The 115,343-nt window shown below is 52.1% G+C and carries 103 protein-coding genes and 1 pseudogene (1 of these 104 running past the window's edge); 85 read left to right on the top strand and 19 right to left on the bottom strand.

All coding sequences use genetic code 11. From position 1 onward, the window contains the following. Nucleotides 1–160: 160 nt before the first annotated feature. The 3 genes from NSU18_RS04755 to NSU18_RS04745 all read left to right on the top strand — a co-directional run bounded on the left by NSU18_RS04755 (nt 161) and on the right by NSU18_RS04745 (nt 2,147). Nucleotides 161–1,093, top strand: a complete 933-nt coding sequence (locus tag NSU18_RS04755) for an NAD-dependent epimerase/dehydratase family protein (protein ID WP_341148384.1) — start codon at nt 161–163, stop codon at nt 1,091–1,093. A 115-nt stretch (nt 1,094–1,208) separates the two neighbouring features. Next, nucleotides 1,209–1,739, top strand: a complete 531-nt coding sequence (locus tag NSU18_RS04750) for a hypothetical protein (protein ID WP_341021581.1) — start codon at nt 1,209–1,211, stop codon at nt 1,737–1,739. A 48-nt stretch (nt 1,740–1,787) separates the two neighbouring features. Then, nucleotides 1,788–2,147, top strand: coding sequence for a DUF6054 family protein (locus NSU18_RS04745; RefSeq protein WP_341148383.1), 360 nt, complete (start codon nt 1,788–1,790; stop codon nt 2,145–2,147). A gap of 90 nt (nt 2,148–2,237) precedes the next feature. Here NSU18_RS04745 and NSU18_RS04740 read toward each other — a convergent pair whose 3' ends face one another. Then, entirely contained in the window at nt 2,238–2,681 is a 444-nt protein-coding gene (locus NSU18_RS04740) for a DUF4395 domain-containing protein (protein ID WP_341148382.1), read from the bottom strand. A gap of 207 nt (nt 2,682–2,888) precedes the next feature. Between NSU18_RS04740 and NSU18_RS04735 the strand changes: the two genes are divergently transcribed. The 9 genes from NSU18_RS04735 (at nt 2,889) to NSU18_RS04695 (ending at nt 11,249) form a co-directional block, all read left to right on the top strand. Beyond that, nucleotides 2,889–3,458 carry a TetR/AcrR family transcriptional regulator gene (locus tag NSU18_RS04735; protein WP_341148381.1) on the top strand — a complete coding sequence of 190 codons (570 nt, stop codon included), beginning with the start codon at nt 2,889–2,891 and terminating at the stop codon, nt 3,456–3,458. Nucleotides 3,459–3,524: 66 nt separating this feature from the next. After that, nucleotides 3,525–4,979, top strand: coding sequence for a DHA2 family efflux MFS transporter permease subunit (locus NSU18_RS04730; RefSeq protein ID WP_341023303.1), 1,455 nt, complete (start codon nt 3,525–3,527; stop codon nt 4,977–4,979). 158 nt (nt 4,980–5,137) lie between these two features. Next, nucleotides 5,138–5,374, top strand: coding sequence for a hypothetical protein (locus NSU18_RS04725; protein WP_341148380.1), 237 nt, complete (start codon nt 5,138–5,140; stop codon nt 5,372–5,374). A 143-nt stretch (nt 5,375–5,517) separates the two neighbouring features. Next, nucleotides 5,518–5,850: a PadR family transcriptional regulator gene (locus NSU18_RS04720; RefSeq protein WP_341021590.1), complete on the top strand. Its 333-nt coding sequence runs from the start codon at nt 5,518–5,520 to the stop codon at nt 5,848–5,850. Then, on the top strand, nt 5,847–7,187 hold the full coding sequence (locus NSU18_RS04715; protein ID WP_341148379.1) for an FtsW/RodA/SpoVE family cell cycle protein: 1,341 nt from the start codon (nt 5,847–5,849) through the stop codon (nt 7,185–7,187). Before NSU18_RS04720 ends, NSU18_RS04715 begins: the two co-directional genes overlap by 4 nt. 69 nt (nt 7,188–7,256) lie before the next feature. Beyond that, nucleotides 7,257–8,024: a M15 family metallopeptidase gene (locus NSU18_RS04710; protein ID WP_341148378.1), complete on the top strand. Its 768-nt coding sequence runs from the start codon at nt 7,257–7,259 to the stop codon at nt 8,022–8,024. A 99-nt stretch (nt 8,025–8,123) separates the two neighbouring features. After that, on the top strand, nt 8,124–8,900 hold the full coding sequence (locus NSU18_RS04705) for a stalk domain-containing protein (RefSeq protein WP_341021596.1): 777 nt from the start codon (nt 8,124–8,126) through the stop codon (nt 8,898–8,900). Between the two features lie 195 nt (nt 8,901–9,095). Next, nucleotides 9,096–9,719: a TetR/AcrR family transcriptional regulator gene (locus NSU18_RS04700; protein ID WP_341148377.1), complete on the top strand. Its 624-nt coding sequence runs from the start codon at nt 9,096–9,098 to the stop codon at nt 9,717–9,719. Between the two features lie 42 nt (nt 9,720–9,761). After that, complete coding sequence (locus NSU18_RS04695) at nt 9,762–11,249, top strand: DHA2 family efflux MFS transporter permease subunit (protein WP_341021599.1); 1,488 nt, start codon at nt 9,762–9,764, stop codon at nt 11,247–11,249. 268 nt (nt 11,250–11,517) lie between these two features. Here the strand turns inward: NSU18_RS04695 and NSU18_RS04690 are convergent, their stop codons facing one another. Continuing rightward, nucleotides 11,518–12,417, bottom strand: coding sequence for a DMT family transporter (locus NSU18_RS04690; protein ID WP_341148376.1), 900 nt, complete (start codon nt 12,415–12,417; stop codon nt 11,518–11,520). Nucleotides 12,418–12,537: 120 nt separating this feature from the next. Here NSU18_RS04690 and NSU18_RS04685 point away from each other — a divergent pair, with 120 nt between their 5' ends. Then, nucleotides 12,538–13,419, top strand: coding sequence for a LysR family transcriptional regulator (locus NSU18_RS04685; RefSeq protein ID WP_341021602.1), 882 nt, complete (start codon nt 12,538–12,540; stop codon nt 13,417–13,419). Between the two features lie 72 nt (nt 13,420–13,491). Here the strand turns inward: NSU18_RS04685 and NSU18_RS04680 are convergent, their stop codons facing one another. After that, nucleotides 13,492–14,805: a transcriptional regulator gene (locus tag NSU18_RS04680; protein ID WP_341148375.1), complete on the bottom strand. Its 1,314-nt coding sequence runs from the start codon at nt 14,803–14,805 to the stop codon at nt 13,492–13,494. 224 nt (nt 14,806–15,029) lie between these two features. Between NSU18_RS04680 and NSU18_RS04675 the strand changes: the two genes are divergently transcribed. The 8 genes from NSU18_RS04675 (at nt 15,030) to NSU18_RS04640 (ending at nt 24,046) form a co-directional block, all read left to right on the top strand. Further along, nucleotides 15,030–16,256: a M20 metallopeptidase family protein gene (locus NSU18_RS04675; RefSeq protein WP_341150983.1), complete on the top strand. Its 1,227-nt coding sequence runs from the start codon at nt 15,030–15,032 to the stop codon at nt 16,254–16,256. 29 nt (nt 16,257–16,285) lie between these two features. Next, entirely contained in the window at nt 16,286–17,125 is an 840-nt protein-coding gene (locus NSU18_RS04670) for an enoyl-CoA hydratase/isomerase family protein (protein ID WP_341148374.1), read from the top strand. Continuing rightward, complete coding sequence (locus NSU18_RS04665; RefSeq protein ID WP_341148373.1) at nt 17,115–17,951, top strand: enoyl-CoA hydratase/isomerase family protein; 837 nt, start codon at nt 17,115–17,117, stop codon at nt 17,949–17,951. Before NSU18_RS04670 ends, NSU18_RS04665 begins: the two co-directional genes overlap by 11 nt. A gap of 17 nt (nt 17,952–17,968) precedes the next feature. Next, a complete protein-coding gene (locus NSU18_RS04660; protein ID WP_341148372.1) occupies nt 17,969–19,177 on the top strand; it encodes an L-serine ammonia-lyase, iron-sulfur-dependent, subunit alpha in 1,209 nt (402 codons plus the stop codon). A 318-nt stretch (nt 19,178–19,495) separates the two neighbouring features. Then, on the top strand, nt 19,496–20,656 hold the full coding sequence (locus tag NSU18_RS04655) for a Gfo/Idh/MocA family protein (protein WP_341021609.1): 1,161 nt from the start codon (nt 19,496–19,498) through the stop codon (nt 20,654–20,656). Nucleotides 20,657–20,825: 169 nt separating this feature from the next. After that, the gene (locus NSU18_RS04650; protein ID WP_341148371.1) at nt 20,826–21,068 is read left to right on the top strand and encodes a hypothetical protein; all 243 of its coding nucleotides are present in this window, start codon (nt 20,826–20,828) and stop codon (nt 21,066–21,068) included. 257 nt (nt 21,069–21,325) lie between these two features. Beyond that, a complete protein-coding gene (locus tag NSU18_RS04645) occupies nt 21,326–22,558 on the top strand; it encodes an IS110 family transposase (protein WP_341148273.1) in 1,233 nt (410 codons plus the stop codon). Between the two features lie 294 nt (nt 22,559–22,852). After that, nucleotides 22,853–24,046: an IS256 family transposase gene (locus tag NSU18_RS04640; RefSeq protein WP_341148370.1), complete on the top strand. Its 1,194-nt coding sequence runs from the start codon at nt 22,853–22,855 to the stop codon at nt 24,044–24,046. Between the two features lie 419 nt (nt 24,047–24,465). Here the strand turns inward: NSU18_RS04640 and NSU18_RS04635 are convergent, their stop codons facing one another. Then, on the bottom strand, nt 24,466–25,359 hold the full coding sequence (locus NSU18_RS04635; protein ID WP_341148369.1) for a helix-turn-helix transcriptional regulator: 894 nt from the start codon (nt 25,357–25,359) through the stop codon (nt 24,466–24,468). A 123-nt stretch (nt 25,360–25,482) separates the two neighbouring features. Between NSU18_RS04635 and NSU18_RS04630 the strand changes: the two genes are divergently transcribed. Both NSU18_RS04630 and NSU18_RS04625 read left to right on the top strand, forming a co-directional pair. After that, nucleotides 25,483–26,370: a sugar phosphate isomerase/epimerase family protein gene (locus NSU18_RS04630; protein ID WP_341021611.1), complete on the top strand. Its 888-nt coding sequence runs from the start codon at nt 25,483–25,485 to the stop codon at nt 26,368–26,370. A gap of 15 nt (nt 26,371–26,385) precedes the next feature. Continuing rightward, nucleotides 26,386–27,453, top strand: coding sequence for a Gfo/Idh/MocA family protein (locus NSU18_RS04625; RefSeq protein WP_341021612.1), 1,068 nt, complete (start codon nt 26,386–26,388; stop codon nt 27,451–27,453). 195 nt (nt 27,454–27,648) lie between these two features. On the opposite strand, the gene NSU18_RS04620 is transcribed toward NSU18_RS04625, so the two are convergent. Further along, entirely contained in the window at nt 27,649–29,592 is a 1,944-nt protein-coding gene (locus NSU18_RS04620) for an AraC family transcriptional regulator (RefSeq protein WP_341148368.1), read from the bottom strand. Nucleotides 29,593–29,789: 197 nt separating this feature from the next. On the opposite strand from NSU18_RS04620, the gene NSU18_RS04615 reads away from it, so the two are divergent. After that, the gene (locus NSU18_RS04615; RefSeq protein ID WP_341148367.1) at nt 29,790–30,341 is read left to right on the top strand and encodes a class I SAM-dependent methyltransferase; all 552 of its coding nucleotides are present in this window, start codon (nt 29,790–29,792) and stop codon (nt 30,339–30,341) included. 91 nt (nt 30,342–30,432) lie between these two features. Here the strand turns inward: NSU18_RS04615 and NSU18_RS04610 are convergent, their stop codons facing one another. After that, nucleotides 30,433–30,639, bottom strand: coding sequence for a DUF1657 domain-containing protein (locus tag NSU18_RS04610; RefSeq protein ID WP_036728736.1), 207 nt, complete (start codon nt 30,637–30,639; stop codon nt 30,433–30,435). Between the two features lie 220 nt (nt 30,640–30,859). On the opposite strand from NSU18_RS04610, the gene NSU18_RS04605 reads away from it, so the two are divergent. From NSU18_RS04605 to NSU18_RS04575, 7 genes are all read left to right on the top strand, one after another. Further along, the gene (locus NSU18_RS04605; protein ID WP_341148366.1) at nt 30,860–31,720 is read left to right on the top strand and encodes a DUF421 domain-containing protein; all 861 of its coding nucleotides are present in this window, start codon (nt 30,860–30,862) and stop codon (nt 31,718–31,720) included. 115 nt (nt 31,721–31,835) lie between these two features. Then, nucleotides 31,836–32,813, top strand: a complete 978-nt coding sequence (locus NSU18_RS04600) for an aldo/keto reductase (RefSeq protein ID WP_341023308.1) — start codon at nt 31,836–31,838, stop codon at nt 32,811–32,813. Between the two features lie 372 nt (nt 32,814–33,185). Next, complete coding sequence (locus tag NSU18_RS04595) at nt 33,186–34,163, top strand: AAA family ATPase (protein WP_341148365.1); 978 nt, start codon at nt 33,186–33,188, stop codon at nt 34,161–34,163. 3 nt (nt 34,164–34,166) lie between these two features. Continuing rightward, nucleotides 34,167–35,252: a DUF58 domain-containing protein gene (locus NSU18_RS04590; RefSeq protein WP_341148364.1), complete on the top strand. Its 1,086-nt coding sequence runs from the start codon at nt 34,167–34,169 to the stop codon at nt 35,250–35,252. Continuing rightward, the gene (locus NSU18_RS04585) at nt 35,249–36,583 is read left to right on the top strand and encodes a hypothetical protein (RefSeq protein ID WP_341148363.1); all 1,335 of its coding nucleotides are present in this window, start codon (nt 35,249–35,251) and stop codon (nt 36,581–36,583) included. The genes NSU18_RS04590 and NSU18_RS04585 overlap by 4 nt, the downstream gene beginning before the upstream one ends. Before the next feature lie 43 nt (nt 36,584–36,626). Then, a complete protein-coding gene (locus tag NSU18_RS04580; RefSeq protein WP_341148362.1) occupies nt 36,627–37,034 on the top strand; it encodes a MerR family transcriptional regulator in 408 nt (135 codons plus the stop codon). A gap of 102 nt (nt 37,035–37,136) precedes the next feature. Then, nucleotides 37,137–38,114 (top strand): alpha/beta hydrolase, encoded by a 978-nt coding sequence (locus NSU18_RS04575; RefSeq protein ID WP_341148361.1) that lies wholly within the window; start codon nt 37,137–37,139, stop codon nt 38,112–38,114. On the opposite strand, the gene NSU18_RS04570 is transcribed toward NSU18_RS04575, so the two are convergent. The 3 genes from NSU18_RS04570 to NSU18_RS04560 form a co-directional block, all read right to left on the bottom strand. Then, the gene (locus NSU18_RS04570; protein WP_341021626.1) at nt 38,094–38,420 is read right to left on the bottom strand and encodes an AzlD domain-containing protein; all 327 of its coding nucleotides are present in this window, start codon (nt 38,418–38,420) and stop codon (nt 38,094–38,096) included. The genes NSU18_RS04575 and NSU18_RS04570 overlap by 21 nt on opposite strands. Beyond that, on the bottom strand, nt 38,411–39,130 hold the full coding sequence (locus tag NSU18_RS04565; RefSeq protein WP_341023310.1) for an AzlC family ABC transporter permease: 720 nt from the start codon (nt 39,128–39,130) through the stop codon (nt 38,411–38,413). Before NSU18_RS04565 ends, NSU18_RS04570 begins: the two co-directional genes overlap by 10 nt. A gap of 646 nt (nt 39,131–39,776) precedes the next feature. Then, nucleotides 39,777–41,840 (bottom strand): beta-galactosidase, encoded by a 2,064-nt coding sequence (locus tag NSU18_RS04560; RefSeq protein ID WP_341148360.1) that lies wholly within the window; start codon nt 41,838–41,840, stop codon nt 39,777–39,779. A 144-nt stretch (nt 41,841–41,984) separates the two neighbouring features. Between NSU18_RS04560 and NSU18_RS04555 the strand changes: the two genes are divergently transcribed. From NSU18_RS04555 to NSU18_RS04535, 5 genes and pseudogenes are all read left to right on the top strand, one after another. Further along, entirely contained in the window at nt 41,985–42,818 is an 834-nt protein-coding gene (locus NSU18_RS04555; protein ID WP_341148359.1) for a helix-turn-helix transcriptional regulator, read from the top strand. A gap of 184 nt (nt 42,819–43,002) precedes the next feature. Further along, nucleotides 43,003–45,630 (top strand): hypothetical protein, encoded by a 2,628-nt coding sequence (locus NSU18_RS04550; protein WP_341148358.1) that lies wholly within the window; start codon nt 43,003–43,005, stop codon nt 45,628–45,630. Nucleotides 45,631–45,677: 47 nt separating this feature from the next. Continuing rightward, nucleotides 45,678–46,346 (top strand): annotated as a pseudogene (locus NSU18_RS04545) (ABC transporter ATP-binding protein); the annotation flags it as partial. 254 nt (nt 46,347–46,600) lie between these two features. Continuing rightward, nucleotides 46,601–47,989 (top strand): ABC transporter permease, encoded by a 1,389-nt coding sequence (locus tag NSU18_RS04540; protein ID WP_341021631.1) that lies wholly within the window; start codon nt 46,601–46,603, stop codon nt 47,987–47,989. A gap of 27 nt (nt 47,990–48,016) precedes the next feature. After that, nucleotides 48,017–49,117, top strand: a complete 1,101-nt coding sequence (locus tag NSU18_RS04535) for an efflux RND transporter periplasmic adaptor subunit (RefSeq protein WP_341021632.1) — start codon at nt 48,017–48,019, stop codon at nt 49,115–49,117. 144 nt (nt 49,118–49,261) lie between these two features. Here NSU18_RS04535 and nagZ read toward each other — a convergent pair whose 3' ends face one another. Further along, entirely contained in the window at nt 49,262–50,602 is a 1,341-nt protein-coding gene (gene nagZ / locus NSU18_RS04530; protein ID WP_341148357.1) for a beta-N-acetylhexosaminidase, read from the bottom strand. Nucleotides 50,603–50,725: 123 nt separating this feature from the next. Here nagZ and NSU18_RS04525 point away from each other — a divergent pair, with 123 nt between their 5' ends. From NSU18_RS04525 to NSU18_RS04470, 12 genes are all read left to right on the top strand, one after another. Then, nucleotides 50,726–51,229: a ferritin gene (locus NSU18_RS04525; protein WP_036694058.1), complete on the top strand. Its 504-nt coding sequence runs from the start codon at nt 50,726–50,728 to the stop codon at nt 51,227–51,229. Between the two features lie 379 nt (nt 51,230–51,608). Beyond that, a complete protein-coding gene (locus NSU18_RS04520; protein WP_341021634.1) occupies nt 51,609–52,472 on the top strand; it encodes a cation diffusion facilitator family transporter in 864 nt (287 codons plus the stop codon). A gap of 187 nt (nt 52,473–52,659) precedes the next feature. Then, a complete protein-coding gene (locus NSU18_RS04515; protein WP_341021635.1) occupies nt 52,660–53,565 on the top strand; it encodes an NUDIX hydrolase in 906 nt (301 codons plus the stop codon). 120 nt (nt 53,566–53,685) lie between these two features. Further along, nucleotides 53,686–54,099, top strand: a complete 414-nt coding sequence (locus tag NSU18_RS04510; protein ID WP_341021636.1) for a bacteriohemerythrin — start codon at nt 53,686–53,688, stop codon at nt 54,097–54,099. Nucleotides 54,100–54,115: 16 nt separating this feature from the next. Then, nucleotides 54,116–54,622, top strand: a complete 507-nt coding sequence (locus NSU18_RS04505) for an HIT family protein (RefSeq protein WP_341021637.1) — start codon at nt 54,116–54,118, stop codon at nt 54,620–54,622. A gap of 396 nt (nt 54,623–55,018) precedes the next feature. Further along, nucleotides 55,019–56,209, top strand: coding sequence for a metallophosphoesterase (locus NSU18_RS04500; RefSeq protein ID WP_341023312.1), 1,191 nt, complete (start codon nt 55,019–55,021; stop codon nt 56,207–56,209). A 169-nt stretch (nt 56,210–56,378) separates the two neighbouring features. Beyond that, entirely contained in the window at nt 56,379–56,831 is a 453-nt protein-coding gene (locus NSU18_RS04495) for a MarR family winged helix-turn-helix transcriptional regulator (protein WP_341021638.1), read from the top strand. Nucleotides 56,832–56,886: 55 nt separating this feature from the next. Next, on the top strand, nt 56,887–57,702 hold the full coding sequence (locus NSU18_RS04490) for an SDR family oxidoreductase (RefSeq protein WP_341021639.1): 816 nt from the start codon (nt 56,887–56,889) through the stop codon (nt 57,700–57,702). Nucleotides 57,703–58,420: 718 nt separating this feature from the next. Further along, nucleotides 58,421–59,098 (top strand): response regulator transcription factor, encoded by a 678-nt coding sequence (locus tag NSU18_RS04485; RefSeq protein WP_341021641.1) that lies wholly within the window; start codon nt 58,421–58,423, stop codon nt 59,096–59,098. Beyond that, nucleotides 59,095–60,486, top strand: coding sequence for a sensor histidine kinase (locus NSU18_RS04480; protein ID WP_341148356.1), 1,392 nt, complete (start codon nt 59,095–59,097; stop codon nt 60,484–60,486). The genes NSU18_RS04485 and NSU18_RS04480 overlap by 4 nt, the downstream gene beginning before the upstream one ends. Nucleotides 60,487–60,761: 275 nt before the next feature. Continuing rightward, nucleotides 60,762–61,886 (top strand): ABC transporter permease, encoded by a 1,125-nt coding sequence (locus NSU18_RS04475; protein ID WP_341148355.1) that lies wholly within the window; start codon nt 60,762–60,764, stop codon nt 61,884–61,886. Further along, entirely contained in the window at nt 61,883–62,560 is a 678-nt protein-coding gene (locus NSU18_RS04470) for an ABC transporter ATP-binding protein (protein ID WP_341021647.1), read from the top strand. Before NSU18_RS04475 ends, NSU18_RS04470 begins: the two co-directional genes overlap by 4 nt. A gap of 36 nt (nt 62,561–62,596) precedes the next feature. Here the strand turns inward: NSU18_RS04470 and NSU18_RS04465 are convergent, their stop codons facing one another. The 4 genes from NSU18_RS04465 to NSU18_RS32350 all read right to left on the bottom strand — a co-directional run bounded on the left by NSU18_RS04465 (nt 62,597) and on the right by NSU18_RS32350 (nt 64,739). Further along, nucleotides 62,597–63,004 carry a hypothetical protein gene (locus NSU18_RS04465; protein WP_341021649.1) on the bottom strand — a complete coding sequence of 136 codons (408 nt, stop codon included), beginning with the start codon at nt 63,002–63,004 and terminating at the stop codon, nt 62,597–62,599. Between the two features lie 135 nt (nt 63,005–63,139). Then, complete coding sequence (locus tag NSU18_RS04460; protein WP_341021651.1) at nt 63,140–63,994, bottom strand: SDR family oxidoreductase; 855 nt, start codon at nt 63,992–63,994, stop codon at nt 63,140–63,142. A 47-nt stretch (nt 63,995–64,041) separates the two neighbouring features. Beyond that, complete coding sequence (locus NSU18_RS32355; RefSeq protein WP_445321789.1) at nt 64,042–64,314, bottom strand: FCD domain-containing protein; 273 nt, start codon at nt 64,312–64,314, stop codon at nt 64,042–64,044. Further along, a complete protein-coding gene (locus NSU18_RS32350) occupies nt 64,311–64,739 on the bottom strand; it encodes a GntR family transcriptional regulator (RefSeq protein ID WP_445321788.1) in 429 nt (142 codons plus the stop codon). Before NSU18_RS32350 ends, NSU18_RS32355 begins: the two co-directional genes overlap by 4 nt. A gap of 154 nt (nt 64,740–64,893) precedes the next feature. On the opposite strand from NSU18_RS32350, the gene uxaC reads away from it, so the two are divergent. Continuing rightward, the gene (gene uxaC, locus NSU18_RS04450) at nt 64,894–66,303 is read left to right on the top strand and encodes a glucuronate isomerase (protein WP_341021654.1); all 1,410 of its coding nucleotides are present in this window, start codon (nt 64,894–64,896) and stop codon (nt 66,301–66,303) included. 522 nt (nt 66,304–66,825) lie between these two features. Here uxaC and NSU18_RS04445 read toward each other — a convergent pair. Beyond that, complete coding sequence (locus NSU18_RS04445) at nt 66,826–67,659, bottom strand: AraC family transcriptional regulator (protein WP_341148354.1); 834 nt, start codon at nt 67,657–67,659, stop codon at nt 66,826–66,828. A 158-nt stretch (nt 67,660–67,817) separates the two neighbouring features. On the opposite strand from NSU18_RS04445, the gene NSU18_RS04440 reads away from it, so the two are divergent. Genes NSU18_RS04440 through NSU18_RS04425 form a run of 4 tightly spaced genes read left to right on the top strand, consistent with a single transcriptional unit; the run spans nt 67,818 to nt 71,951 of the window. Then, nucleotides 67,818–68,981: a Gfo/Idh/MocA family protein gene (locus NSU18_RS04440; RefSeq protein ID WP_341021656.1), complete on the top strand. Its 1,164-nt coding sequence runs from the start codon at nt 67,818–67,820 to the stop codon at nt 68,979–68,981. Nucleotides 68,982–69,034: 53 nt separating this feature from the next. Further along, entirely contained in the window at nt 69,035–69,811 is a 777-nt protein-coding gene (locus NSU18_RS04435) for a sugar phosphate isomerase/epimerase family protein (RefSeq protein WP_341021657.1), read from the top strand. Continuing rightward, nucleotides 69,808–70,896 carry a Gfo/Idh/MocA family protein gene (locus NSU18_RS04430; RefSeq protein WP_341148353.1) on the top strand — a complete coding sequence of 363 codons (1,089 nt, stop codon included), beginning with the start codon at nt 69,808–69,810 and terminating at the stop codon, nt 70,894–70,896. The genes NSU18_RS04435 and NSU18_RS04430 overlap by 4 nt, the downstream gene beginning before the upstream one ends. 38 nt (nt 70,897–70,934) lie before the next feature. Beyond that, nucleotides 70,935–71,951, top strand: a complete 1,017-nt coding sequence (locus NSU18_RS04425; RefSeq protein WP_341021660.1) for a Gfo/Idh/MocA family protein — start codon at nt 70,935–70,937, stop codon at nt 71,949–71,951. An 84-nt stretch (nt 71,952–72,035) separates the two neighbouring features. Here the strand turns inward: NSU18_RS04425 and NSU18_RS04420 are convergent, their stop codons facing one another. Continuing rightward, nucleotides 72,036–72,593 (bottom strand): TetR/AcrR family transcriptional regulator, encoded by a 558-nt coding sequence (locus NSU18_RS04420; protein ID WP_341148352.1) that lies wholly within the window; start codon nt 72,591–72,593, stop codon nt 72,036–72,038. Between the two features lie 363 nt (nt 72,594–72,956). On the opposite strand from NSU18_RS04420, the gene msrA reads away from it, so the two are divergent. Beyond that, nucleotides 72,957–73,472, top strand: a complete 516-nt coding sequence (gene msrA, locus NSU18_RS04415) for a peptide-methionine (S)-S-oxide reductase MsrA (RefSeq protein ID WP_341023316.1) — start codon at nt 72,957–72,959, stop codon at nt 73,470–73,472. Between the two features lie 203 nt (nt 73,473–73,675). Further along, complete coding sequence (locus NSU18_RS04410) at nt 73,676–75,046, top strand: glycoside hydrolase family 64 protein (protein WP_341021662.1); 1,371 nt, start codon at nt 73,676–73,678, stop codon at nt 75,044–75,046. Here NSU18_RS04410 and NSU18_RS04405 read toward each other — a convergent pair. Continuing rightward, complete coding sequence (locus NSU18_RS04405) at nt 75,027–76,082, bottom strand: hypothetical protein (RefSeq protein WP_341148351.1); 1,056 nt, start codon at nt 76,080–76,082, stop codon at nt 75,027–75,029. The two genes, NSU18_RS04410 and NSU18_RS04405, sit on opposite strands and share 20 nt — an antisense overlap. 116 nt (nt 76,083–76,198) lie before the next feature. Here NSU18_RS04405 and NSU18_RS04400 point away from each other — a divergent pair, with 116 nt between their 5' ends. The 11 genes from NSU18_RS04400 to NSU18_RS04350 all read left to right on the top strand — a co-directional run bounded on the left by NSU18_RS04400 (nt 76,199) and on the right by NSU18_RS04350 (nt 94,704). Further along, nucleotides 76,199–76,867, top strand: a complete 669-nt coding sequence (locus NSU18_RS04400; protein ID WP_341148350.1) for an HAD family hydrolase — start codon at nt 76,199–76,201, stop codon at nt 76,865–76,867. A gap of 447 nt (nt 76,868–77,314) precedes the next feature. Continuing rightward, nucleotides 77,315–79,228: a threonine--tRNA ligase gene (thrS, locus tag NSU18_RS04395; RefSeq protein WP_341148349.1), complete on the top strand. Its 1,914-nt coding sequence runs from the start codon at nt 77,315–77,317 to the stop codon at nt 79,226–79,228. A 60-nt stretch (nt 79,229–79,288) separates the two neighbouring features. Next, the gene (locus NSU18_RS04390; RefSeq protein WP_341148348.1) at nt 79,289–79,885 is read left to right on the top strand and encodes a GNAT family N-acetyltransferase; all 597 of its coding nucleotides are present in this window, start codon (nt 79,289–79,291) and stop codon (nt 79,883–79,885) included. Between the two features lie 585 nt (nt 79,886–80,470). Continuing rightward, nucleotides 80,471–81,550, top strand: a complete 1,080-nt coding sequence (locus tag NSU18_RS04385) for a hypothetical protein (protein ID WP_341148347.1) — start codon at nt 80,471–80,473, stop codon at nt 81,548–81,550. Continuing rightward, nucleotides 81,547–83,052 (top strand): hypothetical protein, encoded by a 1,506-nt coding sequence (locus NSU18_RS04380; protein ID WP_341148346.1) that lies wholly within the window; start codon nt 81,547–81,549, stop codon nt 83,050–83,052. The genes NSU18_RS04385 and NSU18_RS04380 overlap by 4 nt, the downstream gene beginning before the upstream one ends. Nucleotides 83,053–83,064: 12 nt before the next feature. Next, nucleotides 83,065–83,823: a DUF6063 family protein gene (locus NSU18_RS04375; RefSeq protein WP_341148345.1), complete on the top strand. Its 759-nt coding sequence runs from the start codon at nt 83,065–83,067 to the stop codon at nt 83,821–83,823. Then, nucleotides 83,810–88,333 (top strand): hypothetical protein, encoded by a 4,524-nt coding sequence (locus tag NSU18_RS04370; RefSeq protein WP_341148344.1) that lies wholly within the window; start codon nt 83,810–83,812, stop codon nt 88,331–88,333. Before NSU18_RS04375 ends, NSU18_RS04370 begins: the two co-directional genes overlap by 14 nt. Before the next feature lie 39 nt (nt 88,334–88,372). Beyond that, the gene (locus NSU18_RS04365; RefSeq protein ID WP_341148343.1) at nt 88,373–89,203 is read left to right on the top strand and encodes an aldo/keto reductase; all 831 of its coding nucleotides are present in this window, start codon (nt 88,373–88,375) and stop codon (nt 89,201–89,203) included. A 127-nt stretch (nt 89,204–89,330) separates the two neighbouring features. Beyond that, nucleotides 89,331–90,830, top strand: coding sequence for a TPM domain-containing protein (locus tag NSU18_RS04360; RefSeq protein WP_341148342.1), 1,500 nt, complete (start codon nt 89,331–89,333; stop codon nt 90,828–90,830). A 201-nt stretch (nt 90,831–91,031) separates the two neighbouring features. Beyond that, nucleotides 91,032–94,154, top strand: a complete 3,123-nt coding sequence (locus tag NSU18_RS04355) for a hybrid sensor histidine kinase/response regulator (RefSeq protein ID WP_341150982.1) — start codon at nt 91,032–91,034, stop codon at nt 94,152–94,154. Between the two features lie 40 nt (nt 94,155–94,194). Next, entirely contained in the window at nt 94,195–94,704 is a 510-nt protein-coding gene (locus tag NSU18_RS04350; RefSeq protein ID WP_341148341.1) for a GNAT family N-acetyltransferase, read from the top strand. Between the two features lie 67 nt (nt 94,705–94,771). Here NSU18_RS04350 and NSU18_RS04345 read toward each other — a convergent pair whose 3' ends face one another. Next, entirely contained in the window at nt 94,772–95,311 is a 540-nt protein-coding gene (locus NSU18_RS04345; protein WP_341148340.1) for a DUF4303 domain-containing protein, read from the bottom strand. 189 nt (nt 95,312–95,500) lie between these two features. Here NSU18_RS04345 and NSU18_RS04340 point away from each other — a divergent pair, with 189 nt between their 5' ends. The 4 genes from NSU18_RS04340 to NSU18_RS04325 all read left to right on the top strand — a co-directional run bounded on the left by NSU18_RS04340 (nt 95,501) and on the right by NSU18_RS04325 (nt 99,701). Next, complete coding sequence (locus NSU18_RS04340; RefSeq protein WP_445321787.1) at nt 95,501–96,619, top strand: phosphodiester glycosidase family protein; 1,119 nt, start codon at nt 95,501–95,503, stop codon at nt 96,617–96,619. A 127-nt stretch (nt 96,620–96,746) separates the two neighbouring features. Continuing rightward, nucleotides 96,747–97,679 (top strand): LysR family transcriptional regulator, encoded by a 933-nt coding sequence (locus tag NSU18_RS04335; RefSeq protein ID WP_341148339.1) that lies wholly within the window; start codon nt 96,747–96,749, stop codon nt 97,677–97,679. Nucleotides 97,680–97,694: 15 nt separating this feature from the next. Continuing rightward, nucleotides 97,695–98,810, top strand: a complete 1,116-nt coding sequence (locus NSU18_RS04330) for a 5-methyltetrahydropteroyltriglutamate--homocysteine S-methyltransferase (RefSeq protein WP_341148338.1) — start codon at nt 97,695–97,697, stop codon at nt 98,808–98,810. 435 nt (nt 98,811–99,245) lie between these two features. Next, the gene (locus NSU18_RS04325; RefSeq protein WP_341021687.1) at nt 99,246–99,701 is read left to right on the top strand and encodes a GNAT family N-acetyltransferase; all 456 of its coding nucleotides are present in this window, start codon (nt 99,246–99,248) and stop codon (nt 99,699–99,701) included. 101 nt (nt 99,702–99,802) lie between these two features. Here the strand turns inward: NSU18_RS04325 and NSU18_RS04320 are convergent, their stop codons facing one another. After that, nucleotides 99,803–100,213, bottom strand: coding sequence for a hypothetical protein (locus NSU18_RS04320; RefSeq protein WP_341148337.1), 411 nt, complete (start codon nt 100,211–100,213; stop codon nt 99,803–99,805). A 556-nt stretch (nt 100,214–100,769) separates the two neighbouring features. On the opposite strand from NSU18_RS04320, the gene NSU18_RS04315 reads away from it, so the two are divergent. From NSU18_RS04315 to NSU18_RS04245, 15 genes are all read left to right on the top strand, one after another. Then, nucleotides 100,770–101,258 (top strand): DUF7689 domain-containing protein, encoded by a 489-nt coding sequence (locus tag NSU18_RS04315; RefSeq protein WP_341148336.1) that lies wholly within the window; start codon nt 100,770–100,772, stop codon nt 101,256–101,258. Nucleotides 101,259–101,287: 29 nt separating this feature from the next. Further along, nucleotides 101,288–101,968 carry a hypothetical protein gene (locus NSU18_RS04310; protein WP_341148335.1) on the top strand — a complete coding sequence of 227 codons (681 nt, stop codon included), beginning with the start codon at nt 101,288–101,290 and terminating at the stop codon, nt 101,966–101,968. 585 nt (nt 101,969–102,553) lie between these two features. Continuing rightward, the gene (gene lysS, locus NSU18_RS04305; RefSeq protein WP_341148334.1) at nt 102,554–104,116 is read left to right on the top strand and encodes a lysine--tRNA ligase; all 1,563 of its coding nucleotides are present in this window, start codon (nt 102,554–102,556) and stop codon (nt 104,114–104,116) included. A gap of 94 nt (nt 104,117–104,210) precedes the next feature. Continuing rightward, nucleotides 104,211–104,930, top strand: a complete 720-nt coding sequence (locus NSU18_RS04300; RefSeq protein WP_076078109.1) for a YebC/PmpR family DNA-binding transcriptional regulator — start codon at nt 104,211–104,213, stop codon at nt 104,928–104,930. Nucleotides 104,931–105,019: 89 nt separating this feature from the next. Next, the gene (locus NSU18_RS04295) at nt 105,020–105,454 is read left to right on the top strand and encodes an NUDIX hydrolase (RefSeq protein WP_341148333.1); all 435 of its coding nucleotides are present in this window, start codon (nt 105,020–105,022) and stop codon (nt 105,452–105,454) included. 18 nt (nt 105,455–105,472) lie between these two features. Continuing rightward, on the top strand, nt 105,473–106,237 hold the full coding sequence (locus NSU18_RS04290; RefSeq protein ID WP_341148332.1) for a TSUP family transporter: 765 nt from the start codon (nt 105,473–105,475) through the stop codon (nt 106,235–106,237). 23 nt (nt 106,238–106,260) lie between these two features. Next, complete coding sequence (locus NSU18_RS04285) at nt 106,261–106,695, top strand: GNAT family N-acetyltransferase (RefSeq protein WP_341148331.1); 435 nt, start codon at nt 106,261–106,263, stop codon at nt 106,693–106,695. Nucleotides 106,696–106,698: 3 nt separating this feature from the next. Further along, nucleotides 106,699–107,871: an alanyl-tRNA editing protein gene (locus tag NSU18_RS04280; protein ID WP_341148330.1), complete on the top strand. Its 1,173-nt coding sequence runs from the start codon at nt 106,699–106,701 to the stop codon at nt 107,869–107,871. 149 nt (nt 107,872–108,020) lie between these two features. Beyond that, a complete protein-coding gene (locus NSU18_RS04275) occupies nt 108,021–110,372 on the top strand; it encodes an ABC transporter permease (RefSeq protein ID WP_341148329.1) in 2,352 nt (783 codons plus the stop codon). A gap of 34 nt (nt 110,373–110,406) precedes the next feature. Beyond that, entirely contained in the window at nt 110,407–111,189 is a 783-nt protein-coding gene (locus tag NSU18_RS04270; RefSeq protein ID WP_341148328.1) for an ABC transporter ATP-binding protein, read from the top strand. A 29-nt stretch (nt 111,190–111,218) separates the two neighbouring features. After that, nucleotides 111,219–111,899, top strand: a complete 681-nt coding sequence (locus tag NSU18_RS04265) for a response regulator transcription factor (protein WP_341148327.1) — start codon at nt 111,219–111,221, stop codon at nt 111,897–111,899. After that, nucleotides 111,886–113,178: a sensor histidine kinase gene (locus tag NSU18_RS04260; RefSeq protein ID WP_341148326.1), complete on the top strand. Its 1,293-nt coding sequence runs from the start codon at nt 111,886–111,888 to the stop codon at nt 113,176–113,178. The genes NSU18_RS04265 and NSU18_RS04260 overlap by 14 nt, the downstream gene beginning before the upstream one ends. Nucleotides 113,179–113,207: 29 nt before the next feature. Further along, on the top strand, nt 113,208–113,516 hold the full coding sequence (locus NSU18_RS04255) for a hypothetical protein (RefSeq protein ID WP_341148325.1): 309 nt from the start codon (nt 113,208–113,210) through the stop codon (nt 113,514–113,516). A gap of 457 nt (nt 113,517–113,973) precedes the next feature. Further along, complete coding sequence (locus tag NSU18_RS04250) at nt 113,974–114,957, top strand: aldo/keto reductase (protein WP_341148324.1); 984 nt, start codon at nt 113,974–113,976, stop codon at nt 114,955–114,957. A 9-nt stretch (nt 114,958–114,966) separates the two neighbouring features. Further along, a protein-coding gene (locus NSU18_RS04245; RefSeq protein ID WP_341148323.1) for a translation factor GTPase family protein crosses the window boundary here: on the top strand, nt 114,967–115,343 show its 5' portion. Its footprint extends 1,660 nt past the window's final position; 377 of the gene's 2,037 nt are visible here — the first part of the coding sequence; the start codon lies at nt 114,967–114,969; its stop codon lies beyond the right edge, outside the window.

Below are 115,343 nucleotides of genomic sequence, written 5' to 3'. Positions count from 1 at the left end.
TAACAGTGCAGATAAATGGAATATATATCCTCCTCTTCTAAGGAAGCAGATGGGATGATCCGGTTCTTCCATACTGCGTATTATAATCACGGGCAGATTGAATGAACCGTTAGCAGGTTGCTGAAGGTCTTCATGCGTTCGTTAAGGAGCCGTTCATGTTATGAATCTCGTAATTGGGGGCAATGGCGGTCTGGGCCATTCCATCACACAAGAATTACTGTCACGCGGGAAGCTGGTGACGGCTACATATCACCGTTCCAGTCAGGCTCTGCGCAGGCTGAAGGGCCCGCTGCTGACTCTGGCGGCAGTGGATGTAATGAATGAGAAGGTGCTTGCTGAAGCGCTGAATGGGGTGACGACCCTCTATTTCTGCCTAAATGTGCCGTACCAGGATTGGTACTCTGTCATGCCTGAGGCACTGGAGCGCGTGACGCGCCTGCTTAAGACCGGTCAGACGCTGGTATTTCCGGGCAATATCTACGGCTACGGCAAGCTCCAATATCTTCCTGCGGATGAACGCCATCCGAAGGAGGCACGAACCCGCAAGGGGAAACTGCGGAATCAACTGGAGGAGCTGCTTAAGGCAGAGTCTGAACGGCGGGGCTTCCGTTATGTAATTCCGCGGTACCCGGATTATTACGGTCCCAATGTCACGAACCGGTTATTCGGACCGATCTTCAGCGGAGCGCTTCAGGCCAGAACGATTAAGTGGCCTGTGAAGCTGGATGTCCCGCATGATCTGGTCTATATCCGTGATGCGGCCAGAGCGGCTGTACTGCTGGCGGAGAGCGGAGAACAGGGGGAGTGGCATGTGTCCGGCTCCGGTGCTATTGAGGGGCGTCAATTCCTGATGAATATCCAGCATGCGGCTGGCAGCAAGGGGAAGTGCTGTGCGCTGCCGGCCTGGGCAGTCGGAGTAGCCGGTGTATTCAATAAGGAAGCGAACGAATTCCATGAGCTTCTCTATGAATTCGAGTATCCGCTCCTGCTGAATGATAATAAATTCATGATGCGGTTCCCCGAATACAATCCGACATCGTATAAGAAGGGAATTAAGGAGACCATCGACTGGTTCCGCGAAGAGCTGGGTTAGCGGACTTACCCGGGGATAAATAAGCAGCAGCACTTTTAGTGACAAGCTTCAAGAATTGTACGCCGTCCCGGGTAGCATGATATGCTATAGGCAGTAATACACGGGAGGTAATATGATGACACGCGACATACAGCATATGCCTTATGGCTATGAACCGCCAGCCAATGAACGTAAGGGAACGCTCATCTTCTATGATTCGTTCGAGCATATATCGGATATGGAGCTGCTTAAGGCGGCGGAGACGGCAGTGGAGCGCAGGTTCATGAAGCTGGTACTCTACCCGCTGCACGAAGAAACGGTCCGGCGGATGACGAAGGAGCCGGTGAAGGCCTGGTATAAGCGGGATGACCGGCTGCATGAGTGGAAAAAAGAGCAGGGACAGTCCTTCATCACCGTAGAGAGCCTCGAAGGTAAGCGGAAGAAGTATACCCCGCTGGATTCGGCACTGCGTCATATCAGCGATATATATCCCGCGCCGTATTTTCTCTATCTGACTCCAGCTATGGCGAATCTGTTCGCCTCCTTCGCCTCCTTCGAGGAGTGGATCGTGAAGCTGCGCCTGCTGCTCTCCGAAGCGCCGGCACAGGTCCATCCGCGCCTGGAGAAGTTCCGTCACCGCTGGGATGTGGCAGAGAGTGAACGCTGAACGGGTTACACCTGAGATTTGAAGCATAATTCCGTGAGGAGGATAAGCATGGGAGAGTCTTATCAACTGAATGTCGAATTGCAGCCGGATGAGGTAATGATGCGGATCAAAGAGGGGATGACACAGCGGTCGGAGCTTCTGTATGAGGAGCTTAACGAGGTCAGGAATGGCCGGATGATCGGGACGCTGATTTATGAACGCTTTTACTTCCGGTCCAGAAATCAGGCGGCGCTGGTAATTATCGTGGATAATCTGCTGCAGGGAACCGTGAGTAATGTCCCTCTCATTCCGGCAGGCGCCTCCCAAGGCTTGATTCTTAAGATGGATTGGGGCGCAGGCCAGAGCTTCGCATCTACAGTAGAAGAGATCCTTGAAGATTACGTTGTGAAGTATGTATGTTGTGAGTAAGCCGTTTAGAAGAAGAGGCAATTCAGGCCATCCAGGCCTTGACAGTAGTATTAGACTGCTGCAAGGACTGGCTGGCCTGTTCTGTGTAAATTACTTATGAAGCTCAGCCTGCTTGCGTCTGTAGGTGTACATTCTCCACTGATAATGAATGAAGCAGCCGATGCAAAAGCCGAGAATAGCAACCGTTGCTGCGGCTCCGACCATGATGGTGAAGATATATCCGGCAAGTGTCCAGCCCGCGAGAAAGCTGATCAGTCCGCCCGCCAGACAGAAGACGGCAATCTTCTGGTTAAACTGCTGCTGCTCCGGGTCTTCCAATACATAGGCGGATCGCGGCTTCGTCAGCAGCGGGCTGCACAGCCTGATGACGGGATTATATCCGAAGATTAGACCTGATATTCCAGCGGCAAGCGGGAAGGCAAGAATCCAGTGGAGGCCTGTGAGTAAGGCCAGTAATACAGATATGACAATGAAGGCCTGATTGAGCTTCACTAACGGCCGGGGAATTCCCTGCATTGCAGGCTTTTGACTCATTATAATCGTACCTTTCACATTGGAATTATTAAGTTTAATTTGATTATAGCGGCAGAACGGGGTTGAAGCAATCCTTAAGTCTTATGATCCCAAGGTGAAAATTAAAATTTGAAATTATTATCCATTGACAGGAGGAGTTCTTTGTGGTTTTATTATATAGACCAATTGTTATAATTGTTGGATCGTCAAGATAAGGAAGTGTAGAGCTTGTCGAACAAGCCTAATGCACGCGAAGCCATTGTGGATACGGCTTCCAGGTTGTTTTTTACACAGGGGTACCATGCTACCGGACTGAATCAGATCATCAAGGACAGCGAATCGCCCAAGGGTTCCTTGTATTATTATTTCCCCCACGGCAAAGAAGAGCTGGCCCTGACCTGCATTAACCGGACTAGTGAAGAGGTAGCCCATTTATTGCGCCATTATATGGAGGGTGAAGCGGCACCGGCTTTGGCTGTGCAGAATTTCATCATGTCTATGGCAAATGAGGCGGAGCAATCCTCTTTTGAAGGACTGGTTCCGTTCAGCTTCTGGGTAGCCGTTGAGACTTCCTGTGTCAGCCATGAGCTGCGCACTGCATGCCAGTGTGTCTTCAAGGATTGGCAGGATATTATTGCAAAGCGTCTGATCCGGGAGGGGGTACAGGAGGAAACGGCAGAGCGCAAAGCTTCAGTGGTGGTCTCCTTGTTTGAGGGAGCGCTGCTGCAGGCGTTGACCTGCAGAAATATTCAACCGCTGGAAGCGGCAGCAGAGTGCATTCCGGCGATACTGGCTTAACCGTACTACGTAAGACTATAGAGAGATACACACAGATACCAGGAGGATACGAGAGTGAACGCAACTATGACTGATAAGGGGTCAAGCAACCCCCGGCAATTCAAGACTTTACCCATTCTGATCTCCCTGCTGATTGCCGGCTTCATCGGCATGTTCAGTGAGACCGCCTTAAATGTAGCTTTAAGCGATCTTATGAATGTCCTGCAAATTACACCATCGACGGCGCAGTGGCTGACTACCGCCTATCTGCTGACGCTGGGCATCCTGGTTCCGATCTCGGGGATGCTGCTGCAGTGGTTTACCACAAGACAGCTATTCGTAGCGGCTCTAAGCTTCTCCATTCTGGGTACGTTCCTTGCAGCGATGTCGCCGAATTTCGAATTTCTGCTCACTGCTAGAGTGGTGCAGGCGATGGGAACCGCGCTGCTGCTGCCGCTGATGTTCAATACGATTCTAATCATCATTCCCGCTGAGAAAAGAGGGGCGGCGATGGGACTTATCGGCTTGGTAATCATGGTTGCTCCAGCGATTGGACCTACGATTGCCGGTCTGCTGATTGAGAGCCTCAGCTGGCACTGGATCTTCTGGCTATCGCTGCCGTTCCTGGTGATCGCCCTGATTAGCGGAATTCTTTTCATGCAGAATGTAACGGAAGTGACAAAACCTAAGATTGATGTCCTGTCCATTATTCTGTCCTCCTTCGGCTTCGGCGGCATTGTCTACGGCTTCAGCAGTGCTGGTGAAGCAGAAGGCTGGGGAAGTCCGAAGGTTATTATCGCCATCGTCATCGGTGCGATTGCCCTTATTCTGTTCTGTATCCGCCAGTTGACGATGAAGCAGCCGATGATTGATCTGCGCGCCTTCAAGTTCCCGATGTTCGTGGTTGGGGTGCTGATGGTCTTCATCTGTATGATGGTCATTCTCTCCTCGATGCTGATTCTTCCTATGTATCTTCAGCAGGGACAAGGGTATTCAGCCTTCAAGGCAGGATTACTGCTGCTGCCGGGCGGAATCATCAACGGTCTGATGTCGCCGGTCATGGGACGTCTGTTCGACAAATACGGTCCGAAATGGCTGGTTATCCCAGGGCTGGCGCTCGTCGCTGTCTCCTTGTGGTTCTTCTCAGGGATTACAGCTACTTCAACCGTTGTCTTCGTGATCGTGCTTCACAGTGTACTGATGATCGGAATCTCTATGATTATGATGCCTGCACAGACAAATGGGATCAATCAGCTTCCGCTGGAATACTACCCGCATGGTACAGCCATTATGAATACACTCCAGCAGGTGGCGGGTGCGATTGGTACAGCGCTGGCGGTAAGCATCATGACTTCCGGCTCCAAAAGCTACATGCAGACCGTTACTAACCCGGCTGATCCGCTGAATATCGGCGCTGCCTTCACTCATGGAGTACAGAATGCCTTTATTTTCGGAATGGTCATGGCTATTATAGGTCTGGTGATTGCGTTCTTCCTGAAGCGTGTCATCGTTTCGCATAAGACTCAGGCTTCGATGCATTAATTAATCTGCAATTGAGTAAGAACCTCTCCTTGCTAAAATGGGCAATCATTTTGGCGGGAGAGTTTTTTTTGTGTTTGTTATTGTGAAGAAAGCGAGAATGGGGACAATTGGATTATATACACTTGTTGACGAAAGATTGAACCCTTTTGGGATGGGAGTTGGAAAAACAACACTCAATTTATCTGAATTCGGCCAAAGTTGAGAATTCACAAAAATTAGTTGCTGTTTTTCCACTTGCTCCCGGGAAATATGGCGATGGAGAGGAATTAAGATACGTTTTTCCCATTGTTTCTCCGGCGAGGGGCTTGATGGTTGCGGAGTTGGCGGATTTTAAGTTTCCAAATGTTGATGAGGGCTGGTTGAAGTGCGGGTGGCTTGATCTTTGTGGACAATGATGATATACATACTGGACTTCGTTTGGTTAATACTGTATATTAAGCATAGATTAACGATGTATATATAAGCAGCTATGCTAATGATTAGAACGGACAGTATGAGTCTCTAACCGAACCAAATGAACAAACAGGAGGGAATGCCGATGAAGGTAAGCAAAGAATTGCTGAAGGGGAGCACAGGTACGATGATCCTCACTCTGCTGCTGGACAGGCCGCTGTATGGGTACGAGCTGATTAAGGAGCTGGAGCAGCGCTCGCAGGGAGTTTTTGCGCTGAAGGAGGGTACGCTCTACCCGATTCTCCATGCGATGGAGAGTGAACGCTGGGTGGAAGCGTATTGGATGGAGGTAGACGGACGCAGACGCAAATATTACCGGCTACGGGATGAAGGCAAGCATAAGCTGCAGGAGAAGAAGGCGGAATGGGCGCTGTTCAAGGGTGCCATGGATACCGTTCTGGGGGAGGGCAGCGGATGATAGAGCAGAGTAAGAAGGATTTGGAGCGTTATCTGGATACAGTATGCGCAGAAGTTAGAGCCAAAGGGATGCACAGAGAAATCCGCGATGAGCTCAGCGGACACTTCACAGATCTGGTGACGGAGCGGCTGGAGCTTGGTGCTGACGAAGAAGAGGCTCAGCGGTATGCGATCGCGCAACTGGGAGACCCGCAGGCCGTAGGCAAAGAGCTGCACCGGATTCATAAACCGCGCATTCCCTGGGGTCTGCTGGCGGGTGTACTGTTGTTGTCGGCGGTGAGTCTGCTGGGGATGGCAGCTGTGGAGGCGGGGTTTGGGGATTATTACAAAATTCCTGATGCTCTTATGCTGCGCCAATCTGTGTATATCGTTCTTGGGATCGCGGTCATGGCTATCATGTATTTTATCAATTTCAAACACTTGCAGCGGAGTTCAGGGTGGATTTATGGCGCAGCATTAATGGCGATCGGCGTCAGTATGTTGCTGGGTCTTGAGGTGACGAATGGTGTTAGGCGTTATGTGGGCATCCTAGGACTCTTCTTCGACGTGGTCGGATATAGTCCTTATGTATTTGTAGTTGCTCTGGCAGGGATATGGAACAGGCAGGGCTTCATGAAGTCATGGAGCGGACGAACAAGAGACTTGGCGGAATTGTCGTTACTGCTGCTGCCGGCCGTGATTTATGCGGTTATCCCCGCTTTTCCTGAACTGATTATATATATGGCTGTATCCCTGACACTCTATGTCCGGATGACCCGCCGCTGGATTAGAGGTTCGGTGATTGCTGTCACATTTCTAACGGGCGGGGCAATCTATGTTTGGAATCACCTGCATCTCCGGGAGCGGATCATCGCGGCCTTTCAAGCGGATCAGAGGGATACCGGCGCTGGGTGGTACTTAAATAGTGTAATTCACAACACGTTAACCTCCGCAGGCTGGAGGGGACAGGGAATGGGCTACAGAATTGCGGAAGAACGATTGTTGTTTCCGTACACGGACCTTTTTCCCGTGTATTTGATCCAAACCTTCGGCTGGGCCGGGGGGCTGCTGCTCCTCATGTTAACCTGTTGGTTTGTGCTGAAAATGGTCTTCTACGCCCGCGCGGTAAGCGACACTTACGGCCGGATGCTGATCCTGGCACTGGCTCTGATGCTCTCCATTCGTCTAATCTATGGGCTGACTATACTCACCGGCAGAATGCCGCTGATCTCCATACCGTTCCCGTTCCTGAGCTACGGCCAACATGTCTTCATTGAATTCGCGGCTCTGGGGCTGCTGATGGGGGTCTACCGGCGGAAGGATATGCTCCCTGCGGGACAAGCTCCATCTTCACTATAGACGCTCCTTGGGGCTGCAACATATACTGGAAGGGTAAATATGGGATAAGGAAGGTGAGGAGTAAGCATTGTGAACAAGCTGCGAGATACAGGCACAAGACTCGGATTACTGCTAGGAGTTATGATTGTAAGCGGGGCTGTGTTTCTGGGTGTCAAGACAACAGCTACAGCAGCGCCCGTGACTCCTGAGACACCGTTTACATCAAGTACAGTTGTGAAGAAAAATAATCTTCCCGGCGGTTTTGTCTATCTGGATGAGGTACTTCCCTCGGCGCAATATGAGATCCGTTATTATAGTGAGAATAATTTTACCGGCACCAGGGTGGACGGATATAAAGCACCGCTCGCGATCTTCTCGAAGACTGCCGCCGCTGCGCTGAAGAAGGTTAGCGAAAATCTGGAGCAGAAGGGTTATATCCTGCGGATCTATGATGCTTACCGTCCGCAGCAAGCCGTTAATCACTTCGTGCGCTGGTCACAGGATGCCGCCGATCTGAAGATGAAGCCGCAATATTATCCGAAGCTGGACAAGCGGAATCTGTTCAAGCTGGGCTTCATCGCCAAGAAATCCGGGCACTCCCGGGGCAGCACGATCGACCTGACCCTGGCCCACAAAGATACAGGCAAGCTGGTGGATATGGGCAGCCCTTATGATTTTTTCGGCGAAATCTCTTACTATAATACGACGCTCATCAGCAGCACCCAGCATGTGAACCGGAAGCTGCTGAAGGATGCGATGGTGAAGCAGGGCTTCAAGCCCTACGCCAAGGAATGGTGGCATTTCACACTGATTAAGGAGCCATACCCGAAGCAATATTTTAACTTCAAAGTGGAGTAGGGCTGTTCCAAAGCTGTACTGGAGGGTTAATGGATAATGTAAGGTTAATCTCTGAAGCATGCGCGCATAATATTGTAATACAGGAGAGGTGGGATCGATTTGTTCAAAAGAATCGCAGCCGTATTCCTTAGTGTAATGTTATTTGCAGCAGGAGCAGGTGTATTGACCAGTCATAATGTTAGTGCCGCCGGCAGCTTGAGGATTATCGTGAACGGACAGGAATTGCAGACGGCTGGGGCATCGGCTTATACAGACGGACCGGATGCCATGCTTCCACTACGGGAGACGGTAGAAGCTCTCAAGTATAAGGTCACCTTTAGTGGAGCTACCGGGACGTTCCTGCTGGAACGGTTCCAGGAGAGCATTCAGTTCAGACTCTCCGGTAAGGAGCTTGTGATGGATGGCAAGAACAAAGTCCCGTTTACAGGCGGCTTTGAGTTAAAACAAAAAAAGGCGTACGCGCCGCTGACTTTTTTTGCAGCAATCGGGTTAGTCACTTCCTATAATCCGGAAACAGGCCAGGTTGAAGTATATACACCAGAGGTAATGGCAGGTGCCGTAGCAGGACTGCTTGTAACCGGTAACTATCCGGCGCTGAAGGAGCGGTATTACGCCAAGGATGCAGAGCCCGCTGCTCTTCCGGTGCTCCAGCAAAGCTGGGAAGGAATCAGCACGCCGGCGGGCAGTTTCCTGGGAGTGAAATCGACCACAAGCACACAGCAGGATGGAGTAATGACGATTGTAAGCGTATTGTCATTCACCAAAGCGGAGGCTGTACTGACTCTGGAACTAGGTGCTTCCGGCAAGCTCAGCGAGCTGACTCTAACGCCGGTTCAGGCAGCCAGTGAAGTATGGGCCAGCCCGGCCCAACCCTAGCTTCACATAAGACATCACTTTACCCCCAAGGGAGAATTCCACAGCTTAAGTATAGCTGCAGGAATTCTCCCTTTATATTTCTGTTGACAGAATGCAGGAAAGAGAGTAATTTTAAATTCGAATTAAACAATGTTTAAATCGATGATTAGATCAAGGATTAAGATTCTGTGACAGAGGAGGGCGGCAATCTTCATTATGGCCAAACCGGACGGTAAGACGGATTCAACGGATAAAGATACGAAGCAGAATATTCTGGATGCCACCGTGGACTTAATCCGTGAGGAGGGATTCCGCTGCATCACCCTGCGCAGTATCGCAGCGCGGGCAGAGACCAATCTGGCGCTGGTGAACTACTACTACGGCTCCAAGGAGAAGCTGTTCGGCGATGCGGTCAAGCAGCTTATGGCGACTTTTGACGATGCCTTTAAGGTCCTGGAGGATACATCTTTGCCGCCAAAAGAGCGCTTGAAGCTGTTCTTCAAGCGGTACATTGTCAATCTGGGCCGCTATCCCGGCATGGCCCGGCAGATGCTTGACCAGCGGCATCATATCATGGGCTCTCATGATGAATATGCGAAATATTCCAAGCTGATGCGGATTGAGCGGATTCTGGACGCACTTGGGGAGATTACCGGAGAACAGGACCGCGATAAGCTCATGATGATGAATATGCAGATCTACGGGGCGATTGTCTTCCCGGTAATTATGGTGAGCAGCTTGCCGAAGGAGCGTGAGGATCTTCAGCAGATTTTCAGGCTGGCCCCGCTGGAGGAACAGATTGACGGGTTGTTTGAGCTGTATTTTCACAAATATCATTAATTTCTAACAGAGAGAAGAGTGGACAAGAGAATGTCAAAACCTATGAATCCAAGTAACACCGCAGCAGCAGAGGCGCCGTTCTCGCTGAGAGCTATACTGCCACCATTGCTGGCGATTATTGTCGGCATGATTATGGTTATTCTGGATAGCACCGCGGTCAATGTGGCCGTTCCGAATCTGGTGCAATATTTCGATACGGATCTGAAAACCGTTCAATGGGCGATTACCGGCTACACGCTTGCCCTTGCTGCTGTAATTCCGCTGGCCGGCTATATGACGGACCGGTTCGGGTCCAAGCAGGTATTCCTGACGACCATTGCCATGTTCGTTCTTGGCTCTGTGTTATGCTCTGTAGCTCAGACCTCGGGGCAGCTCGTCTTGTTCCGCGTCATTCAAGGCCTTGGCGGCGGCATGGTTGCTCCAATCGGTATGGCGATGGTCTTCAGACTCGCTCCGCCAGAGCGCAGAGGCTCTATTATGGGGATGCTCGGGATTCCTATGCTGCTGGCTCCGGCCCTGGGGCCGATTCTTTCGGGATGGCTGGTGGAGTATGTGAGCTGGCACTGGATTTTCCTGATTAACCTGCCAATTGGTATTGTAGGTATTATTCTGGGTCTTAAATATTTGCCGGTGACTGAGAAAAAGGGAAGAGCCCACCTCGATATCTTCGGAATCATTCTGGCTCCGCTCGCCTTCTCGATGCTGGCTTATGGCGTCAATCAAGGCGGCGGAGAGAGCTGGACTTCAACCGGGGCTATCGTAGGCTTGTCGGTTGGCGGAGCCGCATTGATCGTATTTGTCATTGTTGAACTGCTGCAAAAGCATCCGCTGCTGGAGCTGCGCGTCTTCCGTTCCTCAGACTTCACGCGCGGAATTATTTTGTCTTGGGTCACTCAGGCGGCATTGTTCGGCTCCATGCTGTTCGTTCCGCTGTATCTTCAGCAAATCCGCAATTACACGCCGCTTGAGACTGGGCTGATCCTGCTTCCCCAGGCACTGGCTTCCGGAGTAGGGATGCCGCTGGGCGGCCGCTTGTTTGACCGGATCGGTGCGCGTCCACTGGTATTTGTAGGTCTCAGTATTATATCGACGGCCCTGTTCTTGCTCTCAGGAGTTACAGTAGACACTAGCCTTCCTATTATTATGCTGTGTCTGGTCATGATGGGCCTTGGTATGGGCCTGTCGATGATGCCGGTCAATACCCATGTTCTAAACTCTGCGCCGCGTGAATGGGTGAACCGGGTTACCCCGCTTACCGCCGCTGCCCAGCAGGTTGTAGTATCGTTCGCCGTTGCCGGCATGACCGGTTACCTGACCAGCCAGATTACCGTGCATATGGGTAAAATGGCGGCCGGAAGCAATCCGCTTGCCGCTGCCGTGCAAGGCTTCGGGGATGTCTTCTTCCTTTCGGGCTGCATCGCCGTAGCTGGTGTGGTGCTCAGTCTGATTCTGCGCCGTCCGAAAGCAGCAGGCGCTGCACCTTCTCCTGAAGAACAGCAGACGGATGCCGCGATGATGATGGGGCATTAATCTGCCACAACTGTTAAAGCATAGTATAGGTACATGTAGATACAAGTTATATACGCATGTTATATGCACATCAATAACGTCCCTTACTGCCGGTTGGCAAGGGGGCGTTTTTTGTTCTTCGCAATGAATGTGATGAGGGGCGAATGTGATCGAAAAAACGATTACAATTGGACCGGGAGCGGCGCGAGGGAGTAGCTTTAGCCTGAAGGGAGGAGTAGATGAACGCCTAAGGTAATTGTTCCGCATCTACTCGATCTGCCAGAAGAAGCTATAAGTGCGCCCGCCGCTTCCTCAGCAGCCTTGCCGGAGGAACCATATGCAGCTTGCCCAGCAGCTCTGAGGCCAGAATGCCAAGCAGCACAAGGGCGGCACCGGTATAGCCCTGGAGCGAGAGCTGTTCGTGTACGAACAAGTAACCGAAGAAGGCGGCGAATACCGGCTCCAGTGCGAAGATCAGACCGGTGCGGGTCGGTGTAGTGTACTTCTGGGCAACCGGCTGCAGGATGAACCCGCAGGCGCTGCAAAAGATCCCCAGAGCCAGAATCGCGATCCAGCCCGGAAGGGTGGACGGCAGCGAAGGGGTCTCGAAGATAGCGGATAGAATCAGGGCATAGCCCCCGGCGAAGCCTAGCTGCAGAATGCCGATATTTAGTGAGTCGCAGGTCTTGACCGCCCGGCCCGTCACTAGAATCTGCACCGCGTAGAATACTGCGGACAGAATACAGAGGAGATCACCAGGCTGGATTTGCAGCGATCCGTTCAGCGTAAGCAGCCCGATGCCGCTGATGGCGAGAACGGCGCCGAAGATCTGCGGGGGTGCGACTTTTTTGCGGAAGACCAGAACCTCCAGCACCGGAACGAACACAACAGTCAGAGCGACCAGGAAACCGGCATTAGAGGTCGTTGTGGTCTTCAGCCCGAAGGTAATGCAGGTGAATACGCCAAGCAGCAGGAAGCCGAGCAAGGCTCCGTATTTCAAGGTTCTGGCATTCACACTGCGCAGCCGTTTGCGGAACAGCAGCCCCGCAAGAATGAAAGCCAGCCCGAAGCGCAGTGCGATCAGATTGAATTCTCCCAGTGTACCCAGTCCCAGCTTCATGAACAGGTAGGAGGAGCCCCAGAACAGTGTTACTACAATGAGCATTAGCTCGGCCTTCAGCGGCTTCATTCAGTCATCATCCTTCTTTATTTCAAGTGAATATAGTATAATACGCTCGAATACATAAGGTAACTGAATGTTTATCATAAGATACATGAGTAATTCTCATGTTGGGCGAGGAGACTGGACATGAGTCTGATTAAGTACGAAGTGTTCCTGAAAGTGGTGGAGCTGGGCAGTCTGACGCGGGCCGCAGAGGTGCTGGGCTTCACCCAATCCGGCATCAGCCACACACTGAGCAGCCTGGAGCACGAGTTCGGCTTCCCGCTGCTCGTGCGCAGCCGTTCGGGCGTGAAGCTGACGGTGAACGGGGAGCAGGTGCTTCAGCCGATCAGGGAGATTCTGAACTGGAATGAGCAGCTGAAGCAGCAGGTAGCGGATATTCACGGGCTGGAGACAGGGACGATTACGATCGGTACCTTTACCAGTGTCTCTGTCCATTGGCTGCCAGATATCATCAAGCAGTTCCGTGAGGAATATCCGTACATTGAGTTCAAGCTGATGGAGGGCGGTTATCTGGAGATTGAGCAGTGGATCGAGGCCGGGGTGGTTGATTGCGGCTTTCTATCCTTGCCAACCCGCGAGAAATTCGAGGTGTTCCCGCTGAAGCAGGACCGGATGCTGGCTATCCTCTCTATGGACCATCCGCTGAGCAAAGCGCCTTATATGCCGCTGGCTCAGATCGCCTACGAGGACTTCATCATTCCGAAGCCAGGTTCGGATTATGATGTGCAGCGGGTGCTGGAGAAGGCGGGCATCAAGCCGAACGTCAAGTTCTCGGCCGGGGACGATTATGCCATTATTGCCATGGTGGAAAAAGGCCTGGGCATCAGCATCCTCCCGGAGCTGGTCACCGGGTTCCAGCATGAGCGTGTTGCCATGCTTGAGCTGGAGGAGCGGAGCTTCCGTTCGCTTGGCATCGCGGTCAACTCGATGAAATATGCTTCACCGGCCACGCGGCGGTTTTTGCAGCATGTGCAGCACTGGTCGTCCAGCCAAGAAGCCGTTTAACTTGGTAAAAAGCGCAAAAAAGGCATGTTTTCTATTTTGAAAACATACCTTTTTGCCAAATGAATCCGTGTATCATCCGCTTAATTTGCGCCCATCACTGCTGAGAAACAACAGCTCATAATATTTTTTGGGCCGCCCCTTACTGTTGTCCCTTTTTTCAAATACCGTTTGTACTTGTTTGCTTTCCTCAATTTTGTTAAGAATTCGGTTGGCACCTTTGACGGTCATGGACAGGCACTGTGCAACATCCTCAGAGGATAGCTTATTGGTCCGCATGATTTCTGCGTAGGATATGATTTTCTGCAAATTGATGTTGTTGATTCCGATCCTCTTGGCTAAGTCGATGATTTCCGGGTCCCCCTGTTCAGAGAACTGGATGACATTCATGCTACGCATGGGGCCGGCAACCTTCTGATTCTCGTCTATGAAAAAGCTGGAACTGCCCGTATAGGCTTCCGCCTGTCTGTGAGCCTTGGTGGCGTTAACGTTCGCTTGAAAATATTCATGCCCCGAGCCCCACCCGATCTTCACCTTGCCCTGTATGCGCTCCTCCAGATACTCCAGCAGGGAACAATTATGAGCGTTAGAGGTAATTCTCATGAAATTGCCGTAGGTGGTATACAGTCTGACATAGCCTTCTGAGATTTGGGCCGTGTCTGCCAGATTCACGCTGCGCAGAAAATTGCCGACCAGGACGTTCAGCTCGTGAAGCTCCTCTTCGGACGACTGCTGCTCATGTTGGACCGATAGACATGCGACCACTGCCCTCTGGTTCTTAAGCTTGAGGATGGTAATTTCGTTAATGATCTCGCTGATGGTCTCTTTAACGCTCTCCAGTGTAGGCCGGATTAAGATATATTTGACGCCGTGCTTTTGGAGTTCTGGAACAAAGTGACCGAAGGCCGTGATGGACAGGTCTATTTTCTTATCTTCCCACAGCGTGATATGGTTCTCCAGCATGGTCTCCACCCGCTCCAGCAGATTTCCGCTGTTAACGGGCTTTCCTTCATGAGTCAGATATTGCTGGAATTCGCTGAAGGACTCAATAACATACGCATAATCCACATAGACCCGGGAGATATCAAGTTCAGGTTCGGTAACCAGCAGCCGGAAAAGCTCTCTGTACAGCAGATTCTCATCATCATGCAAAATGTGAACAGGTACCTTGTCATCCAGGCATTCCTTGTCGATAGCCTCGTAAAGCATCCTCCCGCTGATCACAAATCCATCGACCGAATCCAGGTTTTTGAGATAAATGTCCGTTGTTTCCCGGAAGTTGCTGATGGTAAGGAAGCGGAATTGGCATAGGGGCCGCATTTCTTCTTCAATGGCGCGGAAATAATCCATATGGGACTCTGGCGTGATAATACCCAGCTTGATTTTCATAATAGATTCCTTTCATGAACAGTTCAATCAAAAGAGTTATATCACAATAAATGTGATATTACAATGTTCCGGCAGCTCCTGAAAAAATGTTCTTAAAAAGTCTAAAAATATCTTGACAGCGGATGAAAATGCCAGTACGATAAAAACGTTCTTAAAAAGTCCTAAAATATAAAGGGGGTAAGCTTCATTCTAACTAAACGTTCATTTAATTTATGTTGCGGGAGATGTTCATTGTGAGTGAAGAAGCTGAAGACTTAACGAGTATGGCTCATCAGCTGCAGGACAAAATGGTCATGTACAGGCATCATCTTCATACGGTTCCGGAGCTTGATCTAAGTTTACCTAAGACTACTGCATACGTAAAAGAGGCATTGGAATCGATGGGGCTGAAGCCCGCTCCCGTCGGGGAATCAGGGCTAACAGTTACCATTGGCGGACAGCATGACGGGAAGGTGGTTCTGATCCGTGCGGATATGGACGCTTTGCCCATTTCAGAGGAAACGGAGCTCTCTTACGCGTCGTTGAATGGAAATATGCATGCCTGTGGGCATGACATGCACACTTCCATGCTGCTCGGAGCTGCGGAGATCCTGAAGGCTAACGAAGCTGAGCTTCGCGGGACGGTTAAGCTTATGTTCCAGCCGGGCGAGGAAACGCTGCACGGGGCAAAGATGATGCTGGAGAATGGGATTCTGGACAATCCCAAGGTGGATGCAGCCATGATGCTCCATGTGTTGACCGGAATGCCGCTTCCTCTCGGACAATTTGTAGTGCCTGAGGAAGGTGGAGCGATCTCTGCTTCTTCGGATTGGTTCGAAATCATCATCCGGGGGAGGGGCTCCCATGGAGCGATGCCGGAGGCCGCAGTGGACCCCTTAAATGTGGCTGCTCATCTACATCTGGCGCTGCAGGGTATCCTCAGCCGGGAAATATCGCCGATTGAACATGCAGTCCTTACCATCGGTGTGATGGAAGGCGGAACTACGAACAATGTAATTCCCGATACGGCCAGATTGAAAGGCAGTGTACGTACATTTAACACCGCATTGCGGGATAAAATGGAGACCCGTATCCGTGAAATTACCGCAGGGATCGGAGAAACTTTTCAGGCAAAGATGGAAGTGATCTATACACTTGGTTGTCCTGAGGTGAAAACGGATGGCGGACTTAATGAGCAAATGAGGGCTTCGATTGCCAACACTTTTGGCGAGAATTCCTACATCGGCATCACCCAGCTGGTACCCGGCGGCAAATTAATGGGCTCGGAAGACTTCGCCTTTGTCTCACAGGCGGTGCCAAGTACCACAGTGTTTCTTAACGCAGGCAATATCGAAGATGGTTATAGTTACCCTGTACACCATCCTAAGACAATGTTCTCGGATGAGGTGCTTCATAGAGGGGCTGCGGCTTATGCAGCTTTTGCCAGAGACTGGCTTGAACGAAACAGTTAAGCTCTAAACCAAACATAGGAGGAATTACAATGACAGAGAGACGTATGATTGGACCCACCAAATTCGAAGAGTACTCGGAGAAATACAAGGAATTCCTGTTAATGACCCGCCGTGACGGAATCCTTGAAGTGCGTCTGCACACGGATGGAGGTTCGTACACGCACAATTGGGAAGCTCATACCGCATGGTCTCATGCCTGGTCAGATATTGGCCGCGACCCTGAGAACGAAGTCATGATTATTACGGGAACCGGGGATAAATGGCTGATTGGCGACCCTGAGGTCTGGAATACGAAATTCATGGACTGGCCGAAGCAAAAGAAGCTCGAACAGTATCATGAATCACTGAGACTGCTTGAGAATCTGATCTTCTGCATTGACATCCCGACCATCGGGGCGGTCAACGGGCCGGGAACGCACTGTGAGCTTGCAACGCTCTGCGATATTACCATTTGTACGGAAGACGCGGACTTCTTCGATCCGCATTATCTGGGAGGCACGCCTCCGGGAGATGGAATGCTGCTCACACTGCAGAACATGATCGGTTTCAAAAAAGCAGCCTATTACGCCTACACCGGCAAGAATATCAATGGTCAGACCGCCTTGGATCTGGGTATCGTCAGTGAAGTGCTGCCCCGCGAAAAGCTTCTTCCACGCGCTTGGGAGCTGGCGGAGATGATCATGCAGGCACCGCGTTCAACAAGACATCTGTCTCACTCCATTATCTCCCGGCCATGGAAGCAGGCTCTGGTCGCCGATCAGGGATTCCAGCTTGCCCACCAGATGTACGACATGGCCATTGATGAAGAAGGAGCGCTGGAGCGGCTGAAGAAAATGCAAGGACGCCTGAGGGGCGACGATGTTCAATAGAAAGATGACGGGACCTACCCGGCTCGAAGAATACTCGGAGAAATATAAGGACTTATTCCTCATGACCCGCCGTGACGGGATACTCGAAGTGCGTATGCACACTGACGGGGGACCGTTACAATTTGACTGGCCGGTCCAAGCCGCATATGGTCATGTTTGGTCAGATATTGGCCGTGATCCTGAGAATGAGGTCATGATTCTTACAGGGACAGGAGAGCTGTGGCAGACCGGCAATCCTGAAGTCTGGACCACCAAATTCATGGATTGGCCAAACCGCCGGAAGCTGGAGATGTATCATGAATCGCTCCGGATGATTGAAAATATGGTTCATTGCCTGGACATCCCCACGATTGGGGCGATCAATGGCACAGGCGCACACTGGCAGCTGGGAACGCTTTGTGATATTACCCTTTGTGCGGAAGACACCGTGTTCTTCGATGCCCATTATCTGGGTGGTGTACCGCCTGGAGACGGAATCGTCCTGGCACTTCAAAGGATTCTGGGGAGCAAAAAAGCGGCATACTATGCATACACGGGGATGAACATTACTGCAGAGGAGGCACTGGACCTCGGTCTGGTCAGTGAGGTATTGCCTCGTGAACAGCTTCTTCCACGGGCCTGGGAGCTGGCAGAGCAGATCATGCAGGCCCCCCGCTCTACAAGGCATCTTACGCATTCGATTGTGGCGCATCCGTGGAAACAAGCTTTGGCAGAGGATCAGGGTCTTCAGCTTACCCACCAATTGGTTGATATGGCGATTGATGAAGAGGGGATTCAAGAGCGGCTGATCAAGCTCAAGGAACGTTTTCAGAGGAAAGACAACTGAGAAGGGATAAGGGTGCTATGAGATCGTTGACTGAGCTATTCAAGATTGGCAGTGGACCGTCCAGCTCCCATACCATGGGGCCGGAGAAGGCGGCCGGAATCTTAAAAGCAGAAAATGAAGACGCAGACCAGTTCAAAGCGTTGATCTATGGTTCTCTTGCCAAAACAGGCAAAGGCCATATGACGGATAAGGCTATTATTCGGGCACTCTCACCCGTCCGGACGGAGGTTCAATTTGTTCCGCAGCCTGACTTTGATCTGCCTCATCCCAATACAATGGACTTGTTTGCTTACAAGGGTGGTCAGCAAACAGCCTCCATGCGTGTTGCCAGTATCGGCGGCGGGGAGATCGTGATTGATGGGCGGGAGGAGACGCGGGGACCTGATGTCTACCCGGAGAACAGCTTTGCCGAGATCAGTGCCTATTGTAAAGCGAATCATATCCGCCTAAGCGATTACGTTGAGCAGCGTGATGGCACACAGATCTGGGAGTTCCTCCAAGGCATCTGGGAAGCGATGAAGCGTTCGATCGACGAAGGGCTGTCTGTCACAGGCATTCTGGAGGGCGGGCTTAATGTTGAGCGCAAGGCGCAATATCTGTATCATCAGGGGACTGTGGATGAGAGCCCGGAGACGCGGGAGAACCGGATCGTCAGCGCGTACGCTTTTGCCGTGAATGAACAGAATGCGGCTGCCGGTACAGTGGTAACGGCTCCAACCTGCGGGGCCTGTGGTGTTGTGCCCGCCTCGCTCCGTTATATGCAGGAGAAGCTGCAGGTCCCGGATGAACGGATTCTCCGGGCGCTGGCCGTCGGGGGGCTCATTGGCAATCTGGTGAAGCATAACGCCTCCATCAGCGGCGCTCAGTGCGGCTGTCAGGCGGAGGTAGGCACGGCTTGCTCTATGGCAGCGGCTGCATTGGCTGAATTGTCCGGTATGGAGATCGATCAGATCGAGTATGCTGCTGAGGTGGCCATGGAGCATCACTTGGGGTTAACCTGTGATCCGATTAAAGGACTGGTTCAGATCCCTTGCATTGAACGGAATGCTGTTGGTGCGATGCGGGCGATCAATGCGCTGAGTCTGGCCAAGTTCTTGTCGGGTACCCGTAAAATATCCTTTGACCTGGTTGTACAGACGATGTATGAGACAGGCCTCGATATGAACAGCAGGTACCGTGAAACTTCAGAGGGCGGGCTTGCTAAGTTTTACAACATGGGCAGTTAACTGATAATGAACGGACACAGACGAAGAACGTCCCTTTACTGCCGTTTGGCAGAGGGGGCGTTTTTTGTTTTTTTAAAATATAAGAAATTATATGTTTCACACGATAAATTATCCTTCTATTTCTCGCTGAAACGGTACCGTCCTTTAAGAGGACGGCAAAGCCGTTTCCACTTGGGAAATTATGATTTTCATCTAATGTGCTCCGCAGCACGTAACATTGTAGATAAATCCTGCAAGAAGCCATTTGACTAAAGCGCAGCCTGAATGAGAAAATGTATGCGTGTACACCGAGTAGTCTATTCAGTGAGGAGGCACCAAATGAAACAGCTACGCATTGGAATGATAGGTTATAAATTCATGGGCAAGGCCCACAGCAACGCTTACCGCAGTCTGCCAATGTTCTTCCCCAAGGCAGTTAAGCCGCAAATGTCGGTCATCTGCGGACGTAATGAGGAAGCGGTTACAGAGGCGGCAGCACAGCTTGGCTGGTCGGAGAGTGTGACCGACTGGAAGGAGCTGATCGCCCGCAGCGATATTGATCTGGTCGATATTAATGCGCCAAGCAATGCCCATAAAGAGATTGCCCTGGCGGCTGCCGCCGCAGGCAAGCATATCTTCTGCGAGAAGCCGCTGGCCCTGAATCTGGAGGATTCTCGTGAGATGCTTGCGGCTGCCGAAAAGGCGGGAATTGCGCATATGATTGGCTTCAACTACCGTTTCTCCCCGGCGGTCCGGCTGGCGAAGCGGCTGATTGAGAGCGGCCGGCTGGGCACAATCTATCATTTCCGCGCGTGGTTCCTGCAAGACTGGATTCTCGATCCGGAATTCCCGCTGGTCTGGCGTCTCCAGAAGGAGGTTGCAGGCTCAGGCTCGCATGGTGATCTGGGGGCGCATCTGATTGATCTGGCTCATTTCCTGGTCGGAGATGTAGAGGAGGTTATCGGCATGAGCGAGACCTTCGTCAAGGAGCGCCCGCTGGCAACGGAGATGACTGGACTGAGTGCCAAGGCGGGCAAGGATGCGCCGCGCGGTCCGGTAACCGTGGACGATGCCACACTGTTCCTGGCCCGCTTCAGCAGCGGTGCGCTGGGCAGCTTCGAGGCGACACGCTTCGCAGCCGGACACCGTTCGACCAATTCCTTCGAGATTAACGGCAGCCTAGGCAGTGTGAAGTTTGATTTTGAACGGATGAATGAGCTTGAGGTCTACCTGACCTCGGATGACGAGGATGTGCAGGGCTTCCGCCGGGTGCTGGCCACCGATCCGTCCCATGACTATGCGGAAGCGTGGTGGCCGCCGGGCCATACGATCGGGTTCGAGCATACCTTCATTCATGAGATGCTGGAGCTGTCGAATGCCATTGAGGAAGGGCGGCAGCCGGTGCCGAACTTCAACGACGGCGTGAAATGCCAGGCGGTGCTGGAAGCGGTCGAGCGTTCAATTGAGCAGCGGCGTTGGGTACAGATATCTGAGATGTAAGCTGAAGACAGGGAAACACCGCCGGCTGCTTGATGGCCTGCGGTGTTTTTTTGGCTGCCAGGGGGGATGGGCCTGTTAGCTGGTTGTAGTCGAAAAACCGACCACAATTGGACCGGGAGCGGCGCACGGACGGAATGTAGTCGGAAAACCGATCACAATTGGACCGGGAGTGGCGCACGGACGAAATGTAGTCGAAAAACCGATCACAATTGGACCGGGAGCGGCGTGCGAGCCAAATGTAGTCGAAAAACCGACCACAATTGGACCGGGAGCGGCGCACGGACGGAATGTAGTCGGAAAACCGATTACAATTGGACCGGGAGTGGCGTGCGCGCCAAATGTAGTCGAAAAACCGACCACAATTGGACCGGGAGTGGCGCACGGACGAAATGTAGTCGAAAAACAGGCATGACAAGACAGAGACCTTGTCACCCCCAGGAATGAAAATAAGTGGGTGGCATCCGTCGCATCCATTCTAAAAGAGGCTGTAGTCGTCAACACTACATATACAAATCAAAGGGCGGAAACGGTTACTGGGATACACCCCGTGCGAAAAACTGTTCTATTGCGCTTTTCGAGCATCGCCTATTGTAGCCCCCAAAAGTACGTGTATTAAATTACACTCACTCGAGCGCATGATTTGTAAGCTGACGATGGAGGATGATTGGAATGGATGCTGTACGTATGTGTTGCGCCGGTCTGGACGTGCACCAGGAAACCGTTGTGGCCTGCGTGTTGAAAGGACCGATCGAACAGAAACCCCAATGTCACCTGAAAACCTTTGGGACGACAACCAAAGAATTGCTAGGCCTGCAAGATTGGCTGAGTGAACAAGGCTGTCGGGAGGTGGTGATGGAGAGTACGGGCGTGTTATGGAAACCGGTATGGAACATCTTAGAGGGCAGTTGTGATCTGGTCTTGGCCAACGCCCAGCGGGTAAAGAATACGCCGGGTCGAAAAAGTGACATGCAAGATGCGCGCTGGTTAGCGCAATTGCACCGTTGCGGGCTCATTGAAGGCAGTATGGTGCCCGAACAAGACATCCGGGATTTGCGAGACTTGACCCGTTACCGGAGTAAGATGGTGCAGGCGGTGACGGCGGAGAAAAACCGCATTCACAAAATCCTGCAGGATGCCAACATTAAGCTAACCACCTTTATGTCCGATCTATATGGGGTTTCGGGACGGGGCCTGCTCCAGAAGATCATGGACGGCGAGGTCATCGACGAAGGGACCGTTAAAAACCTGGTCAAAACCCGTTTGAAAAAGAAAGTTCCGCAGTTGCTAGACGCGCTCAATGGCAAGTTGCGCCGTCATCACCGCGAGATGATTCGAGACCACTGGGACCACTTGGTCTATTTGGAGAAAAGGATCACGGAGCTGGAAGCTCGAATCGAGGCGAAGGCAGAACCGTACCTGGAGGTGATTGAACAAATTGACTCCATTCCAGGAATTGAGCGGACGTCTGCCGTGACCATCTTTGCCGAAGTGGGGCCGCATGTCGCGGAAATGTTCCCGAGTGATGCGCAGTTTGCATCATGGGCGGGGGTGTGTCCAGGGAACAACGAAAGCGCGGGAAAGCGAAGAAAGTCAAAAACGATGCAAGGGAACAAGCATCTGAAAGGGGCCTTGTGTCAGGCGGCTTGGGCGAACTCTCGCTCCTCGAACCGGATCGGCCAATTTTTTCGACGAATACGTAAGAGAAGAGGCGATAAAAAAGCAAACGTCGCCACCGCGCATTTGCTGATTCGAATCCTCCATGCCCTGATGCGGGAGAAGAGGTCATACCAAGAAATAGACGTCTCACTAGGCGATGAGACGTCCAAGAAAAACACGTTAGATAGGTACGTGAACTATATCCAGCAGTTAGGATATAGCGTGCAATTAAATCCTATCCAATAGTCTTCCCTTTTTCAAAAAAAACGAAACGTTTTTTTGGGGCGGTGGGTCTTTTTTTGTCAAAACCCGTTCTGCTGCGCATTTTCCGGTACTTTTATTTTCGTATTAAACCGACCACAATTGGACCGGGAGTGGCGCACGGACGAAATGTAGTCGAAAAACCGATCACAATTGGACCGGGAGCGGCGTGCGCGGATGGCGTAAAGTAAGTTGTGTACCAAGATTTGGAGTCTAGTCAGACACCAAAAAAGTAGGGTATCCTCGGGATTGCGAAACCACCAAGGAGGAACCCTACCAATGAATATTTTACCCGAAAGTTCTCTGAATAATCTATTTGAAAAACTTGTTAAAGATTTTGTGAAAGACAACATGGAACGCCTGTTGCGCGCCGAAATCCAGGGGTTTATGGACAGTGAAGAATCGGGTGCCAGTAATAGTCGCAACGGCTATTATACGCGAGACTTGCACACGAAATACGGCCATATCGAGGATCTTCAGGTGCCCCGGGACCGCCAAAGCCTTTTCCAAACGCAGATGTTTGAGCCGTACCAGCGGCGGGACGGATGGTTAGAAGAGGCTGTCATCCAAATGTATAAATCGGGCATGGGCACGCGGGATGTGGCCCGGTTCATTGAAAGTATGTTTGGCAGCCACTACTCCCCCACCACGGTCAGCAATATTACGGCTACGGTGCTGGACGATATCCACCAGTGGCAGAAACGGCCCCTGAGCAAACGGTACTCCGTGATCTACTTGGATGGGCTGTACGTGAAGCTGAAACGGGGCACGGTCCGTGGCGAAGTGGTCTACTTTGCGATGGGGATTGACGAGGAGGGACAGCGTCAAATTCTCGGGTTTTACGTGGGCGGCCAAGAGAGTTCGAATGGCTGGCGGGAGGTACTCAAAGACCTGTACGACCGCGGAGCGCAGGAAGTCCTGCTGGGTGTGTTTGACGGACTACCGGGGCTGGATGCGGCGTTTAAAGAGACCTATCCTCAGGCAGATGTACAGCATTGCGTAGTGCACAAAGTGCGGGCCACGTTCCCTAAAATCCGGATGGAGCACAAAACTGATGTCCTTGAAGCGTTGAAAACCGTATATACCGCACCGGATGAAGTGGTAGCCCGGGCTAACTTTGATACGGTCAAAGCGAAGTGGAACAAGCTATATCCGAAGGAAATGAGGTCCTGGGAGGAACAGTTATCCACACTCCTGACGTTCTACAAGTATCCGGAATCGATCCGTAAAGCGATCTACACGTCGAACCCCATCGAACGGATGAACAAGGAAATCCGCAAGCGTCTGAAACCGATGAACAGTCTGACGAACATGGATGCGGCAGAGAAAATCGTGTACCTGGAGATGCTGGAATACAATGAACGTCATGCAGGGCGGGTCGCCCAAGGCTTTGGCATGGATGCCGTTAAAAAGAAGCTAAAAGAGCTATTCGAAACACGCTACCCCTCTTTACCCGCACCGGAAGAGGCGTAGCAGAGAAATCCAGTTTCTGGGGGTCGGGGTTCCCCCTCCCCCCAGAAACACTGCACCCCAACCCGTAACCCGGGGGAGGTACTTCTACTCTCTTACACAAACTTCTTGACGCTACCCGTGCGCGCCAAATGTAGTCGGAAAACCGATCACAATTGGACCGGGAGCGGCGCACGGACGGAATGTAGTCGGAAAACCGATTACAATTGGACCGGGAGTGGCGCACGGACGAAATGTAGTCGAAAAACCGATCACAATTGGACCGGGAGCGGCGTGCGCGCCAAATGTAGTCGGAAAACCGATCACAATTGGACCGGGAGCGGCGCACGGACGGAATGTAGTCGGAAAACCGATTACAATTGGACCGGGAGTGGCGTGCGCGCCACGTAAGCCTGATGGTTGGCCGGAGCTCGCACTTGGATTTACTCCTGCTTCCGCGCCTGGGAAGGGGTTAAGCCTTTGTACTGCTTGTACAGCTTAGTGAAGTAATTCGGATTGTCACAGCCGACCCGGCCTGAGATCTCGGTAACCGTCAGGTCCGTCTCCAGCAGCAGCCGCTGCGCCTCATCCATTCTGCAGAAATTCACATAATCGATGAACGTCCGGCCGGTGAGCTTCTTGAAGGTTTTGCAGAAATGAAAAGGGTTCAAATTCACGAAACGGGCAGCGGCCTCAATCGACATCTTCTGATCGGCGTGGTTCTCCAGGTGCTCCAGCAGCGGCTTGAAGCGCTCCCGGTGGATCGAATGGCGTTCGCTGTGCTCCCGCTCGCTGCGTTGCCGGGCCGGGAAGGCCCGGGACATCAGGGTAAAGAACAGGTGCAGCTGATTCTTCACCACGAGCTGAAAAGCCGGCTGCTTGGCCTCCACTTCGGCAATCACACGCTCCAGCAAATGATAATACGCGGCGCATTCCGGCTGCTGGGCGGCAGGCATGACCGGGAATTGATTCAGATTATTAAGGTACGGAGCTACGAATTGCTCATGCTGGGAATCCTGGTTCCGGTCCTTGAACAGCGAGGCATGGAACACAATGGAGACATACGACAGGTCTCCGCTGCACTGGCTATAGCCGACATGAAGCCCGCCGGAGGGCACCATCAGAACATCCCCCGGCCCGGCCTCATAAGGCTTGCTGTCCACATGAAAAATGGCCTGGCCTTCGCGCATAATGATGATCTCGAAATGCTCATGCCAGTGCAGAAACAGGATGTTCTGCTCAGGAGATACCTCCCGGCAGTTGTTGAAGAAGAGACGGAACGGATACGTTTTCTCTTCCAGCCTTGGATATTCCTTAAGTTCCTTCGGATAGTTCATCTTTATTCAACTCCCGCAAGATTCAGCTAGTTTAGCACAAGATAAGTAGAGATTTTACGTGAAATGACAGATATACTTGGGTTGTTGATCTAACTATAAACCAATATTGGAGTGGTATACAAGATGCAAGACACCATGAGAATCGGAACGCTGGTTGGCGGCGGGGATGCGGTCAGAGTCATTCCGCAGATTATTGGACATGGATTCGAATCCTTCAGCTTAACCTTTTGGCAGACTACAGGAACTACTGATTTGGCGGAAACAGCGGCACGGGTGCGTGAACTGGCTGCGGAGCATGATTTCACGATTTCTTCAGTCGGCATATTCGGGAATCCGCTTACAGGGACAGGTGACAATTCGGATACGGTTGCCAGCTGGGAACGGCTGATCGATCATGCCCATTTGTTCGGGACGGATCTGGTCTCCGGCTTCACCGGACGTCTGCCAGGTGTATCTATAGATGAGTCGATTCCGAAGTTCGCGGAGGTGTTCGGTGAGCTGTCGAAGCGGGCGGCGGAGCGCGGGGTCAAGATCGCTTTTGAGAATTGCTCGATGGATGGGAACTGGCAGAAGGGGGACTGGAATATTGCGCATAACCCTACGGCCTGGGAGAAAATGTTCAACGCGGTGAATGCCGATAATCTCGGCCTGGAATGGGAGCCCTGCCACCAGATGGTGCAGCTGATTGACCCGATCCCGCAGCTGCGCAAATGGACGGATAAGATCTTCCATGTCCACGGTAAGGACGCCACCATCGCCTGGGATATTATCAAGGAATACGGAATCCACGGACCTCAGCCGTATGTGTGGCACCGTACGCCGGGCTTCGGGGATACGAACTGGACAGATGTGATCTCAATTCTCCGCCAAGCCGGATACAAGGGCACGATTGATATTGAAGGCTGGCATGACCCTGTATACCGTGACGATCTGGAGATGACCGGTCAGGTCCATGCACTGAATTATCTCAAAACCTGCCGGGGCGGCAGCTTCATCCCGAACCCGGTGTAATTGGAGGAAAGAGTGATGACAGCAGGATATCGTGTGGTTGTGGCGGGCTGCGGGGCTATGGCTAATGAGTGGATCAGCTATGCTCTGAAGCACGCTGATAGAATAGAGATTGTAGCGCTCGTGGATATCCGGCGGGAGTCCGCTCTGGCCATGGCAGAGAAGCACGGGCTTACTTGCCCGGTATTTACTGATGTGGAACAGGCGATTTCGGGTACGGCGGCTAATCTGGTATTTGATGTGACGGTACCCGCCAGCCATTACAGTATTGCCAGCAGTGCGCTTGAGGCCGGGTGCCATGTATTCGCAGAAAAGCCGCTGGCAGAGACGATGGAGCAGTGCAATTCAATCGTTAATATCGCTGAACGTACCGGCAGAAGCCATGCGGTGATGCAGAACCGCCGGTATGATCCGCGCATCCGCTCATTGCGGGAGCTGATAACGTCAGGGGTGATAGGGCGGACAGGCTCTATCAGCGCGAATTTCTTCCTGGCTCCGCATTTCGGCGGTTTCCGGGATGCGATGGACAGCCCGCTGCTGCTGGATATGGCGATCCACACTTTCGATCAGGCCCGCTATATCAGCGGCGCTGATCCGGTAAGCGTGTATTGCCAGGAGTTCAATCCGCCGGGATCGTGGTATGCGGGGAATGCGGCGGCGGTCTGTATTTTTGAAATGTCGGACGGCTCCGTGTTCTGCTATCAAGGCTCCTGGTGTGCGGAAGGCGCGCCTACCTCCTGGGAAGCTTCATGGCGGGTGCAGGGTGAAAAGGGAGCTGCGATCTGGGATGGACGGGATCTGCCGTATGCCGAGGTGATTAGTGCCGGGAGTGAACACTCCGGCCAGTTCCTCCATGAATATGGGCGGCTGGAAGCGCCGGAGGTACAGATGGAGGAGACCTTTCACCAGGGCTGCCTCGATGAAATGTTCCGTTCGCTGGCCGAAGGCCGTCCGGCCGAGACGGATTGCCGCGATAACCGCTACAGCATGGCCATGGTGCTGGGCGCTCTGGAGAGTGCGCGGACAGGCCGCAAGCTGAGTATTGCCGAGTTCATAGACGGCGCTGAGTTGGCGGGCGGGGAGTAAGGCGTAGGGGATTTTAGGAAGCGAAATGGAATGCGAAAAGGGGTGTCTCAAAAGCCATAAACTGGCTGCATGAGACACCCCTTGTTTTTGAGTTAGAGATACGTCAGCTCATGGTGAGGACGCTCCGCGAACGGACCGTTGTTTAAGCGGGATGCGAAGATACAATTTTTTTAACACAACTGCTTGTTGGTCTAATTATTTATCCGTCCCCAGTAACAAGTTCACAACCGTATCCAGCTGCTGCTCCAAAGAATAGGGGTCCTCCATGACAAATTCATCATGATAATTATCCCCGTATAAAAATACTTTCCCCTTCTTCACGGCAGGCACACTTTTCCATATATCACTTTCCATTGCTTGGCTCGTAATCTCAGCATCGCCATTATATACAAAGATATAATCACCTAAATATTCAGGAAGCACCTCAAGTGAGATCGATTCGAACCCCTCTTTCATATGTAAGGCACTTTCTGTTGGAGGCAGCTGCAGCATTTCGTAGATAGTGGAGGAACCATAATTTCCGCCCGTGGCTGCTAACACATATACTGTTTTTTCGGCAAACTGAACGATCGATACCGTCTCCCCTTCCTTAATGACGTTAAATACCTTTGACTTTGCTTCAACAACCTTCTGTTCGTATTCCGCAATCCAATCCTCTGCCTGCTGCTCTTTTCCGAATATCGCGGCTACGCTTCTGAATTTATCAAGTGGTCCGGCGGTTGACAACTCTTCCCAGTATGGCAGAAAAACAGTGGTGCCAATTTTCTCGTATTGGTCAACGTAATCTTCGATGGAACCGATAATGAGGTCTGGCTCCAGCATGGTTAATTTCTCCAGATTCATCGGGAATTCCCCCAGATCTTCGATTCTTTCGAGTGTTTCTTGGGGAATCTCCGCCTTGTCCATCCAGCCTTCGTCGAGCATGAACGTTCTTGCCCCGACAGGGACAATGCCCAGTTTCAATAAATGGCCCATATATTGGTCTGCCGCGACTTTTACCGGCTCTGCGGGCACTTCAATGTCTCCTCTTGGAGTGGTTACGATCCGCGTCTTCGGACTTTCTTGTGTGGCAGCCGGAGTTGCCTGATTTACGTTATTGTTCCCGCTGCTTGAATCCTTCGCCGCTGTGTTCGTCCCGTTGGAGCAAGCACTGATCAGCATGGAGCCGCACAGCAGGATTGCAGCCATGGCCACAGATCTGCTTGGTTTTGATTTAAACATATGTATATCCCCTTTGTCCGTATTATGATAATGATTATCATTATTAATATACAGATCAGCACCCGTATCAGAAATAGAGGATGTGGGGATGTTTAATGGACTTTCAGCAACTTTATGCTGCTTCAGCTCCCTATTTCTATGATGAGCAGGGGATACACCCTTTCGTTTTTTATAAATCCTGCTGAAATAATACACGTCTTTATACCCGACGCTCGCCGCAATTTCCCCGACAGAAGCATTTGTTGTCATTAGAAGCTCTGATGCAAGGTCAAGCCGGTAGCGGATTAAGTAATCTATCGGACTGATGCCGGTATGCTCCTTAAATAAGGATGACAGGTGATAAGCACTGAATTTGAACACTTCCGCAAGTGAATCTAAGGTAATAGGTTCCGCATAATGCTCCTGGATATAAGTGATTACCTGCACAGCAACAGAAGTGGTTCTGCCCTCAGTCTCATGCTCTTGCAGGCGCAATTCCTTTAATGTCAGATGAACGAACTGGTAAAAAAGTGCTTTTACATGAAGACGCTCTTCCGGCTGATCCCATTTCTGATGCATCTGCTGAATTTTGTTATACAGTGAAAGAGGAGCCTTAGGGCTGAAACAATACTGCTCTTGAAAAGGATTCGCTTCATGAAGCAAGGATTTGTAATAAATGATATAGTAAATAAATTTGCCGTTTACGGGAACGATGCTTAGGGTTGTCCCTTCGCCGCAATGCAAAAGTTGAAATCCTGTACAAGCAAACTCAGCCTGGTCTGCCTGAACTTGTGCGCTTCCTTGTACCGAAAGCAAAAATAGATTGGCAGGTATTATAAATGGAGGAAGAACTTCGCCTCGCGCTAACTCCTTCTGCCGGATATCGAGCAGCTTAATTGCAGCCTGATCCCAAAGCAATAATTGATTGCTGATGTGCATGATGCTTGATTCCCCTCCGTTATCTGTCTACTTCTCATTTTAAATGATAACCATTATCAATGACAGTCTGAATAATATTTGCTAAATTGAAAGTCACATAACTCCATATCCTCCTCACATCGCTGCATTCCAGATCTGCGTAATGAAGCTTAGAATAAATACCAGATAGTGGATGTAACGAACAAGGAGTGATCTTGATGGATGAACAGTTAAAAGTGGTGATTGGGAGCGGCGGAAGCCGGCATAACCAGGGATGGCTGCATACGGAGGAGAGGGAGCTTAATCTTTTGCAAGAAGAACAGTGGACTGTCAGGTTCAAGAAAAGCTCTATACTAGCCATCCTTGCGGAGCATGTCTGGGAGCATCTGACGTATGAGGAGGGGATACAGGCGGCACGAACCTGCTATTCGTATCTGGCACCTGGCGGGTATATCCGCTGTGCAGTGCCGGATGGGTATTTCCCGGATGAAACTTATCAAAGAATAGTACAGATCGGGGGACCGGGTCCCCTGGACCATCCGGCGGCGTCCCACCGTATCGTACATAATTACAATACTCTGCGAGGCATGTTCACGGCGGCTGGCTTTGAGGTCAGACTGCTGGAATATTGCGATGAATCGGGGCATTTTCATTATAACCACTGGGATGAGGAGGGAGGATTTATCTACCGTTCCAGACGCTTTGACCACCGCAATACAGAGGAAAGATTAGGTTTTGTCTCGCTGATTGTGGATGCCGTTAAGCGATAACACATAACATCTCCTCCTGACAAAAAGGCTGATCCCCGCAGCACAATTCGCTACGCTAAGATCAGCCTGTTCTTCATTTAGCCCGCCCGGGCTAGAAGCCCCGGTACTGCGGCTCTTCCTTTTCCAGCTCAGTTACGCGTCCTTCCACCTGCTGGACAATCTGCTGAGTCTGCTCGGCGGCATTGGTAAACAGGGTCTTGGCTTCTTCATTTTGCGTTTCCATGGCGAATTGCTCCAGACTGGCCTGGGCGCTTTTCAGCGAAGCTACGCAGGTCTTGACTTGTGAGGCGACAGTCATCAGGTGTTCCCTCCTCCATAACATAGAAATGGATCATCATCCACGGATTCTAGTATCTGCATTCCCGCAGCTCATATTCTGGAAAAACACTCCAGCCTCATCAAAGCATAATCAACCGGCACAAAAACTTTTGGTTAATTCACCCCTGGTTTGACAAATACTGAAGCAGAATGCCTGAGCACACAGAGCATGAAATATCACAATACAGGGGGTTATTCGAATGCCTGAAGCGCTGGAGGTTGTCTTGCGGACCTTGTTTGCTGTGGTCGTAATGTTTTTTCTAACCAAGATACTCGGTAAACGGCAGGTTTCGCAGCTGTCATTTTTTGAATATATTACGGGAATTACGGTGGGGAGCCTCGCGGCGTATATCTCGCTGGATACGGATAAGACCTGGCATCTGGGCCTGATTGCCTTAGGCGTCTGGGTTGCCTGCTCGCTGGGAATCGAATATCTGCAGATCAAGAGTAAGAAGGCCCGGGATTTCATTGACTTCAAATCGACGGTGCTGATTAAGGACGGCAAGATTCTGGAGAATAATATGAAAAAAGAGCGACTGAGCGTCGACGAGCTGCTGGAGGAATTGCGCAAAAAGGATGTCTTCAAGGTGGCCGATGTGGAGTTTGCGATTATGGAATCGGATGGTGCGATTAATGTGCTTTTGACCAAGGAGAATCAGCCCTTCACTCCTAAGGACCTGGGGATAAAGGTCGCTCCGGAGAAGGAGACGCTCGCAGTAATTATGGATGGTGAGATTCTGGATGAGCCGCTGGATACGCTGAATCTGTCCCGGAAGTGGCTGCAGGCTGAGCTGGAAAAGCTGAATCTGACTGTAAAGGATGTCTTCCTCGGGCAGGTAGACTCTTACGGTGAGCTTACCGTGGATCTCTATGCCGACAATGTGAAGGTGCCACAGCCGCAGGATAAGCCTCAGCTGTATGCGCTGCTGAAGAAATGCGAAGCCGATCTGGAGCTGTTCGGTCTGTCCACCAAGAACAAAGCGGCGAAGCAGATGTACGGAAATTGTTCAGAGCAATTGCAGGAGCTGCTGCAGAAGCTGAAGCCTTTTATCCAGAATTGACAGCAGTTGTGACCAAGCGGACAACAGGGGGAGATTTTCCATTCGGGCGCTGTAGAGGTATACTATAATCGATTTCATAGGATCTATTTCACGTATAGGGAGGATGCTGCCGATTATGGACTATGTGAAGCTGGGGACGACCGGACTGGATGTATCACGGATCTGCCTGGGGTGTATGAGCTATGGTGTGCCGGAGCGCGGAACCCATCCCTGGTCGCTGAATGAGCAGGAGAGCCGGCCGTTTATCCGCAAAGCGCTGGAGGTGGGCATTAATTTCTTCGACACAGCTAATATCTATTCGGATGGGACCAGTGAAGAGATTGTCGGACGGGCCCTCAAGGAGTTCGCCTCCCGTGACGAGATTGTGCTGGCCACCAAGGTGCATGGACGCATGCGTCCCGGCCCTAATGGCGGCGGCCTGTCGCGTAAAGCCATCCTGAGCGAAATCGATCACAGCCTGAAGCGGCTGGGCACAGATTATGTGGACCTGTATCAGATTCACCGCTGGGACCCGGCCACTCCGGTTGAGGAGACGATGGAAGCCCTGCATGATGTGGTAAAAGCAGGCAAAGCCCGCTATATCGGTGCTTCTTCCATGCCTGCGTGGCAATTCCTTAAGGCACTGCATACCGCAGAGCGCCATGGCTGGACCCGGTTCGTATCGATGCAGAACTACGTAAATCTGCTGTACCGGGAGGAGGAACGGGAGATGCTGCCGCTATGTGAAGCGGAAGGGATCGGCGTAATTCCGTGGAGCCCGCTGGCCCGTGGCCGGCTGACCCGGGACTGGCAGGAGACGAGCACCCGTTCAGAGAGTGATCAGTTCGGCAAGCTGTTGTATGCACAGACGGAGGAAGCGGACCGGCTGGTGGCCCTGCGGCTGAAGGAGATTGCGGAGCAGCGGGAGATTCCCCGTGCACAGGTGGCACTAGCTTGGGTGCTGCAGAAGAAGCCCGTCACAGCGCCGATAGTCGGAGCAACCCGGATGAGCCATCTGGAGGATGCTGCCGCAGCGGTATCGGTTACCCTCACTGATGAGGAGATCCGCCGGCTTGAGGAGCCTTACGTGCCTCATCCGGTGATGGGCTTTTAGCACTGGTATTATATGATAATTTGAGTTGTTGAGTTGAACAGGAGCCGGAGGACGGCTCCTTATTTGTGCGTTCTATATAAGGTGAACTAAAAAAATTAACAAAAAAGCAAAAGAAGCGGAGGGGAAATTTGGAACTGGAAGAGCGGTAGCGTCCGCCTTTGTCAACCGATTTCAACCGCGAAGAGCGGATAAAATCAAAGAAATCGGGTGACAACAGCGGCTGGAAGTCCAAATGTTCACCGCAGTGACGACCATGCTTCAGGTTCAAAGCCTCAGTGAGTCTTATATAGCTATTATATAATGTAGACGCTTTCTGGTATGATTAGTTTATATGTACATACCTTTTTTTGGAATAGGATGGTGTTATTATTCATGAAACTTCAAGAAGCAACCGCTCTAATTGAATCGATTCGAAGTAATCTGGCACAAGTGATTATCGGCAAAGAGGGCGGCGTGAACCTGCTGCTGACCGCCTTGCTGGCGAATGGTCATGTGCTGCTGGAGGATGTGCCCGGCACTGGAAAGACGCTGCTCGCCAAAACATTGGCCCGTTCCCTGGACTGCACGTTCAAGCGGATTCAGTTCACGCCCGACCTGCTGCCGTCCGACTTAAGCGGCATCAATTACTATAATCAGAAGACCGGCGAATTTCAGTTCCGCCCCGGGCCGGTATTTGCCAGTATTCTGCTTGCGGATGAGATCAACCGGGCTACGCCGCGCACCCAGTCGAGTCTGCTGGAGTGTATGGAGGAGCGGCAGATTACGATTGACGGCGTGACGCATGAGCTGGAGCGGCCGTTCCTGGTTATTGCTACGCAGAATCCGGTGGACAGCCAGGGGACCTTTCCGCTGCCGGAAGCGCAGCTGGACCGGTTCCTCATGCGGATTACCAGCGGGTATCCGACATTTGAGGAAGGGGTACATATCCTCCAGAGATTCCGTCAAAATAACCCGCTGGAGGATACCGCTGCGGTGGCCACGGCCCGGCAGATTCAGGACATTCAACGTCTGGCTGCGGAGGTTGCTGTCAGTGACGAGCTGCTCGCTTACATGATGCGCGTAGTCGAGGCTACCCGTACCTCCCCGGCGGTCCGGCTGGGAGCGAGTCCCCGGGCAGCCTTCGCCCTGCTGCGCGCCTCGCAGGGATATGCACTGATCCAGGGCAGAAGCTACTGTATCCCGGATGATATCAAAGAGGTTGCGGTTCCTGTTCTGGCACACCGGCTGATTCTTCAGCGCGGTCCCGGAGTCCGTGAAGGCCAGTCGGCAGAGGTAGTGCTTCAGGTGCTGCGTGAAATCGAGGTGCCTGCTGAGCCTGCGGTCCTGTCCAGAGGCGGAAGGGTGGAGTGATCCATGTCACTGCCGTGGTTCATTGCAAGCACGTTCATTCTGTTGGTCCTGATCTCGCTGATCTATGACCGGAATGCGCTGAAGAAGGTCAGCTATACCCGTTACTTCTCTGCCAAAGCGGTGTACGCCGGAGAACAGGTAGAGATGGTTGAGGAGATTATGAACAAGAAGCTGCTGCCGCTGCCATGGCTGCGGCTGGAATCCAGCATAGCCAAGGGGCTTGAATTCGGTAACCAGGAGAATCTGGGCATCAGCAGCGGAGAGATTTCACAGAATCATGTCAGTCTGTTCTTCCTGAGGTCATTCCGCCATATCAAGCGTCGCCATAATATCACTTGCAGGGAGCGGGGACTGTTCGTCCTGGAGACGGCAACCATGACTACCGGCGATCTGTTCGGACTGAGCCGCAGCGCCAAGACCTTCCCGCTTCATCTGGAGCTGCTGGTCTACCCCGGACTGCTGCGTTTCCATGACCTTCCGCTGCCGGTCCACAGCTGGCTTGGAGAGCTGCCGGTCAAGCGCTGGATTGTCGAAGATCCGTTCCTGACCGCCGGTACAAGAGAATACAGCGCCGGGGATTCCCTGGCCAGCATTAACTGGAAGGCGACAGCCCGGACGGGAAGTATGCAGGTGCATAAGAAGGATTACACCGCCGATTCCCGGCTGGTCATCTGCCTGAATGTGGAGACCAGTGAGTCCATGTGGAGAACGGTTACCGATGTGCAGCGCATAGAGCTGGGTATCCGCTATGCGGCAACTGTAGCCGAGTATGCAATCAGCCACGGAATTGAGGTCCGGCTGCTCAGCAATGGAAGACTGGACGGAAGCGGGGCGAGAGATTCGGTGGACACTTGGTCCATAGCCCATACCGAGGAGTTCCTTGGTCTGCTGGCCAGACTGAATCTGGACCGGACCGTGCCGATGAGCAGGCTGATGGAGATTGAAGGGGACAAGGGGGAGGGAGATATGGATTATCTGATCATTACCTGCCACCGGGGGGCAGAGCTGCAGCTGGCAGCCTCAGGGTTAAGCTTCCTCGGGAACGGTGTAGAGTGGCTGGATATTCCGGCAGAAGGGGGCGGTGAATGATGACTTCCCGAATCCCGGATGCTGTCAAAGAAAACTTCGCCATATGGATGTCAGCCCTCATCGAATGGCTGCTGCTGCTCCCGGTATGGCTGGTGCTCCAGACTTATTTCCAGCCGGAGGCCGAGGCGCTGCGCTGGATCTATCTGCTGCCGGTCCTGGCCGCAGCTGGTGTACTGCTGCGGAAGCTATGCAACCGCCGCTGGAAGCAGCTGCTGGCTGCACTGGTTCTCGGAGTTATAGCAGCTGCACTAACCGGTACGCTGACACTTATAGGTCTGCCGCTGGCAGCCGGAGCGGCAGTATCCGCCTTCCTTGGCATGACAGCAGCTACAAGGGCGAACCGGCTGTGGCTGTATATCAGCGGGATTATACTTTATTTTGTTGCTTCTATTGTCTTCTCGCGTGTACCCGGTCTCCAGCCGAGTGCAGCGGTGCTCACCTGGAGCGGCAGCTTGTGTCTGATCCTGGCACTGCTGGCTACGAATAGCACCCACCTGCGTTATAGCTCCTTGAACGGAGGTGCAGGAAATCTGCCTCAAGGCCTGCGGCGGCATAACAGGATGTTCGTGGGCGGTTTCATTATACTGGCAGCACTGCTTGCAGCGGGGGGCGGCAAGGCGGCAGGAATGCTGCTATGGAATATGACACGGGCATTCTTCGCCTGGCTCAGCCGGTTATCCTCCGGTTCTGAGGAGACACCGCCAGCAGAAGCACCGCCTGAGACCATCCCTTCCATGCCTGCTGCGGAGCCGGGTGAACCGGGCCTGCTGTCGATGATTCTAAATATAGGCTTCTATATTCTGGGAGCGGCAGCCATTCTTGCGGTACTGTATTTTATCCTGCGTTGGTTATACAGAAATACAGGCGGTATCCTGCGCAGAGCGATGGACAGGCTGTTGTCCCTGCTGTGCAGGGAGACGCCAGCAGTTTCGGGGTATCAGGATGAGGAGACCAGCCTCTTCAACTGGGAGCAGACTGTTCAGGACTTCCGGCAGTACGTGCGTTCCAAGCTGACACCAGCCAGCCGCCGGGACCGCTGGGAGGGGATGGACGGAAGCCGCGAACGCATCCGTTGGCTCTACCGGCACTGGCTGCGGGCCAGACATGCGGAAGGGTATGAGGTGAAGCCCTACCTGACTCCGCAGGAGACAGCTGCGGATGTAGCTGCCTGGTCGCAAGGCCAGAAGCGTGCGAACAAGCACCCTCGCAGCGGTCAACCCATTCAAGACCGGCTGCTCGGTCTATATAATAAGGCCCGTTACACCGAGGAGGAGCTGCCTGAACTAACTGCCGCTGAGGTGGCAGCGCTTAAGGAGCAGTTGAAGCTGTAGCTGAATCATCTCATTCAGCGAATATGGGAGAGGAGCGGCAAGGATGACCCCTTATCTGCGCAGTGAGCTGGCAAAAGAGGCTCAGCTTAATATGGAGACGCTCAGGTTCTATGAGAAAAAGGGGCTGATCCCGCTGCCGCAGCGTTCAGCAGGCGGGTATCGGCTGTATCCGGAGGAGACGCTTCTCCGGATTGCTTTTATCCGTAATGCCAAGAGCTGCGGGTTCACACTTCAGGAGATTAAGAAGGCGCTCGTTAAATCTGCAGACCGCAGCATCGGAATCAGTGATTTCATTGCAGTCATTGAGCGGAAGATCACCGCTGTCGATCTGGAGATTGCCCGGCGGAACGAGACACGCAGTCAGCTTGAAGCGTTAAAGTTCGGCCTTCTGTCTCATGACAGGCACCCGGGCGTGCAGGATACGCTTGCTATGTTGAACATGAATGATTAATCCGCTGCCGACTGTAATGCTGGAGGAATTGCCGCTTGACTCTGTACACAGCTACAGGGTTTATAGTAGGGGCATCCCAGGATAACAGGAGGAATTAAACGTATGTTGTATCCAAGCAGCACCCCCATTGAACAGTTACAGGCCATTACAGCTTATCTGAAAAGCAATAATAATTATTCCAAAAGAAGTGTTCAAGATATCCGGGCGGCGGCTCTGGAGAGTTCCAGGCAACTGCCCTTACTTGAAGGCGTGAATGTTGAACCGGTTGAGGCGGAGACCTTCAGCGGAGAGTGGGTCAGGGCGGATGGAGAGAGTCTGCAATGTACGGGTCATCCGCAACCCGCAGATAACAAGGTTATTCTATATTTTCACGGCGGAGGGTTTGTGTCGGACAGCAGCGAGATCTACAGGGATCTGGCAGCCCGTCTATCTGAAGCAGCTGGGGGCATTACCGTTCTAACTGTGGAGTACCGGCTTGCACCGGAGTTCTGCTACCCGGCAGCGAATGAAGATTGCCTTGCAGCTTACCATTGGCTGCTGGAACGGGGCGTTCATGCCGGCAATATCATACTCTGCGGAGATTCCATCGGAGCCACGCTTGCGCTGATGACCTTAATTACGCTGCGGGAGCAGGGGGATAGGCTCCCTGCTGCTGCCTGCCTTCTATCTCCCCATGCCGATCTTGTTCATTTGGACGGGGAGTCTTATGACAGCTGTGCGGGAACGGACCCGACAGGAAGCCGGGAAGCGAATCAGAAGATTATTCTGGAATATATGGGGGACTTTGGCGGTGCGTGGCCTGCGATATTGTCACCGCTAAGAATGGATCTCCGGGGCTTGCCACCCTTGCTCATACAGGCGGGGAATCATGAGGTGCTGCTGAGTGATGCAGAGCGCTTGGCTGAACAAGGAAGGGCGGCGGGCATCACTGTAGAGCTTCAAGTCTGGGAGAACATGTGGTGCGCCTTTCAGCTGATGGCTGCCATGCTTCCTGAAGCGCAGCAGGCCATCGGAAATATAGGCAGCTTCATTAAGAGAATAGCGTATCAGTCAACAGAGTCAGAACAGCAGACGCAGTAGCATCAGCGTCACAATACCGGTTATTACAGTGGCCAGCAGACTGCGGGTCTTGACGGCTACCCAGAAGGTGGGGAGGGCGGCGATTAGCTCCACATTGGTCGACAGGACTGCGAACCTGCCGCCGGTTACGAGCAGCTCTTGGGCAACCAAAGCAGCCATGACTGCAATCGGCACATAGCTCAGCCAGCGCATACCCCATTCCGGGATCGTGATCCGGCTTAGCAGCATCAGCGGAAGGACACGCGGAATGAAGGTAACGAACGCGGCTCCGAGAATGATCATAGCAATATCAAGTCTTATTTCCATTGTTCCATCACTACTCCAATCGTTGAGGCTACCAGCGCGGCAGCTATGACACCCATACTGGGTGACCACAGCACAGAGACGAGCACGGCCACCGCAGCAGCTGCTATTCCGACAGTGATATCCCGTCTATACTTGCGCCGTCCCATAATGGTCAGGACCAGCAGTCCGATGAACATAGCCGGAAGGGCGAAATCCAGTCCCCACTTCTCGGGGCTGGATATCCATTGACCGAGAATAGCGCCGGCGATATTGGCCAGGAACCAGTTCAGATAGGCGGTAATATTCAAGCCGTGCATCCATCTCTCGCTGATTTGCTTCCTTGCGGCACTCTTCTGAATGGCTACGCCGAAGGTCTCATCTGTGAGCAATGAGCCGATCAGCAGGTTGCGCAGCGGGGGCAGATGCCGGAAGTAAGGCGACAATGCTGCGCTTAACAGCAGATGACGCAGGTTAACCAGCAGAATCGTAATGACAATCCCGGAGGCGCTGCTCCCGGAGGCAATCATACCAGCGGCAATAAACTGGGCCGAACCGGCATACAGGATAATTGAGATCATGGCGATTTCGGCAAGGGTCAGCCCCGCTGTTTTCTCCACAACTCCTGCGGCGAACCCGATACTGAGATAACCGAGCAGAGTGGGGAGGCAGTCCTTGACCCCTTGCCAGAACGTATCGCTGCTCTCCGGCACACTTGGGCTCTCTGTAACCAGGCTGCCGCCGGATAGCGGCTCCTGATGAATGGATTCTGGCTTCACAGGCATGCTCCTTCCGGGTAATGGAATAATGACTAGAACAGAGTTAGCTTGAAAACTGTAAAAAATGAACCTCAGGGGTGTTAAAGTCTGAGAATGAACATTGAGCTGCTATTAGGACGATCCTGCCCCGTCTGCCGTCTGCTACTCTTACATATAAATAGGTGATTGTATTTCATGCAATAGAAAATGCATAGCTGACCGTGAAATGAGAATCTATTGTATTTCATACAGTAGAATGTTGTGTTTTGGATGAAAAATAGCCCTTTCTCAACATTCAATTGTACAGAATACAGTAGATTCTATTTCAAAGTCTTTTTTACAGTATTCTAATGTACAAAATGCAGTTGCTATCACTCCAGCGCCAACATACAGCATACGAATGACTGCTGCGGGATTAGCACTGGCTCATTAAGGTCCGGTAATGATCATATTCACACGTTTAAATCTATGGATTAGGCGCCGGTAATAAATACATTGTATTAATATCTAATAATTCATAGCGAATTGCAAGGGAATATTAGCTGTAACTGTAAAAACTGTGAAAAGGGTTCCGCCGTCCGCAGAGCGATCTGCGGCAGCGGAACCCTTTTGGAGTTCACGGTTATTTCAACACCAGTACGCCGAATCCTTCCATCGTATAGCTCCCCGACAGGGTCTGGCCGCTTAAGAGATCCGTCTTGGCTGTCTTAAGCACAATCTGTGCCGGTTCTTCGCTGTAGTTGAGCAGGAACGCAACACCGGAAGAGACGTCTTCCCCTGTGGAGCGAATCTGCAATTCAACCTCAGGCGGCAGCTCCGCCCAATCTGCGGCTGGCGAGACCAGACCCAGGCTGCCAAGCATCTGCAGCACAGCAGGCTCATTGAACACAGCCCCGTAATACCACACCTCGCCTTGGCCCCGGGTGTTACGGGTTACTGCCGGTTTGCCGGCATAGTAATCGGTCGCATAGGTTGCCATAATCTCGACACTATCCTCTTCCACCTGCAAAATGTCATTGAAGGCATCTGCACCCGTCAGCGCTTCAGGGTCATGGTTCCACCGGATGGAGGTCGGCTTGCGCGTTCCTTTGACCAGCGTGAATTCTTCAACCGTAACCCCGCACATCTCCTGCGCCGCTCCGGGAAAAGGCCGCATGTAGCATTGTCCGGTAATATCCTTATAGCCTGTGCGGCAGCCGAAGACCAGCTTCCCGCCTTGCTGTACATACTGGTCCAGCAGGGCTGCCGTATCATCGGTCATAATCGCCGGATGCGGGTAGACCAGCACCTCATAGCGGGCAAGCTCTGCAAGGGTGGTATGGCTGCGCAGGTACAGCACGTCATTCGGAATATGCTTCCGCTGCAGAGCCTTGAACCATTCCTTGTTGCTCTGCCACATGAACGGGCCGTGCCAGACATCATATTCCCCGTCCCACTCATTGTCATAATCACGCACGATGGCAATGCTCGCCTGAGTCCGGCTGCCGATGAACTGCGGACCGATGCTCGCCAGCTCGCGGCCGATCTGCTCCGCCTCTCTAACTCTCCGGTTAGGCTGGTTATGGTAGTCGTTCAAGCCATGCCAATAGATCTCATTGCCCATCGTGGCGGTCCGCCAGCGGAAATAGAGCAGCATGTCTGCGCCGTGGGCGATGGACTGGTACGTCCAGAGCCGCATTTGTCCAGGCTTTGGTGAAGGCATGTCCAGCCGGTTAACCCAGCCTCCCGGACCGGATTGCTGCTCCATGACACAGAAGTTGCTGCTGACCGAACGTACAGCCGACAGGGACAATCCCCAGCCGCGGTCAAGCATCGGGTTCACCTCAGCCGGATCGAAGCCGATGGTGGAGAACTGCGGGTACGAGTCATAGCTGAAGAAATCCAGCAGCTGATCATTCAGCTCATGGCTGTCCAGGTGTCCGAACAGACCGTTCGTGGTCACCCACTGATTAGGGGCCAGTTCCCGGAGGATATCAGCCTGAATTGTGGCGAAATGGATGGTGTTATCTGAGATGAAGCGCTTCTCATCCAGAGCCTGGTGAGGGTTCGGCTGGTTCGGTGAAGGGGTAGGCCGGGTGAGGCAGACCTGTGACCAGCTCGTATAGGTCTGATTCCAGAACACCGTGCCCCAAGCCTGATTAAGCTTGTCCAGGGTGACATACTTGTCCTGAATCCAAAGGCGGAAGGCCTGATGATCACTCTCCGAGTAGAATACATTGATCTCACAGTTCAGCTCGTTGTCAATCTGCCAGCCGACAACCCCCGGATGATTGCCGTAATGTTCAGCGAGCTTCGTTACGATTCGGGCACAGAGCTCGCGGTATTTGGGACTGCTGTAATTGTAATGGCGGCGCATGCCGTGCTGTAGCGTCACACCTTCATAAGTAACATTCAGAGACTCTGGGTACTTCTCGGTAAGCCAGGCAGGCGGAGTGGCCGTAGGCGTTCCCAGAATGACCTTCAGCCCGTGGCTGTGCGCCATGTCGACCGCGCGGTCAAACAGATCATATTGAAACACGCCTTCTTCCGGTTCAAAAATGGACCAGGCGAACTCAGCCAGACGTACAATGGTGAATCCGGTTTCAATCATACGGCGGTAATCGTCAGCCCACATGGATTCAGGCCAGTGCTCGGGATAATAGCAGACGCCCAGTTCAAATCGTTCTGCTGCAACAGGTTTCTTCATCATAACCTCCAAGTGTAAAAATATGCTTTATTTAAGCTACCAATCTATTGTATTATCAGCAGTGTATCCACTTATATAACAGAATATTGCTATTATATGATTATATTGCGTGCTTGAGTCAGCGCAGGACAGGAGGAGATTCACATGAGAAAGCACTGGGTTCTGCCGCAGCCCGCTTATGCCCACTATGTATGTTATCCGGAGATGCTGGGGCATTACAGCGACTTCCCGGAGCATGCAGAGCGCAGAAGCGAGGGGTTCCTGAACAGCTACAATCTCCACATGGTTTTCGGCGGAGAAGGGTACGTATTTCAGGGAGGGGAGCGGATATCCATGAGGCGGGGCAGCGGGTTTCTTTTCCCCAGGGGAGCTTATCAGCAGTATGGTTCTGATCCCGGAGACGCCTGGGATGTGCGCTGGATGCACTTCACCACGGCGATGCCTCTGACTATGCTGGAGGAGGCGGATCAGACACGCGGCTACTTCTTCACCTTCGATCCCGTCACCGGCTATGAAGCGCTCTTCGAGGAAATGTACCGGCTCAGCGCAGGCTATGAGACCCGGAGTGAACCGCGCCTCTCTACACTGCTCTATGAGATTCTGGTTACGCTGATGCAGAACTCCGAGCCGCTCCACGGCTCCGTTCCGCTGGAGATCCGGCATTCCATCCGGCTTACCGCCGACAGAATCTACAGTGAGTGTGAGCGGTCCTGGACGCTGGAGTCCATGGCCAGCCTTGCCGGTTACAGCAGCTACCATTTTCTCCGTCTGTTCCGCAGCATTATGGGCAAGACGCCGAACCGGTATTTAAGCGATTGCCGGATGGCCCGGGCCAAGCTGCTGCTGGCTTCCACCAAGCTGTCCGTTGCGCAAATTGCGCTGCAGAGCGGTTTTCAACAATCCAGTTATTTCATCAAGGTGTTCAGACAGCTCGAAGGGATGCCGCCGAACCAATACAGACGTTCCTTCAACTCATAGAATCAAGCTTTTTTAGGACCAAGTATCAAGAAAGTTTGTTACATTTATGGCAGTTTTCACACCGTGGCAGCCTTGGTTGAGTAAGAGAAGGTTACAAATGGAAACAAAGGGTTACAAAGTGGATACAAATTCCACGCGCTGAGCAACTATACTATTGCTAGTAAATACATCTGGAGGGAAATAAATGAGAAAGTATAGAGTTACATATGCTGCATTGCTGGTGAGTTCACTCGTTGCCGGCCAGGTGGCTGGAAGTATCACTGCGCCTGCTGCACATGCAGCCCCGGCGGCGAAGCCCCCCGCAGTATCCGCTCCGGCGGCATTCAAGTTCAATTCCGTTCCCATGGGTGCCGGAGTGACCGCAGTACTGGAGAATATCAACATATGGAGCCAGCCTGGCGGGAGCATTTTGTCATACACACTTAAATATACGAATTCAGGCAATTCAAGCGCCAGCTTAATGCACTATTTCTCACGTGTGGTCACTCCGGGAGGTTCAGTGCTTCCGGGTAATCCCTTAGGTGCGGATGCCCTGAAGAAGAAAGTCGGTGCCAAAGAAAGCCTTAGCGTGACCTATTATGTAAATGTGGGACAAACGTCCTCTTTGCAGGGGATTAAAATCTCGATGCTGGTCTGGGATGCCAAGACGAAAGGGTATCTGAAGCAGGCGGGATCTTTTGGAGTGCCCGCTAATTATTCAACTACGGCTGCAGTTGGAACAAGCCTAGGTACAGTCATGAACGACATTCCCGTCGCAGCCAGTGCAGACTCTCTCCAGCTCTATAAATACAGCGGAAAGGTCTATGCCAAAGTAGGAGTCAGTCTAACCAACAAGGGCAATAAGGTCCTCAGTGATCCGGGTTATTCGGCGTATCTGGTATCTGCCAGCGGCACTTCCTTCGAGCTGGCGCTGAGCGGCACACAGGCGGATTACAAAATTCAGCCGCAGGAGAAGCGGAGCATTTATTACATTACCGAAATCCCGGCCTATCTCAAAACAGATAATATGAAGCTGCAATTCACGAAGAAGGATGAGACCGCGAAGCTGGAGCTGGCCAAGTCCTCTTATAAGCTGCCTGCAGCAAGCTCGCCTAATCTGGTTGTCGGCAGCGGGGTAGTCAAAAAGATTGTAGTCAATAACAACACAGTAGACACGCTGCTCCGCAATGCCAATGTGTACGCACAGGATGCAGATGCGGTATGGACGTTCCAGATGCAGCTTAAGAATACCGGCAACAGGGCGGTAACCCTGCCTAGCTACGACCTGGCGGTCAAATCGGTCAAGGGCAAGGTCTTTCCGGTGAGCTCCAAAGGTGTAAGCGGAGTAACCCTCAAGCCGCTAGAGACCAAAATTGTACCGCTTACGGTCAAGGTGCCGCTTGAAGTCGATCAATCCGGGTTGCAGCTTATGATGATAGAGTCGGTAGGTGCTGAGAGCATTAATGTACCTGAATCAAACGGGACCGGCGAGTCAACCGGAAATACCGGTAATACCGGTAATACCGGTAATACTGGGACTCCATCCGCTGCGGCTCCTGCAACACCGACTGCCAAAATGATTTTTCCGGTAGCCTACTTTGTCATTCCATATGCACTGCGTACGGAAGTCACGACTGGCCAGGAGTATATGACCACGAATTCATACGGCTCCTTCTCGTACAGTATAGAGTCTCTGCAGCGTTATCCTTGGAGAGATGATGATATGCTGGCTGCCAGACTGAGAATCACCAATACCCAGAACGTATCTCTTACGCTGCCTGAGCTGAAGGGAACCATTAAGCTGGATAAAGAAAGCCTGCCCGTGACTACAGAGCTGTATATGGACAATAAGGATACTTCTGTCCTTGCGCCAGGGAAGTCGGCAGAGCTGTATGTACTTGGCAAAATCGCCTATACGTCAGAGTTCCAGGATATGCGGATTGTCCTGAACGGCACACAGAATTCAGAGACCGCTGCGTTCCTGGATGTCAGTGTCAGCAACTCGATTAACAGTATTCCGACCATCGAGCAGGGCAAGAGCTACACCATTAGCGGCAAAGGCAAAACGGCCAGCGTACAGGAGAACCGGACAACGGTCTACCAGGGAGAAAGCCACAATCTGGTATACACAGAGCTCTATTTGAGCAGTGAAGAGAAAAGACAGAGCAAAATGGCCCGTCTCCAGGCTTACTTTAAGACCAAGGACGGACAGTATTTCGAGGCAGGCACCAGCCAGTCGGAGAACAGCGCGTCTCCGGGCGCCAAGCAGCTCGTGGTCTTATGGGCTAAGGTGCCTAAGGCTACGGACCTCGCGGATGTCTCGCTCTACCTGGGTGCCGGTATCAAAGAAGGCAAGCTGATTGAGGCCAAGGAAGAAGCTACCGGATTCGTCAATGTGGCTGCGCTTCAGCTGAATCCGCAGGCGAATGTACCGAAGAATACACTGGAATCCACGGTATTATATCCTTATACGATTTCTGTTCTGACCTCTGAAGGCAAGCGGATGAAATCATCAGACACTATAGATATTACAATGAATTACAGCCTGAGGAAGGATAATATCTACGATGCAGGGGTTCTGGAGCATAAGCTGATTCTGCAGATTACCGATCCGTTAGGCATCGCTACCGAGAAGGTTCTTACACTGGGCACAGACCTGATCGAAGGGACGAACAACCAGTATTCCTTCTCCCTCAGCAGACCCTTGTACAAGACGATGGACGGCGGCGCTTATAAGTTAGCTTTCTATGATGAATTCCAGGGTGAACGTCTGATGCTGGGCAGCCAGTCCTTTATAGTCACTAACGTGGTTCCGAACAAGACACAGGAATAACCGTCATCCGCTCAACTAAATATACCGCCAAAAAAGGAGCAGCTTCCATGTTGCGTGTTGAAGATATTACGCATTCGTACAAAAGCGGTAATGAATGGACCTCCGTTCTTCATAAAATCAATTTCGCCGTCAAAAAGGGAGAAATGGTTGCCCTGCTGGGCAGTTCAGGCTCCGGTAAGTCAACGCTACTCAACCTGATGGCCGGCTTGATGAAGCCCACCGAAGGTCATATCTACATTGCTGATCAGGACATTGTGAAGATGGGCGAGAATAAGCTTGCCGAGTTCCGCCGCAAGAACATCGGATTTATCTTTCAGGCGTATGAGCTGATTACCAGCCTGACGGTCCGCGAGAACGTGGAGCTGCCGCTCGTCTTCCAGTCAGTCTCTCCCAGGGCCCGTAAGGCCAAGGCGCTTGCGTTGCTGGAACAGGTAGGGATTCCTGACAAGGCGGATCTCTTCCCCTCGCAGCTCTCCGGGGGACAGCAGCAGCGTGTCAGTATCGCCCGGTCACTGATCACAGAGCCGTCGGTCATCTTCGCAGATGAACCTACAGGAAATCTGGATTCCAAGACTGAGGAAGAGATTATCGGCATTCTGCTGAACCTGAACCGTACGATGAAGACGACATTTATTGTCGTTACGCATGAATATAAGGTGGCTGAACAAATGCAGCGGATTTTCACGCTGAAGGACGGCTTCCTGGTCACTGAATCGCAGACAGAACCGCACTCAGTAACAGAGCCGCAGACCGAACCGCAGCTTGAGCTGCAGACAGAAGTACAGATGGAAGAGCAAATTGCTGAGGAAGCTGAACCGCAGACCATGGTAGAGGTCGAAGAACAATTAGCTGCAGGAGCTGAACAGGAAGCTGTAGAGCCGCAGACAGCAGCAGCGGATGGAGATCCGCCGGCTGAGGAACCTGAACACCAGACCGCTGCGGAAGCTGATCCTCCAGAGGGAGGGAAACCGTGAAGATCAGAGACATTTCACGGATGGCCTGGGAACAGGTCAAACGGCGAAAGGTAGTTACAGGTCTGTGTATGACCGGGATATCCATCGGCTGCGCAGCCATTATCGTAGCCTTGAGTGTGGGCCAGTCGGCACAGGTCTATGTGACTGAACAGGTGAATGCCAACTTCAAAATGGATGAGATTATGGTCTCGCCTGGCGGAGGAATTCCGTCCAACGGTGGCCAGAGCGCAGGCGGCGGATCGGGAGGTGGGGCCGAGAACCTTGATCAGGGCAAGCTGACTGACCAGAAGCTGGAGATTATCCGCGGACTGAACCATGTGAAGGCGGCTTCGCCTTTTCAGGAGGCCGGATATCTCCAGATACTAACGGTAGACAACAAGATCTCGGATGTGAAGATTGTGGTGACTGATCTCCAGAAGCTGACAGCCTATGATCACAAATTCAAACAGGGCGGGGCGAACGACCAGGTTGGAACGGTAGTGCTTAATCACGGGGCTACCCTGGGCCTGATTGATCTGGAGACCCGGGAGAAGCTGTTCGAGCAGATGAGCAGCGGGCCGTATAACCCCGAGCTGTATCAGCAGTATGAGAAATTGTCCACAGTACCGTCCGAGTTGTACCGTAAGCAAGTCCAGATTCAGGCTCAGGATTACAGTTCTACTTCACAGACAATCAAGCTTAGCTCGCCGCTTCAGGTCGGCGGCATTCTGGCGCTTCCCAAGGGAATGGATGATCAGCGGGCCTCTTACGACAAGATTATGTATATGTCGCCGGAGACCGCCCAGCAGCTCGCCAAGGAGCTGACCTTCGATAATTCTACTTCCAGTTCACTCAGTCTCCCGCCGGAAGGAAGCTACAACTCGGTTACGGTCAAAGTAGACGATGTGGCGAACATCAAGCCGGTGGAGCAGATGATTCAGAAGCTGACCCTGAACGCTCAAGATAATCTGTACCAGCAGGAGATGCTGAAGGAGCAATTTGATATGATCAAAATGGCGGCGCTCGGCATCGGGGTATTCATTCTGATCATCGCCTCCATCTCGATCATAGTGGCCATGACCATGTCCACTCATCAGCGGCGGCGCCAGATTGGTATTATGAAGGTCCTCGGGGCTAACATGGGGCAGATCCGCAACATGTTCATTACCGAAGCCGCACTTCTGGGACTGCTCGGGGGTATGCTGGGTGTCGCTTTCTCCTATTTAATTGTCATGGCACTTAACAAGCTGGTAGGCAGCGCAGGGGAGGGGATGAATTTCTTCATTCCGGTGATGAATCTGCCGGTCGGAATGTCCTTTGCCATTATGACCGGTGTGCTGTCGGGGATCTATCCGGCGATCAGCGCCTCCAGAACCGATGCATTAACCGCTATTAAACGTGACTAACCCTAAGCTAGAAAGGAAGCCGAAACGATGAAGAGGACTCTAAAGAAGAGCCTGAAATGGATTATAATCTTAGGTATTATCGGAACTGCGGGTTATTTCGGATATACCAAATTCTTCAAGGCTGATGAGACTGCGGATCTCCCGCCTGAACCGATGCAGGTAATTAGCTTCCCGGTAACAGAAGAGACGTTGACCAGCTCAGTGCAGATCAAGGGCAGATCGCAATACCAGCAGGAGACGCTGGTGTATGCCCCCTTTGCTTCCAAGGTCACTTCCTGGAAGGTGGAGAACGGGGCACAGGTGAAGAAGGGCCAGGTGCTCTTCACTCTGGATCAGAGCACACTCCGTAATGAGATTGCTACAGCGGAAGCGACTGCCCGTAAGGCGAAGCTGGAGGGGGAGCTGAACGCTTTTGTCAGCCAGCAGGAGGATGATTCCTCGGCCCCGGCCGGAACAGAAGCAGAACGGCTAAAAGCCTTGGCTGCCCAGGAAACCGCCCGTCTGAGCGATGAGCTGAACCAGGTGAATGCCGAGATTCAAGCCAAAGAGCTTGCGGAGAAGAAGGCGAAGCTGAACACTGCGGTATACCATGCACCGGAGAACGGGATCTTCCTCTTCGACAGCAGCACGGAGCGGCCGCAGACCGTCACCGACAATCAGTACATTGGTAAGATTGTGGACACGAACAAGGTAGAGTTCATTGCGCAGGTCGGGGAGCAGGACATCTTCCGCATCAAAAAGGGTATGAAGGTAAAGGTGAAGATGACCGCCGTAAAAGATCTGGTCCTGAACGGAGAGGTAACCGGAGTGGCCAAGTTCGCCACAACGACTACCGGACAGAACACAACCGGCCAGCTTCCGCAATTTGAGGTAGTCATCTCCATGCAGCCGGACGAGCATTTGATTGGCGGCCTTAGCCTGAGCGGAGACGTGGAGACCTCGCGCAAAGAGAAGGCGGTGGTTGTATCCAATATCGCCGTCATCCGCGAAGGGGATCTGGCCTTCGTGATGGTGGACAAAGGAAACGGCCAGTACGAACGCAAAGAGATCAAGACCGGAATGGAAACGACTGATAAAACTGAGGTGTTATCGGGACTGAAGGCAGGAGACACCGTGGTTCTGCAATAGTTAGAAGCAGTTGATAGCAGTTGAAAGCAGTTGAAAGCCCCAAGCCCGGGTGATTTCCGGGTCTGGGGCTTTTCTGCGGATTGTAGCCTGTGTGGAGGACAGTAGCAGGCTGGCCCCACTTATTGCTGAAAGCTTGGAGTATTTTTACTTTCGCATGAACGGCTTGCGCCAAGCCTGGATGTCACTGTTCAAGCCAGCAAGATCAGGCAAGGGCACCGCTTCGTCCGTTAACTGATACTTGGCCTTCAGCGCCAGAATACGATAGACACTCTCGTCAATCCGTGCTTCGGAGATGCTGCCGTTCTTGACACTGTCCAGCAGGGCGGCACGCACGGCTTGCTCGTTCTTGTATTCATGGGCGACCAGCAGGATATCGCTGCCGGCCAATACGGATTCTATTGCTGCAGCAGGGAGGCTGTAATTCTTAATGATCGCACCCATGGTCATGTCATCCGTAATGACTACTCCTTCGTATCCCATCTGTCCGCGCAGCTGCTGGCCGATAATCACTTGAGACAGCGACGCTGGCTTGTCCGGGTCGAGCTTCGGATATAGAATATGGGCCACCATTACAGCATCGGCCTTCTCCCGGATCGCTGCCTGGAATGGCTGCCATTCCAGTTCTGCCAGCTGGGTCTCTGTCTTGTTGATCACAGGCAGCTCCAGATGTGAATCCACCGAGGTATCGCCATGGCCTGGATAATGCTTGACCACGGGAATGACGCCTGCGTGCTCAAGCCCCTTCATCTCGGCAATGCCTAGCCGGGTGACAAGCTCTGCGCTGCGGCCGAAGGAACGGTCACCAATTACCGGATTATCCGGGTTGCTGTTGATATCGAGCACCGGCGCGAAGTCCATATTGAAGCCGGAGGATTTCACCGCCCGTCCGAGCAGCTCGCCCATCTTTCCGGCATCGTCGGCATCGTCTCCTCTGCCGACAGCTGCGTTCGAAGGGAAAGCGGCATAGTCATCAGGAAGACGGCTGACCTTGCCGCCTTCCTGATCGACACTCATGAACAGCGGCGCGGGATTCCCCGCATTGCTCTGCTTCAAGGCGTTGGTCAGCTGCACCAGCTCCTTCAGGCTGCCGACATTACCCGAATACAGAATGATTCCGCCCACCTTGTCTTCGGCAATCATCTTCCGCGCTTCAGCACCTGCTGATTTGCCTTGGACGCCGACCAGCAGCATCTGCCCGATCTTCTCCTCCAGGGTCATCCCGGCGAGCTTCCGGGAGACGGGGTCAGGAGTGGCCGAAGCCTCAGGTGACGGTGTCGCTTCTGCTTCGGTTGCCGCAGGTGTCTGTGCAGCAGCCGGAGAGGCAGACGCCGCTGCCGGGGCGGAGCCGGTACCGGTGCTGACCTGTGCGGAATTTCCATTCCCCTCACAGCCGCTTGCCAGAAGCAGGCAGGCGGAGGCGGCGAGCGGGAGGAGAGAGCGGCGGAGGGGACTATTGTTTATCTTTTGAAGGCTGAGCCATTTCATCAGGGGAATCTTCCTTTCGATTGCGGTTTGGCGGATAAGGATGATAGAATGAACAAGACATTACATATGAACTGCAGAACTGCTTCAAGCATTATCAATACTATAGGATGAGGTGACCTGTCAATGAAAGAGCAATTAATGAACACGCTTAATGAACAAATGAATTTCGAATTCTATTCTGCGCATGTCTATCTTGCGATGGCTGCGTATTGTTCCGGTGAGAGCCTGGACGGATTCGCCAATTTCTTTTTGGTGCAGGCTGAAGAAGAACGGTTCCATGCCATGAAGATCTACAAATTCCTGAATGACCGTGATTACCGGGCGACCCTTGCGGCGATGCCTGAACCGAACAATGAGTATAGCTCCATGCTGGATGCGTTCGAGCATGCCTTCGCGCATGAGCAGCAGAATACGAAGAAATTCTATCATCTGGCGGATCTCGCCCTGGATGAACGGGAGCATGCGACGATCTATTTCCTGAAATGGTTCATTGATGAGCAGGTGGAAGAAGAGGCGCTCTTCAGCAACATTATCGCCAAGCTCAAACGGATCGAAACCGACAGCAATGCCTTCTATATGCTGGATGCAGAATTTGCAGCACGTTCGTTCACTCCTCCAGCGGAGTAGTAGACAGCCAGTGTAACCAATCATGCGCAAGCTCAGCGGCATTCTCCTTTAAGAGGGGGAGCCGCTTTTTTTGTGCAAATAGATGAATTTATACGGTACCGTCCTTCAAAGGACGGCAATGCCGCTTCCACTTAGCCGGCTTAGGGTCACCGTATAGTTAGACTTCGTTTTGCGGGAAAAGTTACACGGCCTGTCAGCAGCAGAACAGCAGCGAAGTTGAACAAGGGCAAAGAATGTTGGGGGCCGCAACTTACTTCCGGGCTCCCAACTCTATTTAGCGGGGTTAACTCTTACGCTGTCCGGCAACACTGTTTCTCTAGACCCACCTGTAACTCAGCGTGTAGTATGGAACAATACTAATCTTTGGAGGTCCTTTTTCTTGGATAATTACAGCGATATCAAACAAAGTGAAAAAGGAGCATGGCTAAGTCTATTAGCATACATACTCTTATCTGCCGTCAAATTGTTCATAGGAACGGTGTCAGGCTCTCAGGCTCTTCTTGCGGACGGGCTGAATAACAGCACCGACATTATTGCTTCTCTGGCCATTCTGACCGGGCTTAGGATTTCCCGCAGACCCCCGGATTCCAACCATAGCTATGGTCATTTCAGAGCAGAGACAGTTGCCGCACTGGTCGCCTCTTTTATCATGATTGCTGTAGGCTTCCAAGTGCTCTATCAGGGTGTGAACAAATTCATTCAGCCTGTGCTGGAGACCCCTGATCTGATTGCCGCGTGGACGGCAGCTGCCTGTGCTGTGGTTATGATTGCAGTCTACCGCTACAACATCAGACTTGCCCGCAGCCTGAACAGCAATGCAATGCATGCAGTGGCGCAGGACAACCGTTCGGATGCGCTGGTCAGCTTGGGAGCCTTCGTTGGCATTATCGGCTCACAGTTCGGAATTCCCTGGTTAGATCCGCTTACTGCCACGATTGTCGGATTGCTGATCTGCAAGACGGCCTGGGATATTTTCCGCAAAGCTACACATGACCTCACCGACGGCTTCGATGCCGGTAAGCTGGAGATGATGAAGCAGACGGTAGCTGAGATTGAGGGTGTGGAGTCGATTAAGGATATCAAAGCCCGTATTCACGGCAATAATGTGCTGGTCGATACTACAGTGCTGGTGGATTCCAACCTGAATGTGGTGCAGAGTCACGATATTACGGAGGAGATCGAAGATCAGCTAAAGGACCGTCATCAGGTCTCTACCGTGCTCGTCCATATCGAACCGATGTGACCAACAAGTGCGCAATAAGAATAGGTTACATGAATTGCCTTGCTTTCGGGTGGGGCAATTTTTTTTATATGGGCAAAATAGTGCTTCTTCCCGGCAGACTTGCCCGCACTCCAGCAACATGTATATAATATCAATATGTTATTAACAACCGTAACTTATTAATTGATTCAAGACAAGGAGAATATCCATGCCAAATCAACCAGTCACCGACCCTAACGGCTTAAACGAGGAGCAATTCCTGAAAAATTATAATGCCGGCAACTACGAACGTCCGTCTGTCACCGTCGATATGCTGATCTTCACGGTAATGGAGCAGGAGCAGGATAACTACCGCAAGCTGGCGGAGAAGTCCTTACAGCTGCTGCTGATTCAGCGCGGGGAGCATCCTTTTCTGGGACAATGGGCTTTGCCCGGAGGGTTCGTAGGGATCAGTGAGAGCGTAGAGGAAGCAGCCCGCCGGGAGCTCTACAGCGAGACTAATATTGATAACATTTACATGGAGCAGCTATACACCTGGGGCGATGTGGATCGTGATCCGCGGATGAGGGTGATCAGCTGCTCCTACATGGCGCTCGTGGACCGAATGGCTCTGGACGTACAGGCAGGGGATGATGCAGCCGCAGCCGCCTGGTTCAACGTCTCGTACCACATATTGGAGACCCGCCGCGAGGTGCTGGAGCAGGACATCCGTCAGGAGACACTGGTGGAGATTATACTGGAGAATGAGCAGGAGAAGCTAAGCGGGGTGGTCAAGCTTACGGAGACTATTCAGGGGCATGTCCGCCAGGTCAGCCGTGAGATCGTGCGCAGCGCGGGGTTTTCTTTTGACCATCTGCTCATGGTGCAGTATGCCATTGAACGTCTGCGCGGCAAGGCGGAATATACGGATATTATCTTCAATCTCATGCCGCCGCTCTTCACCCTGTCCGAGCTGCAGCGGGTATATGAGATCATCCTTGGCAAGGAGCTGCTCGCTGCCGCCTTCCGCCGAAAAATCGCAGAGCGGGTCATTGAGACGGATCAGAGCACCCGGGATGCCGGACACCGTCCCTCGAAGCTGTACCGGTATAACCGGGAGTGGAATTTATTCTGAGACTGCCCTCCTGTCCGGTAATGCCGCCCTGTGATGTTCTTAATAGAACTTTCATAGGGAAAAGCAGACAATTAGTTATATTTTTACTATTGTGTTTATGGCAAAGGACAGGGTGAGCCTATGATTAGCTGGAAAGATTCGTATGATATCGGTGTAGAGAAGATTGACTGCCAGCACAGGCAGCTGCTTGTGAAGCTGAATGATTTTTTTGAAGCTTGCAGCAACCAGCAGGGCAAAGAAAAGATCGAAGAAACGCTGAAGTTCCTCAAGGACTATACCGTGGAGCATTTCGGCAGTGAAGAGCAGCTGATGAAGGATATCGACTTCCCGGAGCTGACGGAGCATCAGAAGACGCACGCAGAGTTCGTGCAGACAGTGTTGGAGCTGGAGGAGACGGTTAAGAGCAAAGGGGTATCCGTATTATCCACAATCAAGCTGAACCGCACGCTCACAGACTGGCTGATCAATCATATTCACAAATGCGACAAGCTAATCGGTGAATGCATCGCTGCCAAGGGGAACCGGGCGGTCTAAAGGGGAGAAGACCAAAGTGGATTGCCTCGGATGTAGAATTGCAAATGGAATAGAACCCGGCCTTAATATCGTCTATGCGAATGAATATATCACCTGTGTACTCGATATCGATCCCTTCAATGAAGGCCATACTCTGATTCTGCCGAAAAAGCACTATTGGGACGTCGATGAGATGGATGCGGAAACTGCTCATGCCGTTATGGACGCTTCACAGAAGCTCTCCGCGCTGTTCAAACGTCTATATCAGCCGGACGGGATTAGAATCATTGCCGATGGCGGTAAATTCAACGATCTGACCCACTACCACATGCATGTGCTTCCCAGATACGAGGGGGATGGCCTACTGTGGGGAGAACCGCTGCATCCGGACGGAGCCGGGGGACGGCTGGGCGAAACCAGACTGAGAATGGTAGAAGCGCTGATAGAGAAAGAGCCGATGCTGAAAAAAGCCATGGACACGCTGGAGTTCCTGAGCCAGGACGCTGCAAGTAATGAGGCTAGTTCAACAAGCAGTAAGGTTTGAAACTGCGTTCGATGTGAATATTCAGGGATTAGTGTATTTGATACAACTAAAAACAGTGAAACGGAAGGCAATTCCCTTCTAACTGTAGTCTGTACAACTAAATCTGCCCGGATGGGTGAAGCTCCTGATAAATAGGCATTTTAATTGCACGAAATACAGCTAAACAGAGATTTGGTGGCAAATCGGGCGATATAGTTGTACAAATTGCAGTTATGCATTCCTGATTTAAGTATTCATCAACGGCAGCCGCAGGGCTGTCTTTCTTTTTTCCAAGGGGAAGCACTCAGGTTTATCACAGGTCGGCGGCACAGTTTATACCTGGTGAATACTTTGTGTTATGATTTGAAGTGGATAAGATAGAAACTTACTTTAAGGGAGTGGGATGAATTGAAAAACATGCGGATGCTGGCCGGGGCTGCGGTCATGGTGCTGGTGCTTGGACTGGTGAATGTCTACATTGGATGGCATCTGTCCGTATTGCTCCAGGCATGGCTGCCGGGGATAAATACTGCTGCGTATTGGACTGTCTTTCTTGTCATTTCCTTCTCTTATATGATTGGACGGGTGCCGCTGCCGCAGGCGCTCAGACCGGTAGGCAGGTTGTTCAAGGTGATCGGCTCATATTATCTGGCTTGTATGGAGTTCGCCGTGATCATGCTGCCGCTGACCGATCTGCTCTATGGTGTGCTGGCGCTCGCAGGCGCGAATCTGTCCGCATTCGTGACTGAAGCCGGGACTACAGTGCTGGTATTGCTCGCCGTCTTCCTGATCTGGGGATCGCGCAATGCCTGGAGTACTGTGGTGCGGACCCACCGGCTTAAGGTGGACAAATCCATCGGAACCAGCGTTCCACTGACGGTAGCTGTAGCCTCCGACCTCCATCTGGGCAACATTGTCGGCAACCGCCATCTGCGCAGAATGGTCAGGGAGATGAACGCGATGAACCCGGATATCATTCTGCTGGCCGGAGATGTGCTGGATGACAGCATTGAGCCTTTTCTCCGCAATGGAATGGAGCAGCAGCTGAAGCAGCTGAAGGCACGTTATGGGGTCTACGCTGTGCTGGGCAATCACGAATACTACGGCGGATCGATTGCGCAGTATACGGAGGTTATGCGGAGTGTCGGCATTCAGGTGCTACAGGATGAAGTGGTAGAGACTTCGGGAGTCTACGTGGCCGGGCGCAAAGACAAGACTGCTGAAGCTATGGAGACAGGTGGACGGCTAAGCGTGGAAGACCTACTTACGGGACTTGACCGCAGCAAGCCGATCCTGATGATGGATCATCAGCCGACAGGCTTCGGCATCGCTTCTGAGGCTGGAGTGGATGTGCTGCTGTCGGGTCATACCCACCGGGGGCAGATTGCACCGAATCACTGGATTACCCGGCGCCTGTTCGAACTGGATTGGGGTTATCTGCTCAAAAACAAGCTGCATGTCATCGTCTCGTCCGGCTACGGAACCTGGGGACCGCCGATCCGGCTGGCCAGCCGCTCGGAGCTGATTAAGCTGGAGCTAGTGCTGGATGGCAGCATGAGCTATGGTGAAGACAAGGTCTCTCCTACGGCTAAGCCTATTTTAATTTAACGGAAACCCGCATGCGGCGTATCGAACCCTCTGCCTTCCTTAAGAAGGATAGGGGGTTTTGTTTCGTTACGGAGGAGCTGTGCGTTTTCTTTTGACAATCCTGACAGGATCAGATAATCTATCTGTAAATATAGTTAAGCCATTAACTAAATGGAGCTGAAATTAACAAATGGATGATTTACAAAAGGTTGTGCTTGAGCTGCCGCTGGAAAATAGGGTCTTCTTCGCCTTGGTGGGAGCGACAGCCGGCACGGTGGCCGTCTCCGAGAAATACTGGCAGGCGCAGGGGCTGAACGGGGCAAGAATTCGCGTTCTGGTTGAGATTGCGAAGCACGGGGGATCGATCCTTCCCTCACTGCTTGCTGAGCGAATCGCGGTAACCAAAGCCAATATCAGCCTGCTGCTGACTCCGCTGGAGAAGGATGGCTATATTACGCGGGCGGCTCATGCACAGGATGGCCGTAAGACCGTCATTTCGCTGACCGAAGCAGGTAAGCGACTGCTGATGGAACAGCTGCCGGGGAACCGGGAAGCGGTTGCGGCGGTAATGAAGCGGCTAGATGAGCCGGAGCTGCACCTGCTGCTGGAGCTGCTGAATAAGCTGGGCCGGGAACAAGGCTAGCAGAACTGGCAATTATTCGTTACCCGAACCCGATAAGATTGAGGAGGAATTACTTATGAAAATCATGATTACAGGGGCCACTGGTCAGCTGGGACGTCTGATTATTGAACAGTTAAGTCAGCGCCTGCCGGCCCGGCAGATCGTTGCCGGGGTCCGCAGGATGGAGCAAGCGCCTCTTTTCTTGGAGCCGGAAATAGAAGTCCGCAAGGTGGATTACGACCTGCCGGAAACACTGGATGAAGCCTTCCACGGAATTTCCCGGCTGCTGCTGATTTCCAGTTCGCATACAGACGACGATGTACGTCTCGCCCAGCATAAGCGTGTTATTGATGCAGCGAAGCGAGGCGGGGTCCGGCATCTGCTTTATACGGGTTTTGCTTTTCCGCAGCACAGTACGGATCGGAGTACGCCAGGGAATGTGCATACTCTGACGGAGCAGGCAATCATAGAGTCCGGTATGGGCTATACTTTTTTGCGTAACGGATTGTATATGGATTTCGTAGGAGTACTTGGCCTGAAGGAGGCTATCTCCACTGGACAGCTGGCAACAGCGCCGGGAGACTGGAGGTTCAATTCGGTAACACGCGCAGACCTGGCTCTGGCTACGGCTGCTGTGCTTGGCAGTGGAGAGTCCGGCAATCAGGTGTATGAGCTGGCTGCTTCCCGAACCTGGGATTTCGCAGTTCTGGCTGAAGTGTTGACTGCGGTTGCCGGGAAGCCTGTTGTACATGTTCAGGACGCGAGTGTACAGCACTGGATCTATACTTGGCTCCGCAAGCTGGATACGGCTTCCACCTCCGGGGATTTGGAGCGGCTTATGGGCAGACCGGCCACCCCGCTGAGGGACAGTATTTTGTATTTTATAGTGTAGAACGTAGTGGGCTAACACAGCATCAGATTAAAAAGGATGGATAAGCTTGTTAAACCCTATCCACCCCAAATCTAACGGACCAGCGAGATCTTATCCCCGCGAAAACGCCACTTTTTGCAGCGTAACGGACTCAGTGGACCTTAGAGTCTCTCTATGAGACGTTTCGGAGCTGAAGTGCAAAGGATAAAGCCTGTGGAGTCCGTTACTCGCCCAATTGGCGACGTTCTTCCCAAAGAAGAGCACCTCAGTCCGTTACGCCAAGCCAAACGCCCCTGAAGAACAACGCCCACTAACGAGCCAGCGCCTCATTCCCGCAGCAGTTATACAGATGCTGTAGGCGCTGGAACGATAGCAACTGTAGTTTGTACAATAGAATACGTAAAAAAAGGCTTCGAATTACAATCTATTGTATTCCGTACAATGGAATGTTGAAAAAAGGCCATTTTTCACCCAAAACACAACATTAGACTGTATGAAATACAATAGAATCTCATTTTTCGGTCAGTAATGCGTTTTCTATTGCAGGAAATACAATTACCTACTTAAAGTCGGTAAAGGGTGCGGTATCAGCCAAATATTAACTCGATGTTCATTCTTACCGTTTTAAAGCTGATTATGTACTAGTAGAGCTCGTTGGGGTGGAGTCCTATTGTCTTAAGTAACGTTTGTTGCTAGTATGATGACATTAATCAGGCAAGCCGGAGGGAGCGTATGTAAGTTGAAAAAGATACTGGTAGCCGACGACGATGTTCATATCCGAACGCTGCTGCGGCATGTTCTTACGAGAGAGGGATACCAAGCAATCGAAGCCGGAGACGGGCTGGAAGCGGCGGCACGGATGAAGGAGCAGACGGTCGATCTGGCGGTGGTGGATGTGATGATGCCGCATATGGACGGATTGGAGCTGTGTGCATACATAAGGGAGAACTATGATATTCCCGTCATTCTGCTGACGGCCCGTCAGCAGCTTAGCGATAAGGAGCAGGGGTATCTGCACGGCACGGATGATTATGTGACAAAGCCTTTTGAGCCGGAGGAGCTGCTCTTTCGCATTAAGGCCTTGTTCCGCCGTTATTCCATCGCCTCAGATGACCGGATTCGCCTGAATTCGCTTGTGATAGACCGTAAGAATTACGAGATCAGTGACGGAAATGAGGTGCTGCTGCTGCCGGTAAAGGAGTTCGAGCTGCTGGCCCAGCTGGCCCAATATCCTGGACGCCTGTTCACGCGCGGTGAGCTGATTGAGCTGGTCTGGGGGGCAGACTATGAAGGGGACGAGAGGACGGTGGATGTGCATATCAAGCGTCTGCGGCAGCGGTTCAGCGAATATCAGAATGATTTTACCATCCGCACGGTTCGGGGAATTGGCTACAAAGTGGACATGGTGAACTCATGAGATCGCTCTATGTAAGGATGAGTATCATCTTCTGCTCGGTGATTATGATCAGCAGCGTGCTGGGATTTCTGGTCTCTAACCTGTATTACCAGTCCCAAGTCAAGCCGAAAAATGATGCTAAGCTGACCCGTATGGCCATAGGTTTGCAGCAGTTCATCGAGGATCACCCGGATGCGGTGGAAGAATATCTCCTGAGTACAGCATCCCTGGGGTATAAGATGTATCTGGTCAACGCAGACGGGGAAGAACGCTTCTACGGCCTGCCTTTCCGCAAAAATGACCTCAAGGAGGAGGCGCTGCGCAGTGTGCTGGCCGGCGAGATCTACCATGGGGTGGGGAATTTCCCCGGCCAGCTGTTCGTGACCGGCTTTTTTGATAACCAGCTCAGCAATTCCATTGGGGTGCCGGTCCATATTAACGGGGAGACCTATGCCTTGTTCATGCGTCCGGATGCCCAGGTGCAGTTCGGGGAGCTGCGGATCTTTTTTGTCGTGATTATCGGGGTCATTATTCTGCTAAGCCTGTGGTTCATGCTGATTACTGTATTTCATGTGGTGCGACCGATCACCCGGCTGACCGAGGCCACGCTTCTAATCTCCAAGGGGCGCTACGACATCAAGCTCTACACCGCACGCCGCGACGAGATTGGCCAGCTGGCTTCCCACTTCATGACGATGAGCCGCGAGCTGGAGCGCACGAACCGGGCAAGACAGGAGTTTGTCGCTAATGTCTCGCATGAGATCGAGTCGCCGCTAACCTCTATTCAGGGCTTCGCCCATGCGCTCCAGGACGGTACTCTGCCGGAAGCCCAGCGTCTGGAGTATCTGTCCATTATCGGGGATGAGAGCCGGCGGTTGTCCATGCTCAGCACGCAGCTGCTCACCTTGTCCTCACTGGATTATGACGAGCATGCTCTGCAGAAAAGAAGCTTCGATCTGCGCGCCCAGCTGCGGCAGGTGATTCAGATAATGGAGTGGCATCTTACGGAGAAGGAGCTGGCGGTACGGCTGCATGCAGAAGACATCACGCTTACGGGCGATTCCAATCTGCTCTATCAGGTGTGGATGAATCTGGTGACGAATGCGATCAAATACACTCCTACAGGCGGGACCCTCAGCATTGCAGCACAAGTGGAGGGCCAGCAATGTATTGTAACAGTGACCGACAACGGTGCGGGCATTCCGGCAGAGCAGCTGCCGATGATCTTCGACCGGTTCTACAAGGTGGATCAGTCGCGATCCCGTGAGCCGGGTAGCAGCGGGCTGGGGCTGGCCATTGCCCAAAAGATCGTCCAGGCGCATGGCGGAACCATCGAGGTGACGAGCACAGTAGGGGAAGGAACTACGTTCACTGTTTCTCTGCCCCGCTACCCTAACGATATAGATTGATTAGTCATTCATAAAATAGATGAAAGCAACGGAGGGGAATTTGGAACTGTAGGAGCTAAGCGTACGCCTTTGTTACCGGATTTCTACCGCGAAGAGCGGTAGAAATCAAGAAATCTGGGAACAACAGCGGCCGGAAGTCCAATATTCACCGCAGTTGCGCCTGCCATCTGTTTTGGAAGCGGCTATGTTCAATCTATATAGTGTAATTCTTTATTCATACTCCGTTCATCTTCACTCTATAAACTGTGATTATACAGATTAGAAGGAGTGGTACTATGTTCTTGGCAATTCGGGAGATGAGGCACTCCAAAGCGCGTTACGGCCTCATTATGGTAATTATGCTGCTGGTTTCGTTCCTGGTGCTGTTCGTCACCGGACTGGCCAGAGGTCTGGCTTATGCCAACATTTCAGCGCTGAAAAATATGCCCGCTAATTATTTTGCCGTGCAGAGCGACGCGGATCATACCTTCAGGCGTTCACAGTTAACAGATACGGAGCTTGCGGCTACCCGGTCGTTAGCCGGAGAGGCGAACGCGACTCCGCTGGGGGTACAGACCAGTACAATTACAGCGGCCGGTGCGGATGTGAAGGCAGATATTACGTTTTTTGCCGTAGATATGACGGGGATGCTGGCTCCTGATGTAACGGAAGGTGCCGGATTCACCAATGAGGTTCAAGGGAGCGCGGTTGCAGACTCCAAGCTGGAACAGTCCGGCGTTACCATTGGCAGTACGATCCGTGATCAGGCCTCCGGCATGAGCTGGACGGTTACCGGCTTCGTGAAGGACAGCTCCTACAGCCATACGCCGGTGGTGTATATCAATCAGCTGGACTGGCAGGCGATGAAGCAAGGAGCGGTTAAGGAAGGCGACAGCTCAGGCAATACCAATGCCCCGTACAATGTGATCGCGCTGGATGTAACGGTGGCTCAAGCTGCACAGATTGCAGATCAGCAGCAGTCTATAGAGGTAATTACGCAAAAACAGGCAATCTCCAGTGTTCCCGGTTACTCCGCCGAACAGAATTCGCTGCTGATGATGATTGTGTTCCTGTTCGTGATTGCTGCAGTAGTTCTTGCTGTATTCTTCTATGTCATTACGATCCAGAAGACCAGCCAATTCGGTATCCTGAAGGCAATGGGGACCAAGATGTCCTATCTGGCCTGGAGTGTAGTCGGTCAAGTCATGCTGCTGTCTGTCATCAGTCTGGCGCTGGGCATTCTGCTTACGCTTGGGATGAATATGGGCCTGCCCGACACGATGCCGTTTGAGCTGGACGGACAGACGATGGCAATGACCAGTCTGCTGTTCGTAGGGATGTCCCTGCTGGGCTCGTTAATTTCGGTAGCAAGAGTAGCCAAAGTGGATGCTTTGGAAGCGATAGGGAGGACTGGAGCATGAGTGCGAAATTAGTGATGAAGCAGGTAAGCAAGACTTACGGGGATGGGGAGGGGGCGATGACTGTTCTGAACCATCTGGACCTTACGGTGAACGAGGGCGAATTCATAGCAGTACTGGGGCCATCCGGCTCCGGGAAAAGCACATTTCTCTCCGCAGCCGGTGCGCTGCTCACGCCTACCAGCGGAGAGATTCTGCTCGACGGCGAATCGCTTCGTGACAAGGACAAGGGGGCACTAACGGAGCTGAGGCTGAAAAAAATCGGCTTCATGTTCCAAAATGCGCAGCTGCTGCCGTTCCTGAAGGTAGAGGAGCAGCTGCTCTATGTCGCGAAGCTGGCTAAGCTCAGCCAGAAGGAAGCGAAGGTGCGCGCCGCCTATCTGCTGAAGCGTCTGGAGATCTGGGAACGCCGCAACCATTACCCCGAACAGCTGTCGGGGGGCGAGAAGCAGCGGGTGGCGATTGCCCGGGCATGGATGAACAAGCCGGCCATTCTGTTCGCGGATGAACCTACAGCCAGCCTGGATTACAGCCGCGGCCGGGAAGTGGTACGAATGATCGCCGAGGAGGTGCGGAGCGAAGGCAAGGCCGCCGTAATGGTGACTCATGACGAACGGATGCTGGACTGGTGCGACCGGGTGCTGCATCTGGCGGATGGAGTGCTGGTTGAAGCTTAGGGGACGGGATGATCCTGCCTTGCGGGTGAAGGATGTTTAGCATCCTAAGCCCCACAAGCCTGGCATAATCACCTTCGTGGTACTAATTGTATTCGTTTCCACATACATCCGGTCTATATGGCTGCTTGCGAGCACAATGTACTTGGTCCGCAAGGCACCATCCGGCGCAATGTAATCGGTTTTTCGATTACATTTGTTCCGCACACCACCATCCGGCGTAATGTAATCGGTTTTTCGATTACATTTGGTCCGCACACCACCATCCGGCGTAATGTAATCGGTTTTTCGATTACATTTGGTCCGCACACCACCATCCGGCGCAATGTAATCGGTTTTTCGATTACATTTGGTCCGCACACCACCATCCGGCGTAATATAATCGGTTTTTCGATTACATTTGTTCCACACGCCGCCGCCACGCCCAATGTATTCGGTTTTCCACATACATTCGGCTCATATTGCTTCTCGGTACCTATTCTATTCGATTTTCCACATACATCCGCCTTGTCACTTCGCAGCTGAACAAAAACCTGGACCTGTTTTCTGAGGTCCAGGTTTTTTATTATTGATATCTCAGGCTCACACGCCCGAGTAGGCCATAAACCCGCCGTCTACGGGGATGGTCACCCCGGTCACGAACCCGGACATGCACTCATCGGCCAGCCAGAGCAGGGTGCCGAGCAGATCCTCCGGTGTGCCGAAGCGGCGCATCGGGGTCTGGGAGATGATTTTGAGCGAACGGTCGGTTAATTCACCCTTCGGGTCCTTCAGCAGCTGTTCATTCTGGGCAGTGACGAAGAAGCCGGGAGCGATGGCGTTCACCCGTATGCCAGATTCTGCCAGATGAACCGCAAGCCACTGCGTGAAGTTGTTGATGCCTGCCTTAGCCGCGCTGTAAGCCGGAACCTTGGTGAGTGGTGAAGCGGCGCTCATGGAGGAGATATTAATCACCGCAGCTCCGGGGCGTCCGAGCATCTGCTTGGCGAAGATTTGGGTTGGAATTAATGTTCCGGTCAGATTGAGGTCGAGGACCGTGCGGAAGCCGTTCACGGACAGATCGAAGAAGGAGACAATATCGGGGTTCTCTAAATCTCCCGGCTCCAAGGTCTCCTTGGTGGTAATCGCCGAAGGCTGATTCCCCCCGGCTCCATTGATCAACAAGTCGCAGGGACCCCACTGCTTGCAGATCTCATCCGCTGCCTGCCGGACACTGCCGGCATCCATAACATCGCAGGCCAAGGCCAGGGACTGGCCGCCGCCGGAAGTGATCTGTGCAGCCAGAGCCGCTCCCTTGGCCTCGGTACGGTTCAGGATGGCGACCTTCATGCCTTGGCGGGCTAGCTCCAGCGCCATGGCGCTGCAGAGCGCTCCCGCTCCTCCGGTAATTACGGCGGTCTTGCCTGCCAGCGCAGGCTGTAATGCCAACTCGGTCATAGTGATCCAACCCTTCTTGGTGAAAGTATGATTAGTGTCAGGTTCTGTCAGTCTGCGGATCTTTGCTTATAATACTGCGGATATTTCTCCATCAGCATCTCCTGGTCGGCGATTGTCAAGGCCATATGCTCCTGCATAATCTGATCCCCTTGCTGAATATTATGCAGCTCAATAGCTTCATATAGACTATAATGCTGCCGGTACAGATGCTCCCAGTTGTGATCTGCCGTGAGCTTGAGCATCCGGCTGCGGTTCAGGTGAACCTTGATCTGCTGGATGACCTCCCAGGTGTTCTTTTTATTGCAGCCCGTGAAAATCACATGATGGAAGGGAACTCTTCGTCCAGCATGAACATTTCTTTATAGTCCTGGTCCTCTATGCAGAGCTTCTGCTTGTCCAGATTGGCCTTCAGATCAATAAGATTCCTGGCCTGGAAGGTGCTGCACGCTTCCCGGATGACCGCCCGCTCCAGATGCTCGCGCATGAAGCGGGCTTCTTCCACGAGTTCGGAATCAATCAGGGAGACCACCGTCCCCCGCTGGGGATATACGGCAAGCAGGCCCTCCTGGGCCAGACGGACGAAGGCCTCCCGGACCGGGGTGCGGCTGACGTTGAATTTCAGCGAAATCTCTTTCTCCGAAATGCCGGTTCCGGGCGGCAGCTCCAGCAGCAGAATCTGATGCTTCAGTGAACGATACACGATGTCCCTTGTGGAGAGCGCTTGTGTACCTATAGTGTATTCCATCGTGTAACCCTCCTGCTATAGTTATTGTAAGCACTACCATACTACCATACAAGTATGGTAGTATGGTAGTGCTTACGGGCAGAAACGTCTGCCGTTCGTTTCAAGACGGTATCCGTAGCCCGCCAATATCATAGACGAGAGGCAGGAGAACAATATGAGTACCTCATCTTTTATTCATGACGACTGGCTGCTGTTAAGTTCAAGTGCACAGAGACTGTATCACGATTATGCCGCCGCAATGCCGATTTACGATTTCCACAGTCATCTGAATCCGCAGGAGATCAGCAGTAACCGCAGGTTCCGCAATATCGCTGATCTCGCCTTATCCGGGGACCATTACAAGTGGCGGGCGCTTCGCTGGCTGGGTGTCGACGAACAGCTAATTACCGGGAATGCGCCGGACAAAGACAAATTCATGGTCTGGGCGCGCTCCCTGCCGGAGATGGTGGGCAATCCGCTCTACCACTGGACTCATCTGGAGTTGAAGCGCTACTTCGGGATCGACGAGCTGCTCTCCGGGGAGACAGCAGAGAGTGTGTGGGAACGCTGCAATGAGCAGCTCCAGGGAGATGATCTGACTACGCAGGGCATTCTCAAAAAGCTCAATGTCAATGTGGTCTGCACAACGGATGATCCAATTGATTCACTGGAGCATCACATTCAGCTTAAGAAGGATAGCGCACTTCAGACGGTAGTTGCCCCCACCTTCAGACCGGACCGGGTGCTGAACATCCGTGATGAAGGCTTCACCGGATATGTGGGCCTGCTTGGTGAAGCGAGCGGTCTTGAAATCCACGATTACGCTGGGTTCCTCCAAGCTGTGACGGCGCGGATCGATTATTTCCATGAGCATGGCTGCCGGCTGTCGGATCAGGCCTTCGGCGAGCTGCCACATGCCCAGTCCACAGAGCATGAAGCGGCCTACATATTCTCCCGGGCCTTCAAGGGGGAAGAGATCAGCCCGCAGGAGGAACAGAAGTTCCAGAGCCATACGCTGATCAAATTAGGCAGACTCTATCATGAGCGGGGCTGGAGCATGCAGCTGCATATCGGAGCGCTGCGCAACAACAACGCACGGATGTTCAGTACCCTCGGCAAGGACAGCGGCTTCGATTCAATTCTGGATTTCAATATGGCACGAAGCCTCAACGCGCTGTTGAATGAGCTGGATGCCAGCGGACAGCTGCCGAAGACCATCGTCTACACGCTGAACCCTTCGCAATATGAGATGATCGCCACCGCGATCGGCAACTTTCAGGGGGCCGGCATCAAGGGCAAGGTGCAGATGGGCTCCGGCTGGTGGTTCCATGATCAGAAGGAGGGGATGCTGCAGCAGTTGAAGGCGCTCGCAAGCATCGGCCTGATCAGTCCTTTTGTCGGCATGCTGACGGACTCCCGAAGCTTCCTCTCCTTCACGCGTCATGAATACTTCCGGCGCATTCTCTGCAACCTGTTCGGAACGTGGATGGAAGAGGGAGACCTGCCGAGAGATTATGCCTTGATCGGCCGGACAATTGAGAATATATGCTACAACAATGCGGATGCGTATTTCGGGATCAAATAGAGATCGGGAGTGCACCATAGCATCCGTTGTTTGAAAAAGCATAAAAAAATCAGCAGGTCTCCTAGAGAGGCGTGCTGATTTTTTTATTGTTCAGAAACTATGTCTTTCAAGGCACAACACCAGCATAAAAATGAGCAGCGTACCTAAAAAAGAACGTCGTCTGTCCATTTGATTAACATATTATTACAGAGAGCAAACGCGATTAGACCGGGTGGGTAGCGTAGTCCAAATGTAATCGAAAAACCGATCACAATTGGACTGGGGGCGCTGCGTAAGCCAAATGTAATCGAAAAACTGATTACAATTGGACTGGGAACGCTGCGTAAGCCAAATGTAATCGAAAAACCGATCACAATTGGACTGGGAACGCTGCGTAAGCCAAATGTAATCGAAAAACCGATTACAATTGGCCTTTACAGCGAATATGGACCAATGTATGTGAAAAAGAACATACATTGTGTTCGCGTGAAGGTAAGCTTTTTCACTCGCAGGGTGATTACGTTCTGATACTTCCGGTACATTCTACCTCGTGCTGCTCCGGTAAGCAGAAGGGGAGACGCCGGTCGACTTCTTGAACACCTTGGAAAAATGGGCCAGCTCCATGCCGACCTGCTCGGCAATACTTGAGATGCTGAAATCGCTATAGGAGAGCTGTCTCTTAGCCAGCTCCATCCGTTTCAGCTGGACATACTGCATCGGCGGAACACCGATGAATTTCTTGAAGTAGGGAATGAAATAGTTCGGATGCAGATGGACCCGTTCTGCCAGCTCCTCCACCGTCAGCGCCCGCATGAGCCGTTGATCGATGTAGCCCAGCACATTTGCCAGCTTCCCCTGGTCGCTTGTATGCGTCAGATCGTCAAGGAAATTACTGTATCCTCCAGATTCCAGACAGAGCGACAGCAGCGTAAGCAGTGCAGCCTGCGTCCGCAGGGTGGCGAGGAAGCCGGTATCCTGGAACCATTCTATCATCTCCGCGAACATCGTCCGGCTGGCCTCCGGGTCAGGCACATCACAGATGTAGAGCTTATTCGCAGAATGAAACAGCGGCCATTCTCCGATCTGTGCATCGAAGTGGCAATAGTAGCGCGTATAAGGATCATCACGTGAAGTATCTGTAGTCTGGGTGGAACCGGCAGGCATAATCATCAGCTGTCCGGGTCTCGGGTAGTAGTCCACTCCATTGATAATCACCTTGCCTTCGCCGGAATCAATATAATAGAGCCGGTTGAAGGCAGGGGTCTCATTCGTCCGGTTCCATCCCGGATATCTGCTGGTTAATTGGGCATGGGTAACGGTAACCGTCAGGTTGTGCAGCAGACGCCCGGTCAAATTGCCATTTCCAATCATATTCATCTCTGAGCTCCTCCATTAAGGACATAAATCTATTATAACGCTTTCATTTATCTATTACATCTTATTTATATACAAATAAACCTTAATTACAGTCATGTTCACCGTCGGCAAATAGGGTTATCCTCATATCATAAACTGTTTCAGGAAGGGACTGGGAGATGGATAAGGTACGATATGGAATTATCGGAGTAGGCAATATGGGACGCGCTCATGCCCAAAGTCTGCTGAGTGATATTAAAGGGGCTGAGCTTACAGCGGTATGCGACAGCAGCCCTGAGCGGCTGGATTGGGCAGAGGAGCATTTGCCGGACAGCGTGCAGCGCTTTTTGTCGCCGGAGGAGCTGTTCAAGTCTGGTGCTATTGATGCTGTATTGATCGCTACCCCCCATTATGATCATCCGCCGCTGGCGATTGAAGCGCTGGGCTACGGGCTGCATGTTCTGATTGAGAAGCCTGCCGGTGTCTATACCAAAGCCGTCCAGGAGATGAATGACGCCGCAGCGAAATCTGACCGCAAGTTCGGCATTATGTATAACCAGCGGACGAACCCGCTTTATCAGAAGCTGAGAGACTTGATCCGCTCCGGGGAGCTGGGAGAGATCCGGCGCACGAACTGGATTATCACCAATTGGTACCGCTCTCAGAGTTACTATGATTCTGGCGGCTGGCGGGCGACCTGGGGCGGGGAAGGCGGCGGGGTGCTGCTGAACCAGGACCCGCATCAGCTTGACCTCTGGCAGTGGACTACCGGGATGATGCCTAAGCGGGTACGCGCTTTTTGCCAGTTCGGGAAATACCGGAATATTGAGGTTGAGGATGATGTGACTGCCTATGTGGAATATGAGAACGGCGCAACCGGGCTGTTCATCACCACTACAGGGGAAGCGCCGGGGACGAACCGGTTCGAGATTACAGGCGACAACGGTAAAATCGTCATTGAAGACGGCAAGCTCACCTTCTTCCGCCTTCGCACCCCGGAGCCGAAGTTCAATGCGGAATTCACCGGAGGCTTCGGTGCACCGGAGTGCTGGAAATGCGAGATTCCGGTGGCACCCGGAGACGGGGATCAGCACAAGGGCATCATGCGTAACTTCACCAATGCGATTCTGCACGATGAGCCGCTGCTGGCCCCGGGGGAAGAGGGCATTCATGGCCTTACCCTGTCCAATGCCATGTATCTGTCCGCGTGGACCGATAACTGGGTAGACCTGCCGATCAACAGTGAGCTGTTCTATGAGAAGCTGATGGAGCAGGTTGAGAAGTCTACTTTTCACAAAGCGCCTGTCAGCCAGAAAGCCCTGGATGTATCGGGCACCCACTAGGCCAACCTTACTCTCTTACGCAACTCAAACTTAACTAGGAGTGGATGAATACAATGAATCGTTCAACGATTGCCGCCCAAATGTATACTCTGCGTGAATATACCCAGACGCCGGAGGCCTTGCGGGAGAGCCTGCGGAAGGTGAGCAGCATCGGGTACCAGGCTGTCCAGATCTCCGGCATCGGTCCGATGGACCCTAAGCTGGTGAAGGAATATGCAGATGAATTCAATCTGAAAATATGTGCGACACACGTTCCCTGGGACAGGCTGGTGAATGATTTGGATGCACTCGCCGCCGAACATAAGCTATGGGGCTGCAAATACATCGGTCTTGGCTCACTGCCTGCGGAATATCAGACCAGCCAGGAGGGCTACCGCACCTTCGCCAAGCTGGCCTCCGGCATTGCACGTACGCTTAAGGAAGAGCATGGCCTGCAATTTGTGTATCATAATCATGATTTTGAATTTGAACGTTTTGACGGTCTGACGGGCATGGATGTGCTGCTGCAGGACAGTGATCCGGAGGTCTTCGGCTTCGAGCTGGATCTGTACTGGGTGCAGGCCGGGGGCGGAGATCCCGTAGAGTGGATTCACAAGGTGAAAGGCAGAATGCAGGCTGTACACTTCAAGGATATGACTATTCTGAACCGCAAGGCAGTGTTCGCTGAGATCGGTGAAGGCAACATGAACTATGGAGCGATTATTGAGGCCTGCCGTAAGACGGGTGTGGAATGGCATATCGTGGAGCAGGATGTGTGCCAGCGTGATCCGTTTGAGAGCCTGGAGATCAGCCTCCGGCATCTGCATTCCAGATTGGAGGTGCAGGCATGAGCCGCAAGGATGGAATGATGTATGCTCCGGTACATGAGGCGAAGCCTGTGGTGGGACCGGGTGAATTCGTGATTGCCGCGCTGGCGCTGGATCATGGGCATATCTATGGGATGTGCAACGGGCTGGTAGAAGCGGGAGCCGAGCTGAAGTGGGTATACGATTCTGACCCCGAGAAGGTAAAAGCGTTCCAGAACAAGTATCCCGGCGTCAGAGCCGCACGCTCTGCTGAAGAGATTCTTGAAGATCCTGAGGTCCGGCTCGTTGCAGCGGCGGCCGTTCCTTCGGAGCGAGGTCCGCTCGGTCTGCGGGTGATGGCACACGGGAAGGATTATTTCACGGACAAATCTCCGTTCACTTCGCTGGAGCAGCTTGCGGCAGCACGCCTTCAGGCAGAGAAGACGGGGCGGAAATACATGACGTACTACAGTGAGAGACTGCATGTAGAGAGCGCTGTCTATGCCGGTCAGCTGGTGCAGCAGGGGGCGATTGGCCGTGTGCTTCAGGTGATGGGGCTGGGGCCGCACCGGTTAAATGCATCAAGCCGGCCGGAATGGTTCTTCCAGCGTGACAAATACGGCGGCATTCTCTGTGACATCGGCAGCCACCAGATTGAACAATTTCTCTTCTACGCGGGCTGCCGGGATGCGAAGGTGCTGCACAGCAAGGTCGCCAACTATAACAATCCGTCTTACCCTGAGCTGGAGGATTACGGGGATGCTACACTGGTTGGGGACAACGGGGCTACACAGTATTTTCGCGTTGACTGGTTCACTCCGTCAGGACTCGGAACCTGGGGCGACGGCCGGACGATCATTCTCGGTACGGAAGGCTATATTGAACTGCGCAAATACAGCGATATCGGCCGCTCCAGCACACCGGACCATGTCTACTGGGTAGACGGCGAGGGAGAGCATTATGAGCATGTGGCCGGGAAGATCGGCTTCCCGTTCTTCGGTGAGCTGATTCTGGACTGCCTGGAACGGACGGAGAAGGCGATGACCCAGGAGCATGCGTTCAAGGCGGCTGAGCTGTGTCTGGAAGCGCAGCGGCAAGCGGTGAATCTGACCCCGGATACGCTTAAATAGGTGCAGGACAGCTAGCAGAAGATCGGAAGGTGGTTAAGATGAATACTAATGGAGCAGCGATTATCGGCTGCGGGGCGATTGCCCCGCTGCACGCCAGAGCCATTGCTTCCATCGACAATGCGCGGCTGGTAGCCGTAGTGGACAGTGACCCTGTTCAGGCAGCACAGTCTGCTCAGGATTACGAATGTGAAGGCCTGACAGATTACAGGGAGCTGCTGGAGCGAGCAGATATCAGCATCGTCCATCTGTGCACGCCGCATCATCTGCATGCCGGAATGGCGGTGGAGCTGCTGAAGGCCGGCAAGCATGTGTTAACCGAGAAGCCCATGGCGCTGGATGTGCCTTCAGCCCGCATGATGCAGGAGGCGGCGGAGCATTCTGCGGGACAACTGGGTGTAGTATTCCAGAACCGCTATAATGAACCTTCGGTGCGGATCAGACAAGTGATTGATTCCGGCAGCCTGGGCAATCTCCTCTGCATGAAGGGCCTGGTGACCTGGACCCGGACTGAGGAGTACTACACGAACAGTCCCTGGAGAGGCCGTTGGACTACGGAAGGCGGAGGGGTATTGATCAATCAGGCTATCCATACCCTGGATCTGCTGCAATGGTTCGGCGGTGACATTGATTCCGTGAAAGGCAGTGTCAGTACTGATGTACTGAACGATGTCATTGAGGTCGAAGACAGCGCGCATGCCTGTATCGGCTTCAAGAACAAAGTGCGCGGACTCTTCTACGGAACCAATGCGTATCAGGCTAATTCACCGGTAGAGCTGGAGCTGGTCTTCGAGCAAGGGACTTTGCAGCAGCGCCGGGACAGCCTCTATCTGTGGAAAAATGGTCAGGAGACGCTGCTCTATGAGCCGCAGAGCATCAGCAGCGGAGGGAAATCCTACTGGGGCAGCGGGCATTCCAGGTTAATTCATGACTTCTACGCCCATATCCGTGAAGGCCGCAGGTTCTGGATTGACGGTGCTGAAGGCATCAAAGCGCTCACGCTGATTGCAGAGATCTATAAGTCCTCGGGGAGCCGGAATCTGGTCCCGCAGGTCTAGTATTCATCAATCGGCCGGTGCCGGAATAGAGGCTGTCTCTTAGGCAAAGCTTTGCTTAAGGGATAGCCCTATTTGTGTTAGCTGCTACAGCTTAATTGCAAGCCAGCATGCTTCAATGGTCTGCTGAATCTGTTGCTCGTTAAGCGGGTACTTTCCGTCCAGATAGCCTTTGATCACAGCAATTAATATTCCGTAGATCAGCTGATAGCACAGGCAAACATTCATTTCCCGGATAATTCCCTGCCGCTGGCCTTCATCAATGATGGAGAAAATCTCTAAGGTGGAGGGAGCAGGTGTGTTCCGCAAATCCTCGGCAATATAGGGCGAAGAGCCATAGTTCTCTGTGAAATCAACCTCTTTGGGGTAGTGAAGCGAGTAGATGGCTGTATTCTTCAGAAGACTTTTTACACGCTCATAGATCGTTAGTCCAGGATCATAGCCGTTCATGACGAACTCATTTTTATGTATGCGGACCTTTTGGTACAGCTCATTGACCAATTGCTCTTTGTTCTCAAAATAATGGTAGAATGTGCTGGAGCCGACATTGGCTCTCTTAAATATTTTGGCAAAAGTAACAGATTGTAAGCCCTCTTCAGTAATCAAATCAAGGGTTGCCTGAAGAATATCATCGCGTTTACCCATCATTACACCTCGCTAGCGGAAAAATCATTCTATGAAATAGTACATCCCCTGCAAGGAATTGTCAATTAACAGAATATGTATTCCTCTATAAAGTATCAAAAAGATAGATTTCATGGTGAATTTGGCCATAAAAAAACTGGTTTCATGACAAAAATATGAAAAATAGAATTTTTATTCTGAATTAATTTGAGATTTAATTCTCTTTGTTTTGGAATATAAATAGAATAAATATTCTATTTCTTAAGTTTATGGATGAATGGTTAAGTAAGCGATCAAATTGACTTTCAGACCATTAGGCATTATCTTCAAGTACAGGGTTTAACGAGAGCCAGCAGATGAGAAACAGGGAGTGAAAAGATGGCTATGGAACAGGCAATGTTTGCCGGAGGCTGCTTCTGGTGTATGGTTACACCGTTCGAAGAGCTGCCCGGCATTCACGGAATTGTATCAGGATACGCCGGAGGAACGGTAGATAACCCTACCTATGAGCAGGTGAAGACAGGGACAACCGGCCATTATGAGGTGGTACAGATCACTTATGACCCGGAATTATTTCCTTATGAGCGGCTGCTTGAGCTATTCTGGCCGCAGATTGACCCGACGGATGACGGCGGACAGTTTCAGGACCGGGGAACACAGTACCGCACGGCGGTATTCTATTATACGGAAGAGCAGCGTCTGGCTGCGCTGGCTTCCCGGGAGCAGGTGGCGGTTAGCGGCCGGTTCGAACAGCCGGTAGTGACGGAGATTCTGGCTGCGCCGGTATTCTATCCGGCAGAAGACTATCATCAGGACTATCACAAGAAGAATCCGAAGCACTATAAAGAGGACCGCGAGCAGTCCGGGCGGGATACCTTTATTTCGCAGCATTGGGAGTAGCGAATAAGAAGTTGAAGCGTAAAAAAGCCTTTAATGACCAGGCATCTGGGAATTAAGGGCTTTTTGCTATTTATGCAGCACCAAACCAAAATATGGGAACCGAAATCCGAAATTCTGTGCCTACTAAATAGTTACCAGAGCTACTATAATCAGATTTGTAAACGGATACAGAAATGCCAATATCATTCAGGAGGAATGTTAGGATGTCCAAAAAATGGCTAATGACGATGCTTGCGTTCGTGCTTTTGCTCTCATGCCTGCCCTTGTTCAATTCCAAAGCAGCCGCTGCAGACTTTACCCAAGGGGTAGACCTGTCAGGAACCTCGGCAACAATCTGGTTCAAATCTTCAGTAAATACCAGTTGGGTGGACGTCCATTACAAGGTGAATTCGGGGACTCAAAGCAATTTCCGCTCAACGTATAACAACAGCAAAGCGCGTTATGAACAAGTGGTTACAGGAATCGCCAGCGGCACAGTACTCACTTACTTCTTCACCTACAACAACGGCACTCCGGCATATGACACCGGCTGGTTCAGCTACACGGCAGGAACCGCACCGACAACCGGGCCGACAACTCCGCCGTCCGGCTCCTCAGGCTCCATCTATTCCATTGCTGCTTCTTCGATTCCGGCACCGCCCGCAGGCTCAGTCTCCGTCAAAGTCATGAACGGAACAGGCGGCGCTTATCCTGATAGCCAGATTTACTGGGGGGTGCTAGGCATCAACCCGGCCAATGGCAAATGGAGTTATCTGGACCTCAGCGGCAACCTGGTTCCGATCTCGAATGCACTGAACAATGCTTCCGGCCATCTGACCAAGAGCGGCGTGAATTATGCCAACATCTATCACACGATTAATCAGGCTTCGTGGGTAACGCTGCCCAAAATCACCTCCGGCCGCATGTTCCTCAGTGTAGGCACGCCGCTGTACATCAAGACTTATGACGATGGCTTTGCCGGACCGGATATTGATAATCCGACCGATCCTAACCGTAATCTTTATTTCGACTTCGTAGAATTCACGGTGGATGCTACAGGCTATCATGGCAATACCACCCGTGTCGATGCCTTCGGCTTCCCGATCCAGCACCGGCTGGTCGGCTTGTCCGGCGGCTATGACAAGACGGTAGGCGAGCTGGAATCGGAGACACGGGCAGGCCTGTTCACCAAATACCAGAATGAAGTTCCGTCTGCGTTCAAATCGCTGGCAACCGATCAGGCACCTTACCGGATTATTGCTCCAGTCCATGGATCGTTCAAAGCTGGCGGAGCCAACGCGAATTACTTCGCAGGCTATTCCAGCTACAGCACCCAGGATATTCTGCGCAATGACGGTTCGCTAATCGATGCCGCCACTTCTGCTGCGATCAACCGCCATGTCTACACCACCAGTAACTGGAACAACGTAGCGAACTATTACAATGCGGCTCCTGCGAACTTTTATGCGAAATTCTGGCATGATCACAGCATCAGCGGACTGGCTTACGGCTTCCCGTATGACGATGTGAACGGCCAGGCAGCCTATCTGGAAGTCGGTGACCCTAAGGGCCTGATTATCCGCGTGGCCTGGTAAGCATAGAGCCGATGGTCTCCAGCAGCGCAGCTTCCTCAATCATCAGCAAATGAGGGATTTCGTGTAGAGAGCCGGTCCTGAATATAAGCAGGCTGCCGACTCTCTCACACGATTGAAGCTGGGAGTACAGGGAAGGATCATCATCCAGTGAAGGGAAAACTACACTCGCAGGCACAGGCTCATATCCGGTAAAAGCCCACTCACCAATCCGCTCCATCGTTCCGGGATCAAACAGAAAGAAGCGTTCGTTCGTATTTTGTGTGATGACTTGACCGTTCTGAAGATAGAGCATGCCATACCCCGGATAATGGTCTTCTTCCTCACACTCGTCTTCGTAGTCCCCATCGTGCGGGCCCTGTTCCTGAAGCAGCTCCAAGGCTGGATAGGAGAACCGGGCATACACCTGCGCATCATTCTCCAGGGTGAACAGCTGACTGCCGTCAGGATGCCAAGCCGGCGCAGTATAACATCCCTGCGGGAACATCTCCCTGCTATGTAACCCGTCCTGCTGAATAGATAATTCGTACACAGATATACCATCCTGACCAGCAGCAAGCTCCAGTGTTACAGCCTCCGCCCCTGGAATATCCATCAGCCGCAGCACACTGTCACCGAACGGATCTTCCAAATCTAGTGAATGTGCCAACGTTCCGTCCCCGCTATGGAACACCGAAATCCGCAGATGCTCCCCGTCCAGCCTGGCTACAGACCAGATTAAACCACCATCACGCGAGAAAAGAACACATTCATACGCCCCGGCTTTGCTCCACAGCAAGCGGCCCGTAAAGTCCCCTGCGCCGATTGCCGCATCCTCCATAATGAAAGCCGCCAGCTCCCGCTCAGGATGAAACGAAAGGGAGTCCAGGTTAAGCGGTTGCAAGTTATAGAGCTGTCCGACTGCAAGAGGCGTGAAGTCTTCGTCCAGTTGATACACTCTGCCTTCCTTGTCATATACAACAACTTCAGGTCCGGCATTGTTTCTTGGGGCGAATCGGTAGTCGCCTACAAGTATTGTGGCGGGATTCAGTAGTATCATCTTTTTCCTCCTGCTCCTCGAATTGCCCTGAATTATAGCATCCTTAGGATGGAAAATAAACAGGAAGAAAGGTATGATAAAATAGCAATTGCACACGAAGGGAGCATCCGGGAGAGATGAAGAACGGCTTGAAGCACATCTTGTTTGATCTGGACGGCACATTGACCGACCCCAAGGAAGGCATTACCAAAAGCGTAGAGTATGCGCTTAACCAATTCGACATAGAGGTGGAGCATCCTGACCTGTTGATTCCATACATAGGTCCGCCGCTATATGATTCTTTTGTCGAGATTCAGGGCTTCTCTGCGGAGGCAGCGGCACAGGCGGTGGAATTCTACCGGGAGCGTTACCGGACACTGGGGATGTTCGAGAACCATGTGATTCCGGGCATACCTGAGCTGCTGGAGAGCTTGAGAGCCATGGGGTTCGAGCTGTATGTCGCGACCTCCAAGCCTATTGTATTCGCTGAGCAGATCCTCCAGCATTATGAGCTGGACAGGTTCTTCAAGTATGCAGCCGGCAGCAATCTGGACGGAACACGCTCGAAGAAGCGAGAGGTGATTCAGCATGTGCTGGATGAGAATAATCTGCTTGCTTCGCAGTCGCTGATGATCGGGGACCGGGAGCATGACATTATTGGGGCCAAAGCCTGCGGTGTAGCCTCAGTGGGCGTGTTGTTCGGCTATGGTTCCGAGGAGGAGCTATCGGCAGCCGGAGCAGACTATATTGCGCATACGGTGGAAGAAGCGGGGGATATAATTCTGCGGTTGCAGCAGAATGATTAAAGATTTAAGCGGTCAAGCGGAAAGCGGATTTTAAGTTTTTTGCTGCGCAGTATTGACTTCCGGCGAAGACCGTGCGTATTATGTAACCAGCAACACCATAACCAAGGCAATGACCAGAGACAGGATATCCCGTGAGGACTGACCAGAGAGAGAAGTGCAAGGTGAGAGCTTCTTACAGAGACCAGCCGGATGTTACCCCTCTATAGCTGTGACACTGAACCCTCCTGCTGTTAGCGAGGCTGTAAATGTCACCGCCCCATCCCCGTTAACGGATGCCATGAGGATTGTACTGCTCACATTTCCGCCGAACAGCCGGGGGTGAAGTGACGTATAGTCGAATTAGGGTGGAACCACGAGCTTAAGACGCACTCGTCCCTTTCCGGGATGAGATGCGTTTTTTTGTGTTTTTATATACGAATATACACTCAAGAAATGGAGGCCATAATCATGGAAATTCAAGTGCAGTTGCCGGATGGAGCAAATAGGAGGTATTCGCGTAACACCACAATTGCGCAGATTGCGGAGTCGATTAGCGTAAGTCTGAAGAAGAAGGCGGTCGCCGGCAAAATCGACGGCAATCTCGTTGACCTTGATTGTCCGGTTGAAGGGGACAGCCTCGTGGAGATCGTCCTGGAGGACAGCAGTGACGGGCTGATGATTCACAGACACAGCACAGCCCATGTGATGGCCCAGGCGGTCAAACGGATCTATGGAGAACGGAACGTGAAGCTGGGCATTGGTCCGGTGATCGAGGACGGCTTCTATTACGATATAGATATTGCCCAGCCTCTGTCCAGCGAGGATCTTGCTGCGATTGAGCGGGAGATGGGGAAGATCATCAAGGAGAACCTGCCGATCCGGCGCCGGGTGGTTAGCCGGGAGGAAGCAGTGCAGTTCTTTGAACAGCTGGAAGAGCCGCTGAAGCTGGAGCTGATCCGGGATCTTCCGGAGGACGCAGTCATCAGCCTGTATGAGCAAGGCGAATTCACGGACCTGTGCCGGGGGCCGCATCTGCTCTCCACTGGCCGGATTAAGGCGTTCAAGCTGCTTAGTGTAGCAGGTGCATACTGGCGCGGAGATGCTGACAATCAGGTGCTTCAGCGGATATACGGCACAGCCTTCCTGAGTGCTGCGGCACTTGAAGAGCATCTGCACCTGCTGGAGGAAGCGAAGAAACGGGATCACCGCAAGCTGGGCAAGGAGCTGGGCTTGTTCATGTTCTCTGAGGAAGCGCCTGGCATGCCGTTCTACCTGGCCAAAGGGATGCTGATCCGCACAGCGCTGGAGGATTTCTCCCGCAAGCTGCAGCGTGCCGACGGGTACGAAGAGGTCCGCTCGCCGCTGATGATGAACCGCCGTCTGTGGGAGCAGTCCGGACATTGGGATCATTACAAGGATGAGATGTATTTCACGAAGGTGGATGAGACAGATTTTGCGCTGAAGCCGATGAACTGTCCGGGACACATGCTGATCTACAAGAACAGCCTCCGTTCCTACCGGGATCTGCCGATCCGCATTGCGGAATACGGCCAGGTGCACCGCCATGAATCCTCCGGCGCGCTGAACGGGATGATGCGGGTCCGTACCTTTTGCCAGGATGACGCCCACTTGTTCGTGCTGCCGGAGCAGATTGAATCCGAGATATCGCGGGTGCTGGAGCTAATCGATCAGTTCTATTCTATCTTCGGATTCGAATACAAGGTCGAGCTCTCCACACGCCCGGAGGACTATATGGGTTCTGAAGAGCTCTGGGATCAGGCAGAAGAGTCGCTTGCGCGGGTGCTGAAGAAGAATGGAATCGAATACCGGGTGAATGAAGGAGATGGCGCTTTTTACGGACCGAAGATCGATTTCCATGTCCTCGATGCCCTGAAGCGGAGCTGGCAATGCGGTACCATTCAACTGGATTTCCAGATGCCTGAGAAGTTCGACCTGACGTATATTGGCGAAGACAACAACAAGCATCGTCCGGTTGTCATCCATCGTGCAGTGTTCGGCTCCATTGACCGGTTCATGGGTATTCTTACAGAGCACTATAGCGGAGCGTTCCCGCTGTGGCTGTCTCCGGTGCAGGTCAGGCTGCTGCCAGTCTCTGTGGTTCATGATGAGTATGCTGAGAAGGTCAGAAGACAGCTTGCCACAGCCGGACTGCGGGTGGAGGTAGATTCCCGGAATGAGAAGCTGGGCTACAGAATCCGTGAAGCTCAGCTGGAGAAAATCCCTTATATGCTGGTGCTGGGAGATCAAGAGCAGAATGACGGCACCATCTCGGTACGAAGCCGTGCGGAGAACACATTTTTCACACTGGGCGCCTGGGAGTTCATCCAGCAGCTGACTGCTAAGATTGACGGATGGGAATAAATCGCTTCATATTTAATAGGTGAGAAGGATAACCGACAAAAAGATATAGGGGGAAATCAGTTGACAGCAATAGAAGCAGGCCAGCTTACAGGCAACGTAATCCGGCTTGTGCCTTTAACGGCGGAGCATAAACCTGAGCTTACCAAGGTGCTGCACAATCCGCAGATCTGGGAGTACACCTGGAGACGGATCAGCTCAGAGGAAGAGGCAGGACAGCTGGTGAATACGGCCCTTTCGAATCAGGCAGCAGGCAAGGATATGCCCTATGTAATGGTGGAGCAGGCATCCGGCAGGATCGTAGGGACTACGCGGTTAATGCATCTGGACCTTACGCATCGTAATGCAGAGATCGGCTGCACCTGGATCTCCCCGGATTACTGGAGAACAGCAGTGAATACGGAGTCGAAGCTGCTTTTGCTGCAATATGCCTTCGAGGTGCTGGGGCTGATCTGGGTAGACTTCTCCATTGTCAATGACAATCTGCGCTCACGGCGGGCCATTGAGCGGATTGGAGCGGCCTTGGAGGGCATCCTGCGCAAGCACCGGATCACCGCTGACGGTACTGTTATGGACAATGTGCTGTACAGTATTATCGATGAGGAATGGCCTGCGGTGAAGCAGAATCTGCTATATCTAGTGAATGAGAAATACAAATAGTAGAGCATCAGATTAAAAAGGATGGATAAGGTTGTAAAGTCCTATTAACACAAAATTTAACGGACCAGAGAGATCTTATCCCTACGAAAACGCCACTCTTTGCAGAGTAACGGACTCAGGCGACTTTATAGTCTCTCTATGAGACGTTTCGGAGCTGAAGTGCAAAGTATAAGGCCTGTGGAGTCCGTTACTCGCCCCAATGGCGACTTTCTTCCCGAATAAGTGCACTTCAGTCCGTTACGCTAAGCCAAACGCCCTGAAGAACAACGCCAGTTTGGAAAAAAGATGTAATTTGAAGGGGTATTTCGTCTGATCCACTATTTTAAATCTGATAAGATACTAGCGCCATGCTGTGAATTCGTGCCATAACATAGAGGGGTCCTGACATGGGCTCCTCTATTCATTTTGTAAATAGCCATATCTATGAAACATTGTTATAATAGAAAGACATGAGAATAGAAACATACATTCCCATTATTTCTGGGGCCTGAGCATTTATACAACGTCTATATCTCTGTAGGTTCTGGCCCATATTTCACCCTGCGGTGCGGATTTGGGTTTATGTTATGTTGTGAGGGTGATGGGATGAAACAGCGGATTCAGGAAGTTATTGAGTGCAAGTTCAGGAAATCTCACCGGGCCAGAAGACGATTTAAGCTGGCGGAGCTTGAAAAAGCGATAATTGAATCCTTCGAGTATCCGGGAGATTATAACGAAGCAGATGGTCGATCAGCGCTTAAATACGGAATTGAAGCATTGGTGGCAGACGGATACCTGATACCTATAATCAAAAAAGTAAAATTTTCATCCACAGATTTGGAAGAAGCCTATTGGCTGACTGTACCTGCTTCCTCTCAGGCTAAATGGAGCGAGACGGCCATGATGCGGGTCATCGGCGCGAAAGGGCTGAATCTGGATTATTACAGGAATCATCCCGAAGCGCAGACGGCACACACATGGGATTACATAGAACGGATTTATGAATTTTTGCTTACAGCAGAAGACAGGAAGCTAATTACGCGTGAGGAACGCTCGCTGGAGCTTTTTGATCAGGAGAAATATTTGGCTGGGCCAGAAGGCAAGCAATTGCTATCCAGAAAGGGCATGAATCTGGAGCTGCTCCGAGCCGAGATTGTACGTGAAGATTTCGGGTCATTCCGTATGCCGGGCAGGCCTGTAGACCGTATTCTCATCTCAGAGAACCTCTCTTTCTACCACTCCGCCAAAAACCTGATACAAAATGGGCTTACGGTATGTGGAATGCACCCCGATATGCTGATCTATGGTAAAGGCTGGAAGGTCGTCAGCAGCCTGCATTTTTTGGAGGAACAGGGCATTGATCCCCTTGAACCAGCGCTGTTCTATGTGGGCGATATGGACAAGAAGGGCTGGGAGATCTACGGCAAACTGAAGCTGGACTACCCGGAGCTGAACATGAAACTGGCATTGCCAGTGTACCTTTCCATGCATAGCAACGCCAATCGGCGGTACGATTATGTCAAAGAACAAACAGACTGTCCTCCGCCTTATCTGGAGCGGGTGCGTCAGGAGTTCTCAGCTATTCCCGAACTGCTGCTGTGTATGAATACCCTGCTGACTGAGAACAAGAGGATTCCGCAGGAAGTCTTAAATTATGAAGTGATGGCGAGGTTGGCAAGAGCATGAACTGGAATGATTTCGGAGAACGGAACAAGCGGCTGAACCCCTTATGGAGTCTGGGTGCAGGCATGAATCTGGGTGAGCTGCAGCCGTATAAGGAAATGATTGCCCTTAGTGTGCTGCTGCAGGTCTATTATCTGGAGCTGGAATCCAATGAACAGCGGGCCAGGGAGGATCTCGTGGATCTGGCCTGGAGCTCGCTGGAGCGCTTCGGCAAAGCGAAGTCAGGCAGCCCGGAATCGGTCGAACGGCTGATAGACGGACTTCTGTGGAGCGGCAGCGGCGGGGATTTCGAGGCCCATTATTACGATGACCACACCCGGCAGATCGGGGTCCAGAAATACAAGTATTTCACCGTGGATGAGGATGCCACACGTATCAGCTGGCAAGAGAACGGGACGACCATCTACCGGCTCTCCGAGTATGCGATGGAGCTGATCTTCATGAGCCACGAGATTATCGACGAGTTCCAGGTCAGCATCAAGCTGCTGGAGATTCAGATGCATATCAAGCATGGTCGGGTTACCCGGGCGATGCAGGATGTGAATGAGCTGATCTCCCGCGTGCGCAAAATGACCCAGCAGCAGCAGGAGTACCGCAACGCGCTGCGCCGTAATCCGAAGCATATCTTCAGCGAATACGGTAACCAGCGGCATGAGCGGCTGGAGGAGATCCACCGGCAATTTGACGAGGAACGCAAGCATTTCGATAATATCCACCGCTCGCTGGCCCGGCTGGCCAATGATGAGAAGGATGTCATTGATTTCAATGAGCTGCGTCAGCTCTCCGAACGGGTCGAGCTGTCCCGGCGGGTGCATGATGAGCTGGCCGAGGTCGTGCTGAGCATCTTCGAAGCGGAGACGAATCTGCGGCTGAACTTCCCGGAGCTATTCTGGGGAGCAGCGGGCTTCAACTTCCGCACTCATGTATGGGAGGAATGGGTGAAGCCGGAAGGGCTGCGGGATGGGGATAGCCTGGAGACGCTGATCAGCGGGCTGTTCTCGCCCAGCCAGGATTTCATCTATCCGCTGGCCTGGGCCTGGGAAGAGCAGGAGGTCGGCTTCCTGCCGGAGGATACCCAGGATGCGCCGGAGGAAGCCGGAGAAGAAGAGGATATCCATTATGTGCCCAGAGATATTCCCTGGACCGAGGTATGTGAGCTGTGGCTGCCCGTCATAGCCGGAGTGGCTGCGCAAGGCAGCTTCACCTTCACTGCGGAAGCGTTCACGGAGCAGGAGCAGCGGCGCTGGGCGGATTGTCCGGATGCCGTGGATTTGTGGGTGCAATTTTTCCATACCGTAATTACTGTCGAGGAGCAGGAAGCGGAGGGCCACGGCGTGGCAGACGAATGCCAGAAGCTGCTGCAGCGGCTGATGCTGGAACACCCGGAGCTTGCGGTGCTGCGCGGCACAAGGCTGCGGACCACCATCTCTGCACAGCAGCAGGGCAGCATACGTATCCCCGGCCTTGAGATCAGCCCTTATACCATTAATATAGTAGAGAAGTGAGATGATTCGGATATGAGTTATTCCCTAGAGCAAGTTCAGCAGGCTTCCCGGCTGTTCTTCGACCTGCTTCGCCGCAAGGTGATTCCGCTGGATGATCCCGCTGCCGCCGAATGTCTGCAGGATACCGCTGCTTATGATGCCCTGCAATATGTAGCCAAAGAAGCCGGCTGCCGGATTATGAATTCCGGTCACCGCCTGCACCTGCTCGTGAGTCCGATCGGCTCCGGGTTCGCCAGCAACTTCACTCAGCTGCGCAATAAATATTCACGGATAGAGCGCAAGACGCATCTACATATCATTAACGTTATAATCCTCGTCTTCCTGGCGGAGATGGATCAGGATGAGCAGCACTTCAAGCCGGGACAGGACAGCATGTCCTATATTCAGTTGTCGGATCAGGTATCCGAGCTGTTCCAGGGCTGGATAGGCATGGATGAAGACGGCAGCTTCAGCAAGCAGTGGCGGCTGGATATCCAGGCGATGCACAGAGTGTGGACCAGTCTCTATATGCAGACCCGCAGCCAGGAGGAGGGGGACTCGCTGACCCGCGGCGCAGGCTCCCGGATTGGCCTCATCCACGAAGGAATGAAGCTGCTGGAGGAGGAGCATCTGGTGTTCATTTCCGAGAATGAGAAGCGCATTTTCCCAAGAGAAGAGCTGTACGAGCGGATGCGTTATCTCTACCATGATGTGGACCGGTACAAAGAGCTGAAGGCTCTGGTTGGCCGGACGCTTAGCGAACAGGAGGGGAAAGCCCATGCCGCGCATTGAGCGAATCCGCATCGCCGGACTGAAGTACGAGAAGATGCTGAAGAAATATGAGGATATGATCCTCGATCTGTGTAATGAAGAAGGCCCGGCCAATACCCTGATTACGCTGATGAACGGCGGGGGAAAGGGCGTACTGCTGCAATCGATTTTCCAGTTGCTGATGCCTAGAGCCGCCTGGGGTAAGGATAATGAGAACCAGGTCGAGGCCTTCTTCCATAATCACAAAAAACAGCTGAAGCCCTACACCTTCCATGTGGCCATCGAATGGAGGCTTGACGATAAAGAGCGGACGGAGTATATCACCACCGGGATCGCGATGACGGCCCAGCATTCCATGGACCAGCTTGAGATCAAAGTCGATTATCTGCTGTACGCGCTGCTCAAATATGAGGAGATGGCTGAGCTTACACTCTCCACCCTGCCCTTGTATGATCACGAGCTGAACACTCCTGCGAGCTTCGAAGCAGTTCAGCAGTTTGTACGGGAGCGGCGGGGTGAGATTAATGTCTACGGCAGCAGCAGCTCCGATCTGAAGAAATACTATGCCTACCTGGCTGAGCATGATATTCATATCGATGAATGGCGCAACATGCGCAGAATTAACGGGGAAGAGGGCGGCATCAAGGGCTATTTCCAGAAAAATGACGCCTTCACTAATCATAATCTTTTCGAGCGGCTGATTATTCCAGAGATCGGTTCCAGTCTGGGAGGGAGCCTGCGCGAGGATGAAGGCTCGCTTCAGCGGATGTTCGTGGATACCGCTACGGTTGCACAGCGGCTGCCGATGCTGGAGCAGCGCGAGCGGGCTTTTGCCGAGTTCACCTCTCTTGCGGCTCCTCTGTATGAAGCGGTAAAACTTGGAACGGAGGCGGACCTCAGCTTCCGGGAGACTGAACGGCTAGGCGCGCAGCTCTATACTGTTATTCATGATGAACTGAAGCAGGCGGAAGACAAGCGCCGCAAAGCGGCGGATGAGCTGGCCGGACATTATATGGAAGCGAAGACGCTCAGATTCGAGAGCGATAATCTGAAGTACCTGCGGCTGAAGGAAGAGCATGACGGCAAGCAGGAGCACTTCAGAGCGGTCTCGGACAATCAGACACGGGCCAAGCAGCGTCTGGAAGAGTCGAAGCAGAGAGAGAAGTCGCTGGAGGTCGCCCATTATCTGGCCCGGCGCAAGCTGCAGCTCCGTCAGATGGAGCAGTGGCAGAAGGAGATTGAAGCCATCGAGGGGTCGCTTGCGATGAAAGAGCGACAAGAGGTCATTCAGGGAGCCAAGCAGGAACTGCGGGTACAGTGGGAGCAGGTATACCGGCTATGGCAGAAGAAGAGTCTCTTCTACAGCGCGCAGCAGCAGTCCCATGCAGCGGAAGAGCAGATTCTGCGCAAGGGCCGGGAGGAATTACTGCTGGAGCTTGGCAGACTGGATGGAAAGCTGCAGGAATTAACAGCCATGATCCGTCAGTACACAGAGGATCTGGGTGTGTTCGCTTCCCGCCACGGACAGGAAGCCGCCCACTCACCGGCCGCCGCTCTTCAGCGCGCGCTGATTGCGGCCAGAGGACTCAGTGAGCAGATGGATGCTTTGAACGAACAGCGCAAGACCGCTGAGGACCAGAAGCAGCTTCTGCATACGCAGCATACCCGGCTGGCCGAGAAGCTGCTGGGGGCCGAGGTTCAGGCAGAGGAGCTAACCGGGCGAATCGAAGCCCAGATGAACAAGGAGTCGCAGCTCTGGTCACAGCTCGTAGTGCTGCTGGAGATGTACGAGGAGCATCAGCTGCTTGGCGCGACAGCTCTATTCGAAGCGAAGCCTCTAATCCAGGAGCGGTTCATCCGCAGGCTGGAGGACACCGAGCAGCAGACGAAACGGCTGCGGCGGGATTATTATCAGCAGCTGCTGGATGTCGAGCTGCAGCACGAAGCCTACTGGCTGCCTAACCATGATATCGTAACGGTGAAGGATACGCTGGATGCCCTCAAGATTAGCTCCATGACCGGTACCATGTATCTGAACGATCAGCCGTATCTGGTCCGTGAGGAGGAGCTGGAACGACATCCGCTGCTTCCATACGGCCTGATTGTCACGAAGCGTGAAGCGGCTAAGCTGAAGCCGGAGCTGCTTAAGGAGCTTTTGCTTAAGGCTCCGGTCCCGATCTTCGTGCGCGAGGAGATGGCGGAGGGCGGTACAGACGCCTTCCTGCTGCTGGCGCATCAAGGGCCGCAAATGGTCTTGCAGCCGGATCATTTCCAGGATTGGAAGCGGGGGATGGCCTCCAGACTCCGTGAGCAGGAGGAGGAGCTTCAGGCGCAGGAAGCGTATCTTGCCAAGCTGAGATCCGCCCGGCAGGAATATGAACGTCTCCATCAGGGCGAGCATACCGCAAGTCTGCGGGTCAGACAGAAGAGTGCGGAGATCCTGCTGCAGGAGCTTCGCAGCCAGCTGAATGAAATGAATGCAGAACAGGCACGCTATGAGGAGGTTCTGGCTGGAATTTCCAGAGACCTGTCAGCCTGCGAAGCGGATAAGTCCGAGCAGGAGGCCCGGGCGGCGGCGCTGCGGGAGTGGAATGAGCGGAGCCGGAAGCATGAGCAGAACTATACAGACAAGCACAAGTCTGTGGAGCAGAAGAATAATCTCAGCAAAGAGATTGCGGTGAAGGACCAGCAGCTCTCCCGGCTGAAGGCGGAGATGGACAGCCTCGCCTTGCAGCGCGAGAAATGGATCGGGGATGCCCGTTATTCCATATTCCCGCGGCTGCAGAACTGGTTCCCTGACATAGAGTTCCCCGGTGAATCTGCGGGTGCGAAGGTTCAGGATGCTGATACTGGGGCGGATGCTAAGGCAGATGAAGCTGCTGCCGATGAAGGGCTAAATGAGACGGTACAGGACAAGCTGCTGCAGCTGCTCAGTACGGCCGAGAGTCTTCAGCAGTCACTAAGCCAGAATGAGCTGGAGATCCGCACAAGAACAGCCCAGATCAAGGCGGCCAGAGAACAGCTGGCAGAGCTGGAAGCTGCTGTGCAGCAGGTAGATGCCGGATGGCCGTCTGCCCCTGAGCCGCAGGATTCGCCGGACATGATTCAGTCCGCCAGAGTCCGGCAGAAGAGCGACACGATGATTCTGGACGAGGATTATCAACAGCTCCGTGACTCCTTCATCCGCTGTCAGACCGAGCTTGACAGCCTGCACAAAGAGCTGGGCAAGTCCGAGAAGGCGATTAAGGAGAAGCATGAGCGGACGGTAGAGCTATGGCATGATCCGCTGGAACAGAAGGAGGAAGAGATCAGTCTGCGGGTCCGGGAGAATGAGCATCTGCTGAATAACAGTAAGCAGGCGCTGGCTTCCTTGGATCAATGGCTGCTCATTCTCGGCAATCAGAGCCGGATCATGGATACCCATGTCGAGCACCGTGCGCCACTCCGGGAGGTGCCGGAAGAATTGCAGCTGAGTGTGCGGGAGAGCTGCGAGACGCTGGTGGAGGATTGGCTGCAGCGCAGCAAGGAGAGCCGCAGCCAGCGGGCAGAGGTCTCCCGCAAGGTCAAGGAAGAGAAGACTGGGCTGAGCGGCAAGGTAGCCAAGTCCGGCTGGAATGCGGAGCTTGAGACGAAGATTCAGGAACGCCTGAACAATGTTCACTGGGATGATTTCGCTATCGCCTTACAGGTGCTGGATTCTATGCTTCAGAGCTCGCGTGATCAGATGGAGAGCATCCGCAGCGATAAAGAGGATATGGAGCTGTCCCGCAAGCTGTGGGTAGGCCGGGCAGCCAAGCGTGTGGTGCAGATCGTTGATATTCTGAAGCGGATGGAACGCCGGATGATCATTCACAATGAGAACGGCCATGCCTTCCCGCTGGTTAAGCTGAATTACAAGAATATTAATGTTCCACGGACGACTGACGACATCGAACCGCTGGTCAGCGAATACTTCAACCGCTGCATCAGCAGCCTGCTGGAGCGGTTCCCGAAGATGGAGCAGGTTCCTGCTTCAGCCGTCAGAGAGCTGATTAACGATGGACGCATGGTATACGCGGCGCTGCAGAACCGCTTCCCGGTATTGCAGGTGTATAAGCCGGTGACGGAGAATTACTTCCTGTATGCCGCTCCCGAGGACTATCACTATTCCGATTGGGAGGTTATCAACCGCGGCGCACTGGATGAGGCGGTGGGCAGCGGCGGACAGCGCCAGTCTGTTCAACTGCTGGTGGCGATGATGATTATGACCCATAAGCGTGTTAACCGGGAAAATAAAGGCTGGACGGTCTTCCTGTACGATAACCCGTTCGGAGAGATGGTCTCGAATAACGTGCTTGATCCGGTCTTCGAGATCTCGAAGGCGCTGAAGTTCCAGTGGCTGATCGTCACGCCGCCGGAGCTGGTCAAGAATGATGTCAGCATCCGCTTCGGCGTGTACTGGCAGCTGTATTTTGGCGGAGATAAAGGGGATGCCCTGGATTCGACCCTGGTCAAAGGCGGGCGCAAGCTAATCCCTGCTTCATTATTCTAGTTAATCCAACAAATCCATTAGACAGGTGGTAGTGTGAATATGATGAACTTAAAATCGGCAACGAAATTAGCTAACGGTGTAGAAATGCCATGGTTCGGGCTGGGTGTGTTCAAGGTACAAGAGGGCCAGGAGGTTATTGATTCGGTCAAAGCAGCCATCAAGGCGGGTTACCGGAGTATCGATACTGCATCCGTATACGGAAATGAAGAAGGGGTCGGGCAGGCTATCCGTGAATCGGGAGTAGCGCGTGAGGAGCTGTTCATCACCACCAAGGTATGGAATACCGAGCAGGGCTATGATTCTACGCTGGCCGCATTTGACCAGAGCTTAAGCAAGCTGGGACTGGATTATGCCGATCTGTATCTGGTGCATTGGCCGATCCGGGCCAAATACAAAGACACCTGGCGGGCCATTGAGAAGCTGTATGCGGACGGCAAAGTCCGTGCCATCGGGGTATCCAACTTCCAGATCGATCATCTGGAGGATCTGCTTACTGTGGCCAAGGTGAAGCCGATGGTCAATCAGGTAGAGCTGCATCCGCTGCTTAACCAGCAAGAGCTCCGTGAGTATTGCAAGGCGCAGGGCATTCAGATTGAAGCCTGGGCCCCGCTGGCTCAAGGGCATCTGCTGGACAATGAAGTGCTGGCCGAGATTGCAGCCCATCATAACAAAACGCTGCCGCAGGTCATCCTGCGCTGGGATCTGCAGAACGGAATCGTGACGATTCCGAAGTCGGTCAAGGAGGAGCGGATTATTGCGAATGCCGATATTTTTGACTTTGAGCTGTCGGAAGAGGAGAGCAGCCGGATCAACGGCCTGAACCGCGATCAGCGCTTCGGCTCTCACCCGGACCGGTTCAATAACGAGTAAGCCCCGGCAGACTCTTTTGAATAATTGCTAGATTCGGACATACACATAAGAGAGATGGAACTATACGTCCATCCCGTGCGTAACCGATATAGTAATAGAAGAGATATGAGAAGCCGGAGGGGATTTAATGAAGCGTGCAAGAATACTTCAAACAGTGCTGGCCGGTATGCTGTTAATGCTGCTGCTGCCGTTCATTCCGGGGAAGGCGGAGGCGGCAGTGCCGGCGCATTCGGAAGCCTTTTATGTGAATGATTTTGCGAACGTGATTGATGAGAAGACCGAGAATTACATGGTCAACTATGGGGTGAAGCTCTATCAGGAGACCGGGGCGCAGGTAGTGCTGGTTACGGTGAATTCGACGAACGGCGTATCTATGGAGAAATATGCGACCTCGCTGTTCAATTCATGGGGGGTCGGCTCGGCAGACAAGAATAATGGGCTTCTGCTGCTGCTCTCCATTAAGGACGATGATTACTGGGCCGTTCCCGGCAAGGGACTGGAGACTGAGCTTAACAGTGGCGTTATCTCGAAGATTCTCTCGGCATCATTGGAGCCGGACTTCGCAGCCAAGAAGTACAGCGCAGGTGCTAATAAAACCTATGGCGCTTTCATTCAGAAGCTCGGCGGAAGCTACTCGGAAACACTAGGCACCCGCAATTATGTCTCGGACAATGCCGGAATCCTCCCGCAAGTTACCAAGGATTATCTGAACCAGTCCAGCAACCGTTACGCGGCTACCACCGGGAGCGGAATCTATGTGGTAACTGTTAAGAATACTGGAGGCAAGAGCCTGCAGGATTACACCTATGCGAAGTTCGCCGGGGTTGCTGCCGGGCCCAGAGATGTGATGCTCGTACTGGATATCGGCGGGGATAACTATCATGTGCTACAGGGTAAAACGATCGACGGAGTGCTGACGAATAATCGGATCAGCGGGATTCTGGATACGGTGCTGGAGCCCAAATTTGCGGCAAAAGATTACGCAGGCGGCGTGGTGGGGACGGCGAATGCCTTCTACGGCTTCTTCCTGGCCCGGGTGGATGCTGCATCGGGGAAAGCCGCAGGCAGCTCCACATCTGCAACAGCCTCTACCGTCAGCAAAGCACCTGTGGCAGCGAAAGAACCTGTGGAGCTGGTGCCTGTCTCCAGATCGAAGGGGATGCTGATTCTCGGGATTTTCCTGGTTCTTGTCGCGCTAATCAGTCTCGCGGCTGCTTCGCGCAACCGCTATGTTGCCCGTTACGGGATACGGATCAATCCGCATAACCCGCGCAATATCCGGCGCTATGGCGCCTGGACCGGCCAGCCCGGTTATGGCTACAGCCAGAGAAGAAGATATCGGCGGCCGCACCATCACAACCATTCGTCTGCGGGGAGCAGCTCCTCATCCAGCTCCAGCAGCTTCTGGGGCAGTAACTCCGGGGGCGGCGGTTCTTCGAGCGGAGGGGGAGCGGGGCGGTATTCCTCGCGTGACGACGATGATGATGATGATCGGAATCACGGCGGTGGCGGATACTCGGGCGGCGGCGGAGCCGGCCGGTATTCCTCCCGCGATGATGACGATGATAGCAATTCAGGCGGTGGCGGCAGTGCAAGCAGCGGCGGCGGTGTGGGCAGACATGGGTGAGATGAAGTACCGAAGTATGCGTATCAGCAAGTTTTTGGAGGATGAACACGCAGAAGGCTGTACTGCATCATAACAGACATAGGAAATGCAAAGCTTACACCGGTGTGGTTGGTCTTCTGCAGATTTATGGGTGCTGCCAGATAAAGAAAGCACCTATGTAGGAGAGGGACATTCTTGGCTAATTTATCAATAAGATATCAAATGAAGTGGAAGTACTTCTTTTTATTGCTTGGATTACTATTAGCTGTTCTATCTGGTTCGCGCTTATTGTGGATGGAGGTGTTTGGTAATCTGCAACAGGATTCTATCCACAACGGCGAACTCGATTTACGTGATTGGAATGCAGAAGACGGGAAGATCATTTTGCTGGACGGGGAATGGGAGTTCTATCCTTCACAATGGATCTCAGAGGGAAGTAAGCAGCTGGAGCTGGCCGGGAGTGAGCCAAGAATGACTCAAGTACCGGGGGGATGGAATACAGCTGTGCAGACGGGCACCTCAACTCCATACGGATTTGGCTCTTACCGTTTGCGATTACATGTGAATCAGGAGCAGGGTTTGAATTATAGTATTCATGTACCAAGTATCCGCACTTCATCCAAAGTGTATGTCAACGGTCGTCTGCTGGCTCAATCCGGGCGGGTGGGGGAGTCGGAAAAGGTCTCTATCGCTAACAATCTTCCGTATTCGGCGACCTTTACGGCAGACAAAGACGGCGTAATCGAGCTGATGGTTCAAGCGTCTAATTATGTGGATAGCCGTAGTGGTGGCATTGTCCGGTCTATTAAATTCGGTTCAGAACAAGCGATAATCCAAGAAATGAAAATTTCGGTTTCTATGCAGGTTCTGACAACGGTTATTTTTCTGATTCATTCTGCCTATGCGCTTATTTTATTTATACTGGGCAATAAGGAGAAAAAGCTGCTATATTTCTCGCTGCTTACCTTCTGCTTCACACTAAGCAGCGGTTTAAGCAATGATGAAAAGCTGCTCCACCAAATTTTTTACATCGGCAATGCTTGGGATTTTCGGTTATCCAATGCAGTTTTTTTGCTTGGAGCCTATGCCCTTTTGGAATGTACTAATCATCGTGAACTCGCTTTGTGGTACAGGATCTATCCTGTATTCAGGGTTATCATTTTGGGGAGCGCAGGAATTACACTGTTCTTAAATACATATCAGATAACCAGGATCTTTCCCTTGTACTATCTGCTAGGCGGTATGGTCGGCGTCATTTCGATCATCGCAATCTTTAGAACCCTGGTCAAGGATATGAGAGGAAACCTATTGTTTTTCTTTTCCGTTCTTGCGTTAATCCATCATTTCATTTGGACACTTCTCTGGCGGGAGGGCGGCTATAGCGTTGTCTATTATCCTTTTGATCTGATTATTTCAATGGGGTGCTTGGCCTCAGTATGGTTTAGAAATTATTTCAGCATGTACCAAAATACGAATGAACTTGCAACTGCCTTGCAAAGAATGAATGACCATAAGGATCAATTTTTGGCGAATACTTCTCATGAATTCAAAAACCCGCTTCACAGCATACTTAATCTTTCGCAATCCGTTCTAAAACGGGAACAGCATTTGATGCAGGATAGAAGCATTAAGGAACTCGAAACTATTTTCTCGGTAGGGCGCCGGTTGACCTTGATCTTAAACGATTTGATTGATGTAATGAGTTTGCGTGAGGGGACCCCCCGTATCTTTCCGAAAGTTATATCGATTCAGCCGATTGTGACAGGCGTACTGGATATGCTGCAATTCAATGCAGAGGTGAAATCTGTAGAAATAATAAACCGGATTCCTGAAAAATTCCCTTTGGTCTACGCAGATGAGAACCGGATGATTCAAATAGTCTTCAATTTGCTTCATAATGCTGTGAAATACACCAATAACGGCGTCATTTCGATTTCGGCTTATGATCAGAACGGGCGCGCTTATATCGCCGTTGCTGACACTGGAATTGGAATGGATGAGGAAATGCTTAAACGCCTGTTCCGGCCTTATGAGCAAGCTCAGACAAGTGACACCATGATTGAAGGCGGCTTTGGGTTAGGCTTGAGTATTAGCAAACAACTGGTTGAGCTTCATGGGGGCAGCTTAGAGGTGACTTCTACCAAGGGAGAAGGCTCGCAATTCATTTTCTCTGTAGAGCTGTCTGGCTTGGGAGCGGAAGCGGAAAGTGCAGGGACGCACGCTGTTCAGCCAGTACCGGCATCTTCTGCGGCAACTCAAGCATCTGTTCTTGGGAACATGGACGATGCGATTATCCAAAGTGCTGAGACAGCGGCGGCATTCGTCAGCATGGATTCCGTCCGTCCGGTACTCTTAATCATCGATGATGATCCCGTGAACCTTCAAGTGCTGGAAGCCATCCTCCCTCCAGATGAATATGACATTACACTGGTAACCAGTGCCAAACAAGCTTTGGCCATTCTGGATACTAAGGACTGGGATCTGGTGATCTCCGATATCATGATGCCGATCATGTCCGGCTATGAGTTAACCCGAAGAATCCGTGAGCGCTATACCTTCACAGAGCTTCCGGTGCTGCTGCTTACAGCAAGAAGTCAGCCGCAGGATATTCAGAGCGGTTACCTGGCAGGAGCGAACGATTATGTAACCAAACCAGTCGAGGCATTAGAGCTTACACTTCGAATCAAAGCGTTAACGACGATTAAGCAATCCATCCGGGAACAACTTCGTTTAGAAGCTGTATGGCTGCAAGCGCAAATTCAGCCTCATTTTTTGTTCAATGCATTAAATTCTATATCCGCCTTAAGTGATATTAATTTGGAGAAGATGCGTGATCTGCTTGATGAGTTCACTAATTATTTGAGGAACAAATTCAAATTTCAGAATATGGACAGTCTTGTGCCCATTGAAGAAGAGCTGAGTCTAGTGCGCTCTTACGTGTATATTGAACAGGTCCGGTTCGAGGACAGGCTGCAGGTGATTTGGGAAATTGATGAGACAAAATACATCAGGGTTCCTTTTTTGTCAATTCAGCCTCTCGTGGAGAATGCGATCAGGCACGGAGTCATGAAGCGCAAACGTGGAGGCCGCATTGTAATACGAATTTCTGTTGTGGAGACCCTTGCAGAGATAACCGTCCTTGATGATGGGGTAGGAATGGAAGAGGCTCAATTGCAACGAGTGCTGGATAGGAATTCAGCCAACCGATCCGGTGTTGGATTAATTAATACAGATCAGCGATTGAAACGACAGTTCGGTACGGGTCTTGATATCAAGAGCTCGTCGGATACAGGGACAACGGTCACTTTTCACGTTCCGCTCAGCGTAGAGAACGCCCGTGAATAGACTGTAATTACTTTGGAACGGAAAGGAAAAAAACGACCTTATGAGTCAATCAATTCATATCCGCCGAATGAAGTCCGAGGACATGACATGGATACATGAAGGGCTGGCCCCACATGATGTCAGCAAACCTTTAGAGTATATTGAACAATGCTGGGAAGAGAACGAAGGGGGGGAGCGGCTTACGCTCGTAGCCTTTCGTGAGAATGAGTTTGCTGGCTGGGGACATATCGTCTACAGCTCTCACTATCCTTATTTTGCAGAGAATCTCATCCCTGAGATCCAGAATCTTGATGTGATTCCCACCCTGCGGAAAAGCGGCATCGGCAGTATGCTGATGGACGCTCTCGAAGCAGAAGCCTTCGCCGGATTTGACACAATCGGCATTGGTTTCGGACTGTATGACAGTTATGGTACGGCCCAAAGGCTGTACATCAAACGGGGGTATGTCCCGGATGGCCGGGGACTCATGTATGACAATCTGCCAGTGGTTCCAGGAAGTCAGGTGCGGGTGGATGATGAGCTTACTCTATATTTGGTGAAATCAAGGTAGCGCACGAATTACCATTACTACAGCGGCAGTCAGGGGGGGTAGCCCGGGCTGCCGCTGTTTGGTTTCTTTAGCTTTCAGCATCATAGCGTGTTAAAAACTCTGAAACCAATGCAGGATTTGTCATCAGCTTCACCGATTCATTCTCTAATTCCTCAGCCAGCTCATCGTCGGTCATGGATATAAAGAAGGTAATGTCTTCTTTGGTTTGATTATATTTTGTGAATATATCGTCCTTGGTTTCATTGACAATCTTGACAATGATTTTGACCATTTCATCTTTATATTGGTATACATTATCCTGTGCATATAAAAAACGGCTGATATGATTGAAATGCGAATGCTCGCCATATTGGAACTCGGAAATTCCCCATCTGTAATAAAGCTCGGTTTCAGCATCATCACATAACCCTTCACTTCTCATATCGGAAATATGTCTGGCAAGGGATTGCTCTGTATTGACAGCAAGGAACAGAGTGACAAAGTCGCTATCCGTCCCGACTGCGCAGGCATATACCTTCTCATGTGCTGCTTCCTCTAAAATACCTTCAAGGTCCGCCACAAACCCCTCACGTATCTGTTGTTCAAATTCAGTCAGAAATGCGTTCATGATAACCCTCCTTATATTATGTTTAGTATGACTTCACTCTACCATAATTTAGCTGCAACATAAGCAGTTTACAGTTTATGGACAGAGAATTAAACAAACTGAAACTTTTAAATCCGGAATTTCGTCTATCATGGAAGTTGTGAGTTTGTAGATTTAACCATTATCAGTTTGTTAGGGAGGATTTCAGAAGTGAGCTCTTTACCACAACGTTCTACTGTCCGCAAGAAGAAGAAGCCGGCGCCGAAGCGCAAGAAAAGAGGTTTCTTCCGCACACTATTCAGGGTGTTCATGGTCTGTTTCATTCTGGTTATAGCAGCCGGAGGCTGGCTCTATTTCGCACCGTCGGCCAAGAATACGCGCTTCCTGATTGCAGATACGCTGATTACGACTCAACACCGGCACTGGGCCAAATATATTATCGGCGAAGAGGAACTGAAGCACCGCGTCAGCGATTATACCAAGCGCTTCGAGGAGATGGGCGACGAGGTAGATACCCATGAGATCAAGCCTGAGCCTGTAAAGGAAGCTGAGCATACACCGCTGGTCCAGGTTAAAGAGGTATCGGGCAGCGGCTATAGAGGCTATGTCATGATTGTGAACGATCCCAAGAAGGTGCGCCTGGGTGTGCCGAGCAAAATCGGCTCCGGGGAAAAGGTATCCAGTATGGTGCAACGCACGGGGGCAATCGCCGGGGTGAACGGCGGCGGCTTTGCCGATCCGAACTGGAAGGGCAATGGCTTCAAACCGATCGGGCTGGTGATCTCGCAAGGGAAGCTGTTCTATAATGGGCTGGGCGGCAAGAAATCCACACAGATTGTCGGCATTGATAAGGAAGGCAAGATGATTGCCGGGAATTATACCCTGGACCAGCTCAGCAAGATGGGCGTGCAGGAGGCAGTGACTTTTCAGCCACGGATTATTGTGAACGGTAAAGGCCAGATTAAGAATGCCGCCGAAGGCTGGGGCATCGCGCCAAGAACAGCTATGGGCCAACGGGCAGACGGTGCGCTCATCTTTGTAGTGATTGACGGACGGCAGCCGGGCTACAGCATCGGAGCGAACCTGTATGATGTGCAGCAGATTATGCTGAAGCATGGGGCGGTCATCGCAGCCAATCTGGACGGGGGATCTTCGACGGTGCTGGTGAAAGACAATGAGATTGTCAACAAGCCCTCTTCGCAGTATGGGGAGCGTTACTTGCCGACGGCATTCCTGGTATTCGATGACCCTGAGAACGCGAAGATCAAGAATATCTGGGAAGGGCTGGACCCGGCCAAAATCGACGCAGGCAAGAAGCGCACCCAGTAACATCCGCCAGGCCACCTTCTTCAATAATCTATAGTAGATCAGACGCGGCAGGTGTGCTAGGATAACAAGTAAATTCTTATTTTGATGAACCTGCCAGATGAAGTCCTTGATCGGAGGGGGAGAAGGTTTGACTTTGCAGCAGCTCCGCTACGCGATTGAGATTGCGAACAGCGGCTCTATGAATGAAGCGGCCAAACGGCTATTTGTGTCGCAGCCCAGCCTCTCGAATGCTATCAAGGAGCTGGAGAACGAGCTTGGCATCACGATTTTTGAACGGAATAACCGGGGGATCAGCATCTCGGCGGAAGGCATGGAATTCCTGGGCTACGCCCGGCAGATTATTGAGCAGACCGAATTCATGGAGAACCGCTATACCGGCAAGAAGCGCAGCCCGATCTATTTCTCGGTATCTACACAGCATTATGCGTTTGTTACGGATGCTTTTGTGAAGCTGATGAAGGAGAGTAAGGTGCAGGAGTACAACTTCAGCCTGAGAGAGACGCAGACCTATGAGATCATCGAGGATGTGCGTACCCTGCGCAGCGACATCGGGATTCTGTATATCAACGAGAGCAACTACAAGATCATGAACAAGCTGTTCAGTGACGGGAACCTGAAGTTCACTCCGCTGTTCAATACGAATCCGCATGTCTATGTGCGGGCAGGGCATGTTTTGGCTGCAAAAGAGAGAATTACGGCGGAGGACATTCATCCGTATCCTTACATTACTTTTGAGCAAGGGGATAATAATTCGCTGCATTTCTCGGAGGAGATGCTTAGCTTCACGCAGATCGAGAAGAATATTAAGGTGACCGACCGGGCCACGCTGACTCATTTGCTGCTCGGAAGCGATTCGTATACCGTAGGGACTGGGATTATGGCCTCTGAGCTGGATGATGCGGGGCTGATCACGATTCCTTTTGACAGCAAGGAAGTGTTCTCTGTCGGCTGGATCGCCCACAAGGACCGCAAACCGAGTGAGATTATGTCTACATATATTGATATTCTGAATGATCTGGTGTCGGGTAATGTTTTCGAGCTTGAATCTTTCTTACTATAAGAGCAGGAGGGACGTATGAGCAGTCCAGTGATCGGATCGACAAGAAACGCACCGCCCTTCCGTTACGATGTTGTCGGGAGCTTCCTGCGTACAGAGGAGATCAAGAATGCGCGCAGCCTGCACGCGGAAGGTGAACTAACTGCGGGACAGCTGCAGGAAATTGAGAATGTGGAGATTCTGAAGCTGCTGGAGCAGGAGAAGGCACTTGGGCTGAAGGCGGTAACTGACGGCGAATTCCGCCGTTCCTGGTGGCACCTGGATTTCTTCCTGGGGATGGAAGGGACAGGCAAGATTACGCTTGGCCCTCCAGGCGCTTCCAAGGAGCAGACGAACCGGGCGGAGAGCTTCAGAATTACCGGTAAAATCGCCTTCGGAGACCATCCCATGGTCAGGGAGTTCCGCACCTTGCAGCAGATGGCCGGAGAGACCATGGCCAAAATGACGATTCCTTCCCCCTCGTTGTTCCATTTCGTGCAGGAGTATAACGGAAACGAAATTTATTCCGATACCGAAACGCTGTACGGCGACATCATTCAGGTCTACCGGACGGCGATTCAGGCCTTCTATGATGCCGGTTGCCGTTATCTGCAGCTGGACGACACCACCTGGGGGACGCTGTGCAGCGGCAGACATCGGGCCCATCTGCGTAGTAGAGGTGTTGACCCGGAGCAGCTGGCAAAAGACTACGTCCGGCTGATCAACGAGAGCATTGCCGGCCGCCCGGCGGACATGACCATTGCTCTGCATGTATGCCGGGGCAATCTCCGCTCGACCTGGTTCGCCGCCGGAGGGTACGGGCCGGTCGCTGAGGTGCTGTTCTCGAACACGAACGTGGACGCGTTCTTCCTCGAATACGATAATGAACGCTCAGGCGACTTCGAGCCGTTGCGCTTCATCCGGGACCAGTTCGTGGTGCTGGGACTGGTGACGACCAAGCATGGCGGTCTGGAGAGCAAGGAGCAGCTCATCGCGCGTATCGAAGAAGCAGCGCAATATGTAGATATCAACAAGCTATGTCTAAGCACACAATGCGGCTTCGCCTCTTCGGAGGAAGGCAACATTTTGACGGAGGAAGAGCAGTGGGATAAGCTTCGGCTGGTGATTGAGACGGCGAATGAGGTATGGGTGTAGCGCTCAGTGGATCGGGATTAATTGGTGTGAATTGGGGAGGATTGCCCAGTGTGGCGATCCTCCTTTTTGTCGAAGGGCGCTAGGCAGCGGGCTGTGGCGGATCATAGGTGGATTTCCTCCACTTGCTGATGAAGGAATGGACTTTGCCGGGACAACAGTTGGATAAACGACACTTAAGTTCTTCTATATTACGCCGAAGCGGCATATATCGATGCAGAAGTTGCTGTTTTTCCACTTGCTTTCCTGAAAAGATTAGAAACCGGGAAATTAAGATACGTTATTCCATTTATTTCAGTCCTGCGGAGGCTCAAGTGTTCGTGTGCTTCTTGTGATAGCCTTTTTCTTTAACCATTCTATACCAACCGTAGAGATTCCCACCACAGTATAATGTTGAAGAAGTTTAAATGCTGAAACTGGATCTTTGGAGGGAATATGATGGTTATTGAACTACGACCTGTAACGGCCGAGAACTGGTATGATTGCACATTGCTGAAGGTGAAGCCAGAACAACAAAGCGTTTTTCCTGCTCCGGTGGTTAATTGGATTGCTGAGGCAAAATTTGTGCAGGAGTTTGAACTTCTGGCTATTTATTCAGGAACTGTGGTGATAGGATTTATTGTTTTTTGTACTACTCCCGATGAGGACGGTAACTGCTGGATACCAGCCCTTATGATTGATGAACATCATCAAGGACAGGGTTATGCCAAACAAGCCTTGGGGAAGTTAATCGAGTATATGCGAAATGAAGGGTGTACCCGATTAATGATCGGACATAGACCCGACAATCGGATTGCCGGAATGTTGTATGAATCGCTTGGATTCCAAAAGGTCAGTGAAGAGTTATACGACGGTGAGGTTGTACGTTGTCTGGAGCTTAATCAATGCATTTGACCACAAATAGCCCTCCTGCAAAGAGGGCTGATCGTTTGGCCATATGAGCCGGGACATTCAATTCTAATAGTCGCATAGACCTGAATCGTGATTTCTTACTGTTACATACTGTTGAGAGCTTTTTCTATTTTCACTCCGAACTCTGTTTCGTTTAGCTTGGGTGTCTGAGTCTTAGAATCTACGAGGGAGTAGTACAGAACTAAATAATTTCCAGATTGGTAGATAATTGGTGCGTGGGAACTAAGAAGCTGAATACTTTCTTCAAATTGCTTTTTTCCAGCTTCTCGTTTCTCCTCCGATCCAAAATCGTAAACTTCTATGATTTCCTTATTACTCAGTTTATAGCTAACAGGTTTAATACCCTCAAGCATTTGGTCGTCAGGTGATTCAATTTGTGTAATGTTTTTTTCAAGGGACATCATGGCTTCATTCACGTTAGAATATTTTGGTTGCGAAGAACAAGCAATAAGAAATAAAAAGCTAATAAAGGTGAAAAATAGATTTTTTTTCATGAATAATCCTCCTTTTTTGTTAATTCAGAATCAATAAATTGTGAGTCAAATTTAGAGCTGATCTCCTTCTCAGGACACAGATAAGGTGAGACGAGACCCGCCTATTATATTAATTATATTTGACGTTGTATCTTCGTATTCCTTGCTGCCAAAATAACGAAACCAAGCTTAACCTATTTAAGGTACTCTTTTATCCACTGTTCAAGCTATAATGCATCCTTTAACTTTAATGATGCTTTGGAATGTTGGAATTACGAGTCAGTGATCTTCTATATATCTTTTAACTCCATGAAATTCAATTATGATCATTATATCTTTTATTAACCATAATTTCCTTTTCGGTGAGGGTGAAAGTGAAATCTTCGGTTTTAGAAAGGTGGAAATGTCACCCAGCTTTACGAGTGCAAAAAAAGTCTCATATTGAATTGAATATATAAGGTTTAAATAAAATTATTTGTCGAAAAAACATTACTTATGTACTATAGAGAAAAATAATATGGTAAATTATACTTTATAAATACATTAAATATAAAAAAAACAAAAAGGAGGAATATCTATGAATCTAAAGAAATACCTAGCTACTGGAGTTGTAACAGTTGCAGTTTTTTGTGCAGGGGGGCTAACGGCATTTGCGGGTTATACTAGTGATTTCAGCTTTCCAAAATCTACTTACGAATCTATGGTCAAAACATCGGGCAATTATTATTATCTAGCGGCTGCAACTCCTAATTATAACTGTTTAGGATATGCGCTAGGTGATACAAATAACTGGGTATGGCCATGGGGAGGTAGTAACCCTACACTGCAACAAGCCAATAATTACATGACTTCCCAAATGTATAATCCGTATCCATATAGTTCTGGCGCCTCGAATGTAAAGATTATTGCATATGGTACATCTACAAATAATGTCACTCACTTCTCTAAAGCAGAAGGGACTAATTACTCTAATGCAAAATGGGGGAAGTTAGAAAGAATCCAATCTTTAGGATGGGATCCATATACATCGAATGTATACGGAGCAGCATTACAAGTTTATAAATAATGAATAAAATATTTGATTGAGGTGATAAAATGAATAAGAAAATGCTTGTCGGAATTTTCGCCCTCGGCTTTACTGTTACTTCTTCTTTATATGCGGTACGTGCAAATGCATCTGTTGAGAAACAAATTGACCAGAATCTTAATGGCTTGGCCACTCAACTGCAAGCAGAAGTTACTAACAAAACTGAGCTTGCCATGAGTAGTAATCCTTATGATTTTATCAAAAATAGCGAAGAATATACTAATATTGTGAACATTGGACCGGATGCTATTCCAATTTTGGAAAAGAAAATTGATGAAAGTGAAGGTAGTGGTCTATTTGATTATATTTTTGCGGTTGCTATCGAAGAGATTTCAAAAGTTGATTTGAAAGAAGAACAAAGTACGGCATGGGCTTATGGTGATAAATTTTCTGAAAAATGGAAGGTTAAATTGAGTACACTTCCTGCAGAAGTTGAAAATATCGCTAATTCTGATTTATCTGAGAATGAGAAAATTACTTCTTTGACCAAGCTTGGTCTACCAGCAGTTCCATTTATTATGGATCAAGTCGAGTCTGGTAAAACCGAACTCTTTCCAGTAGTTCTGACTTTGGTTCCAGATGCTCAAGCGAAATCCCTGACAGCTATTGATGAAGTACAATGGGCTAAGGATCACAAGGATACATTTGATGATCTTAAAAAGTATGTTTTATCCAAAAATAATGAGTGATTATCTTTAAATGAAGCGAAATAAAGTCCAAGAAAACCTTAAAACGAGGTAGTTCCTCAGTCATAGAGGCACTGCCTTGTTTTCATTCTTAAAAGAGCTATTTTTCCATGTGGTAGGAACAGTGAATATCTCAATCATAGAGTAAGTGATTTACTCAAAGCTTTAGCCTTGATATAGTAATGATTTTCAATTTTCCTCCGTTGACAAAACCATCCATCCCAGCGTAAAATGGCAAATAACAACTTACAGCAACAAGCGATGAAGAGAAGAGTAAGCAGGCGGCAGCGTTCACAGAGAGCTCCAGAGTGGTGAAAGGGAGCAGCGAAGCGCCTGATCTGAAAAAAGTCTCCGAGCTGCATAGGGAATTGGGCACAGGGTGTCCAAGGATGGTATGCCGGGATCTCCCGTTACAGAGATAGGGTATAAGCGTTATGGCCGTACCCGAAGAGGCGGATGAGGCAACTTGTCCGTGAACAGAGGTGGTACCACGAAGCTGATTCAAGCTCTCGTCCTCAAGATATTAATCTTGAGGGCGGGAGCTTTTTTGCTTTTTGCGTTTTATATCAAACAGTAGAGGTGATTGACATGCATTGGGCAGAGAGAATGGCAAACCGGTTAATCGCGGAGCATCCGCAGCGGCAGACGTATGTATGTGCGTCCGGGATCAGCCCGTCCGGGTCTGTTCATATCGGGAATTTCCGCGAGGTGGTGACGACTGCATTTGTGGCGAAGGCGCTGCGGCGGGCGGGGAAGGAGGTGCGGTTTATTTTCTCGTGGGATGACTTCGACCGGTTCCGTAAAGTGCCGGCCCACGTAGACCCTGGCTTCGCTCAGTATATTGGCCTGCCGTATTCGCAGGTGCCTTGCCCGTATGGCTGTCATGCTTCATATGCGGCCCATTTCGAATCGGAATTCGAGCAGGCGCTTCAGGTATTTGAGATTGAGCTGGAGTTCATCTATCAGAGCCGGGAATACCAGTCAGGCCGTTATAATCCGCAAATTCTGCATGCCCTGCGCCGCCGGGGAGAGATCTACGATATCCTGATGTCCTTCAAAACAGGCGGGAGTTCGGCAGAGGAACGGGCAGCGTTCTATCCCATCCATCTCTATTGCGGGCAATGCGGCAAGGACTCGACAACCATTCTGGGTTATGACGACACGGCGGAGACCGTATCCTACCGCTGCGGCTGCGGTCATTGCGATACCGTACATATTCCGCAGGCGGACAATATCAAGCTGCACTGGAAAATTGACTGGCCGATGCGCTGGCAGCAGGAGCAGGTTGGATTCGAGCCGGGCGGCCGGGATCATTCGTCAGAGACAGGAAGCTATAATGTGGCGGCGGTAATCGCAGAGCAGATCTTCGGTTACTCGCCGCCGGTGTATGAGCCATACGAATTCATCAGCATCAAAGGCAGCTTCGCCAAAATGTCCAGCTCCTCCGGAAATAATTACACTCCGGATGATCTGCTAGAGGTCTATGCCCCTGAGAACATCCTGTTCCTGTTCGCCAAATACCAGCCGAATGCCGCCTTTCATATCGGGCTGGATGAGGATGTGCTGCGCAATTATGCGGAGTTCGAGCGGTATGCTGCGGGAGCACTGGCAGGCACATTAACGGGCGATCTTGCGGATGCGCTGGAGCTGTCCCTGTTAAGCGACTCTCTAGTGAGCACTGGAAGCACCGCAAGCTTCGGTCAGGCAGCCAGTCTGCTCCCGTTAATAAACTTCGACAGGGAAAGGCTCCGGGAGATGTTCACCAGAAATGGTGTGGAGATGGATGAGCTCCGGCTGCAGAGGATGGCGGACCGTGCGGAGTACTGGATCAGAAACTGGATGCCGCATAAGCTGGTGACGATTCAGAACGCGCCCAACTATGCGTATTATCATTCCCTTACCGGAGTGGAGCTGAGATGGCTGCGGAGCCTGTGCAGTCTGCTGCGGAGCAGGGAGCTGGACGAGACGCAGCGGATGACCGAAATCTACGCTATTGGTCATCATGAAGACAAGAAGACAATGCGCAGCCAGCAAAAAAGACTGTTCATCATCATCTATCAGCTGGTGCTTGGTGCTGAGGAGGGACCGCGTCTGCCTTGGCTGATTCAGGCGGCGGGGACGGAGCGGATGCTGAATTTGCTGGATTTGTGAAGGGGCTTGGACGGCCCTTTACGGGATCGATTGAAGAGAGGTATAATATACAAGACTGTTTTTAATTAAATGTTGGAAAGTGAGCGGTAACCATATGGGTCGTAAATGGAATAATATTAAGGAAAAGAAAGCATCCAAGGATGCTAATACAAGTAAGGTCTACGCCAAGTTCGGGGTAGAAATCTATGTTGCAGCGAAGAAGGGCGAGCCTGATCCGGAATCCAACCGGGCGCTGAAGGTCGTTCTGGAACGGGCCAAGACCTACAATGTACCGAAGGCGATTATTGACCGTGCCCTGGAGAAAGCCAAGGGCAGCGGCGATGAGACCTACGTTGAGCTGCGGTATGAAGGCTTCGGTCCAAGCGGCTCAATGATTGTAGTTGATGCGCTGACGAATAACGTCAACCGCACGGCTCCGCTGGTCCGTTCCACGTTCAGCAAGAACGGCGGCAACATGGGCGTCAGCGGATCGGTTACATATATGTTCGATCCGACAGCGGTCATCGGGGTGGAAGGCAAATCAGCAGATGAGGTTATGGAGCTGCTGATCGAAGCAGATCTGGATGTTCGTGATGTGCTGGAAGAGGACGAGGCAGTCATCGTGTATGCTGAGCCGGACCAGTTCCATGCAGTACAGGAAGCCTTCCGCAGCGCGGGAATCACGGAATTCACTGTAGCCGAGCTGACACTGCTCCCGCAGAACTATGTAGCTATTCCTGAAGATGCGCAGGCCCAGTTCGAGAAGCTGATCGATGCGCTTGAAGAATTGGACGATGTGCAGCAGGTCTACCACAACGTGGATTCGGAAGAATAGAATAGCGGTCACATCAGTAAGCGGGCAAGCCGATTTCCAGGCTTGTCCGCTTATTCTTTCGTGAGCTGGAGTGGAGGGGAAGAGCTGGAATGGAAGTCTTTCGATTCGTGAGCGTGGTTCATGTATTTCTGATCAAGGACGGGCAAGTCCTGCTATTGCGGCGCGCAAATACGGGACATCATGACGGGGAATATGGATTGCCTGCCGGGAAGCTGAATGGCGGCGAGCCGCTTCATACCGCTGCCATCCGCGAGGTCCGGGAAGAATGCGGTGCTGTTATAGCTCCCGCCGAGCTTACCCTGATCGGAACGATGCACCTGCGTACCTCCGGGGATGAGCGGGTGGATTTCTTTTTCAAGGCGGAGCAGTGGACCGGAGAGATCTGCAACATGGAGCCGGACAAATGCGCTGACCTAAGCTGGTTCCCGGTAGATGCGCTGCCGGAGAATATCATCCCGTTCGTACAGGAGGCGTGGAATACATTCAGGAATGGCGTCTGGTATGCTGCTCACGGATGGAATTAGAGGGGGAATGGCGCAGTAATGGAAGACTGGACGCTCAGTATGGTACTTATATTGGTGATATGCGGATTTCTGGCCGGGTTAATTGACTCTGTAGTGGGCGGCGGCGGTCTGATTGCGATTCCGGCCCTGCTGTCGGTCGGCATTCCGCTTCACCTGCTGCTTGGCAGCAGCAAATTGGCGGGATCGATGTGCTCGCTGACCAGCACCGCCTCGTTCGTGCGTTCCGGCAAAATCAATTTCAAGCTGGTCCGCACCCTCATCCCGTTATCCGTCATTGGGGCGATGGCCGGAACGCTGACTGTCCGTCAGGTGCCTTCCGAGTTCCTGAAGCCGCTGGTGATCGTGATGCTGATCGTAATTACCCTCTATACCTTGTTCAAAAAATCCTGGGGAGATATCTCCACCTTCTCCGCGAAAAACGGCAGGCTGCGCCTGGCCGGAAGCATGGCGGCACTGGTTATCGGCTTCTATGACGGGTTCTTCGGTCCGGGAACGGGGTCGTTTCTGATTTTTGCTTTTCTGATGATGGGGTTTGAATTTGTAACCGCCGCAGGCAATGCCAAAATCCTGAACTTCGCCAGCAATATCACAAGCCTGCTTACGTTCATTGCCCTGGGCTCTGTCAGCTACACCTATGGTCTGATTCTGGGGATTCCGATGGTCATCGGGGCCATTGTCGGCTCTAAACTGGCTATCCGCAAAGGGGCGGCGTATATCCGGCCGTTATTCATTACAGTCACTGTGATATTGATCGGCAAGCAAATATGGGATACGATGCATTAAGCACAACTAATGGAGTGGATGAGATGGAGATCAAGCTTATACATAAGGAAGAAGTCTGGAAGCTGAGGCATGAAGTCATGTGGCCTGAGCGGGAGCCGGATTATATTAAGCTGGCTGATGACGATCAGGGTAAGCATTACGGGCTGTATGTGGGAGATCGTCTGGTATCGGTGTTATCCCTGTTCGTCAACGGCACAGAAGCACAATTCCGTAAGTTTGCTACCCTGGAACTGGAGCAAGGCCAGGGCTACGGCAGCAAGCTGCTGAAGACGGTTCTGGCGGAAGCGGAGCAGGCGGGGGTGCAGCGGATTTTCTGTAATGCCAGAACCTATAAGGCAGGCTTCTATAAGAAATTCGGCATGCAGAGAACGGATGAAGTATTCAGCAAAGGCGGCAAGGATTATGTGGTCATGGAGATGTTCTTCGGGCCTGCAACGGATGCGAATGGGGGAGCTTAAGGGATGACCAAGAAGCTATATTATGATTCAGCTTATATTCAAGCATGGAGTACCGTCATCACCTCTACGCTGGAGCGTGAAGACGGGAGCTATGTGACGCTTGCAGAGACGGCTTTCTACCCGCACGGCGGCGGACAGCCTTGTGATACGGGAACCATCGGCGGGATTGCTGTGCTGGATGTGGTGCTGGAGGATCAGCAGGTGCTGCATAAGGTAGCACAGCTTCCTGGGCAGACTGAAGTGGACTGCTCCATCGACTGGACACGGAGATTCGACCATATGCAGCAGCATACCGGTCAGCATCTGTTGTCGGCGGTATTCCGCGAATTATATCAGGCACTGACACTGAGCTTCCACCTGGGCAGCGATTATGCCACAATAGATCTTGATCTGCCGGAACTATCTGCGGCGCAGCTGGCGGAGGCTGAACAAGAGGTGAACCGCAAGATCTACCGGAATCTGGCGATTACGAGCTACTTCGTGACTGCAGAGGAAATGGCCAAGCTGCCGCTGGTGAAGCTTCCTAAGGTAACGGAGGATATCCGGATTGTCGAGATTGAAGGTGTCGAGCATAACGCCTGCGGCGGCACTCATGTCGCTTTGACCGGGGCGATTGGGATGATCAAGCTGCTGAGGTCCGAGAAGCAGAAGGGGAATATTAGAATTACCTTCAAATGCGGAGACCGGGCGCTTGCGGAATTCAACGATCATATGCAAATTATGAGTCAGCTATCCGCCCGATTCAATACAGGCAAGGACGAAATTATGGACCGGCTTGGAAAATGGGAGCAGGAGCAGAAGCTGCTGGTAACGGAGCTGGCTGCCGTGAAGGAGCAGAATGACAGCTATCTGGCCCGGGACCTGTTCGCTTCAATGGAAGAGGGCAGCGGGGTGCTCACCCATATTTCGGATGATAGACCGCTTAAGGATCTCCAGAGTCTGGCTGCGAAGCTGACGGCGCTGACCGACCTGCCGGTGCTGCTGCTGAGTGCGGCGGAGAATAAGGCGGTACTCGCGCATAGCGGATCTGCGGATTTCTCATGCGGCGCCTTCTTCAAGGCTCACCTGGGCGGCTACCAGGGCAAGGGCGGGGGCAGCGACAAGCTGGCACAGGCCGGATTCCCGTCATGGGAAGACGCACTCGCATTTTACAATTTTGCCAAAGCACAATTCTGAGGTAGGGCAAGTAAGGAGCTATGGAGCGTTTATGCCGTAGCTCTTTTTGCTGTTTTCATAGGGTGAGCAAGGATTGGACCGATTTAAGGATTATTTAACAATTGCCTGCTTATAATCAGGACAGAGCTTGACGAAGGGAGAAAATCAACGTGTTCCTGACTATTCTAAAAAAAGATTTGCGGCGCAAAAAGGTGATGAATACCGTTCTGCTGATCCTCATCATCCTGGCCTCCACACTAGCCGCAAGCAGCTCCAGCCTGATGTATTCTACCTCCAGCGCCCTGGGCAGCTTCATTGAAGCCAGCAAGGTTGCAGACCTTAATATCACGCTGGCCAATGACCCCGGCTATAACTCGGCAGTAGAAGGCTGGGTGAAGCAGGAGAAGAAGGTAGAGACAGCTTATACCGAACGGCAGCTCAATCTCTTCCTGAATCAGATTACGATGCCTGAAGGCCGCAAGAGCTTCTCGGGAAATGTAAGCTTCGTGCTGTCTGCCATTCCTGAGCAGGTGAACCTGGTCTTCGGTGAGGACAATGAGCGATATTCACTTCGCCCGGGGGAGATCGGTCTTCCAGCCAGCCTGATGCTGGGCAGCGGCATCGTGCCGGGAGAACAGCTGAAGCTCAAGTTCGGTGAGACTACGAGAACGTTCACGGTGAACAGTTACTTCAAGGATGCATTCATGGGGGCAGATCTGCTGGGATTGAAGCGCCTCATGCTGTCGACAGAGGATTTCAAGGAAATAGAGAGGCTGGTGCCCGAAGATAAACAGATGAATCTATGGAGCTTCGTGGCGGCACCGGGTGTAGCATCTATGGAGATATCGGCTTCTTTTGCGAACAGTGATCTGCCCATCAGCTTCGAGGTGGATAAGGCGCTGGTCAAGATGACATATATGACGGACCGGATCATCTCAGCCATGATGTTTGCAATCAGCGTGTTCCTGATCTTCATTGCGTTTCTGACCCTGCGCTTCACCATTGTCTCCACCCTGCAGGATGAATACAAGGAGATTGGTGTTATGAAGGCCATCGGGTTCAGGAACCGGGCGATCAAGCAGCTCTACCTGACAAAATATACAGGGCTGGCCTGTCTCGGCGGTGTCCTCGGACTCGGCATCAGTCTCCCCTTGACTGCGCTGATGTCCCGCAAAACCTCGCAATATATGATTCTGCCCGCAGGCAGCATCAATATAATGATCTCGGCGCTTAGTACGCTGGTCATGATCGCATTCATTCTGCTGTTCTGCTTACTCTGCATGCGCAAGATTAACAAGGCATCGGCCATCGATGCCATCCGGCAAGGCCAGACCGGCGAACGCTTCAAGGCATCCCGGCGCATTCATTTACATACAAGCCGTTTCCTCCGGCCCCCGTTCTTTCTCGCACTGAGCGATGTACTGAACCGGCTCAAGAGCTATACGTCGCTCATCCTGACGCTGATCTTAAGCTCGGCGATCATCCTGATCCCGGTCAATCTGACCAATACCATCGTGACACCTAAGTTTCTGGAATATTTCGGGACGATTGGTGCGGATTTTTATGGCCCAACCGTTGTGGCAGAGAAATCCGTAGAGCAGATCCAGCAGGAGAAGGCGCTTCTGTCCAAGCGACTGAAGGATCAGGGCTTCGAGGTCACGCTTACAGCGAATTATACGGTAAATACCAAATATATCTCCGATAACGGAGAAGCCAACCGGCGGATCAACGGCCAGAAGAATGATCAGAACGGGTCTGTTGAGATTCTGGAGGGAACGGCCCCGCTGCTGAAGAATGAAATTGCAATTACGGCCATCATGTCCGCGAAATACGGGAAGCGGGTGGGCGACAATATTACTTTTGAAATCGGCGGGGTTAAGGGGACCTTCATGATCAGCGGACTGTTCCAAAGTATCTCCAACGAAGGGTACGCGGTCTGGATTGCACGGGACTATGAGCTGAAGACAATACCCGCTTATATGTTCTCCGGCGAACTCCATGCCCCAGAGCAAGCAAGGGCAGGAATAATGAAGCAGATTCAACAGCAGTTCCCGGAACAAGGCATCAAAACCTCGCTCGAACTGCTGGGAGAGATCACCGGCGGCTTCATGGGCCAGCTTCACAGCATCAATGGGCTGCTTACGGCTATCATCTGCCTCATTTCGTTCTTCATCACCTGTCTATTCGTCAGACTGATGATTGCGAAGGAGGTCTACGGCATTGCTGTCATGAAAAGCATTGGCTTCACGAATGCCGCGATCCGGCGGTGGCAGGCGCTGCGTATTCTGATCATTATCTCCGTCTCGCTGGTGCTGGGCGTCATCGCTGCGAATACCCTTGGCGGCCGCCTGCTCGGTCTCATCTTCCGGATCTTCGGACTGACCAGTCTCCGGCTGAATATTCTTCCGCTTCAGGTCTATCTGCTGTATCCGCTGCTAATCCTGGCTGTGGTTATGCTGGCGGTATACACAAGCTGCGGCCAGATCAAGCGTGTGCAGATATGGAATATGAATAAGGAATAGGCTTAAATTTTAAAAGAAAAGAAGGAGTGGCGAAATGGCAGCAGTACTTGAAGTAACCAACCTATGCAAAACCTATATCGTCAATAAAAGTCAGAATAATGTTCTGCGGAATATCAATTTCACGCTTCATGCAGGAGAGTTCGTGTCTGTCATGGGGCCGTCCGGTTCGGGCAAGTCTACGCTGCTCTATACCGTCAGCGGGATGGACCGGCTTACTGCGGGCGATGTGGTTTTTGACGGAGAGAGTCTTTCGCGGCTCTCGGAGAAGGGCATGGCTGAACTGCGGCTGCACAAAATGGGCTTCATCTTCCAGCAGATGCATATGCTGAGCAATCTCTCCGTTTATGATAATATTATTCTATCAGGCTATCAGTCGCTGAGCGGCAAGGGAAACGGGCAAAGACGCAGCCGCAGCGAGGTGAATCAATACGCTGATGAGCTGATGCGCAAGCTGAACATTATGGAGACGGCGGGCCATGATATTACAGAGGTGTCCGGCGGACAGCTGCAGCGGGCCTGCATCTGCCGGGCGCTTATCAACAAGCCGGCAATGCTGTTCGCCGATGAGCCGACAGGTGCGCTCAATTCCAAAGCTGCACAGGAAGTCATGTCCGAGCTCTGCCGGATCAACCGGGAAGGAACAACGCTGATGGTGGTTACACATGATGTGAAGGTAGCCGCGCAGAGTGATAAGGTGCTGTATATGGTGGATGGCAATATTCAGGGCGAGCATGTGCTGGGCAAATATATGCCGGAACAAGGCCCGAGGGAACGCGAACGCAGCCTGACCGGCTGGCTGATGGAGATGGGCTGGTAGGAAGCTGCAAGCAGCAGGAGGAGAGAGGCGTGGCGGACATTCTGATCATTGAGGATAATGCGGAGCTGGCGGAGGTGATGAAGGATTTTTTGCAGGTGGAAGGATATTCTGTATGCAGTATGGCCTCTGCGGAAGAGGGCTTGGCTTACTTGGAGACGAGTGCTGTCAAGCTGCTGCTGCTCGATATTATGCTGCCCGGGCTGGATGGCTTCGCCGTATGCAGAATCGCCAGGGAGAAGTACAATCTGCCGATTCTGATCATGAGCGCACGCCATGGCGATGAGAGCAAGATTATCGGGCTTGAGCTGGGAGCGGACGACTACCTGGAGAAGCCCTTCTCGGCTCCGCTGCTGACGGCCAAGGTCAAGGCGCATCTGCGGCGGAGCTATGAGATGAACGAGAACAAGCTGCTGCTGACCGATGGCGAACTTACGGTGAACCAGACCGCAAGAGCAGTGTATAGAAGCGGCCAGACGCTCGGGATGACGGCCAAAGAGTACGAGCTTCTGGTGCTGATGATGAGCAACAAAGGCAAGGCGCTGCGCAAAGAGTGGTTGTTCCAGCAGGTGTGGGGCGCAGACAGCTTCAGTGAGCCGTCCACGCTGACCGTACATATGAACAAGCTGCGGGACAAAATCGAGCAGAACCCCAAAGAGCCAAGACGCATCGTCACCGTCTGGGGAGTGGGATATAAATATGAAGGCATTTAACAGGCTGATGCTCTGGACATTACTTCTCGGTCTGACGTTCGTAGCGGCTCTGAATGGATATGTATCCTACAGGGAGACAGGGGCAGGGACACCCGGGAAGGCTTATAGGATAGAGATCAACCGGATCTATGACCAGGTGCAGCGAGGTATTCCTATGGAGGAACTGCAGCCGGATGTGAACCGGTACACCTACGTGAACGGCTTAAGCTGGATCGGAAAGGAAGCGGGACCGGATGAGGTTCAGCGCTTTTTTGCCGGTAACGGGGTGGAGGACGCAAGTGAATTCATGGTCAAGCCCTTGTATGCGGACCAGCAAAGTACAGGATACTTAAGGTTCTCTTACCGGATGCCCGGGCAGGATGTGCATACGCTTCTGGTGTTGAATCTGTTCCTGCTGGCGGCGCTTGGCGCGGTTATGGTGCTGCTGTTCTACATCCGCAAGCAGATTCTGCGGCCGTTCCATACGCTGCAGGAGCTTCCTTATGAGTTATCCCGGGGGCAGCTGAACATAGGCATGAAGGAGCACCGGAGCCGGTTCTTCGGCCGGTTCGTGTGGGGGCTGGACCTGTTGCGGCAGACACTGGATGCCCAGAGAGAGACGAATCTCCGCCTGGAAAAAGACCGCCAGACGCTGGTCGCGTCCCTCTCGCATGAGCTCAAAACCCCAGTCGCCACAATCAGGCTTTACGCCAGCGCCCTTGCGGACAGCCTCTATGACAGTGAAGTCAAGCGGCAATCGGCCGCCCGGATGATTGGTCAGCAAGCAGAGCAAATGGAGCAGCTGATCGGCGGGATCATCACCGCGTCCGTCTCCTCTTTGCAGAATGTAGAGGTGGTTCCGGGAGAATTCTATCTCAGCGGGCTGATCCGCAAGGTTCTCCATAACCATAAGGAGCGGCTGGAGCTGCTGAAGGTGGAGCTTGAAGTAGGTGCTTATCAGGACAAGCTGCTGCTTGGGGACGAAGAACGGCTGCATGAAGTAATGAATAATCTCATTGAGAATGCCATTAAGTATGGAGATGGCAAGTCTATCTCTATTACCTTCCGTGAGGAGGATTACCGCCAGCTGATTGTGATCGGGAATTCTGGAGAGCCGCTGCTCCTGAGCGAGCTGCCCCACATCTTCACCAGCTTCTGGCGCGGGTCCAATGCGGACGGCAAGCCGGGCAACGGCCTCGGCCTCTTCATCTGCAAGCAGCTGCTACGAAAGATGGGCGGCGATATTTACGCGGAGCCGGTGGAGCGGGGCATGCGGTTTGTGCTGGTGCTTCGGTATTGAGTTGATATACATACATGGAGGGAAGCGCAATGAATAAGCTTTTGGAACTGCAGCCTGAGAATTTTGCTGCAGTTTATGATTTTTATGCCGGTAAAAAGCAACACCTTCCTGCCTTATCCGTCCTGCTGGAGAATTATCCCGGGCGGGTATTTGCTGATCATATGGAAACGCCGACACTGGCTGTGGTATGGGCTACGGGGAGATGGATGTATGCTGCCGGAGATATTAGCAGTGAGATTAACCGGCTGAAGCTGATGAGCTTTTTGCAGACGGTAGTCGTACCTGATTGCCAGCAGAGGCACGAGAAAGGGGTCGTGCCCGCAGAGAGAGCTCAATAAAGGTTCATTCACCTTAGTGAGATTTGCAGGTGGGAAATAGCTGGATTTACTACACTTGCTGAGGAGCTAGTGGCTTCTGGTGGGGCAACAGTTGGAGAAACAACACTTAATTAATCATAATTCGGACCTAAGGGCAAAAATGGACAGGATTAGATGCTGTTTTTCCACTTGCTTCCGAAAGATTTATAGATATGGATAAATTAAGATACATTATTCCACCTAAAGGTATTTTATCAAAGAATAAAAGAGACGGAAGAAGAATCTTAAGCTACAAGCGGAGAATTAGGAAGTGCAGGTGTGTGCAGGGCCGGATTGCCCGAATGCTCACCGGAGTGACGATCAAGCTTCGAGTGAAATCCAGCCGCCAACTGGACCTTACCGGTCAAACCCTTCATAATAAGAAGAGTTGAGAACGCTTCACACAAATCACACAAACTCATAAACGGAGGTTCATAGCATGAAATACCGCGAGCTGGGAAATACGGGGCTGTCTGTCAGCGAAGTCAGCTTTGGCACTTGGGCGATTGGCGGGGACTGGGGTAACAGCAAGGATGAGGACGGGCTAAGAGGCTTGCAGGCAGCGATGGAGCAGGGCGTGAATTTCTTCGATACGGCAGACGTCTATGGCGGCGGTCATGCGGAGGAGCTGCTTGCCAAGGCGACCCGGGGGAAGCAAGATGAGATCCATATTGCCACGAAGTTCTGCCGCGCCGGAGATATCCATGACCCGGAGAATTATTCCGCGCGCCGGATCAGCGAATACTGTGAGCAGAGCCTGCGGCGTCTGGAGCGGGAAGCGATTGATCTGTATCAGATCCACTGTCCGCCGATGGAGATTCTGCGTGATGGGAGTGTGTTCGCGGCGCTGGATCAATTGAAGGCCAAGGGTAAAATCCGTCACTACGGCGTCAGTGTTGAGACCATCGAGGAGGGCTTGCTCTGCCTTGAGCATCCTGGTGTTTCGGCGCTTCAGATCATTTTCAATCTGTTCCGCCAGCAGCCGGCACAGGAGCTGTTGCCGCAGGCTGCGGCTAAGGGTGCAGGAATTCTGGTGCGTCTGCCGCTGGCCAGCGGTCTGCTGACCGGCAAGTTCACGGCGTCCAGTACCTTCCAGGAGAATGATCACCGGAAATTCAATGCGAACGGGGAGCAGTTCAATGTGGGCGAGACTTTTGCCGGTCTGCCTTTTGGTAAGGGGGTAGAGCTGGCGCAGAAGCTGGATTGGATCGCTGAAGGACGCGGCAATATGGCCCGGGCCTCCATGCGCTGGATTCTGGACCATCCGGCCGTCAGCTGTGTGATTCCGGGCTTCAAGAATGAGGCTCAGGTGAACGATAATCTGGCCACACTGGATGTACCCTCCTTCAGTCCAGGGGATATGGAGCGCCTGGCTGCCTTTTACCAATCAGAGGTGGTTCCGCATATCCGTGGAGAGGTGTAGCAGCAATATATGAATATAACTGTAGGACTGCTCGCCCATGTAGATGCCGGGAAGACGACCTTCGCCGAGCAGCTGCTCTACCATACCGAAGCCATCCGCAGCAGGGGGCGTGTGGACCATCAGGATACGTTCCTGGATACCCATGAGATTGAAAAAGCACGCGGGATCACCGTCTTCGCCGATCAGGCGGAGTTCACCTATAAGGATGCCCGCTATTTCCTGCTGGATACACCGGGCCATGTCGATTTCTCCCCGGAGATGGAACGCTGTCTGCAGGTGCTGGACTATGCAGTGGTGATTCTCAGCGCAGTGGAGGGAGTAGAGAGCCACACCGAAACGCTCTGGCAGCTGCTGCGCCAGCACCGGATTCCGACCCTGTTCTTCAT

Source organism: Paenibacillus sp. FSL H8-0048 (assembly GCF_038002825.1).
In the GTDB taxonomy this organism is placed as follows: domain Bacteria; phylum Bacillota; class Bacilli; order Paenibacillales; family Paenibacillaceae; genus Paenibacillus_AQ.
Note: the sequence above shows the minus strand (reverse complement) of the source record. Positions and strands in the feature narration are given on the sequence as shown.

Excerpts from the sequence above, each read along its gene's own strand:
- NSU18_RS04610 (WP_036728736.1), bottom strand. The coding sequence starts at position 30,639 with ATGACTGTCGCCTCACAAGTCAAGACCTGCGTAGCTTCGCTGAAAAGC.
- NSU18_RS04470 (WP_341021647.1), top strand. The coding sequence starts at position 61,883 with ATGAGTGCGAAATTAGTGATGAAGCAGGTAAGCAAGACTTACGGGGAT.
- NSU18_RS04350 (WP_341148341.1), top strand. The coding sequence starts at position 94,195 with ATGAGTCAATCAATTCATATCCGCCGAATGAAGTCCGAGGACATGACA.
- NSU18_RS04380 (WP_341148346.1), top strand. The coding sequence starts at position 81,547 with ATGAACTGGAATGATTTCGGAGAACGGAACAAGCGGCTGAACCCCTTA.
- NSU18_RS04355 (WP_341150982.1), top strand. The coding sequence starts at position 91,032 with ATGAAGTGGAAGTACTTCTTTTTATTGCTTGGATTACTATTAGCTGTT.
- NSU18_RS04590 (WP_341148364.1), top strand. The coding sequence starts at position 34,167 with ATGTCACTGCCGTGGTTCATTGCAAGCACGTTCATTCTGTTGGTCCTG.
- NSU18_RS04460 (WP_341021651.1), bottom strand. The coding sequence starts at position 63,994 with ATGACCGAGTTGGCATTACAGCCTGCGCTGGCAGGCAAGACCGCCGTA.
- NSU18_RS04255 (WP_341148325.1), top strand. The coding sequence starts at position 113,208 with ATGAATAAGCTTTTGGAACTGCAGCCTGAGAATTTTGCTGCAGTTTAT.
- NSU18_RS04560 (WP_341148360.1), bottom strand. The coding sequence starts at position 41,840 with ATGAAGAAACCTGTTGCAGCAGAACGATTTGAACTGGGCGTCTGCTAT.
- NSU18_RS04640 (WP_341148370.1), top strand. The coding sequence starts at position 22,853 with ATGAATATTTTACCCGAAAGTTCTCTGAATAATCTATTTGAAAAACTT.
- NSU18_RS04675 (WP_341150983.1), top strand. The coding sequence starts at position 15,030 with ATGTTCATTGTGAGTGAAGAAGCTGAAGACTTAACGAGTATGGCTCAT.
- NSU18_RS04300 (WP_076078109.1), top strand. The coding sequence starts at position 104,211 with ATGGGTCGTAAATGGAATAATATTAAGGAAAAGAAAGCATCCAAGGAT.
- NSU18_RS04645 (WP_341148273.1), top strand. The coding sequence starts at position 21,326 with ATGGATGCTGTACGTATGTGTTGCGCCGGTCTGGACGTGCACCAGGAA.
- NSU18_RS04420 (WP_341148352.1), bottom strand. The coding sequence starts at position 72,593 with ATGGGTAAACGCGATGATATTCTTCAGGCAACCCTTGATTTGATTACT.
- NSU18_RS04345 (WP_341148340.1), bottom strand. The coding sequence starts at position 95,311 with ATGAACGCATTTCTGACTGAATTTGAACAACAGATACGTGAGGGGTTT.
- uxaC (WP_341021654.1), top strand. The coding sequence starts at position 64,894 with ATGAGTACCTCATCTTTTATTCATGACGACTGGCTGCTGTTAAGTTCA.
- NSU18_RS04365 (WP_341148343.1), top strand. The coding sequence starts at position 88,373 with ATGATGAACTTAAAATCGGCAACGAAATTAGCTAACGGTGTAGAAATG.
- NSU18_RS04400 (WP_341148350.1), top strand. The coding sequence starts at position 76,199 with ATGAAGAACGGCTTGAAGCACATCTTGTTTGATCTGGACGGCACATTG.
- NSU18_RS04315 (WP_341148336.1), top strand. The coding sequence starts at position 100,770 with ATGAATCTAAAGAAATACCTAGCTACTGGAGTTGTAACAGTTGCAGTT.
- NSU18_RS04580 (WP_341148362.1), top strand. The coding sequence starts at position 36,627 with ATGACCCCTTATCTGCGCAGTGAGCTGGCAAAAGAGGCTCAGCTTAAT.
- NSU18_RS04425 (WP_341021660.1), top strand. The coding sequence starts at position 70,935 with ATGAATACTAATGGAGCAGCGATTATCGGCTGCGGGGCGATTGCCCCG.
- NSU18_RS04740 (WP_341148382.1), bottom strand. The coding sequence starts at position 2,681 with ATGAGTCAAAAGCCTGCAATGCAGGGAATTCCCCGGCCGTTAGTGAAG.
- NSU18_RS04670 (WP_341148374.1), top strand. The coding sequence starts at position 16,286 with ATGACAGAGAGACGTATGATTGGACCCACCAAATTCGAAGAGTACTCG.
- NSU18_RS04440 (WP_341021656.1), top strand. The coding sequence starts at position 67,818 with ATGGATAAGGTACGATATGGAATTATCGGAGTAGGCAATATGGGACGC.
- NSU18_RS04745 (WP_341148383.1), top strand. The coding sequence starts at position 1,788 with ATGGGAGAGTCTTATCAACTGAATGTCGAATTGCAGCCGGATGAGGTA.
- NSU18_RS04695 (WP_341021599.1), top strand. The coding sequence starts at position 9,762 with ATGAATCCAAGTAACACCGCAGCAGCAGAGGCGCCGTTCTCGCTGAGA.
- NSU18_RS04280 (WP_341148330.1), top strand. The coding sequence starts at position 106,699 with ATGACCAAGAAGCTATATTATGATTCAGCTTATATTCAAGCATGGAGT.
- lysS (WP_341148334.1), top strand. The coding sequence starts at position 102,554 with ATGCATTGGGCAGAGAGAATGGCAAACCGGTTAATCGCGGAGCATCCG.
- NSU18_RS04500 (WP_341023312.1), top strand. The coding sequence starts at position 55,019 with ATGCGGATGCTGGCCGGGGCTGCGGTCATGGTGCTGGTGCTTGGACTG.
- NSU18_RS04430 (WP_341148353.1), top strand. The coding sequence starts at position 69,808 with ATGAGCCGCAAGGATGGAATGATGTATGCTCCGGTACATGAGGCGAAG.
- NSU18_RS04680 (WP_341148375.1), bottom strand. The coding sequence starts at position 14,805 with ATGAAAATCAAGCTGGGTATTATCACGCCAGAGTCCCATATGGATTAT.
- msrA (WP_341023316.1), top strand. The coding sequence starts at position 72,957 with ATGGAACAGGCAATGTTTGCCGGAGGCTGCTTCTGGTGTATGGTTACA.
- NSU18_RS04570 (WP_341021626.1), bottom strand. The coding sequence starts at position 38,420 with ATGGAAATAAGACTTGATATTGCTATGATCATTCTCGGAGCCGCGTTC.
- NSU18_RS04660 (WP_341148372.1), top strand. The coding sequence starts at position 17,969 with ATGAGATCGTTGACTGAGCTATTCAAGATTGGCAGTGGACCGTCCAGC.
- NSU18_RS04465 (WP_341021649.1), bottom strand. The coding sequence starts at position 63,004 with ATGTGGAAAACCGAATACATTGGGCGTGGCGGCGGCGTGTGGAACAAA.
- NSU18_RS04750 (WP_341021581.1), top strand. The coding sequence starts at position 1,209 with ATGACACGCGACATACAGCATATGCCTTATGGCTATGAACCGCCAGCC.
- NSU18_RS04290 (WP_341148332.1), top strand. The coding sequence starts at position 105,473 with ATGGAAGACTGGACGCTCAGTATGGTACTTATATTGGTGATATGCGGA.
- NSU18_RS04635 (WP_341148369.1), bottom strand. The coding sequence starts at position 25,359 with ATGAACTATCCGAAGGAACTTAAGGAATATCCAAGGCTGGAAGAGAAA.
- NSU18_RS04535 (WP_341021632.1), top strand. The coding sequence starts at position 48,017 with ATGAAGAGGACTCTAAAGAAGAGCCTGAAATGGATTATAATCTTAGGT.
- NSU18_RS04655 (WP_341021609.1), top strand. The coding sequence starts at position 19,496 with ATGAAACAGCTACGCATTGGAATGATAGGTTATAAATTCATGGGCAAG.
- NSU18_RS04385 (WP_341148347.1), top strand. The coding sequence starts at position 80,471 with ATGAAACAGCGGATTCAGGAAGTTATTGAGTGCAAGTTCAGGAAATCT.
- NSU18_RS04755 (WP_341148384.1), top strand. The coding sequence starts at position 161 with ATGAATCTCGTAATTGGGGGCAATGGCGGTCTGGGCCATTCCATCACA.
- NSU18_RS04615 (WP_341148367.1), top strand. The coding sequence starts at position 29,790 with ATGGATGAACAGTTAAAAGTGGTGATTGGGAGCGGCGGAAGCCGGCAT.
- NSU18_RS04720 (WP_341021590.1), top strand. The coding sequence starts at position 5,518 with ATGAAGGTAAGCAAAGAATTGCTGAAGGGGAGCACAGGTACGATGATC.
- NSU18_RS04685 (WP_341021602.1), top strand. The coding sequence starts at position 12,538 with ATGAGTCTGATTAAGTACGAAGTGTTCCTGAAAGTGGTGGAGCTGGGC.
- NSU18_RS04620 (WP_341148368.1), bottom strand. The coding sequence starts at position 29,592 with ATGCACATCAGCAATCAATTATTGCTTTGGGATCAGGCTGCAATTAAG.
- NSU18_RS04375 (WP_341148345.1), top strand. The coding sequence starts at position 83,065 with ATGAGTTATTCCCTAGAGCAAGTTCAGCAGGCTTCCCGGCTGTTCTTC.
- NSU18_RS04320 (WP_341148337.1), bottom strand. The coding sequence starts at position 100,213 with ATGAAAAAAAATCTATTTTTCACCTTTATTAGCTTTTTATTTCTTATT.
- NSU18_RS04370 (WP_341148344.1), top strand. The coding sequence starts at position 83,810 with ATGCCGCGCATTGAGCGAATCCGCATCGCCGGACTGAAGTACGAGAAG.
- NSU18_RS04625 (WP_341021612.1), top strand. The coding sequence starts at position 26,386 with ATGACAGCAGGATATCGTGTGGTTGTGGCGGGCTGCGGGGCTATGGCT.
- NSU18_RS04330 (WP_341148338.1), top strand. The coding sequence starts at position 97,695 with ATGAGCAGTCCAGTGATCGGATCGACAAGAAACGCACCGCCCTTCCGT.
- NSU18_RS04575 (WP_341148361.1), top strand. The coding sequence starts at position 37,137 with ATGTTGTATCCAAGCAGCACCCCCATTGAACAGTTACAGGCCATTACA.
- NSU18_RS04690 (WP_341148376.1), bottom strand. The coding sequence starts at position 12,417 with ATGAAGCCGCTGAAGGCCGAGCTAATGCTCATTGTAGTAACACTGTTC.
- NSU18_RS04310 (WP_341148335.1), top strand. The coding sequence starts at position 101,288 with ATGAATAAGAAAATGCTTGTCGGAATTTTCGCCCTCGGCTTTACTGTT.
- NSU18_RS04550 (WP_341148358.1), top strand. The coding sequence starts at position 43,003 with ATGAGAAAGTATAGAGTTACATATGCTGCATTGCTGGTGAGTTCACTC.
- NSU18_RS04700 (WP_341148377.1), top strand. The coding sequence starts at position 9,096 with ATGGCCAAACCGGACGGTAAGACGGATTCAACGGATAAAGATACGAAG.
- NSU18_RS04730 (WP_341023303.1), top strand. The coding sequence starts at position 3,525 with ATGACTGATAAGGGGTCAAGCAACCCCCGGCAATTCAAGACTTTACCC.
- nagZ (WP_341148357.1), bottom strand. The coding sequence starts at position 50,602 with ATGAAATGGCTCAGCCTTCAAAAGATAAACAATAGTCCCCTCCGCCGC.
- NSU18_RS04595 (WP_341148365.1), top strand. The coding sequence starts at position 33,186 with ATGAAACTTCAAGAAGCAACCGCTCTAATTGAATCGATTCGAAGTAAT.
- NSU18_RS04360 (WP_341148342.1), top strand. The coding sequence starts at position 89,331 with ATGAAGCGTGCAAGAATACTTCAAACAGTGCTGGCCGGTATGCTGTTA.
- NSU18_RS04495 (WP_341021638.1), top strand. The coding sequence starts at position 56,379 with ATGGATGATTTACAAAAGGTTGTGCTTGAGCTGCCGCTGGAAAATAGG.
- NSU18_RS04630 (WP_341021611.1), top strand. The coding sequence starts at position 25,483 with ATGCAAGACACCATGAGAATCGGAACGCTGGTTGGCGGCGGGGATGCG.
- NSU18_RS04555 (WP_341148359.1), top strand. The coding sequence starts at position 41,985 with ATGAGAAAGCACTGGGTTCTGCCGCAGCCCGCTTATGCCCACTATGTA.
- NSU18_RS04515 (WP_341021635.1), top strand. The coding sequence starts at position 52,660 with ATGCCAAATCAACCAGTCACCGACCCTAACGGCTTAAACGAGGAGCAA.
- NSU18_RS04285 (WP_341148331.1), top strand. The coding sequence starts at position 106,261 with ATGGAGATCAAGCTTATACATAAGGAAGAAGTCTGGAAGCTGAGGCAT.
- NSU18_RS04250 (WP_341148324.1), top strand. The coding sequence starts at position 113,974 with ATGAAATACCGCGAGCTGGGAAATACGGGGCTGTCTGTCAGCGAAGTC.
- NSU18_RS04410 (WP_341021662.1), top strand. The coding sequence starts at position 73,676 with ATGTCCAAAAAATGGCTAATGACGATGCTTGCGTTCGTGCTTTTGCTC.
- NSU18_RS04715 (WP_341148379.1), top strand. The coding sequence starts at position 5,847 with ATGATAGAGCAGAGTAAGAAGGATTTGGAGCGTTATCTGGATACAGTA.
- NSU18_RS04490 (WP_341021639.1), top strand. The coding sequence starts at position 56,887 with ATGAAAATCATGATTACAGGGGCCACTGGTCAGCTGGGACGTCTGATT.
- NSU18_RS04270 (WP_341148328.1), top strand. The coding sequence starts at position 110,407 with ATGGCAGCAGTACTTGAAGTAACCAACCTATGCAAAACCTATATCGTC.
- NSU18_RS04435 (WP_341021657.1), top strand. The coding sequence starts at position 69,035 with ATGAATCGTTCAACGATTGCCGCCCAAATGTATACTCTGCGTGAATAT.
- NSU18_RS04405 (WP_341148351.1), bottom strand. The coding sequence starts at position 76,082 with ATGATACTACTGAATCCCGCCACAATACTTGTAGGCGACTACCGATTC.
- NSU18_RS04260 (WP_341148326.1), top strand. The coding sequence starts at position 111,886 with ATGAAGGCATTTAACAGGCTGATGCTCTGGACATTACTTCTCGGTCTG.
- NSU18_RS04475 (WP_341148355.1), top strand. The coding sequence starts at position 60,762 with ATGTTCTTGGCAATTCGGGAGATGAGGCACTCCAAAGCGCGTTACGGC.
- NSU18_RS04445 (WP_341148354.1), bottom strand. The coding sequence starts at position 67,659 with ATGAATATGATTGGAAATGGCAATTTGACCGGGCGTCTGCTGCACAAC.
- NSU18_RS04510 (WP_341021636.1), top strand. The coding sequence starts at position 53,686 with ATGATTAGCTGGAAAGATTCGTATGATATCGGTGTAGAGAAGATTGAC.
- NSU18_RS32350 (WP_445321788.1), bottom strand. The coding sequence starts at position 64,739 with ATGGAATACACTATAGGTACACAAGCGCTCTCCACAAGGGACATCGTG.
- NSU18_RS04600 (WP_341023308.1), top strand. The coding sequence starts at position 31,836 with ATGGACTATGTGAAGCTGGGGACGACCGGACTGGATGTATCACGGATC.
- NSU18_RS04325 (WP_341021687.1), top strand. The coding sequence starts at position 99,246 with ATGGTTATTGAACTACGACCTGTAACGGCCGAGAACTGGTATGATTGC.
- NSU18_RS04665 (WP_341148373.1), top strand. The coding sequence starts at position 17,115 with ATGTTCAATAGAAAGATGACGGGACCTACCCGGCTCGAAGAATACTCG.
- NSU18_RS04295 (WP_341148333.1), top strand. The coding sequence starts at position 105,020 with ATGGAAGTCTTTCGATTCGTGAGCGTGGTTCATGTATTTCTGATCAAG.
- NSU18_RS04525 (WP_036694058.1), top strand. The coding sequence starts at position 50,726 with ATGAAAGAGCAATTAATGAACACGCTTAATGAACAAATGAATTTCGAA.
- thrS (WP_341148349.1), top strand. The coding sequence starts at position 77,315 with ATGGAAATTCAAGTGCAGTTGCCGGATGGAGCAAATAGGAGGTATTCG.
- NSU18_RS04605 (WP_341148366.1), top strand. The coding sequence starts at position 30,860 with ATGCCTGAAGCGCTGGAGGTTGTCTTGCGGACCTTGTTTGCTGTGGTC.
- NSU18_RS04585 (WP_341148363.1), top strand. The coding sequence starts at position 35,249 with ATGATGACTTCCCGAATCCCGGATGCTGTCAAAGAAAACTTCGCCATA.
- NSU18_RS04480 (WP_341148356.1), top strand. The coding sequence starts at position 59,095 with ATGAGATCGCTCTATGTAAGGATGAGTATCATCTTCTGCTCGGTGATT.